Here is a 110,249-nt window from a genome sequence, read left to right as displayed (position 1 = left end):
CATCCGTCATGGCGCGACCATGGAAGCCATGGCCAAACTGCGCCCGGCCTTCACCAAGGACGGTTCGGTCACCGCAGCCAACGCCTCGGGATTGAACGACGGTGCGGCCGCGACACTGCTGATGTCAGCCGAAAACGCGGAAAAGCGCGGAATCGAACCTCTTGCACGCATCGCGTCCTATGCGACCGCCGGTCTGGACCCGTCGATCATGGGCGTCGGCCCGATCTATGCATCGCGCAAAGCGCTGGAAAAAGCAGGCTGGTCGGTTGACGATCTGGACCTGGTCGAAGCCAACGAAGCCTTTGCCGCACAGGCCTGCGCCGTGAACAAGGACATGGGCTGGGATCCGTCGATCGTCAACGTAAACGGCGGCGCCATTGCCATCGGCCACCCGATCGGTGCTTCGGGGTGCCGTGTTTTGAACACCCTGCTGTTCGAAATGAAACGGCGCGATGCGAAAAAGGGTCTGGCGACCTTGTGCATCGGCGGCGGCATGGGCGTTGCCCTGTGTGTGGAGCGCGACTAAGCGCTTTGACAATCAAATAGAAATAGGCGCCCAGTTGGGCGCCTTTTTTGTTACATTGAGGTTCTAACCCTTGGATGCGACGATATTGCCGCCTGGAAACCAAGATTCACGACGAAACAATATTGCGCACGATCATCTCTCAGAGTAACAGCATTACCAAGACGACTAAAATTGAAGGAGTCATAAATGGCACGAACAGCTCTCGTAACCGGCGGTTCCCGCGGCATTGGCGCAGCAATTTCCAAGGCGCTCAAAGCCGAAGGGTATAACGTTGCGGCCACCTATGCGGGGAATGACGAAGCCGCTGCAAAATTCACCGAAGAAACCGGGATCAAGACCTACAAGTGGAACGTCGCGGATTACGACGAATCCAAAGCGGGCATCGAACAGGTCGAAGCCGAAGTTGGCCCCATCGATGTGGTCGTCGCCAATGCAGGCATCACCCGCGATGCTCCGTTCCACAAAATGACCCCCGACCAGTGGAAGGACGTGATCGACACCAACCTGACCGGTGTGTTCAACACCGTACACCCCATCTGGCCCGGCATGCGCGAGCGCAAGTTCGGCCGTGTCATCGTCATCAGCTCGATCAACGGTCAGAAAGGCCAATTCGCTCAGGTGAACTATGCTGCGACCAAGGCCGGCGACCTGGGCATCGTGAAATCTTTGGCGCAGGAAGGCGCGCGGGCGGGCATCACTGCCAACGCGATCTGCCCCGGCTATATCGCAACCGAAATGGTCATGGCTGTGCCCGAGAAGGTGCGCGAGTCCATCATTGGCCAGATCCCGGCCGGCCGCTTGGGTGAGCCAGAGGAAATCGCCCGCTGCGTGGTCTTCCTGGCATCGGACGATTCGCAGTTCATCAACGGTTCGACGATCTCGGCCAACGGTGCGCAATTCTTCGTCTGATCCAGAGTTGTGAACAAAAAACGGGCCGGTCCTTTTGGGCCGGCCCTTTCTGATCCCGTAAGAACGCGCGCGCTGCGATCAGCGGGAACCGAATATCCATCCCCAAAACTGCCAGACCACCCTGCTGCGCTCTTGATGGGCACGCAGGATCGCCATCTGGGCGGCGGGATTCGTCGTCATCTCGATCATGGCAGTCTCCTTTTTCAAGTCAGTTTTGTTTGACCTGATGTGAATATGAGGGTTACGAATGAAAGCGACAAACGAGCTTTCTTGGATCTTCAGTTAAGATTTACTTCACTATGAGTGACTATCTTCCTCCGCTGACCGCGTTGCGTGCTTTTGACGCCGCGGCCCGGCACATGTCTTTTGCGAAGGCGGCGGAAGAGCTGCATGTGACACCAGCTGCCCTGTCCTTTCAGATCAAGTCGCTTGAAGAACACCTTGGACGTCCGCTGTTCCGCCGCCTGAACCGCGCCGTAGAACTGACCGAGGCGGGCCGTGCCCTTGCGCCCGGTGCGGCAGAAGGGTTTGCCACCTTGCAATCCGCGTGGCGCGCAGTGCGCAGACAGGAAGATGACACAAGCCTGACCGTCACCGCGGGCCCTGCTTTGACCGCCAAGTGGCTGGCGCCGCGGCTCTATGAATTTGCCCGGGCGCATCCCGAGATCGATCTGAAATTCTCGGCCACGCTACGCAACATGGATCTGGAGCGGGACGATGTGGATGTCGCCATCCGGTTCGGGAATTCAGCCGATGACGGGCTGTATTCCGTTCCCGTCAGAAAGGAATGGCTGACCCCTGTCATGACCCCGGAGTTGGCGGAACAATTCACCACGCCGGGCAGCCTTGAAGCGGCCCCACTGATCCATGACGATTCGATCAGTTTTCTGACCCCGCCCTGCGATTGGCCCGCTTGGTTCCGTGCCGTGGGAATGGATTTTACCCCGACACATGGCGCGCATTTTTCCAATGCAGATCACGCGATTGATGCCGCTGTTGCCGGTGTCGGCGTGGCACTGGGGCGACGCGCCATGATTCTCAAGGACCTGACCGAAGGCCGCTTGGTTGCACCGTTCAAGGTGGCACTGGAAACACAAGGCCGGTTCCGGTTTCTTTGCCTGCCGGGGGCCGAAAAGAAACCTCAGATCGCAGCGTTTCGCGATTGGTTCCTGACCGAGATTGAAAAAACCGCGCATATATCGGATGAGTTCAAAATCATACCGATTGAAGAGGTTTCCCACCCATGACCAAAATGCGCGCAACGGCCATCGGTTTCGTGGCTGTCTTGCTATGGGCCTTGCTGGCGTTGTTCACCGTCGGGTCGGCGCCTACGCCGCCCCTGCTGCTGAACACGATCTGCTTTTCGATTGGCGGTGCGCTTGGGCTTGTCTGGGCGATGGTGACAGGTGGTCTGAGCGATCTAAAGCGAGTACCCTGGACGACCTACCTGTTTGGCGCATTGGGCCTGTTTGGCTATCACGCGCTGTATTTTTCGGCCTTGCGCATGGCACCGGCTGCCGAGGCCGGGCTGATCGCTTATCTCTGGCCTCTGCTCATTGTGCTTCTGTCAGGGATGTTGCCGGGTGAACATCTGCGTATTGGCCACCTGATCGGGGCCTGCCTTGGATTTGCAGGGGCCGCTGTGATCATTGCCGGAGGTGGCGGCGCGGGCTTTCAGGCCCAATACCTGCCCGGATATGCACTGGCCTTGCTGTGCGCACTGACATGGTCGGGCTATTCCGTTCTATCACGCAGATTGGAGGGCACGCCGACCAGTTCCGTCGCAATTTTCTGCCTTGCGGCTGCGCTCGCCTCGGGTCTGCTGCATCTGGCGGTGGAAGACACTGAACTGCCCGATACGGCACTGGGCTGGGCGTCGGTGCTGGCACTCGGCCTTGGGCCCGTCGGGCTGGCGTTCTACGTCTGGGACATAGGCGTCAAGCAAGGCGACATACAAATCCTCGGAACCTCATCCTATGCGGCCCCGTTGTTGTCGACCCTAGCTTTGGTGGTGGCCGGGATCGCCGCCCCATCCTGGGGGCTTGCGATCGCGGCCTTCCTGATCACCGGCGGAGCCTTGATAGCGGCCCGCGCCAGCCTGAAAACTTAAGCGGACAGGCGTTCGATCTCTTCTTTCAGCTTGAGCTTCTGTTTTTTCAGCTGAGCAATATGGAGATCATCGATACCTGGCGAGCGTTGGGCTTCTTCCACTTCCAGACCGAGAGATTCGTGCTTTTTCTTCAGTTCCGTCAGATGTGCGCTCACGCTCATTGCGATCCTCCTTGTTTATGTGTCTGTATGTCACGTAAGAATTTGACCACATCGTTTCCACCCTGTCACGCTGCAGACGCACAGAATCTGTAACAAATCCGACAAATTCGGCTGGTCATTGCCGATGGCACAAGTTCCGAGGCAACGGAGCGGCCTGTCGAAGCACGGCAGAGACCGCCTCGGTATAGCTGTCACCGTCCTTTTCGTGGCGCTCACCGGCGTGCAGAATCAAAGGCGCATGCAGACGAAATGCCGCGCGTCCCCCTTTGCGGGCGCTCAGGATGACCAGCTCGGCCTGGCGGCCCGCCCGCGCGCTGAGCGGCAGCACCTCGATGGAACCCAGTTTCCCCTCACATGCCGTCAGCATATCGGGAAGACGGTCGGCTTTCTGTATCATGTGCAGGAACCCCCGAGGGGCAAGGCGTTTGGCCGCAACAGTAATCCAGTCGATCAGCGGCGTATCTTCGCCCAGGGCAATGCTCCGCCCTGTGTCGCTGGCGGGGCTATGCGCCCCCGCACGGTAATAGGGCGGGTTCGCTATAACGTGATCAAAGTGACGCTGTCGGAGGTCATCAGGCAAAGCGTTCAGGTCAGCCTCGATCACGTCCAGATCACAGCCGTTGATATCCGAGTTGCGGCGGGCCAGATCCGCATAGGCCGGTTGCAATTCGATCCCAACCAATTGCAGCCCCGGTACCCGCGCGGACAGGCACAGAATGGCGGCCCCCGCGCCACACCCCAGTTCCAGCACGGCTTGCCCGGCCTTTGCAGGGACGGATGCGGCAAGCAGAACAGGGTCTACCCCGGCGCGGTAACCTGACGCAGGTTGCAGCAATCGCACCCGACCACCAAGGAAATCGTTGCACGTCAATTCATTGTCGTCGAAGCGCATCATCGGCCCAGCGGGATCTCGTTGTCGCGCATCACACGCTCGGCCCGGGTCAGGTCTTCGGACCGAACCATCAGACGTCGGGGGAATATTCCGATACCACCTTCGAGGATGCTCATATTTACGTCCATCTGAAAGCAGTCTATATCCTCGCCCTCAAGGAGAGCGGATGCAAAGGCCAGGATCGTCGGATCGGTACTGCGCAACAGTTCTTTCATGGGGATGGATGTAAGGGCAAGGCGAGGCGAAAGTCGAGTCTTGTATCAGGAGTGTGATGACCGTCGACATGATCTCAAAACCGCATGAGCGTCTCGCTGAAATTCTGGCGGGTGAGATGGAGGCCGTGAACGGGCTGATCCGCACGCGGATGGCGTCGGACCATGCGCCACGTATCCCCGAAGTGACGCAGCACCTGGTCGAAGCCGGTGGAAAACGCCTGCGCCCGATGCTGACACTGGCCGCAGCACGCCTGTTTGGCTATTCCGGCGACCACCATGTGCGCCTTGCGGCGACGGTCGAGTTCATCCACACCGCCACCCTGCTGCATGACGACGTCGTGGATGAAAGCGCACAGCGACGGGGCCGCCCGACCGCCAATCTGCTGTGGGACAACAAATCCAGTGTTCTGGTTGGCGACTACCTGTTTTCACGCAGTTTCCAATTGATGGTGGAAACGGGCTCGCTTCGGGTTCTGGATATCCTGGCCAATGCCTCTGCAACCATTGCCGAAGGCGAAGTGCTGCAAATGACGGCCGCAACCGATCTGCGTACGGATGAAAGCGTTTATCTTCAGGTCGTGCGCGGCAAGACGGCGGCCTTGTTTTCAGCCGCGACCGAAGTGGGCGGCGTGATCGCAGGCGCCTCGGAAGAGCAGGTCAAAGCGCTTTTCGCCTATGGCGATTCCCTGGGGATCGCGTTCCAGATTGCCGATGACCTGCTGGATTATCAGGGCGACAGCAAAGCGACCGGGAAGAATGTTGGCGATGACTTCCGTGAACGGAAACTGACCCTGCCCGTCATCAAAGCCGTGGCGCAATCCACGCCGGAAGAACGCGCCTTCTGGGAGCGCACGATCGAAAAAGGCCGCCAACAGGACGGGGATCTGGATCAGGCGCTGGGTCTGATGAACAAATACGCCACGCTGGAAGAAACCCGGCAAGACGCATTGGGTTGGGCAAACAAGGCCAAAGCCGCTTTGGATGTATTGCCTGACCACGAAATTCGCGGTCTGCTACGCGAATTGGCCGATTACGTGGTTTCACGTCTCAATTGAGCTGCGTGGCGCGGCACCACCAATCAGGATGGGCTGCGCCGACCTCATAGGCGGCAAAATGCGCGTCTTTCATCGTCGGATACAGCGCAAAACAGGTTGATCCTGACCCTGACATGCGCACCACGAGCGCGCGATTGGTCATCTTCAACTCGTCCAACACCTGTTCAATCTCGGGTGCGACATTCATGGCGGGCACTTCCAGATCGTTGCGTTGATTGCGCAGCCACTGGGCGCACTCATCGGCATTGTCAAACTCAGGCGTGATTTCAGGCATTGGCGGATTGTCTCTGATCGCCAGCGCGTTGAAAACGGCACCGGTGGGCACCTGTACATTCGGGTTGACCAAAAGGGCGGGCAGGTGCGGAAGGTTCACCGCCGTCAAACGATCACCAATGCCCTGCATTCTGATCGCCCGACCTTCCAGGCAGACGGGGACATCCGCCCCCAATGACAACGGCAGGCCCTGCGGGAGGTCGCAGCCCTGATCTGCCAGGGCCCCAAGCGTGGCCGCGGCATCAGACGACCCTCCACCAATGCCCGCCCCATGGGGCAAGGACTTGGTCAGTTGAATATGACCGGTCCAACCGACAGCTTCTGCCGCCCTCCAGACCAGATTTCGGCTGTCCGTGGGGACTCCGCCGGCAAACTCGCCGCGCACGTCCATGGACAACTCGGGGCCGGGGCTGAATGTCAGCCGATCACCCAGATCGGCGAATACAACCAGCGAATCCAACAGGTGATAGCCGTCGTCTCGACGGCCGGTCACATGAAGGGTCAGGTTGATCTTGGCGGGCGCAAACGCCTTAATTTCCATTGGCGACTTTCAATGGCTCCGAACCTTCTTCGGCCAGAACGGCATCCAGCCCCACTTCGATCTTGCGCCGGATCCGATCCGGGTCGGCTTCGCCGTCCGTGTCTTCCGGATCGATAAAGGACAGGGCGCGACGCCACTGGAACTCGGCCTCGCGCGCGCGCCCTACAGCCCAATAGACGTCACCCAGATGATCGTTGACCACTGGATCCACCGGCATCAGCTCAACTGCACGTTCCATATGTTCGACGGCCTCGTCGTAACGCCCCAGACGGAACAGAACCCAGCCCAGACTGTCCACGATATAGCCACTGTCCGGACGCGCAGCTACGGCGCGCTCGATCATGTCCAATGCTTCGTCCAGCTTTTCCTTGCGCTCTACCAGCGAATACCCCAGGTAATTCAGAACCTGGGGCTGATCCGGGTTCAATTCCAGCGCCCGGCGGAAATCAGCTTCGGCCTGATCCCAGTGCTTCAACCTTTCATGGCTGATTCCTCGCGCGTAATGCAGGAACCAATTCCCACCCGCCGCGCCATCCGTCAGGGCGATCGCAGTGTCATAAGAGGCCACGGCAGCGGCATAGTTTTCCTGTCGGCGCTGCAAGTCTGCCAAAGCGACATGCACACCCGGAAAATCAGGGTCCTGCGCAGCCAGGTTTTGCAACACCTCGACGGCCGCATCGGTTTTTCCCGAACGGTCCAGAACTTCGGCCCGGCCCAATTCGGCTGCATGGTGATCGTTGCTGTCCGCCGGGACCAGGCGGTACGCTTCAACCGCCAAATCATATTGCTGCAAGTTATCCAGCAGGTCCGCACTCAGCAAAATGGCATCCACATGATCGGGGCGCAGGAAACTGGCCAGGCGTGCGTACAGCAGAACGTAATCGGGCGAAGCTTCGCTGTTCAACGCGGCACCGACGGTAAAGAATATTTCGGCCATGCCGTCCTGAGCGGATCGGACATGAGTGAACGGCAGTGTTTCACCCGCCGCCAACTGGCTCAAATACGCCTCGATGGTCGGGTCACTGCCCGCCACAAAAACATTGTCCAGAAACTGAATGGCGTCTTCGTTGCGATCCAGCTGTGACAGAATCTCGGTGCGGGCCAAGGCGGCACGACGAGAGAACCGGGCAACCGTTCCATCATTGTCCGCAAGTATCGCCTCGGCGCCTTCGAAATCACCGATAGACGCCAAAGCCATCGCCTTGTGGTAAAGCGCGAATTCCCTGAGACCATCCTGTGTGGCGACGGAATCGAACTGTTCCATCGCTTTCGTCATCTCACCCTGTCCCAGATGGGCCCAGGCGATCATCAGGCCGTCAACAAGGGGGCCAACTCCCTGTGTTTCAGGGTCACGGGCCAGCAGGTCGTCAAATTTCCCCTCGGCGATCAGATTGGCCGAAATCACCATACGCGCAGCCTGGCTGGGCAGGTTGGCTTCTTCGATCTGCTGGGCGATCGGCAGCGCGCGCGCCACTTCCCCCAAAGCGATGCGCGCGACGACAACACTTTCCTGCAACAGCGCATTTTGGGGATCAAACCTGAGGGCCTGAGCGTAGTACCTTTCAGCGGCAGAATAGTCGTTTTCGTAAATCGCCTGCCGCCCGGCCAGATATGACCCGGCACCCGTTTCCGAATAGGCCGGAACTGCGACCGACGACATGAACAGCACGGACAAAGCCGCGCGACGAACCAGGGAAAACACCGAAATCCTGCCTTGCTATCGTTGACTGAGGGGTAAGCTAGGGCTTCGGCAGGCAAGAGGCAATGGCAGAGCCTTCACAGCGCCGCCATTGCCCGTTTTTTGCTTACATGTTCGGATAGTTTGGACCGTCGCCGCCCTGCGGTGTGGTCCAGGTGATGTTCTGGCTGGGATCCTTGATGTCGCAGGTTTTGCAATGAACGCAGTTCTGGAAGTTGATGACGAATCGCGGACCGCTCTCATCCTCGACCACTTCATACACACCGGCCGGGCAATACCGCTGCGCCGGCTCATCGTATTTCGGCAGGTTGACCTTCACGGGGATTTCCGGATCGGCCAGACGCAGGTGGCAGGGCTGGCTTTCCTCGTGGTTCGTCGCTGCGAACGAGACATTCGTCAGACGATCGAAGGACAGCGTTCCATCCGGCTTTGGGTAATCGATTGGCTGGTGCTTGCTGGCATCCTCGGTCGATTCCGCGTCGTTCTTGCCGTGACCCAGCGTGCCGAACAGCGAAAAGCCAAACGTGTTGGTCCACATGTCCAGACCACCCAGCATCAGGCTGGCGGTCAGACCCCATTTCGACCACATCGGCTTGACATTGCGAACCTTTTTCAGGTCGGAACCAATCGCGCCATTGCGAACTTCGGTCTCGTAAACCGTCAGTTCATCGCCCGAACGCTCGGCCTTGATGGCGTCATAAGCAGCCTCGGCCGCAGCTTTGCCCGACAGCATCGCGTTGTGGTTGCCTTTGATGCGCGGCACGTTGACCATGCCCGCCGAACAGCCCAACAGCGCCACGCCCGGAGCAACCAGTTTTGGCATCGACTGATAGCCGCCTTCCGTAATCGCGCGGGCGCCGTAGGCCACGCGCTTGCCGCCTTTCAGCAGATCGGCCACCATCGGGTGGTGCTTGAACCGCTGGAACTCCATATAGGGGTACAGGTGCGGGTTCTTGTAGTTCAGGTGAACCACGAATCCGACGTAAACCTGATTGTTTTCAAGGTGATAAATGAAGGACCCGCCGCCAGCGTTGCTGCCCAACGGCCAGCCCATCGTGTGCGTCACGCTGCCTTCCTTGTGCTTGGCAGGGTCGATCTCCCAGATCTCTTTCATGCCGACACCGTATTTCTGCGGCTCTTTGCTGGCAGACAGATCGTATTTGGCAATCACTTCCTTGGACAGCGACCCACGGACACCTTCCGACAGGAAGACATATTTGCCGTGCAGCTCCATCCCCGGTTCGGTGTTGGGGCCATAGGAACCGTCTGGTTCCAGACCGAAGACACCGGCAACCACGCCTTTGACTTCGCCATTTTCGCCATAGACCATTTCCGAGCACGCCATGCCCGGGAAGATCTCGACACCCAGTTCTTCGGCCTGTTCAGCCATCCAGCGGCAGACATTGCCCATCGAAACGATGTAGTTGCCATGGTTGTGCATCAGGGGCGGCATCGGGAAGTTCGGGATACGGACCTGACCCGCCTCACCCAGCATGTAGAACTTGTCGTCTTTCACGGGCACATTCAGCGGCGCGCCTTTTTCCTTCCAGTCCGGTATCAGAGCATCCAGACCACAGGGGTCGAGAACCGCGCCTGACAGGATATGCGCGCCAACCTCCGAACCTTTTTCCAGAACCACTACGTTCAGGTCGGCATCCAGCTGTTTCAGACGGATGGCCGCAGACAGGCCCGCAGGACCTGCACCCACGATCACCACGTCGTATTCCATCGCTTCGCGTTCAATCTCGGCCATCGCGGGCTCCTTAGCTAACTTTCCGAATTGGCGCTGTCACCGCATGATCTGCGCAATTTTGTTTCACGGCTGATTACATGGTCACAAAGACATTGGTCAATCGAAACACGGCGTAACAAGGGCGCTATTCGACACATCAACCTTCCGGTGTGTCCCCCATCAGGTATCTGGGACCGCTACCATGCGATTTTGCCCGGTCATCGGGGTTGTAAAGCGCGCATTTCGGCAGGCTCAGACACCCGCATCCGATGCAGCCATCCAGATTGTCGCGCAACCGCGTCAGGGTGTCGATTCGCTGATCCAGATGGGCCCTCAGCTGTACGCTGATCGCCTTCCAGTCCTGAGGCGTCGGCGTGCGGTTTCCGGGCAGGCCCGACAACACCTGCCGGATTTCAGGCAGGGTCAGGCCGAACTGCTGCGCAATCATCACAAAGCTCAGCCGCCGAATATCGGCCCGTTGGTAACGTCGCTGCCCGCCCGCGTTGCGCCAGGGCGAAATCAAACCCTGCGCCTCGTAGTACCGGATGGCCGAAACGGCCAGACCTGTGCGCCGGGCCAATGCGCCAATCGCCAGCCCCTCTGATACCGCCATCAAACCCTCACGAGAAATACCTTGACCTAAAGTTAGGTTTAGAAATTACGCTGAGTCGGGACAAGCCAAAAAACACAGGAGATCCCATGATGGCGACGCTTGAACACACCAATTTCACTGTCCGCGACCCGCAGGCCTCGGCCGGTTGGATGCAAAAGGTCTTTGGCTGGAAAACCCGTTGGGAAGGCCCTGCAATTGCTGGTGGATACACTGTGCATGTCGGCTCGGCCCATACGTATCTGGCGCTGTACAAACCTGACGACCCGAAACAGTCGGATGAAAGCAGCTATGATGTGATCGGCGGGCTGAACCATGTCGGTGTTCTGGTCGAAGACATAGATGCCACCGAAGACAAGGTTCGCAAGGCGGGATTCGAGCCCCACAACCACGCCGATTACGAACCAGGGCGCCGGTTCTATTTCCGCGATGACAACGGGATCGAGTTCGAAGTTGTGCAATATGATTGAGATGATTTGGCTTTGCACCCCATCGCAGCGTTGGCGCAGGTCGCGGCATCCCGATCATCGGCACAGGCCCCACCCCAAATCAAAACGGCGCGAAGTCGCGAATTGATCGCTGCTGACGCTGTCACCTCTTGCAATTCACGTGGCATTTGGGTCAGGTAACTGCCAATCTAACATTCGCCCCGACGCTCCTGTGCGGCGGGGCTACTCAATTTATGCGTGGACGTAGAGAGTATGGAAAAGATCCCGATGACGCCTGCGGGCAATGCCGCGCTCGAGGCGGAGCTGAAGAACCTCAAATCCGTTGAACGCCCGGCGATCATCGAAGCCATCGCCTCGGCGCGCGAGCTGGGCGACCTGAAGGAAAACGCCGAATACCATTCTGCCCGTGAAAAACAGGGCTTCATCGAAGGTCGCATCAAGGAACTGGAAGGTATCCTGTCGCTGGCCGATGTCATCGACCCGGCAAAACTGTCGGGCGCGGTCAAGTTTGGCGCAAAAGTCACATTGGTCGACGAAGATACCGATGAAGAAAAGACCTGGCAGATCGTTGGTGAATACGAGGCCAATATCGAAAACGGCCTGCTGAACATCAAATCCCCCATCGCCCGCGCCCTGATCGGCAAAGATGAAGGGGACAGCGTCGAAGTGCGCACACCCGGCGGCGTGCGCTCTTACGAAATCCTGAGTATCGAGTACGCCTGACCGGAGCGCATGTAATGTCGGGGCCAAAACCTGACCCGGAAACCGAAAAGCCGACGTCGCTGGGCATCTATGATCGCCCGAAGACTCCGGCTGTCACCGAAATCGAGATTGCCGCACTGGTGCTCAGCCTGATCTGGCTGGTGGTGTCGGTTGTCTTTCTCGTGCTGCCCGGTCAGGGGCAGAACGGTGGCCTCGTCGTCACCTTTCTGGCTGTATTCATGCCTGTGGCGATGATCTGGGTTGCGGCCACCGCGATGCGTGCCAGTCGGGTGATGCGAGAGGAAAGCGAACGCCTGCAAACGGCAATCGACGCGATCCGGCAGGCCTATGTGGCGCAGCAGCAGCGCGCCTCCAGCACTTATGAACCTGCGGTGACCAAAAAGCTGGATGAAATCGCTGCGGCCACACGGAAAACCGAAGACGCCTTGGCAACGTTCTCGACCACACGCACAGCGCGCTCTGCCGCGGCCTCGCAGCCTTCCGCTCAGGGAGACCAGACCTCGTTGGAACTGGGGACGCCTGCGGAAGAGATCACACCACCACTGAGTACCGAGGTTTTCATCCGTGCCCTGAATTTCCCCGAAACGCAGGATGACACCGAGGGGTTCAATGCGCTGCGTGTTGCATTGAAGGACCGCAAGACGGCACAGCTTGTGCAAGCTTCGCAGGATGTTCTGACGCTGCTCAGCCAGGAAGGCATCTACATGGATGACCTGCGCCCCGACATGGCCCGGCCAGAAATCTGGCGCCAGTTCGCCCAAGGCACACGCGGGCGCGCCGTGGCGGCGCTGGGGGGTGTGCGCGACAGATCTTCATTGGCGCTGACAGCGGCCCGAATGAAGCAGGACCCGATTTTCCGCGACGCCGCGCACCATTTCCTGCGTCGGTTTGACAAGATGATAGCCGAGTTCGAACCCACGGCCAGCGATGCGGAACTGAGTGAATTGGGTGAAACCCGAACGGCACGCGCATTCATGTTGCTGGGCCGCGTGGCAGGCACGTTTGATTAATCCTGCCCGACAACCCACGACATTTTGGTCGCGCTGCGGAAATTGAACAGATACTTCAGTGGTCCGGTTTTTTCTTGACCCAGGGGCTGGAACCCCTCGCGTTCGTACAAGCTGCGGGCGCGGGGGTTTGTGTCGATGACATCAAGCTGAACCTCTGACATGTTGCGGTTGCGGGCCTCGGACTTGATGGCATTCAGCAATGCCGTGCCCACTCCTTTGCCGCGCGCCTCGGCGGCGACAAAAATACCGTCCATCTGGAACACGCCCGGTTTCAGTTCGCGCTCCAGCACGCTCAGAACCAAGGCGCGCCAGATCGCCCCGAACCATCCATAAACCCGCGCAAGGTCGGACATGCTGCCCCCTGAAAAGGCTCCCTCGCGCGTCTTGAATCCTGCCAGGCCCAGCACCCGCCCTGTTTCATCCCGCGCAACCAGCGCGAAATCCGGGTTCAATGCGATTTCAAAGAAAGCCAATCCTTTTTCGTCCGGCCCCATGACTTTGTCCAGCTTGGCCGCAAATGCCTGCCAGAACAGCGCCGCCGCCTGCGCGCGTTCCTGATCGGCGAATCCTCGTGAAATCGTGACCGTCACACGCCGAAACTTCCATAAGGAAGGAACCGGACCATATCGCCCGGTTTGACATGGCGCGCACCATCTTCGATTTCAACCAACCCTTCAGCCCAGCTGAGGCCACTGATCCGGCCTGACCCTTCCGAGTGGAAGACCTCGGCCCGCCCATCCCGCATTCTGGCACGCAGATATTCCCGACGACCGGGCTTCTTGCGCTTTTCAAAGGCGGCAGGCACTTCGAAACCTTGCGGTTCTACCCAGCCTTCACCGGACATCAGCCCCAAGGCCGGACGCGCGAAGATCAACGTACAGACCATGGCGGCAACCGGGTTTCCGGGCAGGCCGAACACCGGCACGCCGGACCACAAACCCAAAGCCAGCGGCCGCCCGGGTTTCAACGCAATGCGCCAGTGCTGCATCGCTCCGGCCTGACGCAACAGGGCCGAAACATGGTCTTCGTCACCCGCTGACGCGCCACCGCTGGTCAAAACCACATCAGCCCGTTCTGCGGACTGGTCCAATCGATCCCGCAAGGCGTCGCGATCATCCGAAACACGCCCCATGTCCACGGGCACGAAGCCCATACGTTCGATCAAGGACAGCAGCATCGGGCGGTTGGCGTCGAAAATCTGACCCGGACCCGCGCGCTCTCCGGCTTCGACCAATTCATCACCCGTAGAGACCACGGCCACGCGAAGCGGTTTGCGCACGTTGACTTCGGCGATCCCCACGGCAGACAGCAGCGCAAGATCGGCGGGGGTCAGCCTGCGCCCGGCAGAAAGAGCGATATCGCCTGCGGCCACATCTTCTCCCGCGCGCCGTGTGTTGGCGCCTTTTTTCAGCGGGCCGTGGAAGGCAATGTGGCCGTCCTTGACCGTGACATCCTCTTCCAGAATGACCGTGTCGACACCGGCAGGCAGCGCCGCCCCCGTCAGCACGCGCAAGGCACGGCCTTCAGGCACGTCACCGTCGAACGGGATCCCTGCCGCCGCGCGCCCGTCAATCAATGGCATGATCTGCGGGCCATCAGGGGCGGGACCGGCAAACCCGTACCCATCCACGGCCGTATTGGGAAGCGGCGGGTTCGAACGTCGGGCGACCACATCCCGGGCCAGAACGCGCCCGCACGCCTTGGTCAGCGCCATCGTCTCAGATGCGGTAATCGGGTGCAGCCTGTCACGCAAATAGGCCAGCGCCTCATCCACCGGTGTCCAGTTGACCCCGGCGGGCAAGGCAAAACAATCGTTCCGCAACGGGGGCGGGGCTATGTTCGGCTTGTCCTGAGGCACACCCAATATCCAACCTTCCTCTGCCGCTGAGACGTTCAATTGCGCATCCAACTCCTGCTCTGTTAAACCCGACAGAGTCAAGGCGACCTGTTCAACCTGCCAGGCATCTTTGATCCGCCCTTCCGGAGGCGCACCCAAGGTCAGAGACGGCCAGATTTCCACGAAGGCGACTGGTTTATCCACCGGTTCGAACGGCCAGACCGAGATTTGCCCGGCAAACCGATGGCGAAGCCGGTTCAGAACCGGAAGGCCCATCATCACCTGCCCGCCCACTGCACCCGCACCCGCCATCTGCCAGCAGGTGAAACTGCCCTTTGCCAAAGTCTCCACGGCACGACGGTTCGGGAACGGGTTGGAATAGTCCGATTTGGTGCGTGGCAGGCCGTCAATATCTCGGCGCAGTCCATTCATCCAGAACGGGCCACGGCCGCCAAACTGAAGGTTGATCCGACCCGCCAGATCAAAGCGGTTGTTGGCCTTCGGGGAATCCTCGATATGTTGGTCGAACCAATCCCACAACGCCAGCGGATCGTCCGTTCCGGTCATCGCCCGCGCGAAGCCGCATGGATATCCAAAAGGAAAATCGAACCCAAGAAGCAGACGGCGACCGGCCATCAGTTCGGCGTGGATCAGAGCATCCAACCATTGCTCTGCAACCAGCCTGTTACGCAGGTATTCGGGGTCAAGCACTTTCCCATTACGTACAATGCAGGCCCAGATCGCATCCTTGCGCGGGGTCGGTCCGGTGTCGTTTCCGCCAGACCAATCCACCATTGCAAAGGTCTGGAACAGGCTCACAATCCGACCTCCTTCAGGATGAAATCCGCGACGCCGGCAGTGTCGTTCAAGTCAAAAACCGGGCGGTCCAGATCCAGCGCGGTGTCGCTGGCCACCGCGCGGATGGTGCCGTTTTCCGGTGCCATCAGCGCATTGCCCGCCGCTGCGCGATACGCTTCGATCTTGGGGTGGTCCTCGCGCTTGAACCCTTCGACCAACACCAGATCGACCGGCGAGAGCCGCGCCAGCAGCTCGGCCAGCGGCGGTTCAGGCGCGCCCCGCAATTCCTGCATCAAAGCAATACGTTGCCCCGAGGCAAGCAATACCTCGCTGGCCCCTGCCACGCGGTGCCGGTGACTGTCCGTGCCCGGCTGATCCACATCGACGCTGTGATGCGCGTGCTTGACCGTAGAGACCGCGAATCCCCGGCCTGTGATCTCGGCCACCAGCCGTTCCATCAGCCCGGTTTTGCCGGCATTCTTCCAGCCCGTGACGCCGTAAACCCTCATGCCTGCTCCAACAAGGTTCGGGCGCGATCCAGATCTTCAGGCGTGTTGACGTTGAAGAAAGGATCGAACGGGTCGGCGCTGAACAAAGCCTCGCGCCCGTCATGTTTGTCGGTCCACAGCACCACCTTGCGCAACCCGTCCATCAGCGCCGCCCGCAGATCATCGCGCAGCGCAACGGGCCAAAGCCCGAATGTCGGGTGTCGGTTGACCCGCTTGCCGCCACCGGATTTCAGCGCCTCGTCACCCGTACGCGGCGTGGTGGCCAAGACCAATGGGTGTACCTGCCCTTCCGCAGCCTGCGTCAGTCGCGCCACCAGATCGCGCGGGAAAAATGGCGTGTCCGCAGCAGCTGTCACGATGCTGTCCGCCCCCTGCTCTGCCGCCCAGTCGAGCCCGGCCAGCACACCGGCCAGAGGCCCGGCGAACCCTTCGATCGTATCAGGCAGGACGGGCAGGCCCAGATCAGCGAACCGCCCAGGGTCGCCATTGGCGTTCAGCGCCAGCCCATCGACCTGTGGCGCAAGCCTGTTGATCACATGAGACAGCAGGCTCTGCCCCCCGATCTGCAACAGGCCCTTGTCGCCGCCGCCCATACGGGTGGCCTGCCCGCCTGCGAGAATGACGCCAAGCGGTTTGGTCATGATGGGTCCTCGATGTCCGGCCATTTTCGAAATTTCTCCAGCGGTGTGAAAATCCAAACCCCGCTGCCCGCACCCAGCAAGATGAAACACAGGCTCAAAGGAAGTCCGGAAAAACCGGCCAAGACATGGCTCAAGCGAATGAAAGCGAAAAAGAGCACCAAAACCGCCACTGGCGCGAAAAACGACCAGAAATAGCACCGATACCTGCGGAGTGATCGTCGGATCTCGTCGGGTAATACAACTGAGTCCGGTAAACCTTGAAGGAGGATTCGTTGCAATACGGCGCTTTGTTTTTGCACCGCCAATCCCCAAGCCGTCCACCCCATCCGGAATGGGGCAAACAGGTCAAATGTGCCGATATAGTCTCTTGCTTCCCATCCCAATCGATCCAGAGTTTCTTCGTCCAACCGCGCCATGCCGTCTACGATTGTCCGTTTGCTGCGTGCGTAGTTTCGCGCAGCAAGAATGCTCAGCGGCAAGATACCGACCGTCACAACAAACAGGAAAAAGGGTCTAAGGGTTTCCAAAATCATCCTGCACTTTTCCGGCGGTGTTTCCTGTCTTCGACAGCAACGGTTGACGGATCCACGTCGCGCAGCAGGCGGTCGTCGCCCGACAGGCAGACAAAGCGCTGCCCGCGCATCCGGCCGATCAGCGTCAGCCCAACCTCGCGCGCGATCTCGACACCCCATGCGGTGAAGCCCGAGCGAGAGGCCAAAACCGGGATTCCCATCATCGCCGTTTTGATCACCATCTCGGATGTCAGGCGACCGGTGGTATAGAGGATCTTGTCCTCCGCCGCCTCATTCTCGGACAACATCCAGCCTGCAATCTTGTCGACGGCGTTATGACGGCCCACGTCTTCCATATATACCAGCGGGCGGTTTTCGCGGCACAAAACAGTGCCGTGGATTGCCCCGGCCTCGAGGTACAGCGACGGAGTGCGGTTGATTTTGGACGCCAGGTCGTACAGCCACGACGTCCGCACCTGAACCTGCGGCAATTGCACGTCTTCAAGACCTTCCATCATGTCGCCAAACACCGTACCTACGGCACATCCGCTGGTGCGGGTCTTTTTCTTCAGCTTGTCCTCGTAAGACGTCTGGCGCGCGGTGCGGACAATCACGGTTTCAAGATCGTCGTCATATTCCACGCGCGTGATTTCGTCATCCGCCAGCAGCATCCCCTGATTGCGCAGAAAGCCCAGCGCCAGGTATTCGGGATAATCGCCAATCGTCATCGCCGTCACGATTTCCTGCGAATTGAGGAATATGGTCAGCGGGCGTTCCTCGACCACGGATATCTGGCTGATTTCACCGATCTGATCCACACCCTCGACCGCGCGGGTCAGGCGTGTCGCGCCCGGATCAGGGGCGATAAGATAGTCCGACAGATTGAATTCCGTGGCCAATTGCAACCCCTTCCCAAGACAGTTACTGCTGCACGCATCACCATAGGATTTAGACATGGCCTCTGCCACATCCAAGTCATACTTCTGGAAAGGTTTTCGGGACGGGACGCCGTTTATCTTCGTCGCCGTGCCCTTTGGCCTTCTGTTCGGTGTTTTCGCAACCGAAGCCGGGCTGACCCTTGTCCAGACGATGGCCTTTACATCGACCGTTTTTGCCGGAGCAGCGCAGTTCGCGGCCCTGCAACTGTTGCAGGACAACACTCCGACCGTGATCATCATAATCTCGGCGCTGGCGGTGAATCTGCGCATGGCGATGTATTCCGCATCACTGACACCTTACCTGGGTTCCGCGCCCATGTGGCAGCGTGCCTTTGCGGCATATCTGACCGTGGATCAATCTTATGCCTGCTCCATCGTGCGGTTCGAGAAAGAGCCCGACCTGTCAGTGCCGCAACGCATGGCCTATTTCGTGGGCTCTGTCACGCCGATCACACCGCTCTGGATTCTGGGTACGTATCTGGGCGCAGTGCTGGGTGCGCAAATACCGGAAAGCTGGGCGCTGGATTTTGCCCTGCCTATCACCTTTCTGGCCATGATAGGGCCGATGATGCGGACCTTTGCACATGTGGTCGCGGCCCTTGTGGCCATCACGGTATCGTTGCTGACCGTCGCAATCCCGTTCAATCTGGGTCTGTTGATTGCCGGATGCGCTGGAATGATTGCCGGAGCGCAAGCGGAACTGATCCTCGAACGTGGAAAGACGCAGTCATGACGCAGCCGGATTCCGTCACCATCTGGGCCATTATCATCGGGCTTGCCATCGGCAGCTATGCGCTGCGCTTTGTTTTTATCGGTTTTGTAGGTGATCGCCCGATGCCGCCCTGGCTGCTGCGTCACCTGCGATATACAGCGGTGGCCATCCTTCCTGCATTGATCGCGCCGCTTGTTGTCTGGCCATCGGCCACCGAAGGACAGCCCGATCTGCCCCGCATGTCGGCGGCGGCTGTTGCCCTGGTGGTCGGAGTGATCAGCAAAAACGTGCTGGCGGCCATCTTTTCCGGGGCCGCCACGCTCTATGGTCTGCTGTATCTACTGAGTTGAGGAAGCGTTCAGCTGGTTGAGACGCGCATTGTTTGCCGCCAAACCTTTTTGCAGATCCGCATCGTCATTTTCCCGGTATTCTTCGGTCACGACGCCCGGAATCTGTGCGAACTGTTCCGACAACTTCACCGGATAGAACGTCACATCGATCTGCTCGAACCCCGGCACCTGTTTCAAAAGTTGCGATGTCGCATTGGTGCAGAACGCGCCAGCCACCGGACCGGATTGTTTTGCCAGTTGCAAGGCGATTTCAGCCTGTTGCGGGCTCACCTGGATGGTCTGTATGCGGGCATAATGCGTCTCGCGCGCGTGCGAACTGCGATAGGCCCGCTCGACCGCCGGGGTAATGCCGTAAAGCACATCATCCTTCACCGGAACCACATCCGCCCGGAACGAACCGGCAGGGTCAAAGATCACCCGCTCGCTGCCCGAAATCATCAGCGACGTATGTGCGCCCGATCCGGTGCGAGTGCTGATCATCGTGTACAGCGTCAGCGTCGATGGCCCCGGATCACGGTAGGACCGGGACACGATTTCGTTCCGATCCGCCTGCGGACGGCTTGAATTGGCGCAACCCGCCACTGTCGCTGCCAGCAAGCAGGCAATCAATATCCTGAGCAAGTCAGCCCCCGAAACGATTAGGAGGCGAATACCGCCAGGAACAGGCACAGAAAGGCAATGGCGACCACACACCACGTGGTGGCTTTGATGAAACCGTTGAATGTCTTGGTTTGGACCGTGATGTCCATTTCGCCGTGCTTGTATTCAGCCATGAGTCTCAGATTCCCAATTCGCGTGTTTGATCTGTTGGATAATGGAAAACACAACGCCTGTCACCACGTCATTCGCGCGCAGGGCGCTGTTACTTGAGAACCGAACAACCGAGATACCCGAAACCCCACCGCCAGGGCAGGCCGCTGCACGGCCCGCCACCGAATCGCACCGCCCCATACATTGCATCCGCAGTTATCGCGTGCACGCTGCGAATCTGGTCAGGTGTCATGTCGTACCGGTCGGCATAATCTTCTGCATGACGGTCTCCGTGCTCTACCACACAGGCGTGCAAGGCGTCATCCGCAGCCAGACGTGCGTCAAAGCTTTCCTCGGCCGTCTCCGCTCCTCCTGCATTGTGATAAGCCCGGTCATGGGTCACGCAGCAGTACTCCCACGGGGGGTGCTCTTGATACAGCTCGCCGACTTGTGGGAACTGCTTTGCCACCCAGCGCCAACTGGCTGACAACCCGCCCGAACAGCCATCGGTTTCAAACGACGTCAGTTCGGCGCCCTCGCTTTGCTCGATCAGGGCGCGGTGGCCCGGCATTTCAAGTCCGCGCATCAGATCCTGAGCCCATGCCGACAGCGGCAGCATGACCAGAAACAACGCCAGTTCAAGGGCTTTCATCGCGCATCGCCTCTGTATCGACCTGCAATCCGAACGTAGTGGCCAGCCACAGCAACAGCCGCTCGCCCGGCCCCATTTCAGCGCGTACACGCAAAACCTCATTGGCCATGGCCGGACGGTCAGTGATCAGACCATCCACCCCCATCGAGGCCATTCTGGACATCTGCAACGGATCATTCACCGTCCAGACGTAGATATCCTTACCGGCGTCCTGCACCTTGCGGATCAGCCCGGGTGTCACCATGCCTGCATTGACGGCGACAAATTCGCCTTCCAGCCCCGACAGATCCCCAATGGCCGTGGCCGCCAACACACCGGAGCGCCAGTCGGGCCGCACCTTTTCCATCTTTTGCACGGCCGGGTATTTCAGCGACATGGTGGCAACGTCGTTCTGCATCCCAAGCTCTTCGACAAGGCCGATCACCCGGTTTTCCAGATCGACGTCGTGACCATAGTATTTCAGCTCGATAAGGACCTTGGACTTGCCCCTGGCCGCTTCCAGAACCTCTCGCAGGGTCGGGGTCCGCTCTGCGGCGTATTCCGGCCCGAACCAGCTTCCAATGTCGATATCAGCCACATCCTGCATCGTCGCATCCCAGACCTTCAGGTTGACGCCGGCCAACTTCATGAAATCGCTGTCATGGGCCACGACAACCACATCATCCGCCGTTTCCTGAACGTCTATCTCAACCCAGTCCGCACCATCCTCGATCGCTTTCAGGACCGAGGCCATTGTGTTTTCCGGTCGCAAAGCCGCAGCACCCCGGTGACCGATGACCTCGGCATGATCCGGCGCCTGCACCCGTTCCAGCAGGCTTTGGCCAAACCAAAGGCCAATGCCCAATGCCGCAAGGGCCGCTGCGACAGTCACAAGTACCGGTACGCGGATCCTTCGGGGTTCGGGATGGGGAACCTCTTTTGTCTCGGCTTCGAAAAACGCGTCCAGCAAGACCGCCAGCGCGCCCAGCGCCGTTGCCGCCAGAACCAATCCCGCCAAGGACCAAAGCCCCGCGATGATCAGGCTGAGGATCAATGCCAGTCTGAGACTGCCGCCTTCCTGCACCGGCACAACCGCAAACAACAGACTGGCCACCGCCGCAATCAAAGCCGCAATCACAAGCCGCAGTCCCAGCCAAAGGGCAAGCTCGATCTTCAAACGACCGCGCTTGCCTTCCATCTTTTGTTCACTTTTCGCGAATGCTCCGCGTGGTGAGGCCCCTTCAAACAGAACCAGATGCAGCGCCAGCGCCCACCCGGACAGACGGCGGATCAACACCCATGCCAACGCGAGACCGACAAGCCCGATCAGAACCACGGCCACCTGAAAGGCCGGAGGGTGGAATGTCAGGTAATAATTGATGTCAAATTCCGTCAGCGTCCACCATGCGATCAACCCCGCGATGGCCACAAATGGCAAGGCAAGCAGCAGAACGCGCAGAATGAAACGAACGGCAAACCCGAACAGCGCCGGAAAGCGGGACAGGTTCAGTGCCAGCGCCGCGCTTCCTGCGCGCCAGGGGTCGCCTTCCCCCATACGCAAGGACCCGGCCATGACCGCGAACACAAGCACCTCGGCCAGCAAGAACAGACTGAGCACCGTGACACCCGCGATGAACCCGGCAGGAGACAGCAGGAACATCGCAATGTCCTGATCGGTCAGAGCGGTCTGATTAGACAGAGAGACCGCCAGATTGACGGCCACGGCCACACCCGGCGCGATCAGCGCCACCAACAGCAAGCGCACAGCGATGTAGATTGGCACAAAGACACGGCGCCGGGCCCAAGCCTCGGCGTAGGCATGTGTTACTGCTTGAAAAAATCGTGTCACGTGGGCGCCTCCGGACTGATGCAGTCATTCAAAGGCGCGCAGGCGTGAATTGCAAGTCAGCTGTCTTCCAGATCCGCCGCCAGACGGAAACCGATGCGGTTGGCGGGTTTGTCCTCGACCGATTTGGGCAGGGCGCGCAACATCACGTTCAACTGACTAACATGCTGCACCAGTTGCGTACGGGCCCCGGTTCCGTCAGATCCGTAAAAGGTGATCATGTCGGGGTCGAAATACCCCATCCCTTCGATCCGCATGACGCCGGCATCGCCGCCGGTAAAGCCCATGGCGACTTCGTGATCGCCGTCCAGCGTCTTTTCAAAGTTCTGGATATACATGATCAGACGTTCGTAAGCCCATTGCGCCGGGCTTTTGTTGGCAACAGGCTTTTTCAACCCTTCGGGCAGGTCCTTGGCACCGGATTCGGCATTGGGATCCGCGTGCACCTCGTGACACCGCGGTAAAGCGGCGGCTTCGGCGGCCTCGGCCGAGGTTTCGATCTGGTCCTGCATTCTTCTACCCTTTGCGCTGATACAGCCATGCCCCGTCATCGCGTTGCGTCCGGGTTACTGCACCAATGTGGTAGAGATGATTCACATGCGCAACCGCCTCAACCAGCGCAAGCCCATATTCGCCTTCGCGGATCGTGCGTTTGAACAGTGGCGGAAAACAATCTGCGGCCGCCCTGGGTTGATCCAGATGCTTCAACAGGCGATCCAACGCGCCATGGTGGTTGTCGATCAGCTGTTTCATCCTAAGCGGCAGGCCCGAAAACGGCAGCTTGTGCCCGCCCAGAACCAGATGATCGGGCCGGGCATGGGCCTGCAACCGCTCGCAGGCTTCCAGCCACGCTGAAACCGGATCGGCCATCGGTTCCGTGGCATAGACGCCCAGATTGGGACTGATCGAGCTGAGAATCTGATCGCCGCTCAACACCAGATTGTCGTCACGGCTCCAGAAGGTGGCGTGTTCCGGCGCGTGGCCGTTGCCCATATGAACGTCCCAGTCGCGCCCACCCATTCGGATCACGTCGCCCTGCTTGATCCGGGTAAAGCCCAGTGGCATGGGATAGACCGTGTCGGCAAAGTTGAAGGGGCGATCCTTCATCCGCGCATTCAGAACCTGGGGCGCCATGCCGGCGCTGCGATAGAAATCAAGCGTCTCCTGCGGCCATGTTTCCTGCACATCCAGAGTCAGCATCCGCGCAAACAGCCATGAAGTGCGGCTTGTGACCAGTTCGGCCCCGTGTTCCGACTGAAACCACCCGGCATTGCCGACATGGTCAGGATGATGATGCGTCACCACCACACGGGTGATCGGTTTGCCTTTCAAAGGCCCGCCCATCAGGGTTTCCCAGATACGCCGCGTCTTGTTCGACGACAGCCCGGTGTCAATCACCGTCCAACCTTCGCCATCGTCCAGCGCGTAGATATTGACGTGATCCAGCGCCATAGGAAGAGGCAGGCGCATCCACAGGACGCCCTCGGCAACCTCGATGGCTTCACCCGGCGCGGGCGGTTCAGCCCACGGATATCTGATCCCCGATACGCGATCCCCGTCCATCACGCCGCCAATTCATCCGGGCTGAGCGAAAAGAGGTCATCCGCACCGCTTTGCACCCGCGCCAGAAGGCCGGAATGCTCGGGCAACAAAGCGTTGATGTAGTACCGCGCCAGTTTGGCCCGTGGTCCATCCGGATCGGCCAGTGCCGCGGACAGGTGATAGTGCCCGCCAAGCACCCGGGCAAACGCCAGAAGATATGCCGTTGCGCCTGCAAACCGATCGTTCATGTCGTCCTGCGCCACCAACCATTCGGTTGCCTCGCGCAGGGTTTCCGTGGCCTCCCACACTGGACCGGCCAGATCGGGCATCGTCGCACGCGCGTGCTCTGCCTGTTCTTCGATCTCGTCCAGAAGGTTCGACGCCGCCTCGCCCCCGTCCATCATTTTGCGCGCAACAAGGTCCATGGCCTGAATGCCGTCGGTTCCCTCGTAGATCGCGGTTACGCGAACATCGCGGGAATACTGCGCCGCACCTGTTTCTTCGACAAAGCCCATGCCGCCATGCACCTGCACGCCGGTTTCGGCCACGCGTATTCCGGTCCGGGCCCCAAAGTTTTTGCCGATTGGCGTCAACAACGCAGCCCGCGCGGCCCAATCGGCGTCGCCGGTGGCTTTCGCCATATCAATCGCGGTCGCGTTGGCCAGAAGAATCGCCCGAGCTGCAAAGATATCGGCGCGCATATCCATGATCATGCGACGCACATCCGCATGATCGATGATCGTACCCGAAGGCGTCCTGCCCTGCTTGCGTTCCAGCGCATAGGCCAAAGCGTGCTGATAGGCGCCTTCCGCAACGCCCACACCCTGGCCACCCACGCCCAGGCGGGCGTTGTTCATCATGGTAAACATGGCCGCCATACCACCATGTTCCTTACCGACAAGCCATCCTTTGGCGCCCTCATATTGCATCACGCAGGTGGGTGAGCCGTGCAGACCCATCTTGTGTTCGACAGATACAACCTTCAGGTCGTTGGCCACGCCGGGATTGCCATCCGAATCGGGGATGTATTTCGGCACCAGAAACAAGGAAATGCCCTTGGTGCCGGGCACACCGTCCGGCAGGCGGGCCAGAACCAGATGGCAGATATTTTCGGCAAAGTCGTTATCGCCCCAGGAAATGAAGATCTTCTGCCCGGTCACCGAGTATGTGCCATCACCGTTTGGTTCAGCCTTCGAGGTCAGCGCCCCCACATCCGATCCGGCCTGCGCTTCGGTCAGGTTCATGGTGGCTGACCATTCGCCGGAAATCATTTTGGGCAGATACAGCGACTTCAGTTCGTCGCTGGCGTGATGTTCCAACGCCTCGATCTGGCCCTGCGCCATCAGCGGAGCCAGTTGCAACGACAGGCAAGCGGCGCTCATCATCTCGTTCACGGCAGTGGTGACAGCCATCGGCAGGCCCATACCGCCATATTCAGGATCAGCGCTGATCCCGATCCACCCGCCTTCGGCAATCGCCTTCCAGCCATCGGCATAACCCGGAGAGCTGCGCAGCACGCCATTTTCAAGCCGCGCCGGTTCCAGATCACCGGCACGCTGCAACGGGGCCAGAACTTCTTCGCTCATCTTGGCCGCTTCGGTCAGGATGGCCGTGACGACATCGGCGCTGGCATCTGCGAAAGTCTCGGTGGCGGCGACCTGGTCGAACCCGACGACATGGTCCAGCAGAAATTGATAATCTGAGATTGGGGCGCGATATGGCATGATTTCTCTCGGGGTCTAACGGATCAGAATACATCGGCGGGCTTGGAATCAAATGCAAGCGCCGGTAAGCGTGTGGGCCTGAACCGATTACCTACCTTTCCTCAAGTTCCAGGCAACCAAAACGCGGCGTCATCAGATATGATCTCATCCGGCACACAGGAATTGACGGCAGATCCCGGCGGCATCGCGCAAGCTGCCGATTTTTTGCGCCAAGGGCTTCTGGTCGCCTTTCCGACCGAAACGGTCTATGGCCTTGGCGGCGACGCCCGCAACGGTCAGGCCGTCGCATCGATCTACGAGGCCAAGGGACGGCCCAGCTTCAATCCGCTGATCGCCCATGTCGCCTCGGTCGAAGCGGCACAGCGGTTTGTGCAATGGTCGGATCAGGCCGAGCAGCTGGCACAGGCCTTCTGGCCCGGTCCTCTGACCCTGGTTTTGCCTTTGCGCGAAGGACACGGGATTTCCTCACTGGTGACCGCCGGGCTGGACACTCTGGCCGTGCGCGTGCCCGCGCATCCGACGGCGCGTGCGCTGCTGGCCGACTTTGACGGACCGGTCGCGGCCCCCTCGGCAAACCCCTCGGGTCAGATCAGCCCCACGACGGCGGCTCATGTGTGGTCCGGTCTTGGCGGAAAGATCGCGGCTGTTCTGGACGACGGCCCCTGTGCGGTGGGTCTGGAATCCACCATTGTCGGTCTGGCCGGAGAGCCCACATTGCTGCGTCCGGGTGGCGTTGCGTTGGACCGGGTCGAAAGCGTGCTGAACATGCGACTGCACCTGCATCAATCCGGCGATCTGCTGACCGCTCCGGGACAGTTGCAGTCGCATTATGCGCCGGATGCGCCTGTTCGCCTGAATGCCACGGCCCGTCAGGGCGATGAGGTTCTGCTGGGCTTCGGACCAGTGGATTGCGACCTGAACCTGTCTGCCGAAGGACGTCTGACCGAGGCGGCCGCGAACCTCTTTGCAGCCCTTCACAGGCTGAACGAGACCGGCCGACCAATTGCCGTATCTCCGATCCCGAACACCGGATTGGGGGCTGCAATCAATGACAGGTTGCGCCGCGCCGCCGCACCACGCGACAGCTGATCAGGCCCGGCCAGCGCTGGCGGACAACGTCAGAGGATCCACACCGAGCGTCGCCAACGCAGCTTCCCATTTTTCGTCATCGGGCACGTCGAAGACAAGTTTCGTCGTGGCTTCGGTGGTCAGCCAGCCGTTCATGGCAATTTCGTCCTCAAGCTGACCTGGCCCCCAGCCGGAATAGCCCAGCGTTAGCATCGAATTCAGCGGTCCGCTGCCAGACGCCAGATCTTCAAGCACATCCAGCGTCGCCGTCATGCTGAAATCTGCGGAAATATGCATCGAATGCAGATTGGCCTCATAGTCGGCGCTGTGCAGGACAAATCCGCGCGACATCTCGACCGGGCCACCGAAATGCACAAGGCGCTCTCCGATGACCGGGATACGACAGGCGATGTTCAGTTGCCCCAGCAACGTCTTGATTCGCAGATCCGAAGGCTTGTTCACGATCAATCCCATGGCGCCATCGTCGCCATGGCTGCACATATACACTACCGAATGGTCGAATCGCGGATCGCCCATTCCGGGCATCGCAATCAACAGTTTTCCGGTCAGGTCCATGGGCCGTCATCTCTTTGTCAGTTCACGTCAACAATGGCCCCGCCGCACCATAGTTTGCAAGAGTCGAACCCGTATTTCGACGGATTTCATCGCGGTGACCGGATCGTGACTTGGAATCCGCGCCAACGAAGCGCATTTATGGGGTATGAAGATGTCGATGAAACCCACCGCTGTCGCCGCACTCGCGTGTCTGAGCCTGTCCGTTCCAGTTGCCGCGCAAGGCCTGGATGACGTGGTTCAGTTGGATGTTCTGGATGGCGGGCGGACGGCCAACGGCACCTACATGTCCGCTTTGAAGCTGACGCTCAAGGATGGCTGGAAGACCTACTGGCGCGCGCCAGGAGATTCCGGCATCCCGCCCGAGTTCGACTGGAAGCGATCCAGCAATATCGGCCAGGTGGAAATCATCTGGCCCGCGCCCGAAATCTTCGATCAGGATGGCCTGCAATCGATTGGCTATGAAAACCAGCTGGTCCTGCCCATCAAGGTCACTCCGCGCAACCCGGCAAAACCGGTCCACCTGAAAGGCAGGATGGATCTGGGGGTCTGCAAAGACGTTTGCATCCCGGAACGCCTGGATTTCGACCACACGCTCGACGCGGACGCTGATCGCAACCCGGCGATTGCCGCAGCGATGGCGCAAAGGCCCTATTCCGCGCGCGAGGCCCGTGTCACCAAGACCACCTGCAATCTGACGCCCACGAAAGACGGAATGCGGATCGAGGCGCGGATGACGATGCCGTCAGCGGGTGGCCGTGAAGTCGCCGTTATCGAACCCGGCAATCCTTCGCTTTGGGCCTCGCAACCTGTGTCTCGAAGGCAGGGGGATACTCTGGTGGCCGAAGCAGAGATCATACACGCATCAGGTGCACCTTTTGCACTGGACCGGTCCGAGATCCGGATCACTGTTCTGGGTTCCGATCACGCCGTCGATATTCTGGGCTGTAGCGCGGGCTGACTGCATGAGCCAATCCCCCAAGATCGGTGCGTTGGCGGTTGTTCTGCATCAGAGCAAGGTTCTTCTGGTTCAGCGCAGCAAACAGCCGGACAAAGGGCTGTGGGGGTTCCCCGGCGGCCACGTGGAGTGGGGTGAAACCGTTTTGCAGGCGGCGCAGCGCGAGTTGCAGGAAGAAACCTCGGTGATTGCGGAACCGTCTCATTACCTGAGAAACCTGGATCTGCTGCGTCACGACAAGGCGGGGCGGGTTCTGTCCCATTACCTGTTGGTCGGCGTTGCCTGCCGCTATCGGTCCGGCACACCACAGGCTGGTGACGACGCGCTGGGTGCCCGCTGGTTTGCCATCGAGCAGATACGCCGGGGAGACCTGCCGATGAGCGCGCGGGTCATCGACCTTTTGGAACACGCGATCCGCGCGGATCAGGCATCGGCCGATCTTGTCAGCCGCCCATAAAGCAAACCTGACAGCACCACGCTCAGGACCACGATCAGAATTGCCCCGGCCAGGAATGCACCCAACCCCATTCGCAGCACCGCAATGCCATCTCCACCCGCATAGAGGCCTTGCAGCACACCAAGCGGCGCGCCGGTAACCGCGGGCCATATCATCGTCAGGCCGAACCAGACAGCCAATGCGGCCCCGGTTGCCGCCAGCGCCCCCCGAACCACCCGGTCGGGTGCCCGCGCAGCGCGGCGCATGGCTGTCATCGGACGCGCCACGTCATTGAGGATCGCCAGCAGGGCAGGCACAAGGATCAGAACCAGCAGCATCCCGAACCCAAGACCGTAAACCAGCGTGATCACGGTCGGCTTGAGGAATTGTGCCTGTTGCGAGCCTTCGTAAAGCAACGGCGCAAGTCCAAGAACCGTGGTCAAAGTGGTCAGCATCACCGGCCGCAACCTGTCTGCGGTACCTTCGACAATGGACGGAACCAGACCTCGGTCTTTTTGATAGGCATCTATCGTCGTCACCAGAACGATCGAGTCGTTGATGATGATCCCCGTCATGCCCAGCAATCCGACCACCGTGAACATGCTGAGCGGCACTTCCCAGATGTAGTGGCCCCAGATCGCACCAACGAGGCCGAAAGGGATGATTGCCATGACAACCACTGGCCGTGTCCAGCTGGCGAACACCCAGGCCAGTACAAGGTAGATACCTGTCAGGCAAAGGATCAAACCGGTGCGGGCTTCGGCAAGGAATTCATTTTCCTGTTCACTCAGACCCGACATGCGCCACTCAACTTGCCGCTCGGCTGCGATATCGGGCAGAATTTCTTCCTGCATCGCCCGTTCGATTTCGGTGGCGCGTGCCGGATCATCTTCCGAGATGTCGCCGTAGACCGAAACAACCCTCAGGCCGTTTTCGCGCCGAACCGTCGAGAAACCGGATTTACGCTCGACCGATACGATGTCGGCCAGCGGTACGTAAACCCCGTCAGGAGACCGCATCAGCGTACGCTCGAGGAAATCTGCCGTCAGTTCGCCCTCAGGCAGTTCCACACGGATCTCGGCACTGCGTGGCCCGTCCGGGAATGTCGCCGCTTCGATGCCGTTCAGGCGATTGCGCAGGGCGCGACCCAGCGTTTCAATCCGGAATCCCAGCGCCTCTCCCTGCGCGGTCAGGTCCAGGATGAACTCTTCCTTGTCATAAGCCAGGTTGTCTTCCAGCGCCGAGACTTCGGGGAATTTCGACAGCTCGGCCTGCAAGTCTTCGGACGCGGCCTTGAGAACGCTCACATCAGAGCCGAAAAACTGCACATCGATGGCATCGCCGCCAGGGCCGGACCGCCAACCGCGGAAGCTTACCACTTCGAGCTTGGGATGGCGCGGCGCGAATTCCTGCAACTCTCCGACAAATTCGAAACTCGAATAAGGGCGCAGATCGGCATCGATAAGCTCGATCGAGATACCGCCCAACAAACTGCCATCCTTACCATCCGCAGCAGCCAACTGTCGGCCTGCGTTGCCGCCAACCTCGGCCAGGACATAGTCGATCGGATTGCGGCCGTGACGCTCTTCGTAGATCTGGCCCAGATCATTGACCGCCTGTTGCAGAAGGCGCATCATTTCCAGCGTATCTGATCGCGTCGAGCCTTCGCGCATGATAAAGCCGCCGGTCACGGAACTTCGCTCTGGTGCATTGAAAAAACGCCAGTTCACGTCGCCGCGAATGAACAGCGCGACCTGGCTGGCCAGTACCGCGATCATCAGCGCCACGACCACGTAACGCGCCCATATCACCCAGGCGATCAACGGGCGGAACAGGTGGTCCCGAACCCAACGGAAACCACGATTGACGACCCGGTTGGGCAGGTCATACCAGTGTTCCTTGGCCGAATGTGCGATGGCGTGTGCCATGTGGTTGGGAAGGATCAGGAAGCATTCGACCAGCGAAGCGATCAGTACAGCAATCACTGTAAAAGGAATGTCGCGGATCAGTTCGCCGAACCGCCCACCCACCAGAGTCAGACCGAAGAACGCGATTACCGTCGTGACGGTCGCAGCCAGAACCGGCATGGCCATTCGCCGCGCCGCACGTTCCGCAGCCACGACAGGCGGCTCACCCAAACGCCGGGCGCGGAAATCCGCGTGTTCCCCCACCACGATGGCGTCATCTACCACGATGCCCAGCGTGATGATCAGACCGAACAGCGACACCATGTTCAGCGACAATCCCCCCAGATACATCAACGCAATTGCCGCTGACATCGCCACCGGGATACCTGCCGCAACCCAGAAGGCGATGCGCGCGTTGAGGAACAAGAACAGAAGGCAGACGACAAGTCCAAGACCCATCAACCCGTTGTTGACCAGGATGTTCAATCGGTCGGTTATGGCCTGGGCGCGGGTGCGGATAAGCTCAATCTTCACACCTTCGGGCAAGCTGGCCTGCATTTCGCGGGCAACGTCTTCGACCGTGTGCTGGATGTCTATCGCATCGCCCAGATTTGACCGGTCGACCCGGATGGACATGGCCGGATCGTCGTCGACGAAATAACTGCGATGCCGTGTGACACCTTCGACCCGAATCCTGGCGATATCACCGACTTTCAGCTTCGACCCGTTGGCAAAGGTCCGCAGCGCGATGTCTTCGATCTGTTCCGGGGTCCGCTTTTCGGTTCCGGCCCGGATACGCGCACCTGCGCCCTCAACCTCACCAGCGGGATCGGTGCTGACCTCGCCCGCAATCGCCGATGCGATCTCTTCCATGGTGATGTCATTGGCGATCAATTGCGCCGTGGTGATCTCGACAATGATCTGGGGCGCGGCAATGCCCCTGATTTCGGTACGCGTGACGCCCGCCGAGAACAAACGGTTGATGAACTCATCCGTCAGCTTCGCCAGTTGATTGGTGTCGGTGGGGCCACTGATAACGACATCCGTTACCCGATCCCGCCAAGCGCCGCGTCGAATTTCAGGTTCTTCGGACCCTTCCGGCAGATCCGTCACACCGTCTATCGCGGACCGGACATCTTCGACCGCGCGGGACATGTCCCAGTTCGGCTCGAACTCCAGTCTGACGCGGGTCCAACTTGGGTGTGAACTGGCCTCGGTACTGGTTACCCCTTCAACGGCCAGCAGCGCAGGTTCCAACAACTGCACGATACCGGCATCCATGTCCTCGGGGCCTGCACCTTCCCACGAGACGGTCACATCGATGCGTTCCAGAATGACATCCGGAAAGAACTGCGCCCGCATGTTCGGAATGGCAGCCGCGCCCAGAACCAGCATCACCAGCAGCAGCAAATTGGCCACCGTCCGGTGCCGTGTGAAGTAACTGAGAAGGCCACCCGCTGCGCCAGGTATCTCGCGCATCATGACGCTCAGCCCCCGGCCTTGGTTTCAATGCGCCGCACCAGAGATGAAGGCACGCGCGCTTCCCGCAACTGACCGAGAACCTGAGTTTTTTCATCCTGAGGCATGGTTTCGTTGGCCTCGACCCGGGCCACGAGCTCGGCGCGTTTCGCATCTGACAGCTCGACCATGCCCGGGTCTGCCCCGGCCTCAAGCCGCAAGGGCCGCACCCGCACGCCAGGCCCAAGCAACGGCGTGCGACCGATGACGACCTCGCGCCCTTCCAACCCGTCGCCCCGCAGCAAAACCTCGTCACCCTGTCTGCGGACAAGCTGCACCGGCAAGCTTTCCAGACGGTCATCCGCACCCAGCACCAGAACCGTTCCTGATGCGTCCAATGCCGAAGACGGCAAGCGGAACACGTTGGCAAGCGGTTGTTCCTGAACCGAGACGGTGACGAAATCTTCTGGCTTGAACCCGGATGCTTCTTGCAGACGCGCATAGATCAAACGTCCGGTCCGGCCCTCGCCCGCTGACCCGCTGTCACGGCTGATATAGCCTGTCGCGGTCAGATCGGTGCCCGTCACCTCAAGCGAAACCGTCACCGGTGCGTTGATCAGCCTGTCATTCTCGTCCAACAGACGCACATATTGTGCCGTTGACACCCGGAATGCCACTTCAAGAGCGTTTGGATCAACAAGTTCAGCCAGTTTTTCATTTGCCGACACCAAGCGCCCTTCCACAAGCGTCACATCGGTCAGGGTGCCGCTGAAACCGGCCCGAATGGTCATATCTTCAAGATCGCGTTCCGCCGCCTCCAGGGCTATCTCCGCCCGCGCCAACAATGTCGTTGCCTGATCGACGCGGGATTCAGCCTGTGCAAGCGCGATACGACGCGCCAGAACGGCCTGTTGGGCTGACGCAGCCGCCAGTTCCGCCTCTTCCACGCTGGCGGCGGCGCCTACCCCTCGGGACTCCAGATCGCGTTGCCGTTGCAGCGCCCGTTCCCGCAGTTCGGCTTGCGCCTCAGCCGATTTCAATTCGTCCTGCGCCAGCAGCAGAGACCGTTCGGCATCACGTTCTTCGAATTGTGCGTCCAAAAGATCGGACTTGGCCCGATCCAGCGCGGATTGGGCATCCGCCGGATCCAGTTCCACCAGAACTTCCCCGGCAGTTACCGTTCCGCCATCCACAAAATCCTCTGCCAGGGCAACAACACGGCCACCCAGTGCCGCACGCAATTCCAGCCTGCGCCGGCTCTGGACCTCTCCGAATGCTTCGAGATAGGGGATAACGGTTTCAGCCTCGGCCTGACGCACTGCAACCGCAAAGACCCGTTCCCGAGCGGCGGGCGCAGGGTCCTCACGCGTCAGGACGTCTTGAACAGCACCCATGATGATCTGCGCAGCAACAAACAGCAAGGCAAGCGTCAGGAACGCCAGAAAGATACCGACAAGACTCTGCCGTAGAAATCGCATCAAACAGTTACCCCGGTTGCACCAAGCTGCCGTCCACAACATGTAGCCGGATCACGAATTATGCCAAGCCACAAAGCGGTTATACGGAATTGAACGTACGACCAGTCTACTTCCGTCGCAGATGTTCGTCCAATCTGGGCATTATTTCCACAAAATTGCAGGGGCGATGCCGGTAATCGAACTGTTTTTCCAAAATCCCATCCCACGCATCCTTGCAGGCCCCCGGGCTGCCGGGCAATGCAAACAGGTATGTTCCCCCCGCAACGCCCCCGGTTGCACGGGACTGCACCGCCGAGGTGCCGATTTTATCCATCGAAATGATGGTGAAGACGGTACCGAATGCGTCGATCTCTTTTTCGTACACGTCCCGATGCGCCTCGACTGTCACGTCCCGCCCGGTCAGACCCGTTCCGCCGGTCGAGATCACGACATCGATCTGCTCATCAGCCACCCATGCACGCAATTGCTCGGCGATCTGGTCGCGCTCGTCCCGGATGATCTGGCGATCCGCAACCACATGGCCCGCTTTTTCGATCCGGTCCACCAATGTCTGCCCCGAGCGATCTTCGTCCATCGATCTGGTGTCCGAAACGGTCAGAACGGCAATTCTTACGGGGATGAACTCCATGGTTTCGTCAATGCGTGACATCTTGCGTCAGGCCCTTTCCATCATGACATGTCGGATTGCGAGGGCGGAACATATACGCCCCGTGATCCAACCAATAATACGCGAGGCGCGCCGGTTGCCGACATGCAGCCCGTTCACGATAAACACTCCGACGGCAATGATCCCGCCCCGGGGTTCACAAACTGCCGAATGGGCGCCAACAAGGGGAAGGTTTCGGTCATGGGCCTACTTCAAACCAATTCGGTTTCGGTCCCAGATTGGCCAGTTGTGTTCGGCCCAAGGACCCTCGATAGCCCCAGCTTTCATGCACATGGCCAAAGAACGCAAACCCCGGCTGAAGGCGTTCCACCGCATCTCGTATGGCAGTTGATCCGACCGAAAGGCCTTGCGAAGTCTGATCCCCATACCCTTTGGGCGGAGAATGAACGATCAGGACATCAGCCGTTTCACACCGGTCGAGCATCTCGGACGCCTCACCTTCTGTCAGATCACAGGACCAGGCTCCGAACGGAGTCGGTGGTACGCCGTAGCCAAGGCCAAACAAGCGCAAGCCGTCTATGGTCATGCCAGACCCATGCAGGACATGAACACCGTCCGGGGCCGCATTGCCCAGCTCTTCTGCACTTTCCGCGTTTCCCGGGATCAGGACCAGCGGGGCCGAAATGCCGGACAGCATCTGCATCGCCTCGTCCAGCCCCTGACGTGAATTGCAATAATCACCGGCGCCGATGACAAGATCAGCCTCGGCGCTGGCGGCAACCAGATCGGCGGCACGGTTGCGCGCCATGTGCAGATCAGAGAATGCCAGAACCTTCATTTTGCACCTCGCAGCCGCGCTTTCAGTTCCAGCAGATCCGCCCAGGCCTGCCGTTTCATCTGCGGTTGTCGCAGCAGATAAGCCGGGTGGAACATCGGAATCACCGGCAGATCCATCGCCTGATCCCATTTGCCGCGCAGGCGGGTGATGCCGCGTTTGCCAAGCACGGCCTGACAGCTGATATTCCCCATCACCACCAGAACCTCTGGCTTGGCCAGTGCCACATGACGTTCCAGGAACGGCTTCATCATCCCGATCTCTTCGGGTTTGGGGTCGCGGTTCTGCGGGGGCCGCCATGGCAGCACGTTGGTGATATAGACGTTCTCGCGACGATCCAGCTCAATTGCCGCCAGCATCCGGTCCAGCAATTGGCCCGCACGGCCGACAAAGGGCTTGCCTTCGCGGTCCTCATCGCGGCCCGGCGCCTCGCCAATGATCATAACCCGTGCGCCGGGGGTCCCATCGGCAAAGACCAACTGCCGCGCACCGCGTTTGAGCTCGCAGTGTTCGAAAGCGTCCACCGCTGCGCGCAGCTGATCCAGCGATCCCGCGCCCTGTGCTGCGGATCCTGCGATTGCTACTGGGTCTACATCCCGTGGCTTCGCCGGGGCGGCGGGGCGCGCTTCCGCTTTCTTGGGTTTGGCCGTGGTGTCGGGCAACGCGTACCGGTCAACCGGCGCATCTCCGATTGCCTCGGTGGCGCCCAGTTCGACCTGCCATTCCAGCAGCGCCCGCGCAGAATAATAGTCCAAACCCGATTCCATAGTGATAACTTACCCGCCTGAGGGCTGAGGGAAAGCGAATAGGGCTTGATCGGTCGCTCTGTCGCGCCGACCATCGGCCTGCGATGCTCAGATTTCTGCGATTCCTCATCATTGGACTAGTGCTGGTTGTCACTGGTGATCCGGCAGTGGCCACGTTTCACGACAAACACGGGCAGTGCCGTGGGGGTCAGTTCAAATGCGGCAGCACATGCTGTTCAGGCGGGCAAAGATGCAGTTTTGATGGCCATTGCATTCCGCTGGGCGGCACCTATTGCGGCGGCGGGCGCAGTTGCGGTCCGTTCGAACGCTGCGTTGCGGGTGGACTCAGATGTGCGCCCGCAGGCCTGAACAAATGCGCCTCGCGGCTGGATTGTCCGGGCGACAGTTTCTGCAATGGCCGTGGTGAGTGTGAACGGAACGCACCCGAACTGGATACGACGCCACCGACCACTTGCGCTGATGGCAGAACCTGCGCGCGCGGTTCGGCCTGCCTGCCCGGCGGGGGATGCTCTCGTCCGGGATGGTTCCTGTGCGAGGAAACCGGATCACAATGCCGTCCCGGTTTCAAATGCTCGGCCCATCAAGGGTGCGTACCGATCAAGGCGATCGACTGCGGCTATGGCAAATGGTGCAAGCCGGGCGAGCAATGCCTGCCCGAGGGCGGCTGCGAAAAACTGCCTGAGGGTACGGAACCTTAGGTTGCCTTGCGCCGCCCGGCTTCCTATAAGCGGCGCGATTGTCAGACAGGAGCCCGCCCATGCGTTTCGCCCATCGTCACCTTCTTGGCATCGAGCATCTGTCGCAATCCGATATCACCGAAATTCTGGATCTGGCCGAGACCTATGTCGCCATGAACCGCCAGTCGACCAAGCATTCGGATGTGCTGTCGGGACTGACCCAGATCAACATGTTCTTTGAAAACTCGACCCGCACACAGGCCAGTTTCGAACTGGCGGGCAAGCGCCTGGGTGCGGATGTGATGAACATGGCGATGCAGGCCAGTTCGATCAAGAAAGGTGAAACTCTGATCGACACGGCGATGACGCTGAATGCGATGCACCCGGATCTTCTGGTGGTGCGGCACCCGCATTCCGGCGCGGTCGATCTGCTGGCGCAGAAGGTCAATTGCGCCGTTCTGAACGCCGGTGACGGCAAACATGAACACCCCACGCAAGCCCTGCTGGACGCCCTGACCATCCGTCGCGCCAAGGGTCGCCTGCACCGGCTGAACATCGCGATCTGCGGGGACGTGGCCCATTCCCGCGTCGCGCGATCGAACCTGATCCTGCTGGGCAAGATGGAAAACCGCATCCGCCTGATTGGCCCGCCGACGCTGGTGCCCAGCCAGTTCGCCGAGTTCGGGGCCGAGATCTACGATGACATGAACGAGGGCCTGAAGGATGTTGACGTCGTCATGATGTTGCGCCTTCAGAAAGAACGGATGGATGGCGGGTTCATCCCCTCGGAACGCGAATACTACCACCGCTACGGGCTGGACGCCGCGAAGCTGGCGCAGGCCAAGCCAGACGCGATCGTGATGCATCCCGGCCCGATGAACCGCGGGGTCGAGATCGACGGCACATTGGCGGACGACATCAACCGGTCCGTCATTCAGGAACAGGTGGAAATGGGTGTCGCCGTCCGAATGGCCGCCATGGACCTGCTGGCCCGCAACCTGCGCGAGGCTGCATGAGCGATCTGACCGTTGCCCCCCACGAACGCGGCGTTTTGCGCCTGTTTACGCTGGACATGCGCCCGGAAGAGGCGAAGTTCCTGCGCGAACCGGGTGCCGCCGATCAGGTGCTTGGGGTCGACGGGCTGGACCCCAGCCACATCGATGTATTCCCGGTCTCCGACCTGGAAGACCTCGGCCTGTACGGCTACCTGACCGAGGGCTGCGGCGTGTCTGCGGATCAGCTGGACCGGAACGCTCTGGCCTCTGTCGACGGTTGGGTCATGGTCCTGCGCAGCGCGGCTTTCAACGGGCGCCCGGCGACGCTGAACCCCGATCCGCGCCTGCACCTGATCGGCCTGTTCACGGAAGAGGCCACGAACTGGACCGGGGGGACCATTGAAACCGAAAGCGCCAAGCCCTTTTCCGCTCCGCAAACCGTCACAGCGGGTGACACCCCCCGCCGCGTCGGATCGGCCATACTGGCACTGGTCGCGCTTTTGGTCTTCGGAGGCATCTTATGGCTGATCCTGTGATCTTCGCCCCGGACAAGGGGGCCTATATCCGCACCAACGCATGGCTGGCTGCTGTGGCCATGGCCGGTGCGATGATCGTGCTGTGGCTGATCGGCAATCCCTACGTCTGGACCGGAGCCCCCGCCGGCCTTGCTGCCATCGGCATACGCGCCTGGTATCTGGCCTCGGAAGAGCTGGTCGCCAATTGGGAAATGTCAGGCACAACACTGACCGGTCCCGGCGGACGCAGCGTGCCGCTGAACCAGATCACCGCCGTGAATATCATGGGCAGCTTCGTCCAGGTTGTCACCAAATCCGGCGACAAGCATCTGATCAAGTACCAGTCAGACCCGGCCGCCACCAAAGCCGCGATTGAAAGGGCCATTCCATGACCACCCTGATCTTCACCAATGCCCGCCTGATCGACCCTGAAACCGGCACGGACAATCCCGGCTGGCTGCACATTGCCGACGGCCTTATTCAGGGCAAGGGCAACAGGGACGCGCCCGTCGCTGACGCTCAGGTCATCGACTGCGGCGGCAAGTGCCTCGCCCCCGGCATCGTGGATATCGGCGTCAAGGTCTGCGAGCCGGGCGAGCGGCACAAGGAAAGCTACAAGTCCGCAGGTCTCGCTGCCGCGGCCGGTGGTGTGACCACCATCGTCACCCGCCCGGATACACTGCCGGCGGTCGATACACCGGAAACGCTGGAATTCGCGACCCGGCGTGCTCAGGCGGATGCACCGGTCAACGTTCTGCCGATGGCCGCGCTGACCAAGGGGCGCAACGGGCGTGAGATGACGGAAATCGGGTTCTTGCAGGACGCAGGCGCCGTGGCCTTCACCGATTGCGATCACGTCATCACCAATACCAAGGTGTTTTCCCGCGCACTGACCTATGCGAAATCCTGCGGCGCGCTGGTGATTGCCCATCCGCAGGACCCGGGCCTGAGCCATGGCGCCGCGGCCACCAGCGGCAAATTCGCCGCCCTGCGCGGATTGCCTGCTGTCTCGCCCATGGCCGAGCGCATGGGGCTGGACCGTGACATTGCGCTGCTCGAAATGACGGGCGCGGCCTATCACGCGGATCAGATCACCACGGCCCGCGCCCTGCCGGCGCTGGAACGGGCCAAGCGCAACGGGCTGGACATCACCGCTGGCACCTCGATCCATCACCTGACGCTGAACGAGCTGGACGTGGCCGACTATCGCACCTTCTTCAAGGTCAAACCTCCGCTGCGGTCCGAGGATGACCGGCAGGCGGTGATCGAGGCGGTGCGAACCGGCCTGATCGACACGATCAGTTCGATGCACACACCGCAGGACGAGGAAAGCAAACGGCTGCCGTTCGAAGAAGCCGCCTCGGGCGCGGTGGCGCTGGAAACGCTGTTGCCTGCGGCATTGCGCCTGTATCATGCCGACCAGTTGGACCTGCCAACCCTGTTCCGGGCGATGGCATTGAACCCGGCCAAACGGCTTGGTCTGGAAAGCGGCCGATTGTCGGAAGGCGCCCCGGCGGATCTGGTTCTGTTCGACCCGGATGTGCCTTTTGTGCTTGATCGCTTTGCCTTAAAATCCAAATCTCAGAACACTCCATTTGACGGCCAGCGGATGCAAGGTAAGGTCATTTCGACCTATGTTGCAGGTAAAGAAGTGTTCCGGAGTTCCTGATGCCCCCGATCGACAACTCGACTAGCGAACTGCTCCAGTGGGCGGTGGTTGGATATCTGATGGGCTCCGTTCCCTTCGGCCTGCTGCTTGCCAAGGTCATGGGGTTGGGGAATCTACGCGAAATCGGATCCGGAAATATCGGCGCAACCAACGTCCTGCGCACCGGCAACAAAGCCGCCGCGGCGCTGACCTTGCTGTTCGACGCGGCCAAGGGCGCGGTGGCGGTTCTGATTGCCCGTGCTTATGCCGGAGAAGACGCCGCACAGATCGCAGCCCTTTTTGCCTTTCTGGGTCATTGCTTTCCCATCTGGCTGGGTTTCAAGGGCGGGAAAGGCGTGGCCACCTTTCTGGGCCTCTGGCTGGCGCTGGACTGGCGCGTCGGAGTTGCGTGCTGTCTCAGCTGGTTGGTGGCGGCGGCGATCTGGCGGATATCTTCGGTCGGCGCGCTGGCCGCGGCCGCGCTTTCAACGACCTGGGTGCTGGTTCTGACAAACGGACAATCCTTTATCCTGGGGATTATCCTGACCCTTCTGATCTATTGGCGTCACAGCACCAACGTCGCACGGATCAAGGCCGGGACTGAACCGAAAATCGGAAAGTCGTGACACCGCCGGACGCTTTCGTTTCCGCGTTTTTCGCGCTGCCCGAAGGCAGTTTTACCGGTTCATCGGGGGATCGGCGCTATGTCGTCGTGCGCCAACAGATGGCAAAGGGGAAATCCCACAAGCTGGTTGCGCACGAATTGGGCGGCACCGACTATATCAGCATGAACCTGTATCAGACACGCCTCAGCGGCGCCCTGCTGAGGCCATGTGAAATGGCGGTCTGCAAAGTCATCGCGTTTGTTCTGGGTTTTGAACCGGACGCGTAATGACAGGTCTGCATATTTGAACAGACGCTCCTCTCTGGCGCACAATCACGATTCATTGTTTTGAACGTGATCCGCCTGCTTCCCAGATCGCTGTCGTGACGGTCAATTACGGGCCACACAGGACAACAATCCGGGGCCCTCGATCGGCACACTGACGAGGCTCCTTTCACGAAAGGTGGAACAATGAACAAGTTTAAATCTCTGATCGGTGGCGTCGCTCTGTCCGTTGCACTGGCAACATCCGCTCTGGCCGCTGGTGTGGACATCAACGCAAGCTCGACTGGTCTGGCCATGCAGGGTTATGACCCGGTTGCCTATTTCACCGTTGGTGAAGCGACCAAGGGCGACTATCGCATCACCGCGCTGCACGACGATGCGCTGTACCGTTTCTCGTCCGAGGAAAACAAAGCCGCCTTCGAAGCCAACCCGGAAGCCTACCTGCCTGCCTACGGGGGCTACTGTGCCTTTGGCACAGCCATGGGCTTCAAGTTCGACGGCGACCCGAACTACTGGAAAATCGTCGACAACAAGCTGTACCTGAACCTGTCGGAAGACATCCAGGAACGCTGGGAAGGCGACATCCCGGGCTTTATCGAAAGCGCGGGCGCAAAATGGGAAGACATCGCGGACAAGACCCCTGCTGAATTGCAGAAGCAATAACCCGCTGAAACTTTCAGACGTGTCGGCGGCGGAATGTTCCGCCGCCGCATGTCGTTTGAAGACCTCTCATTTCGTCCTATCTCATCTTTATCAGAAGTGGCCGTTTTCAGAGGGCACCGGCGTGTCTGTTTTTTGTTTCAACGCCAGAATACGGGCTGGAATTCGTAGGTATCACTGATCCGATAACGCGAGCGGATCGTAATGGTCTGCATAGGTGAACTGAATTTCACTTGAGCAGAGTGACAATCGAAAGGAAATGAGATGACTTTGAAATTGGCTCTCATCACCACTGTCGCAACCGTGGTCGCGGGATCGGCAATGGCGCAATCCTCGGGCAACTGGACCGGGTTTTATGGCGGTCTGCAACTGGGTTATGCCGATGTGGACACCAGCCTGTCCGGGGTCGACGGCGATGGCGTAATCGGTGGTATCATCCTGGGTTACGACTATGATCTGGGCGACTGGGTCGTTGGCGGCGGTTTTGACTATGACTGGACTGACGTGGGCCTGTCCGGCGCGGCAACTGTTGAAGATGTCTGGCGGTTGAAAGCGCGCGCCGGCTACAAGGTAAACCCGCAAGGTTTGCTGTACGGCACGGCAGGCTACGCCGAAGCGGGCACCGACACCCTGGGCAGTGATGACGGGTGGTTCATCGGCGCAGGCTATGAACAGATCGTGGCCCCGAATGTCAGCATTGGCGGAGAGCTGCTGTACCACGAATTCGATAACTTCAACGGAAACAATGTGGATGTCGACGCAACCACATTGCAGGTTCGTGTCTCTTACCGGTTCTGAACGGCACTCCGGATAAAGTTGAACCCGGCCTGACAGGCCGGGTTTCGCATCAAAGGTCCAGAATCGTACTGCCGGTCGTCTGCCGCGCTTCCAACGCGCGATGTGCATCGGCCACCTGATCCAGCGCAAAGCGCTGATCGATGTGGATCTTGACCTCTCTGCCCTCGACCTTGCCGAACAAGCGGCGCGCCATTGCCTGACACACGGAGTGGTCCGCAATATGGGTGAACAAGGTGGGTCGGGTGATCTTGAGCGATCCTTTCCGACCCAGAACACCGATATCGAATGGCGGCACCGGCCCTGAGGCGTTGCCGAAGGAAATCATCATCCCCAAGGGTTTCAGGCAGTTCAGCGACCCTTCGAACGTGTCCGCCCCGACGGAATCCATCACCACGTCCACGCCCTTGCCTTTGGTGATCTCGGCCACCCGTTCGGCGAAATTCTCGGATCGGTAGTTGATGCAATGCGCAGCCCCGTTGAACCGGGCGAGGCTGCATTTCTCGTCGGTCCCCGCCGTACCAATCAGGGTGATCCCTTCGGATTTCGCCCATTGGCAGGCGATCAGTCCGACCCCGCCCGCCGCTGCATGGAACAGCACAGTATCCCCGCGTTTCATCGGAGTGGTTCGGTGAAACAGGTACTCAACCGTCAAGCCCTTCAACATCATTGCCGCGGCAGCGTCGAAAGAGATGTCGTCCGGCAGAGGGCACACCTGTGCCGCAGGCATGACGCGGGCCTCGCAATACGCGCCGGGCGGGGCTGCCGCATACGCGGCCCGTTGACCGGGTTGCAGGTGCGTTACCCCGTCCCCGACGGCCTCGACGACACCCGCCGCTTCCATCCCCAAAGCATGGGGGAGCTCCAGGGGATACAATCCAGTGCGTTGATAAACATCAATAAAGTTTAGACCGCAGGCATGATGACGGATACGTATTTCACCCGGTCCGGGGTCGCCCAATGGCCTGTCTTCGATCCGCAGAACCTCGGGCCCGCCGAATTCGTGCAATACCACCGTTTTCGCTATTGTCTGCATCCTGACCTCCTCTTGCCTGACATCAAGCTAACATGACTGCGATGCGGAGCAATCGTCAGATATCAGAGTGTTGATCAGGATTCCGCCAAACTGTGCTATACTGCGATCAGGCGTTGTCGGCTGGTCTGGCCACGGACAACTTAATGCCGGATCCATTCCGCGGCGCAATTCTCGCCAGGAAAGGGGATGAAAATGGCTAAAACAATCGGAAATCCGATCAGTTGGGCCGCCCGGAATCTGGGGGCGGCCAGTGATCATGTCTCGGATAGCGTTTCACAACTCGGAAGCGCAGATACCAAACACTTGCCGATGGTGCAGACATTGACGGTGCAGGATCTGCGCGCTTGCCTGCGGGCGGGGTATCACGACTTTGTCGAAACACGGGCGGATGCCATATTCATTGTGTTGATCTACCCGATCGCGGGGCTTTTGATGTTCGGCTTTGCCCTGAACGTCAACATGGTTCCACTTCTGGCGCCTCTGGTCGCAGGTTTTGCCTTGATCGGTCCGGTGGCAGCTGTGGGTTTGTACGAGATCAGCCGCAAACGTGAACAAGGCAGCACGGTGCATTGGCTGGATGCGTTCGGCGTATTCCGCTCGCCGGCATTCGGCGCAATTCTGGTTTTGGGCTTCTATCTGGTGATGCTTCTGCTGATCTGGCTGATGGTGGCGCAGAGCATCTATACGCATACAATGGGGCCTGAAGCCCCCGCATCACTTGGCACTTTTGCCACGCAGGCTTTCACGACGACTGCCGGCTGGACCATGATGGTTGTCGGACTCGCCGTTGGTTTCGTATTCGCTCTTTGCGCTCTGGCCATCAGCGTCGTCAGCTTTCCGTTGCTTCTGGACCGGCAAGTCGGATTGCCGGTGGCGGTCGTGACGTCGTTTCGCGTGTTGCGTCACAACCCCGGCGTCATCTTGACCTGGGGGTTCATCGTGGCGGCCCTTCTGTTTCTGGGTGCCCTGCCGATGCTGTTGGGCCTGATCATAGTGATGCCGGTTCTGGGTCATGCCACATGGCACCTGTACCGCCGCGCGGTTGCGTGAACGCGCGGGTCTGCCCCGCGCGCGCAGAGTTCAGCCCGCGACGTTCAGAACGATCTTGCCAATATGGCCCGAGCTTTCCATGCGTGCATGGGCGGCGGCAGCCTCGGCCAGATCAAACTCGCTGTCCATGACAGGCGCAACCTTGCCGGCCTCAAGCAGAGGCCAGACAGCTTCGCGCAGGTCCTGCGCAATCCGGGCCTTGGCCAGATCGCTTTGCGGGCGCAGGGTGCTGCCGGTCAGGGTCAGGCGCTTGACCATCATCAGGGCAAAGTTCAGCTCGACCACCGGGCCTTGCAGAAACGCGATCTGGACCAGCCGCCCATCCTCGGCCAGAGCTTTGACGTTGCGCGGGATATAGTCGCCACCGACCATGTCGAGGATCAGGTTTGACCCGCCTTCGGCGCGCATGACGGCCACAAAGTCCTCATCGCGGTAGTTGATCGCCCTTTCCGCACCCAATTTGACGCAAGCCTCGCATTTTTCATCCGACCCTGCGGTGGCAAAAACGCGGGCCCCAAAAGCATTGGCCAACTGGATGGCCGTCGTGCCAATCCCGCTCGAGCCACCATGGACCAGAAATCTCTCGCCTGCCTTCAGCCCGCCCCGCGTGAACACGTTGGACCAGACGGTGAAAAAGGTCTCGGGCAGGCAGGCCGCCTCTTTCAGTCCCATGCCGGCAGGGACCGGCAGGCAATGGGCCGCAGGGGTGGCGACATATTCGGCATAGCCGCCGCCCGGCAGCAACGCGCAGACCTGATCGCCGACGGACAGTCCTTCGACCCCGGCCCCGACCGAGACCACTTCGCCCGAAGCCTCAAGCCCCGGCAGATCGCTGGCACCGGGCGGCGGATCGTAAGCGCCCGCGCGCTGCAACGCATCCGGGCGGTTCACCCCGGCATAGGCCACTTTCAGAACGACCTGCCCTGCACCCGGTTCGGGAATCGGACGCTCGGTCAGTTGCAAAACATCGGGACCACCCGGTTCGGTGATCTCAACAGCGCGCATCATCTGGGTCATAGGCACCTCCTTTGCCCAATGCCTAGCAGGCATCAGGGCCAAGGCCCAGCACCAAGACGCGCTACTTTCGGGGGTTCAGCATCCCCGGAAGATCGGCCCGCATTTTTACCGGAGCCTTCACCTGACCCGCCAGCCAGTTCGGAACCGCCAGAAACGGTTTCAACACCGGGTTGTCGCGCATCTGTGCCTTGAACTTTTCAAACTCCATGACATTAGCGATCCGGCGATCCAGAAACTCCCACGTGCGCTGATGATCCGGGCTGTCATCGCCCAGCCAGAACAGCAGCGTCGAGGAATAGACACCCGACAAAGTGGCCCGCTTCGTGTACCAGTTCACATCATCCGAGGTGTCGCCCAGCGCATCCCAGATCAGATCGCAGGTCTGCCAAACCGCCCTGGCACCATCTGCTGCATGTGTCGGCAGGGAAAACAGCGTCATGCCCCGGCGCACCAGCTCTTTGTCCTCGACGGCCTGCAACCGAAACCGAACCGCAGCGGCAATCCTGTCACGGAATTTCAGCCCGCTCAGGTCCTCGGACTTGATGCGGTCCAGCATCGCCTGATCGCCGCGCGCGTGGTAGGCCAGCGCCAGATCAACCGCGCCGCGCGGACAGATCGCGCGCGCCAGGCCGTCATCCAGACCACAATCGGAAATGGAGGCGCGGAAACTGGATTCCGACCACCCATCAAAGGGAACATGGATCAGCATCGCATCCAAAAGCTGCTGTTTTGCATCTTCATATGTGGTCGTCATGGCGGTTCTCCGGTTGTCGGCCCCAGTACTAGACAAGTTAGAGCGGCTTTGCTATACGGCCAACTCCTGCAATTTCCTTGCAACTCTATCTAGAAAGGTGGTGACAACCACATGCAGGTTAGTGTTCGCGACAACAACGTCGATCAGGCGCTTCGTGCCCTGAAGAAAAAGCTGCAGCGCGAAGGCGTGTTCCGTGAAATGAAGCTTAAGCAACATTTCGAGAAACCGTCCGAGAAAAAAGCGCGCGAGAAGGCTGAAGCGATCCGTCGTGCCCGTAAACTGGCACGCAAGAAAGCACAGCGCGAAGGTCTGCTCTAAGACTTTCCTCGTCCAGCTTTGGATGACACTATTTGACGACCCCCGAGGCATCGCCCGGGGGTTTGTCGTTTCGGGGATCGGTTTCAATCCGCCGACTCGTGGTACCGGCTGTGCGACAAGCCGCCATTTCCTCACCAGCAACATTTTGCCCGGCATTTTGCAGCGCAGCGAATCCCGCATCGGTAGCATCGGGTTGCCAAAACTCGCCTGAAGTGAACCGCCCCCTACCACCGTCGACACCCCCACCTCTAAGTGAGCCCGTCCGGAAGGACACAAACACAAACGGAGGCAAAAATGTCGACTGCAAGTACATTCGAACGCGAGATGCTGGGGCTGATAAACCAGGAACGCACATCCCGCGGGCTCAACCCGCTGCAACTTGAGACGCAGCTGAACGATTCATCCGAAGATCACAGCACCTGGATGCTGGACACAGACACGTTCAGTCACACCGGTTCGGGCGGTTCCAGTGCAACCCAGCGGATGCAAGACGCCGGATTCGATCTTGAGGGAAACTGGCGGACCGGCGAAAACATCGCATGGCAGTCCGAACGCGGGCAGCCCGGCATCAGCGATGACGTGGCGCAGTTGCACCAGAACCTGATGAACAGCCCGGGCCACCGCGCCAATATCCTGAATCCGGATTTCAAATATATCGGGATCGGCGTCGAAACCGGTGACATGCAGGGCTTTGATGCGGTGATGGTCACCCAGAACTTTGCCGCAACCGACGCGGCAGTCATGCTGGACAACGGCAATACGAACACACCGCCCGTTCCGCCAACCACGCCGGACGAAGTTGCCGTACCAGAAGAGCCGGAAGTCGAAACGCCGGACACTGACGTCACCGAAACCGAAGAGCCAGGAACTGAGACTCCCGGAACCGAAGCGCCTATACCCGAGACACCAGACACCGACGTCACCGAGACCGAAGAGCCGGAGCCCGAAGAGCCGGAGCCCGAAACGCCGGATACTGACGTCACCGAGACCGAGGAACCGGAACCCGAAACACCCGGAACCGAAGAACCAACACCCGATGCACCAGATACCGACGTCACCGAAACCGAAGAGCCGGAACCCGAAACGCCGGACACCGAAGTGGTTGATGGCGGTGAGCCCGAAGCATTCTGCTTTGACGTTCAGGCTTTCCTGGATGAAATCGCCAGTTTCCTCGAAAACCTGCAAGCGCAGTTTGACGAGTTCAACTGGGGTGACGATGTGAACGGCGACACGGACGTGGCAGACACCGATGATATCGACATGATGCCGACCGCCGACGCCACGCCGGAAACGGAATCCGAGCCTGCGGGCACCGAAACCGCCGACGTCGATGACTGTGACATCACAATGGTCAACTTCTTCCACTTTGACTGCATGATGGATGCAGCCTGATCAGTTGACCCTGTGCGAGGCCGGCCGTGTCGGCCTCGCATATTCCGGCTCAGAGCCTGATTTTGCTTCAATAGATCTTTGGTACGTAAAGCTCATCCGGCAAAACGCGGCGCTCGTATTCCGGGTTGTACTTGCGGTCGGGCAGATTGACCTTTTCCTGAGGCACGTCCTCGTACGGGATTTTTGTCAAAAGATGCTCGATACAGTTCAGCCTTTCGCGTTTCTTGTCATTGCCCTCGACGATGTACCACGGGGCCTCGGGAATATTGGTTCGGAAAAGCATATCCTCTTTGGCCTTTGTGTAGGATTCCCAGCGGATGCGGGATTCCAGATCCATCGGCGACAGCTTCCATTGTTTCATCGGGTCGTGAATACGCATGAGGAATCGCAACTGCTGTTCCTCGTCCGTGATCGAGAACCAGTATTTCAGCAGAATGATCCCTGACCGCACCAGCATCCGTTCGAATTCGGGGACGTCCTGAAAGAACTGTTCAACCTGGTCCTCGGACGCAAAACCCATCACCCGCTCGACCCCCGCCCGGTTGTACCACGAGCGGTCGAACAGAACGATTTCTCCCGCCGCCGGCAGATGCGGTACGTAGCGCTGGAAATACCACTGGCTTTGTTCGCGGCGGCTGGGTGCCGGCAACGCGACCACGCGCGCCACGCGCGGGTTCAGACGCTGGGTGATCCGCTTGATCACACCCCCTTTACCGGCACTGTCACGGCCTTCAAACAGGATACAGACCTTGGCCCCGGTATGCTGTACCCAGTCCTGAACCTTGATCAGTTCGGCTTGCAGGCGCAGCAGGTTGCGGAAGTAAACCTTGCGATCCAACATGTCCGGATGCTGTTCCCGATAGATTTTCCGGACTTCCATCGACAGCATCGGCTCACTGAATTCTATCTCGAAATCTTCGTCCAGCGTGTCCTCCAGCTCGGCTTCCAGCCAGTCTTTGGGGGCGCCAGTGTTTTCGTTGTCCAAGGTCAGCTCCTTCTCGGTCTTCGGGTTCGGACCATATCGGACCCGTGTAACCACCTGATGTCATCAGATAAATTGATGCGAGGGTCACGAGTCCTGCGGCTGTTGTCACGCCTGCAAATCAGGTCCAGCGCGGGTATACGGTCTTTCCCCTGAATTTGTACATCTGGCCCGCGGGATACAAGCGTCTGAATTGACGCAATGCATTGCGCTTCACCATGGCTGCTTGCATTGCCTCGTTTTGGTGCGGCATCACGGGGTGCGTGAAACAGATGAGACGATTGTGACATTCCTTCTTTCCGCGTTGCTCGCGATCTGGCCCTGGCTTGTTCTGATATAAGCGGTATTGATGGCGCTGGCCCGGCGGACAGGCATCGGCTTGTCGTTGCTGGTTTTGTTCATTAGCATTGCCTCGCTGACAGGATTGATGTCACCCGGGGTGATCGCTGCCGGCCTGCTGTTCGGACTGGCCCATTTCGCCGGAGGTCCGGCGCTCGTGGGTTTTGCTTCCATTCTCGGGCTGGCCTGCGGATTGGGATACTATGCAACCAGGCGCCTGTGGGTACCTGTTGCGATGCATTTCGGCTTCAACCTGACCCACCTTTTTCTGTTCACCTATCCCGGACCTTTATGACAATCAGACGGGCAAGGCAGTGGTCTTGAACACGGTACGCAGGGCAAACGAGCTTTGCATTTGCGCCACCCCGGGCAAGCGCGACAGGTATTGGCGGTGGATGCGGGCGAAATCTTCGGTGTTTTCCGCCACGACTTTCAGAATGTAATCCGCCGTACCGGCCATCAGATGGCATTCCAGCACATCCGGTATCCGGGCCACCGCTTTTTCAAACGCATCCAGAACCTCTTCGGCCTGACCCTGTAGCGTGATCTCGACAAAGACCGTTGTCGGCACGTTCATCTTCCGCGCATCCAGCAAAGCCACGTAGTTGCGAATGTAGCCTTCAACCTCCAGCCGCTGAACACGCCGGTGGCAAGCGGACGGAGACAGGTTGACCTGTTCAGACAATTCCGAATTCGACATCCTGCCGTTTTTCTGAAGTGCCGCCAGAATCTTTCGATCAGTCGCATCCAAGCTCATTTATGCAAGTCCTTTGCAAGATTTCGACACGTTACGCGAAATTCTTCCAAAGAAAAACGTATTGACACGTTTTCTTTCACAGAAATTGCGCTGCGAAATGCACATAATTTAAGCAGTTTAGGAACGGAGACCCCCATGAAAATCGGTTGCCCCAAGGAAATCAAACCCCAGGAATTCCGCGTCGGGATGACGCCCAATGCTGCTCAGGAAGCTGTTGCACGTGGTCACGAAGTCCTTATCGAATCCGGTGCAGGCATCGGCGCAGGTTTCGACAATGACGCCTATGTCGCGGCAGGCGCGCATATCATCGACACTGCGGAAGAAGTATTTGCCACCGCCGACATGATCGTGAAGGTCAAGGAACCCCAGGCCGTGGAACGCAAGATGCTGCGCGAAGGGCAACTGCTGTTCACTTATCTGCACCTGGCTCCGGACCCGGATCAAACGCATGACCTGCTGGAATCGGGTTGTACTGCCATCGCCTATGAGACCGTAACCGACGCGAACGGCGGCCTGCCTCTGCTGGCACCGATGTCCGAAGTCGCCGGTCGCCTGGCCCCTCAGGTCGGGTCGTGGACACTGCAAAAGGCCAATGGCGGGCGCGGCGTTCTGATGGGTGGCGTACCCGGTGTCGGCCCTGCCAAAGTGGTCGTTATCGGCGGCGGCGTCGTAGGAACTCATGCGACAAAGATCGCTGCCGGAATGGGCGCGGATGTCACCGTTCTGGACCGCTCCTTGCCGCGGCTGCGCTATCTGGATGACGTCTTTGGCGGAACCTTCAAGAACCAGTATTCGACCGCAGGCGCCACGGCCGAGCTGATCCAGGATGCAGATATGGTCATCGGTGCCGTTCTGATCCCCGGCGCTGCGGCTCCGAAACTTGTCTCGCGAGCTCAGCTGTCGACGATGAAACCCGGTGCCGTACTTGTCGATGTTGCCATCGACCAGGGTGGGTGCTTCGAGACGTCAAAAGCCACCACCCATGCCGATCCGATCTACGATGTCGATGGCATCATGCACTACTGCGTTGCCAACATGCCGGGCGCCGTTGCGCGCACCTCGACCATCGCCCTGGGCAACGCCACGATGCCGTTCATGCTGTCTCTGGCGGATAAAGGCTGGAAACAGGCGTGTCAGGACGATCCGCATCTGCTGGAAGGCCTGAACGTCCACGCTGGCAAGCTGACCTACTATGCGGTCGGCAAGGCCCTTGGTATCGACGTTGTTTCACCCAACGTGATCGTCAAGTCGTAAACACTCCCGCCCCTGAAATCGCTTTTGAAAAGCGATTTCCAGCGTTGGGCATAGCGCCACGCCGCAGGCGTGGCGCGGTCGGACTCGAGGCGACGGTTTGAACAAAGAAAAGGGCACCGCGCCCTTGCGCGGTGCCCGGCCCAACGGGAGGAGGGCATTTTCGAATGCCCGATCGACAGGCGGGAGCCGTCACCCCTGTTTCTGGATCTCCACCGAATGGGGATAAGGGATCGAAATACCTTTGTCGTCAAATGCTTCCTTGATCGTTTTCGTCAGCTCGAATTTGACATCCCAATAGTCTGGTGCCGAGCACCACAGCCGTGCCGTCAGATCCACCGAACTGTCACCCAGGTTCGTAACCCGAACCCATGGTTCCGGGTCGCTGTGAATGCGACTGTCTGCTTTGGCCACATCCAGAATGATCTGCATGGCTTTGTCCGCGCTGTCCCCATAGTCGATTCCGAACACCAGATCGACACGGCGCGTGTCATGGGCAGAGTAGTTCGTGATGATCGAGCCCCATGCCTGACCGTTCGGTACGATGATCTGCACATTATCAGGCGTCACCAGCTCGGTCGTGAACAGGTTCAGGTCCTTTACGGTGCCCGACGTGCCGCCGATATCAACAAACTGACCCAGCTTGTAGGGCCGGAAGACAACCAGCATCACACCGGCGGCCAGATCGCTGAGCGTGCCTTGAAGCGCCAGACCGATGGCCAGCGATGCGGCACCCAGAATGGCGACGATGCTGGTGGCTTCAATTCCGAAGATACCCAGAACGGCAACCAGAACCATGGCGAGAATGGCCCATTTGACCAGGCTTGCCGAAAAGTTCCCAAGCGTCGGATCAATATGCGGCGTCGAATTGATCCGGCGGCGAACCATACCCCCGATTGCACCAGCTACGATCCAGCCCAGGATCAGAACGACAAGCGCCTTGACGGCACTCATGATCAGCGGGGCATATGCTCCCACCTGTGTTACGACCTCATCCACGCCCATCTCCTTTCAACAGCAAGAAACCCGCGAGGTTTTCGCGGGGGTCACCAGATTGTGAGCCAAGTTTGATTTCCGGTCTAGGTGCCAGTTTCACTGGAATTCCCCTCTGTTCGCCAGAAAACACGGCCTGACCGGAAATGCACATTGCAAAGGGCTTAATTTAATCAGGCGTGGCCCCTAGCTTTTACACAGACACCCAAACAGGAGCCCCCAATGCTGGACAACAACCCTCATCCGATCATGGCGCGTTGGCCCGCGCAATCCCCGGACAGGATTCAACTGTATTCCTATCCGACTCCAAACGGCGTAAAGGCGTCGATCATGCTGGAGGAAACCGGCCTGCCCTATGAGCCCCATCTGGTGACGCTATCGGATGCGGATGTCAAAAGCCCCGCGTTTCTGTCGCTGAACCCAAACAACAAAATCCCCGCCATCATCGATCCCAACGGGCCGGACGGTAAGCCGCTGACCCTGTTCGAAAGCGGCGCGATCCTGCTGTATCTGGCCGAGAAATCAGGCAAGTTGCTGGGACAAAGCGCAGCAGACAAGCATCGCATTACGCAATGGCTGATGTTCCAGATGGGGGGCGTGGGGCCGATGTTTGGTCAGCTTGGCTTTTTCTACAAATTCGCAGGCAGCGAAATCGAAGACCCCCGACCGCGCGAACGCTATATCAACGAGGCCAAACGCCTTCTGAACGTGGTCAACATGCAACTGGACGGGCAGGACTGGATCGCAGGCGATTACTCCATCGCCGATATCGCTCTTGCCCCCTGGCTGAATGCTTTGGACTTCTATGGCGCGAAAGAGGTTGTCGGCTGGGACGACTACGCCAATGTCGTCGCCTATGTCGACCGTTTCATGCAGCGCCCGGCGGTGCAGCGCGGCAAGACCATACCCGCACGCGCTTAAACGGTTTCGCGATAGGAAGGGTGCCAAAGCTGGCACCCTCTTCGCAAAGCTCAGCCCGGCAGTGCGCCCGTCAGCACATACCGCAGGATTTCGACCACCTGCGCGGGCTTTTCCGCCACGGCCAACGCGGCTGCATCAACTTCTTTCAACGCGTGCTGATGGTCGGGACCGTGCAGCACGATGATGGATTTGCCCAGCGCTGCGGCATAACCCGCATCAAAAGCCGCGTTCCACTGTTTGTACTTGTCGCCAAACCGGACAACCACCACGTCAGCATCCGAAATGCCCTTGCGGGTCCGGATCGCGTTGACCATCGCACCCTTGTGGTCATGCCAGTATTTGTTCGGCTCTTCCCCCAGAATGGCAACGCCGCAATCGTCGCTTGCCGCGTGGTCCGTCACCGGGCCGTTGAAGGTGATATCCAACCCCTGTGCGCCGTCGATGATCTGTTCGCGCCAATCGGTATGGATTTCGCCAGAGAGGTACACGTTCAGCATCTTTCGTCCTCCGTAAACACGCAAAAGGGCGCCACCGCCCCTTCATCTTTTCTGAAATACTCCCGCCGGAGGCGGCCCTGCATCAGCCCCGCAGAACACCGCCGGTCGCCTTGGAGACTTTGGCGATGATCTTTTCGGCCACCGCTTCGATGTCCTTTTCCTTCAGCGTCTGGTCCGTGGGCTGCAAACGTACCGTGATGGCCAGCGATTTTTTACCTTCACCCAGGCTGCCGCCGATGAATTCGTCAAAGACACGCACATCTTCGATCAGCGCCTTGTCGGCGCCTGACGCCGCGTTCACCAATGTCAGCGCCTCGACGTTTTCATCAACGACAAAGGCAAAATCCCGTTCGACCGCTTGCAAATCACGCAATTCCAATGCGGCACGTGTGGCACCGGACTTGCGGGGCAAGGGAACCTCGTCCGGCCAGATCGTAAAGGCCATTGCCGGACCCTTGATATCCATCGCCTGCAACACGCGCGGGTGCAGCTCACCAAAGACACCCAGCACCTTTTTCGGCCCCAGGCAGATCTTGCCGTGACGACCCGGATGCCACCAGGCATCGCCGACGCGCAGAATCTGTGCCTTGGCCGGTGCTCCGATCGCCGCAAGAACGGCCTCGGCATCCGCCTTGGCATCAAAGACATCCACCGGGCGCGAGGCCCCGTGCACATCCTTGGGGCCGTTGCGGCCAACCAGCAGGCCGGCGATCTGGGTTTTCTGGTCGCCGGGTTCGCCATCATGGAAAACAGGGCCAACTTCGAACAGGGCGACATCGGCGTATCCGCGTGCCTGATTGCGGGCCGCGGCCTGCAACAATCCGGGCAGCAGATCGGGGCGCATATGGCTCATCTCGGACGAGATCGGGTTTTCCAGCATGGTCGCATCGTCACCGCCACCGAACAAAGCAGCCGAAGCCTGATCGATGAACGTATAGGTGACGCATTCGTTGTAACCCAGCGCAGCGCAGGTGCGGCGCGCCATGGACTGGCGGCGTTGCATCGGTGTCATCACCGGCTTGGGAATACCGTCGGTGACACGCGGCAAGGGCTTGCCCTGCAATTTGGTCAACGAGGCGATCCGTGCGACCTCTTCCACCAGATCGGCCTCACCCATGATATCGGGGCGCCAGCTGGGCACGTGGGCCATCTCGCCCTCCAGACGGAAACCCAGCCGGGTCAGCGTCTGACGCTGTTCGCTTTCGGGAATGTCCATCCCGACCAGAGACTGCACCCGTTCGGCATCCAGCTTGTACGCGCGCGCGTGGTTCGGCGCTTTGCCCGCCTCGACCACTTTGGACGCTTCACCGCCGCAGATGTCCAGAATCAACTGGGTTGCGTGCTCAAGCCCTTCCAGCGTGTATTCAGGGTCCACGCCGCGTTCGAACCGATACCGCGCGTCCGAATTGATCTTCAGCGCCCGACCCGTCAGCGCGATCTGCACATGATCCCAGAACGCGCTCTCCAGGAACACATTCACAGTGTCCTCGGTGCAGCCGGTTTCCTGACCGCCCATGATGCCTGCGATGGATTCCGGCCCTTTGTCATCGGAAATAACCATCATGCCGGGCTGAAGCGTGTATTCCTTTTCGTCCAGCGCCACCAGGGTTTCACCGCCTTTGGCGCGATGAACGCGAAGGTTGCCCTGCACCTTGTCCGCGTCAAACACATGCAGCGGGCGGTTATGGTCAAAGGTCATGTAGTTGGTGATATCCACCAGCGCCGAAATCGGACGCAGCCCAATCGCCTTCAACTGATCCTGCAACCACTGCGGGCTGGGGCCGTTCTTGACACCCTTGATAAGGCGGCCCGTGAAATGCGGGCAGCCATCCAGCGTATCCTCGTCAATCGATACTTTGATCGGGCTTTCGAAATCGCCTGGCACCGGCACGTAGTCCCGCTGTTTCAGAGTGCCGATCCCACGCGCCGCCAGATCACGCGCGATGCCTTCCACGCCCAGCGCATCCGGCCGGTTCGGAGTGATCGCGATCTCGATCACCGGATCGATCTTGGCGGGGTCGTTCTCGGCAAGCCAATCAACGAATCTGTCACCGACCTCGCCCGAGGGCAATTCGATGATGCCGTCATGTTCGTCCGACAATTCCAGCTCGCGCTCGGACGCCATCATGCCAAAGCTTTCGACACCGCGGATTTTGCCGACGCTGATCGTCAGGTCCAATCCGGGGATATACATGCCCGGTTTGCAGACGACGACGGTAATGCCTTCGCGGGCGTTGGGCGCGCCGCAGATGATCTGCAATTCGCCTTCATCCGTGTCCACCTTGCAGACGCGCAGCTTGTCGGCGTCGGGGTGTTTTTCCGCGTGTTTCACATAGCCCAGCGTAAAGTCCTTGAGCTTGTCAGCCGGGTTGATGACCTCTTCGACCTCAAGGCCAAGGTCGGTCAACGCCTCAGTGATCTCATCAACCGACGCATCGGTATCGAGGTGGTCTTTCAGCCAGGACAGAGTGAATTTCATTGCTCGGGGCCTTTTTTGGCAAACATCCAGTCGGCACAGGCAATGACAAAGAATGCGCCAAGGTGCAAGCGCTGCGGGTCACGGATAGGTGGGGGTGCGGCCCAAAAGCTCGTCCAGTTGCCGCCCGATCCAGCCATGGGGGATGAAATGCCCACCCGGATGGGTGTCCAGCACCACCTGCCCCTGCGCACAATCGGTCCATTCCACACGGCTGAGCGTCAGGAACGGTCTCACGCTCCAATCCCCGCGCGGGGTTGCGCCGTTGCAGTCAAACTTCGCTTTCCACAGCGCCACCGGATAGGTGGTATCGCCGCCCGGTCCAAAGGGAAAACCCATCACCGTATCGTCCAACCCATGCACGTGGCGCACCTCGCGCGGGGCTTCGGGGCAATCTTCGGTCTGGCGGATGCTGCCCGCAACGGCCAGCAAGGCGGAGATGTCATTGCCCGACTGGCAGACATAGCGCCACGCCATCGCACCGCCATAGGAATAGCCCGAAACATAGATGCGTTCGGGGTCAATCGGATAGCGCTTGGCGACATCCTCCAGCACCGCGTCGGCAAAGGGCACATCGCCCGAATCCGAGGTCCAGAAATCCCAGCTCTTGCCCAACCCGTTCGGGGCCACCAACAGCACACCACGCAGTTTCGTGGCCCCGGCTATGCGTTCATGGTTCACCACCACGGTCCCTTGCCGCGCCCAGCCGTGGAAATGCAGCAGCACCGGCAGAGGCGTTTCACCGTCCCAGCCATCCGGTTCCAGCACGTGATACGAACGGTCGCCGACCTCACAGGCGGTATCGCCGTGGCAGTCGGTGTTCCATGGTCCCATGGCGAAGGCGGTGGAGGCGGTCAGCAGGAAAAGGCAAAGCAGTCGATAGATCATGCGCCTGACCCTAGCGAGACTTTCCGCGCTGTCACATAACATATCGGTGTAGGAGGGCGTAGGCCGGGCACCGATCTATTGCAAATGGCGGGCTGAAGCCCGCCCTACATCAGATCAGAACGCAAGCCGCGCCATCGCCAGACCGCGGGGTAGCGATCCTTGGGTTGAGATGGGCAGTTTATGTCAGCCGAATCCGCGCGCTGTTCGAGCGGTGCGCTGGCAGAGACAAATCGCCAGCCCGTGCGGGCGGTCTGGAGATAGCGCGGCCTATCGGCCTTTGCTCCGCGCTGTTTCGGCTGAGATCATTTCGATCCACTTTTTGCGTATCTATTAATTAGTTTTTTGACCATTGCCTGCCGATCTTCGATCTCTTTCACTCGGTCTGACCTCTCTGAAAGAACGTTCATCGCCGCCCATAAACCAGGAACTACCGCTAGCAATAACAGAAGCCATATCCAAACCGCAGCGGGCTCGTACAGCATTACCGTTAGAAGCTGAATAGATATTGTAACAAACAAGATGCCAATCAACCAAAGGAATGGGGCATTCGCCACACGGCGACGCCACCAGTCAATATAGCGCGACAGATATACACCCAACGGATACACTACCTACCACCATGTCCAAAAACTGCCATTTCGCTTGTTGATCAGATCCTGTGTCTTTTCTCTTTGGATTTTATCACGCATCTGAAATGCCCCGATCTGCACAAACGCCAATCCGGCAATGAGCATTCCCGGCAAAAACAACAGTGCCCACACTAGGAAAGTGGTTAGAACAACCGCCGACCCAAAATCGAAAACAAGTGATGCCAACACCGGCGGTGCGAACAAGGCAGTAATCAGGCACAATAACCAAAGTAGAGGACGTCCGGAAACTTTGAGTTTCCACCAATCATGATATGATGTCAGCCAGTCGTCCAACGGTTTCCCTATCGCGACAAACCACCATGCAGGTTCGGCATATCCAACGCCGCGAACCCATAATGGCGCAGCCACCGCAGGTCGCTGTCAAAAAACGCACGCAAATCCGGAATCCCGTATTTCAGCATCGCCAGACGGTCGATACCGATACCAAAGGCAAAGCCCTGATAGACGTCAGGATCAATCCCACCGGCGGCGATCACCTTGGGGTGGACCATGCCGGATCCCAAAATCTCCATCCAGTCGTCGCCCTCACCGATCTTCAGCTGACCGTTATCCCACGAACAGCGGATATCGACCTCGGCCGACGGCTCGGTGAACGGGAAGTGCGAGGCGCGGAAGCGCAGCTCGACATCGTCGACCTCAAAGAACGCCTTCACGAATTCTTCCAGAACCCATTTCAGGTTCGCCATCGAGATGTCGGTGTCGATGGCCAGCCCTTCGACCTGATGGAACATCGGCGTGTGGGTCTGGTCATAATCGGCGCGGTACACGCCGCCCGGGCAGATCACGCGGATCGGCGCGCCCTGTTTCTCCATCGAGCGGATCTGGACCGGAGACGTATGGGTGCGCAGAACATGCGGCGGGCGATTATCGCCCTCGGCGCGGTGCATGTAGAACGTGTCCATCTCGGCCCGCGCGGGGTGGTGTCCGGGGATGTTCAGCGCGTCAAAATTGTACCAATCGTCTTCGATCCGCGGCCCTTCGGCCACCGAGAAGCCCAGTTCGGCAAAGATCGCGGTCAGTTCCTCGGTCGCCTGGCTGACCGGGTGGATCGAGCCCTGACGGCGCGGGCGTGTCGGCAGGGTGACATCCAGCCATTCGGTGCGCAGACGCTCATCCAGCGCGGCATCGGCCAGAGCGGCCTTTTTGGCGGACAGGGCCGCGTTGATCTCATCCTTCAGGGCATTCAGCGCGGGGCCTGCCACCTGGCGTTCCTCGGGCGTCATTTTACCCAACTCGCGCATCTTCAGCGCGACTTCGCCTTTTTTGCCCACGGCGGCGACGCGGATCGCCTCAAGCGCGTTCTCGTCGCCTGCCTCGGCGATTTGGCCCAGATATTTTGCCTTAAGATCGTCCATGACGCCCTCTGAATTTGGTCGCCAACCTGCTATCGGGCCAGCCCCGCGAATGCAAGCGGGACCGGGCGGATCAATAGCTGTATTCGGGGAAAATCCGGGTCAGATCACCGTTCCAGTCGCCGTTGTAGTGTTCCAGCAACTCATCCGCAGGCACTTTCCCGCTTTGGATGCTGTCCTTGAGCGCGTTGAGGAAATGGGTCTCGTCCGGCACCAGTCCACCGGCCCCGGGATAGGCGCGGGCTTTCAGGCCGGACTCGGAGATCGCAACAACCTCACGCGCCAGATCGTGCATGTTGATGTTGCCGACCTGTGCCTGAAGCCCGTCCTTGGCCGCCGCGACACGCAGCGCCTCGCGGGTCTCGGTGTCCCAGCCTTTGACCAGATCCCAGGCCGCGTCCAGGGCCGTCTGATCGTAAGTCAGGCCAACCCAGAAGGCGGGCAAGGCACACAGGCGCCGCCAAGGACCGCCATCGGCCCCGCGCATTTCCATGAATTTCTTGATCCGCGCCTCGGGAAAGGCGGTGGTCAGGTGATCGGCCCAATCGCTGAGCGTGGGTGTTTCCCCCGGCAGCGCGGGCAGTTCACCTTTCAGGAAGTCGCGGAAAGACATGCCCAGCGCATTGATGTACTGGCCGTCGCGATAGACGAAATACATCGGAACATCGAGCGCGTATTGCACGTAACGTTCGAACCCGAAGCCGTCTTCGAACACGAAAGGCAGCATGCCCGTACGCGCATCGTCCAGATGCCGCCAGATGTAACTGCGCCAGCTTTTCTGGCCATTTACCTTGCCTTCGAAAAAGGGCGAGTTCGCAAACAACGCCGTTGCCACCGGCTGCAAGGCCAGCGCCACGCGCAGTTTCTGCACCATGTCGGCCTCGGACCCGAAATCAATGTTGACCTGAACCGTGCAGGTCCGCCGCATCATGGCGCGGCCCATAGTGCCGACCTTCTCCATATAGTCGTTCATCAGCCGGTACCGCCCCTTGGGCATCAACGGCATTTCCTCGTGTGTCCAGGTCGGTGCCGCGCCCAGACCGATGAAACCCACGCCGATCTCATCTGCGATGTCCTTCACCTCACGCAGGTGGGTGTTCACCTCATCGCAGGTTTCGTGGATGGTCTCGAGCGGAGCACCCGACAGCTCCAGCGCGCCGCCCGGCTCCAGGCTGACATTGGCGCCGTCCTTTTCCAGACCAATCAGATGACCAGCTTCGCGGACTTCTGCCCAGCCATGCCGATCCCGCAAACCTTCCAGCACGGCCACAATCGAACGGGTGCCCTCGAAGGGCAACGGTTTCAGCGTGTCCTTGCAGTAGCCGAATTTCTCATGCTCGGTGCCGATGCGCCAGTTTGCCTTGGGCTTGCAGCCCGACTCCAGATATTCGGCCAATTGCTCGTGGCGTTCGATCGGACCGCCGCCGGACTGAGGGATGGACATGAACCGTGCTCCGATCCTGATGTGTCTGTCTTTTGGCCAGTCGTGGGGGCAAACTGCGCCAGTGTCAATGCAGCCGAAGGTGTGGAGGGCGCGAGGGCGTACGCTCCCAGATAACGACCTTATGCGGCGATCTGCCGTTGAGTTCAGACAGCATTTGTTCGGTTTTCAAGCCCGGCAGGCTTGAGAAAACGTCGAACAGAGCTTCGGCTCCTTCAGCGTTCACAGGAATGTGAAGCGTCGGTTGCCCAGGCTGATCCAGAACCCAATGCGCCGGACTGGAGGTCGGATCAAGTGCAAGCCGTTCGATTTCTCGTGTCGCAACAATGCCGCCATCCAGAGGGCCGAGATAAGTGATTTGCCCTTCATCAACCGTAACGACGCCCTGCCCGCCTGCGCCGGTTCTGAACCGTGCGCGCTGTATGCCGATCACGGCCAGGGCGATTGCGACAGCGACAAGCAACCAGCCGATCCACCCCAGCAGACCACCGGGGCCGTTGATCCAGCTGAGACCGAGGATCAGAACAAACCCGGCTACCAGCACTTCGCGCCAGCGCCACAGGGCCAGTTTGGCCTCGGGTCGGATGAAACTCATGACAGCACCTTTTGTGGTGTTTGCAACAGGGCGATCCGATACCAGCCGATCTGCTGAAACCCCATCGCCTCATAGGCTCGCGCGGCAGGTCGATTGTTGGCGAACAGGATGGCCGTGTTCGCGCCCTCGGTCCTAGCCTTTTGCAGCACAGCTGTTGTGACCTTGCGCCCGAGCCCACGGTTTCTGTTCTCGCGCGGCACAAATACACCGCCGACCTGAACCTGATCCCGGACTGATGCATTGATGGCGGCCATGGCTAAGGGGGCGTCGTCTTCCAGCATGACAATCGCCCTGCCTGATTGAATATCGGTGGTGATCCGTTCAGAGGCCATATCATGCGCCTCTTGCCCTTTGGCCTGGTCGGTATCCTCGAAGTAATCCGCAAACCAACGCGTCAGTAACGGCCGGTCTGCCTCGGACAGGGCACGAAATGGAATCGGTGCCTCTGGGATTTTGCCCAGATCCAGGCGGTACAGGGGTTCATCATGATGCAGGCGGTAACAGGCCTGTCCAAGCCCTAGCGCGTCCAATATCATCTCAACCTGTTGTGCAGCCCCTGTCATGCCCAGTACGGTCTGACCTGCGATCCGGCTCGCAAATGCCTGAGCAGCCTCTGGCGAACAATCGGGTAGTTGCGCCATCAGGTAACCCTTTTTGGTCAGGCCGAATACGCCTTGGATGCGATCCTTCCCCCAAATGAAGAACCGGGTGGAGTGGTCATCGTCTCCAAATCCAATCCCGTGCGCCAACAGGTTGCTGCGCAGAAACATGGAAGTATCGGGATGTTTGGCCAAGAACGCCTCAATGGCCGGGGCATCAGACGGCGAGGCCTCTCGGATCACGCCCAATCCCCCAGCGCCTGCTGCCACATGGTCAGCGCAGCGACTGCCGCCGTGTCGGCCCGCAGGATACGCGGGCCAAGGCTGACAACATGCGCATAGGGCAACCCCGTCAGACGCGCGCGTTCCTTGTCGGAAAACCCTCCTTCGGGACCGATGAGAATCGCCCAGGGCCGTCCTTTTTCATTGGCGGCCAGTCGCAGGGCCGATCCAACCTCGGCTTCGTTGCAGAACATCAGTTGTCGATCTTCGGGCCATGCATCCAGCAGCCGATCCAACCGCTGCAAATCGGCAACCTCGGGCACGAAGGTTCCGCCGCACTGTTCGGCCGCCTCGACGGCATGGGCCTGCAACCGATCTTGTCGGATGCGTTCGGAATTGGTGAACTCGGTCTGCACCGGCATGATACGCGCCGCGCCCATTTCGGCGGCTTTTTCCACGATGAAATCGGTGCGGGCCTTTTTGATCGGTGCAAACAGGAACCACAGATCGGGCGGCAACTGCAACGGTTTCGTCTGCTCAAGGCAGGTCAGCGTCCCGCCGCGTTTTCCCGCCTCCGAGACTTCGGCCAACCACTCTCCGTCCTGCCCGTTGAACAGGGCGACCTGCCCTTTGACCGCAAGGCGCATGACACCAAACAGATAGTGCGCCTGGTCGCGCGTCAAAGGAACCGATTGCCCCTGACCCAAGGGCTGCTCTACATACAGTCTGATCTTCGCACTCATGAGACCCTACATATGCAAGGCAATGCCCCAACACCAGATGGTCAAGTCGCTGATGCCGTCAGTGGCAACTGGGTCGACACCCGTGCCCCGGCCTTTGCCCGCCCCTATCTGCGCCTCAGCCGCGCGGACCGGCCCATCGGGACATGGCTGCTGCTGATTCCCTGTTGGTGGGGGCTGGCGCTGGCGATCCTTAACGACGGTCAGCCACGTTGGGAAGATCTTTGGATCGCCATGGGATGCGCATTCGGGGCCTTTCTGATGCGGGGCGCCGGTTGCACCTGGAATGACATCACGGACCGGGAATTCGACGGGCAGGTCGAACGCACTCGCTCGCGCCCGATTCCTTCGGGTCAGGTCAGTGTCCGGCAGGCCGCGGCGTGGATGGTCCTGCAATGCATTCTGGCGCTTGGCATCCTTCTCAGCTTCAATCAGGCGGCCATTGCCATGGGCGTATTGTCCCTGCTGCCCGTGACAATCTATCCGTTTGCCAAACGGTTTACGTGGTGGCCTCAGGTGTTCCTGGGGCTGGCTTTCAACTGGGGCGCCCTTCTGGCCTGGGCGGCGCATAGCGGTTCCGTGGGATGGCCAGCGGTGACGCTGTACCTGTCTGGAATCGCGTGGACCCTGTTCTACGATACCATCTATGCGCATCAGGATGCCGAGGATGACGAACTGATCGGCATCAAATCAACCGCTCGTCTGTTCGGAGCCGATACAGCGCGGTGGCTGAAGTATTTTTTGGTGGCGACCGTGTCGCTGATGGGGCTGGCCATCGTCGATGCAGGGGTGCCGGATGCCTCGATGCTGGCATTGGGTGTTGCGCTCTGTGGACCTTGGGCAATGGGCTGGCACATGATGTGGCAACTCCGCGCGCTGGACATCGAAGACAATGCCAGGCTGTTGCAATTGTTCAGGGTCAACCGCGACACTGGCTTGATTCCGCTGATCTTCCTCTGCGTCGCCCTGTTGCTCTGATTGCACCTGCTGAACGGGGCCTGTAAAGATCGGCCCAACCGCCTGAGGAGTGTCAAACCCAAATATGCGTCTGCCGTATTTTATCGTTGTTTCCCTGATCTTTCTTGTGTCAGCCGGGCTGTCGCTTTTGGCAGCCAGCTATGCCGTCACAAAGATCGAAGAGACATCGGAATTCGCCGTGCGCCGGGCGCTTGACCTCAAAGGGCACGACTGGGCCGAGGTTGAATCCGATGGCTTGCGCGTGGTCCTGACCGGGATCGCACCGGATGAGGCGACACGGTTCAACGCGCTGACCGCAGCCGGAACCGAGGTCGATGCGTCCCGCGTAATCGACGAAATGGAGGTCGAAGCGACCTCTGCCCTCGCGTCACCACGCTTTTCGGCAGAAATTCTGCGCAATGATCACGGTATCTCGATCATCGGTCTGATCCCCGCCAGTGAAGACAGGGACGACCTGATCAGACGGCTGAGCAATCTCGACCGCAACATCGCGGTCTCGGACCTGATGGAAACGGCGGATTACCCCAAGCCCGACGGTTGGGATGCAGCGATATCCTATGCCATCGAGGCTTTGGCCAGCCTGCCGCGTGCCAAAATTTCCGCAAACGCCGATTTGGTCAAAATCACCGCCATTGCGGACAGCCAACAGGAAAAACAACGTCTCGAACAAGATCTGACCCGCGCCGCACCGCCCAGCCTGCGGATCGGGCTGGCGATTTCGGCCCCCCGGCCCGTCATTACGCCCTTTACGCTGCGTTTTCTGATCAACGAAGACGGTGGGCAATTTGACGCCTGCTCGGCACAGGATGCAAAAGCGCGCGACCGGATCGTGACCGCTGCGCGCGATGCCGGCTTGTCGGGGCCATATTCCTGCACCATCGGTCTGGGCGAGCCCTCGCCACGCTGGCCCGAAGCCGCCGAGAAGAGCATTCGGGCACTGGCCAGAATCGGCAAAGGCTCGGTCACGATGTCGGATGCGGACATCACCCTGGTCGCGGCACAAGGCACCGATCCAGCCTTGTTTGACCGGGTTGTAGGTGAACTTGAAACAGCGTTGCCTCAGGTCTTTGCCCTGCATGCTGTGCTGCCGGAACCTGAAACCAGCGAACAGACCGGGCCCATCGAGTTCTCGGCGACCCGCAGCCCCGAAGGGCTTGTGCAACTGCGAGGGCGTCTGGGGGATGAAACGTTGCGGGACATGGTCGACAGCTATGCCCGCGCGGCCTTCGGCTCGGATCAGGTCTATACCGCGACCCGCATCGCGCCGGGGCTTCCGGCAGATTGGCCGGTGCGTGTTCTGGCCGGCCTGGAGGCGTTGGCCCAGCTTCACAACGGGGCCCTGACCGTAACACCAGGCTCGGTCGAACTGACCGGCCTCAGCCATGAAGAGGATGCCAAGGCCCGGATCGCAGGTCAGTTGTCGGACAAGCTGGGCGAAGGGCAGGAATTCACCCTGACGATCACTTATCAGCCGCCGCCAGAGCCCGAAGACGCGCTGCCCGATCCTGAAGTCTGCGAAGCGCAGATCGCCGAAATCCAGACCGTCAGCAAAATTGCGTTCGAACCCGGATCGGCAACGATCGCATCCGACTCGCGCGATACGGTGAACCAGATCGCCGACATCCTGCGTGACTGCGGGCCGATCCGGCTGGAGATCCAGGGCCATACGGACAGCCAGGGCCGCGAAGAGATGAACCAGCAGCTCAGCCAGGCACGGGCGCAATCGATTCTGAACGAGCTGCGCGGGCGGCGCATTCCCACCAGCAGCTATACTGCCGTCGGGTACGGTGAAACACAGCCCATCGCGGACAACGACACCGAAGAAGGCCGCGAGGAAAACCGGCGGATCGAGTTCCGGCTGATCCGCCCCGAGCCTGTCGAGGCCTCGGAAACAGGTCTCGAAGCGCTTGAGGCTGAGGCCGAGGCTGACGCGCCTGAAACGGATCAGACCGAATCGACCGCACCAGACACGGACGCAGAGGACCAGTAAGTTGAACAGAACCGAATTCATCATCGCCACAGCCGTCATTCTGTTTGCGGCCTTCTGCATGGGTTGGTTTGCCAACTGGCTGGCACACCGCCTGTCCCGCGTCCGCCAAAGCGACGTCGCTGATCTGGATCGCATGAGCCAGGAACTGCACGAAGCGGAAGAAACCCGCGATCAGGCCATAACCTACCTTCAGCAGCGCGAAGCCGAGCTGACCAATCAGCTGACCCAGACAGAGGCAGAACTGGCCGCAGCCATGGACGGTCTGCGCGCCGCGCGGCAAGAGGCCGAGGAAATGCGCGGTCGGATCAACAACGCCGACTGAACGACCGCCGTCCCGGACGGCTCACAGGACCTGTGCCAAATCTGCGAACAGGTCTTCGGGGTCTTCCAGACCAACCGACAGCCTGAATACGCCGTCGCCTGCGAAATCCCGGTAACTTGCCAATTGCGCCCCTTCCAATCGGAAGGACGATTGCATCAAAGCTTCGGTTCCCATCCAGAATATCAGACTGCGATGGTGGCCAAGCGACACGGCATAGTGAACGATCCGGAGTTTATCGATCATCTGCCGGGCAAACGCACCGCTGGTCGGGGCCAGGCTTTGTCCGAATGAATTGTCTGTGTCGCAAGGCCTTAGCAATTCAATCCGTGGTGCTGGCCGCCATCCTATCGATCCATTTTCACGGATTTGGTGCAGGTTCGCGAACCACTGTCAGGATGAGAATTGAACTCGCTCGGGTCCCAGAACCACCGCGATGGCCGCGCGACGTTACCAACGGGTCAGAGCGTCTTCGTCCTGATCTTTGGCCGCAACCCATTCGGCGCCGGAACGGGTAATTTCCTTTTTCCAGAACGGCGCGCGGGATTTCAGGTAGTCCATCAGGTATTCGGCCGCCTCGAACGCGTCCTTGCGATGGGGCGCCGCCGTGGCCACCATCATGATCTTGTCACCCGGTGCCAGACGTCCAAAACGGTGAATGACCAGCACATCGCCCAATGCCCAACGCGCCTGCGCCTCTTGGGCGATCTTGGTCAGGGCACGTTCGGTCATACCGGGATAGTGCTCGATCTCCATCACATCCAGATCACCGCTTGCAAGGTCACGCACAACGCCGGTGAAAGTAACGATGGCCCCGTTGGCATCATCCCCGGCGGCAAAGGCATTGGCCTCGGCCCCCAGATCAAATGCCTCTTCCTGAACCGCGATCCGCATCGGTCAACCGCCCGTCATAGGTGGGAAAAACGCAACTTCCCGAACACCTGCCAGCGAAGCATCGAAATCTGACAGTTCCTGATCCAACGCGACGCGAAGGGCGGACAAATCGGCAAACGCCGCGGCATAGCGATCTTCCCGAGCGCTCAGTTCAGCCACCAGGTCGCTGACCGTGGCCGCATGCGTTTCGACCTTTTCTTTTGGCAAGCCGATGCGTTCGCGCACCCAGGCGAAATACAGAACATCCATCGGTTAGCTCTCCTTCAGATGAGGCATGGCTTTACGTAGATAATCATAGCCAGTGATCAATGTAAGCGTTGCTGCGATCCACAACAGCCACAGCCCGACCTGACCGGCCCAGTACATACCATCGACATTCAGGCGCAGGTGGTTCACGTCTTCGACCTGCCCCGCAATGATCTGCTCGACCAGCTCGGCATCCATGCCAAAACTCGCCATCACGGCATAGTGTTCAAAGATGCCCTGCGAAAACAGAACCGCGATGGCGACCATCTGGGCCGTGGTCTTCCATTTCGCCAGTTTGGTGACTTTGAGCGTGCCGGCCACATCGCCCAGGTATTCCCGCAGGCCCGAGACAAAAACTTCGCGAAACAGGATCACGGTTGCAGGAAGGACAAGCCACGGTGTCCAGTGCTCGGTCGAATAGCCCACAAGGATCATAAGCGCGATCACTACCATGGCTTTGTCGGCGATCGGATCCAGCATCGCTCCGATTTTGGTCTCCTGCTTCCATGCGCGGGCCAGATACCCATCAAACCAATCGGTAATCGCCGCTGTCAGGAACAGGATCAGTGCAAACCAGTCCGCATAGGGACGGGTGAAATACAGAAACATTACAGCCAGTCCGGGCGCGGCCAGCAGGCGCAGCACAGTCAGGAGATTGGGTAAATTCCACTTCATGGCTTGGACCCTATATTGCTGGTCCGGAACAGAAAAGCCAATCAGGCAAAAAACTTCATCACTCACAATCGCTTGGTCAAAGCGCCGCAGGCCTGACGTCTCAGAACAGTACCTCTTGGCCTTTCCCGGCTTTGCGGTCAGATTGCCGCGCAAGCCCAGCCGGAAAGTACCAGATGACAGCGCATATTCAAACCGACACACGGTCAAACATGATCGGCAGCCTCTGGATGGTCGCCGCGATGGCCGGTTTTGCGCTGGAGGATGCGTTGCTGAAAGCAGCTTCAGCCGCGCTGCCGATCTGGCAGGTTCTGGTTCTTTTCGGCGCGGGCGGGTCCGTGGTATTTGCCGCGGTGGCCATGGCGCGCGGGCAGCGGCTGCTGCACCCTGACGTTCTGTCCGGCCCGATGAAAATTCGGGTGCTGTTCGAGGTCTTTGGTCGGTTGTTCTATGTTCTGGCCATCGCACTGACTCCGTTGTCTTCGGCCACTGTGATTCTGCAAGCCACGCCTCTGGTCGTTGTTGCAGGCGCGGCGCTGTTCTTCGGCGAGACAGTGGGTTGGCGGCGCTGGAGCGCCATCTTTGTCGGCATGATCGGCGTCGTCGTCATCCTGCAACCCACCGGAGACAGTTTTTCGCTGCTGTCGATATTGGCGGTGCTGGGAATGCTGGGGTTTGCCGGGCGTGACCTGGCCAGCCGTGCAGCCCCTGCCACGCTTGGAACCGAAGTCCTGGGGTTCTACGGCTTCCTCAGTATCATCGTGGCCGGCGTGGCCTATCGGTTTTGGGAAGGCGCGCCTATGGTTTCGCTCAGCGTGCACACAAGCCTGCACCTGACCGGCGCGGTGCTGATGGGGGTAATGGCTTATGCGTCGCTGATGAAGGCCATGCGCACGGGTGAAGTGTCTGCCGTGACCCCGTTCAGATACACCCGGCTGTTGTTCGGCATCGGGTTGGGGGTGGCCATTTTCGGTGAAAGCCTGGACCCTACCATGTGGGTCGGCAGTGCGCTGATCGTCGCGTCGGGCTTCTATATCCTGTCGCGGGGTCGGCGCGCCTAGCCCTTGTCGTGGAAGAAGTCGTAAACCTTCTGCGCCAACCCGGCCGAGATCCCTTCGACCGCTTTCAGATCGGCCAGATTGGCCCGGCTGACGGCTTTGGCGCTGCCGAAATGGGCCAACAGAGCACGCTTGCGCGCAGCCCCTACCCCTGGGATTTCATCCAAAGGCGTTGCACCCACGGCCTTGGCGCGTTTCGCACGATGGGTGCCGATGGCGAACCGGTGCGCCTCATCCCTCAAGCGTTGAATGAAATACAAAACAGGATCGTTGCGTTTCAGCGCAAAGGGGCGCTGGCCGATCCGGTGGAACTCTTCCTTGCCGTGATCGCGGTCGACCCCTTTGGCGACGCCGACCATGGGAATGTCTTCGACCCCATGTTCGACCATGATCTGATGCACGGCGCTTACCTGCCCGGCACCGCCATCGATCAGCAGCAGGTCGGGCCACAGCCCTTTGTCGCGATCCGGGTCTTCCTTTTGCAATCTGGTGAAACGGCGGTTCAGCACCTCTTTCATCATGCCGAAGTCGTCACCCGGTGTCAGGTCATCACCGCGAATGTTGAACTTGCGGTAAGCGTTCTTCATGAATCCCTCGGGGCCCGCAACGATCATGCCGCCGACAGCATTGGTGCCTTGGATATGAGAGTTGTCGTAGACCTCGATCCGTCCCGGCGGACCGTCCAGTTCGAACGCCTCGGCCAGCCCGCGCAGCAGCTTGGCCTGCGTGGCACTTTCCGACATGCGGCGGGCCAGAGCCTCGCGTGCGTTGCGCAAGGCACCGGCAACCAGTTCCTGTTTTTCGCCACGCTGCGGCACAAGGATTTCGACCTTGCGCCCGGCTTTTTCGGCCAGCGCCTGCTGCATCAGATCCACGTTTTCGATTCCGTCCGACAGGATCAGCTGCCGCGGCGGTTCCTTGTTGTCGTAGAACTGGCCCAGAAAGGCCTCCATCACCTCGGCAGGTGAAACATCCGGCCCGACGCGCGGATAGAAATCCTTGTTGCCCCAGTTCTGGTTCGCACGGATGAAAAACACCTGCACGCAGGCCTGACCGCTGTCCATATACAGGCCGATCACGTCCGCCTCGGCCACACCGCGCGGGTTGATGCCCTGAGAGGTCTGCACCTGCGTCAGCGCCCGGATGCGGTCACGCAGACCGGCGGCGCGCTCGAACTCCATCGCCTCGGACGCGGCCATCATCTGCTCGGCCAGTTCCTCCTGTACCTTGGTCGAGCGACCCGACAGAAAGCGTTCAGCGTCCTTAACGCTTTCACGGTAATCCTGTTCCGAGATCAGGCCGACACAGGGCCCGGAACACCGTTTGATCTGATAAAGCAGGCAAGGCCGTGTTCGGCTGTCGAACATCGAATCCGAGCAGTTGCGCAGCAGGAACGCTTTTTGCAACTGGTTCAGCGTCCGGTTCACCGCACCGGCACTGGCGAAGGGGCCGAAATAGGCACCTTTTTCCTTCTTCGCCCCTCGGTGTTTCTTGATCTGCGGAAAGTCATGATCCTTGGCGACCAGTATGTTCGGAAAGCTTTTGTCATCCCGCAACAATACATTGTATTTCGGCTTGAGCTGCTTGATCAGGTTCTGCTCCAGCAGCAGGGCCTCGGTCTCGGTTCGCGTGGTCAAAAACATCATCGAGGCCGTCGCGGCGATCATCTTTTCGATCCGCCCCGAATGACCCGGCCGTGTGTAATTCGACACCCGTGCCCTGAGATTTCGGGCTTTGCCGACATACAGAACCCGGCTGTCTGCATCGAGCATGCGGTAGACACCCGGAGAACTGTCCAGCGTTTTCACATAGCGCTGAATGCAGGCATAGCCGGTAGGGGATGATTCGCTGTCGCTGGTCATGATCCTGAGATATGATTCTCTGGCAATGGCTGCAATCTCATGCCTTTCAGATCAAGAGAAAACAAATCCACGGTTTCTGTGGATAAGTGTGAAGATAAAATTCCGGAAGATCGGAAATCCCCTTGTTTCCTTGCCCTTTCCTTTACTTGCACAAAAAATAGGCAACTTATCAAGGGCTTGTTTTTAAAGGATATTTTTTTGCATACTTAGCAAGTGTATGAAAAAAAAGACATTTTTGTAACGCACATGTAACAGAATTGAGAGCGGTGCAAAACTTGCAGCAAAATTGCTTATTCAACACCCAGAACATCCGGAGTTTTCCAACCCAGATGCTGACCGCCGTCCACACATAAAAGCTGTCCGGTGACCGCGTGTGCATCCAGAAAATACCCAAGCGCTGCGGTTATGTCAGACGGGTTGGATCCCCGTTCCAGAACGGTATTTGAACGCTGTGCCTGGAAATGCTCTTCGCTTTGGCGGTGGCCCTGCATCGTGGGGCCCGGCCCGATCGCATTGACGCGGATCGTCGGAGACAATGCCTGCGCCGCCGTTCGGGTCAGTGCCCACAAACCCATTTTTGCGATGGTGTATGACATGAACTCGGGTGTCAGTTTGCGCACACGCATGTCCACCATGTTGACGATGAGGCCGGTTGCAAGCGGTTCGCCATTCTCATCTGCGCCAGCGCTCAGCCCCTGATCTGCCATGGCCTGCGTCAGCACAAAGGGCGCGCGCAGGTTGCTGTCGAGATGTCGATCCCAGCTTTGCCGGGTTGCCGTGTGGATGTTGTCGTATTCGAAGATTGAAGCGTTGTTCACCAGACACGTGATCGGCCCGCCCAGCGCCTCGGCCGCTTTGGGCAGCAGCGCCTGAACCTGAGCTTCGTCCAGCAGATCGGCCTTCAGGGTCACGGATTTTCGGCCCAGGGCCTGTACCTCTGCCGCTGTCTTTTGCGCCGGGCCTTCGGATGAGGCGTAATGCACGGCCACATCGAAACCTCGATCTGCCAGATACAGTGCCATGGCCCGGCCCAGACGAATACCGGCGCCGGTGACTAGGGCTCGGGTCATGCTTCACCTCGTTTGGTCAGATCACACCAGCAGTACGATGACATAAAGCACATAAAGGAAAGTCAAGACCAACCCCCAGACGCGCGAGATGTCGCGTTTGAGGAATACAAACGGAACCAGCAGCAGCGATGCGCCCAGCATGACCCACAGATCGAACCGAAGGAATTCCGGATCGACCGGAATACGGCCGAACCAGGTTGCGATCCCGATGATGGCCAGAAGGTTGAACATGTTCGAACCGATCACGTTGCCCAGCGCGACATCGGCCTGTCTGCGCAATGCCGCCATAAGCGTCGTCGCCAGTTCGGGCAAAGAGGTTCCAACCGCGATCAGGGTCAGGCCGATGACCGTTTCGCTGACCCCATAGGTTCTTGCGATGACGGTCGCGTTGTCGACAAGTAAGTGCGCACCCATCGGAAGCCCCACCAACCCCAGGATCAGGTAAATCGATACCTTCCAGTAGGGCATGTCAGGGTCGGCTTCCTCCAAGCCTTCAAGCTCGTCGTCATCCGCGCAAGCCTCACCACAGGCCTTGCGATGTGCTTTTGCCTCACGAAAGGCAGTCATCAGGACAAGACTCAACGCCGCCAGCAGGATCAGACCGCTGAAGAAGGTGAATGTTCCGCAAAAAGCCAGCCCGATGAACAGAACCGTCGCCATCAGCATGAAGACGTAATTCCTGCGGCTGTCACATTCACTTGTGTGAAGCGTTGCCAGCAATGCGGGCAGTCCAAGAACCAACAGGATGTTGGCCGTGTTCGATCCGACAACGTTGCCCAGCGCAATACCGGGCGCGTTCTCTTTCAATGCGCTGATGGCGATCAGCAACTCGGGCGCAGACGTGCCGAAGGCCACAATCGTAAGGCTGACGATCAACGCCGGAACACCCAGACGCAGGCTCAGGTTTACAGCACCGCGCACAAGCGCATCGCCTGCAAGCAGCAGGATCAACAGCCCAAGACCAGACAGCAGCCAAGTGGTGATCAAGTCCGACCTCCTTTTTCGCAGGCGCAGGGGCCTTTGCCTATGCGAAACCGTCCGCAGCGCGGACACTTGGCGGAACTCAGTTTCTTCTGCCCCGGAAAGCGCAGTTTGCCGAACATCGCCAGGACACCCATGCCAATCAGAAAAAGTGTGACAGCCTTGATGATCACGTCACAAACCAAAACGCGCGTAGGCCGCACGCTCCTCTAATCCGGCGATGGCATCCTGTGCCAGGTTGGCCCCGAACCGCGACCAGATTGGTTTGCGCAAGCCATAACGGCGGAACTTGACCTTGTCGCCAAAGCGTTCCTGCATTTTGGGTTTCAGATGGGCGATACCATCGATCAAACCCAGTTCATGCGCGCGACGCGCCAGCCAGACTTCACCCGTGAACAGATCGGCACTGTGATCCAGCTTGTCACCTCGGCGGGCTTTGACATGCGCGATGAAGTTTTCGTGGATGTCACCCAGCAGCCCTTGCAAGCGCGCCACATCCTCTTTCTTTTCCGGCGAAAAGGGATCCAGCATCGATTTCGATTTGCCCGCTGTATGGACGCGCCGCTCGAACCCCTGCCGCGCCAGGAAGACATGCGCGCCAAAACCTGCCGAAATGACTCCGATCGAGCCAAGAACCGAACTGTCGTCGGCCCAGATCTCATCCGCGGCGGCCGCCAGCCAATACCCTCCGGATGCCGCAACATCTTCGACAAACCCGATCACGGGCACGTCCAGCTCTTCCGACAAGCGCCGAATTCGGGCGCCAATCAAAGAGCTTTGTACAGGCGACCCGCCCGGAGAGTTGATCTCGAGCGCGACAGCCGCAGGTTTACCCTTTCGAAACGCCTTGTCGAGAACCGGGGCCAGGGTGGTATCGTTCAAGGACCCGCGACCGGCCATTCCAATGGAACCGGACAAACGGACAACGGCCACGCAAGGGTGCTTTTTTACGAACGGCAGGCTGAGCTTCATGGGTGCCGATGTAGAGTGCCCCCAACCCGTAAACAAGGGACTCTGCCGGCGTTAAACGCGACGTGAACCAAATTCACACACCCGATGGGCAAAAATGCAACGCCTTGGCGAGGGTCAGCTGCGAATGCGCCAGCCGGTTTTGAATATCCAGCCGATAACCGCCAAGCACAGAGCTGTAAACGCGACAATGGCAAGAAGGCTGAAAACGATCGGCACATCTGCCAGCCCGTAAAAGGACCAGCGGAAACCCGAAATCAGATAGACCACGGGATTGAACAGCGTGATGGTCTGCCACAATGGCGGCAGCATCGAGATCGAATAAAACGTGCCCCCCAGAAAGATCAGTGGCGTCACCACCAACTGCGGCACCAGCGACATCTGTTCGAAGTTGCTGGCCCAGATACCGATGATGAATCCCAGCAACGAAAAGCTGAGACAGGACAGGATCAGAAACGCCGCCATGGCGAATGGATGCTCGATCCGAATATCGACAAAAAACGTCGCTGTGACCAATATCACCAACCCAACAAACAACGCCTTCGTTGCGGCGGCACCGACATATCCGATCACGATCTCGATGAAATTGACCGGAGCGGACAACAGCTCGTAGATGGTGCCCAGAAACTTGGGAAAATAAATCCCGAACGACGCGTTCGAAATCGACAATGTCACCACCGACAACATGATCAGCCCCGGCACGATGAACGCACCGTATGAAACGCCCTCGACCTCTTGGATACGGCTGCCTATGGCAGTGCCAAACACCACGAAATAAAGCGAAGTTGACAGAACCGGCGACAGAAAACTCTGTGCCAGAGTGCGAAAGAAACGGGCCATTTCGAACCGGTAGATGGCAGCGATCGCGGTCCAGTTCATGCGGCCTCTCCGGATACCAGATTGACGAAAATCTCTTCCAGGCTTGATTGCCTGGTCTGCACGTCGCGCAACACCAACCCGGCCTCGGACACGTCATTCAGCAAGGTCGTTATGCCGGTACGATCCGCATGGGTGTCGTAGGTATAGATCAGGCAATCCCCCGCGCCATTGAGGGCAAGATTGTGGCTGGCCAGACTGTCGGGGATCCGATCGATGGGTTCGGTCAGCATGACTTCGATCTGCTTTTTACCCATCTGCGACATGAGTGTGGCCTTGTCCTGCACCAGCAAAAGCTCTCCCTTGTCGATGACGCCAATGCGATCCGCAATTGCTTCTGCTTCTTCAATATAATGTGTGGTCAGAATGATGGTGACACCGTCCCGTTTCAGTTCCGCCACAAGCTCCCACATGTCCTTGCGCAACTCGACATCCACTCCGGCAGTTGGCTCGTCCAGAAAAAGCACCCGGGGTTCATGGGCCAGGGCCTTGGCGATCAGCACCCTCCGCTTCATGCCCCCGGACAATTCCTTGATCGCGTTGTTGCGCTTGTCCCATAGGGACAGCTTGCGCAGAATCTCTTCGATCCGCGCGTTGTCCTTGCCAAGGCCGAACAGCCCGCGCGACAACCGAACCGTGTTCCAGACCTTTTCAAAGGGTTCCAACGCGATCTCTTGCGGTACAAGCCCGATCATCCTGCGCGCTGCGCGATAGTCGAACTGGATGTCATGTCCACCAACCGTGACCACCCCCGAGGTCGGGTTTGTTATCCCGCAAATCGTCGAAATCAGGGTTGTCTTCCCGGCGCCATTTGGTCCCAGAAGCGCAAGTATCTCACCCTCTTCAATATCCAGAGACACACCCTTCAGCGCCTCGAACCCATCGGCGTAAGATTTGCGAAGATCATTGATGGACAAAATGGTCGTCATATCCGTTCCCCGTTCCGACCGAGACCCTATCGCGCGGAACCAGCCTGTAACAGGGCAATTCCGCACAACGTGCTGCGCATTTTCTAGTGGTTGTCAGAACCATGCTCAATTCCAACTTGCAATCCGTCAACCCACCCGCAAACTCTGCCACAACGGAGGGCGCTGATGCTGAATGGAATACGTATTGTCGAAATCGAAGGGCTGGGCCCCGGCCCGTTTGCCGCCATGCAGCTTGCTGATCTGGGCGCCGACGTCATCACGATCCATCGCAAAGGCCAGGCAGTAACACCGGGCATGCCGGACCGCTCGCTTCTGGACCGCGGCAAACGATCGATCGCGCTTGATCTGAAGGATCCCGAAGATCTGGCGACCGCCCGCCGCCTGATTGACACGGCGGATGCACTGATCGAAGGCTTTCGCCCCGGTGTGATGGAGAAGCTGGGTCTTGGCCCGGATCTTTGCCTGACCCGCAACCCAAAACTGATATACGGCCGCATGACAGGCTGGGGGCAGGATGGTCCGCTGGCCGACACGGCAGGACATGACCTGAATTACATCGCCTTGTCCGGTGCGCTCTGGTACGCCTCTCTCCCGGATCAGCCGCCTCAAACCCCGGCAACCCTGGTCGGCGATATCGGCGGAGGCGCCATGTACCTTGTCGCGGGCATCCTGGCAGGTTTGATCAACGCGCAAAGAACCGGAAAAGGCACCGTGGTTGACGCCGCCATCTACGACGGCTCGGCCCATATGATGAACCTTCTGATGACCATGCGCCAAACCGGCAACCTGTCCGAGACCCGCGGCCAAAGCCTGCTGGACGGCCCGCATTGGAGCCGAACCTACGCCTGCGCGGATGGTGGATTTGTTTCGGTCCAATGCCTCGAACCAAAATTCTACGCCCGATTTCTGGAAATCCTGGGCCTGTCCCATGACCCGGCGTTCCAACAACAATACACCCGCAAGTTCTGGCCCGACCTGACCCGGCGCCTGGCCGAGATCTTCTCATCCAGACCGCGCGACCATTGGGCCAAATTGTTCGACGGGTCAGATGCCTGCGTCGCCCCGGTTCTCAGCCCCGACGAGGCCGCAGCCCATCCGATGAATGCGGCCCGTCAATCCTGGCGCAAGACAGACTGCACCCTACAGGCCGCCGCCGCCCCACGCTTCTCCACACACCGGTGGCAACCGAAGCCCAGCCCGGCTCGCGGCCAGCACACAACCGAGATCCTGAGCGACCTCCAAGCCCCCGAAAGCACCTGACGTACGCTTCATCTGGCCGGAAATATCCCGGGGGTGAATTGGCCAGCGGCCAAGAGGGGGCTGGCCCCCTCCCACGCGCCCTACCCGCCGCGCACCGTGTCGATCATCAGCTGAACATTCTCAGGATCTGCATCCGGTGTGATCCCATGGCCGAGGTTGAAAATATGCGGCCCCTTGGAAAATGCGCGCACGATGCGCCGGGTCTCATCCACCAGCGCCTGCCCGCCCGTAACCATGTGCGACGATGCCAGATTGCCTTGCACACAGCCATCAATCTGCACCTTCTCAGCTGCCCATTCGGGCGACACGGAATTGTCCAGCGCCACGCAATCCACGCCGGTCGACCTTGCAAACCCTATGTACCCGTCGCCTGCTTCCCGCGGAAATCCAATCACGGGGATGCCGGGATGGCGTTCCTTGATGGCGTGCGTGATCACCCGGCACGGCTCGACCGCGTATTTGCGGAAAGCTTCGCCCTTCAAAGACCCCGCCCAACTGTCAAATATCTTGACCACCTCGGCCCCGGCGTCGATCTGAGCGGACAGATATTCAATCGTTGCCGCGGTGATGCGATCCAACAGCGCCTCGAACAAAGCAGTATTACCTTCGCGCAGCGCATGGGCGGGACCCTGATCCGGCGTGCCGCGCCCTGCGATCATGTATGTGGCAACTGTCCACGGCGCGCCTGCGAATCCGATCAAGGTGGTCTCGGACGGCAATTCCCGCGACAGAATGCGCACCGTTTCGTAAACCGGTGACAATGTCTCGTGAATCGCGTCAACCGGTTTCAACGCATCAAACTCGGCCTGCTGCGTGATGGTAGACAAACGCGGGCCTTCGCCGGTCACGAACCAAAGGTCAGCCCCCAGCGCCTGTGGAACCAGCAGGATGTCGGCAAACAGGATCGCCGCATCGAACCCATATCGCCGAATTGGCTGCAAGGTAACTTCTGCTGCCAGTTCAGGATTGTAACACAGTGACAGGAAATCCCCGGCCTGAGAACGTGTGGCCCGGTATTCCGGCAAATACCGACCCGCCTGACGCATCATCCAGATCGGCGGCACATCCTGTACTTCGCCCGCCAGCGCCCGCAGCAGTTTCTTTGTCTCGGCCATGTTCGCCCCCAGCATTCAGGTTTTGGCAACGGGTCGTCCTTCGGCGGCAATTTGTCAAGCTCAGCCCCCATTGTCAGGGCAATGTGACGCGACTAAAGCTGTGCACATGACTTTGACCCTGCCCACCCCCGCATCGCCCCTCAGAATCGGCACCCGTGGTTCGCCACTGGCTCTGGCTCAGGCCTATGAAACGCGCCAGCGCCTGAGCGATGCGTTCGATCTGCCACAGGATGCGTTCGAGATCGTAGTGATCAAGACGACCGGTGACAATCGCGCCATGATCGACGCGGATCGCCCGCTGAAGGAAATCGGCAACAAGGGCCTGTTCACCAAGGAAATCGAAGAGGCGATGCTGCGCGCCGAGATCGACATCGCCGTGCATTCAACAAAGGACATGCCCGTTGAACAACCCGAAGGGCTGGTCCTGGACACGTTCTTGCCGCGCGAGGATGTGCGCGACGCCTTCATCTCTCCGCGATTGGGCTCGATCCACGATCTGCCCGAAGGCGCCATGGTGGGCACCTCGTCTTTGCGACGCCGTGCGCAGCTGCTGAACCGGAGGCCGGATCTGAAAGTGGTCGAGTTTCGCGGAAATGTGCAGACACGGCTGAAAAAGCTTGAAGACGGAGTTGCCGATTGCACGTTTCTGGCAATGGCAGGCATTCGCCGTTTGGGAATGGATGAGGTTCCGGCCAGCGCCATCTCTCCTGACGACATGCTGCCGGCAATCGCGCAGGGTACCATCGGCATCGAACGGCGCAGCAACGACATGCGCGCAGCCGAAATGCTTGAAGCGATTCATCACACCGAAACGGGATACCGCCTGGCGGCCGAACGCACATTGCTGGCTGCGCTGGACGGGTCCTGCGAAACCCCGATCGCCGGCCTTGCCGAACTGGACGGCGACACCCTAAGGTTGCGGGGCGAAGTGCTGCGCCCGGACGGAACGGAAACCGCCAGCAGAGATATGACCGGCCCCGTCAAGGATGGGCCTGAGATGGCCCGCGAAATGGCTGCGGAACTGCTTGAACAGGCGGGACCTGATCTATTCGATTGGAAAAATTCAAAATAAATTTGCTTAGTGTGAACTTGATCACTGTAGCAGGCGGAACAATCAGGCATTAATGTGACATACCGAAGAGGAAGTCGGGCCAGTCTCGAAAGTATCGAAAAGTTTTCAGATTGCCGGTGTTTTAATCAGTATTCGAGGGGGCGAGACTGACCCCCGGCTTCCAAAGGTAGAGGGTCGCTGTTGGGTTCAACAGCGACCCGTTTACGTTGTACCAGATTGCGTTGTGCCAGACCCGCGTTCAGGAAATCGCGTCAACGGCGTGACGAACGGCCTCTCTGGTCTGATCCAGATCCGCTTCGGTAACCGCCAGCAACGGGTACAGTTTGCCCGGAGCCTTGAAGACCCCATGCGCCCGCAACGTTGCATTGTAAGTGGCGTTGCGCTGCGGGTCATCATGGTTTGCGCTGCGATAATCCCGACATTCGGCCTTGGTGAAATAAATGTCGAACAAGGTCTCGTCACCGCAGATGCGATGGGCAATGCCTGCCTCGTTCAAAGCGTCCGATTGCATCTGTTGCAACTGCTTCCCGATCGAGCGCAGGTGTTCATAGGTGCCTTCGCGCCGCAAAACCTCCATCGTCTTCAGCCCCGCCGCTGAGGCAACGGGGTTGCCGGACAAAGTGCCCAACTGCATCAGCCAGCCCTGTTCTCCGACTTTCGATTTGTCGAAATGCTTCATGATCTCGGCACTGGCGCCCAGCGCGGCCAGAGGAAAGCCACCACCGGTGATCTTGCCAAGCGTACAGATATCCGGGGTCACGCCATATCGCTCTTGTGCGCCGCCGTAAGCCAGACGGAACCCGGTGACGATCTCATCAAAAATCAGCAACACACCAAATCTGTCGCACAAGGTCCGCAAGCCCTGCAAAAACCCCGGCGCGGGCGGGATGATCCGCTGCAAGGGTTCGACCATGATGGCTGCGACATCGTCATGCTCATCCAGCAACGCTGCCACCGCCTCAAGATCATTGAAAGGCGCGATCAGCATCTGCTCGGCCACGCTTTGGGGGATACCGGCACTGTCGGGAACGGCCTGAGGGAAATTGACCCGACGGCTGGGGGCCAGGCTCATCTGCGCCTCGGCGCTCATACCATGATACCCCCCTTCGAACTTGAGGATCTTGTCGCGCCCGGTATAGGCGCGCGCCAGCCGCATGGCGTACATGTCCGCCTCGCCCCCAGAGGCAACAAAACGCACCTGCTCGCAACAGGGAACGGCTTCGATGATGGCCTCGGCCAGTTCGATGCCCTTGCTGTTGTTGGCGAAGAAGGTCATGCCTTTGGGCAGTTGTTCCAGCACCGCTTCCATCACCTCGGGGTGGCCATGGCCCAGCAACATCGGACCGGACCCGATCAGATAGTCGATATATTCGTTCCCGTCCTCGTCCCAGACATGGCTGCCCTCGCCACGGGCGATGATGATACCCGGATCGAAGTTGCCGAAACCGCCGGCAGGCAAAACTTCGTTTGCACGCGCTATCCACTCGGACTGTGTCTGGATCTTCAGCATCTCAATCAATCTCCAAAATCGGGGCGCCAAGAATTTCGAGGTCAGGTGTCACACCTAATCCCGGGCCTTCGGGCGGGGCAATCCGGCCGTTTTCACGGTTTGGTGCGTCAGGGCACAGGCGCGGGGCAACGTAAGAGGACAAGTCGCATGTGTTCATCAGCGATCCATGCGGGGTTGAAGCAGCAAAATGCAACGAGGCCGCCGTGACGATATCCGATCCCCAGGTGCATTCCGCACAAATCTCGGCGCCCAGCTGAACGGTCAGATCGCGCGCACGGCGCATCGCTGACAGACCGCCGAATTTCGACAGCTTCAACGCAACTGCATCCATGCACCCCAATTCATGCGCCCGCATCAGCGATGCAAGATCAAAGGCGTTTTCGTCGATCTTCATGGGCAGACCCGTCGACTGACGAACAGCGGCACAGTCTTCCAGCGTCTTGCAGGGCTGTTCCAGCATCACATCCAGATGCGCCACCGCGCGCCCGGTTCGGGTTGCCTGAAGGCGCGATGCCCCGCAGTTCCAGTCACCATACACAAGCGGCCCGGTTCCCACGGCCTCGCGCACTTTGATCAGCCGCTCGGCATCGGCTTGCCAATCACCCTCGACACCCAGCTTGACCTGGAATTGCCGAATACCGGTCTGGAAGGCCGCCTTGGCGATGCGCGCCATTTCGTCCGGCGCGATACATGTGATCGAATGGTAAAGCGGCATATCCGCCCGTGTTCGCCCGCCCAGCAACGCGTAAACCGGTACCCCCGCCGCGCGGCCGAACAGATCCCACAGCGCAATGTCCACGATCGATTTCGCGTAGCTGTGGCCTTGCAGAAACCCGTCCAGCTTTCGCATCGGCGCATCGACCCCGATCGGAGAAATCCCGAGAATCTCGGGACCCATTTCAGCGATGGCCCCCGGTACGCCATTCGCATAGGCTGGCAGATAATGCGGGATCGGGCAGACCTCACCCCAACCTGTCAGACCTGTATCCGTCTCAAGGCGCAGGATATGAGACGTCACGGTCGCACAGGTCTTGCCGTCAGCCATGTGATAGGTTTCATGGCTGGTCAGTTCGACGGACCAGAGCGTTATCTTGTCAATTCTCAAGCATATTCTCCTACTGGATCACCCAATGCGGCTTCGTCCGGATGCACGCCCAGCCCCGGCGCCTCGGGCAGATGCAGATGGCCATCGACGTTGCGGGGCCCGCGGCCGCCTGCAACATCAACCGTGATCATGTCCTGACAGGCCCAGACCGCGTGGCAGTGGTCATCCGGGATCGTGGCGGCCAGATGCAGCGCTTCGGTATCGGCCAGAACCGTCCCGCCGGTGGCCATCACGAACATGTCTATCCCATGGGCCAGCGCGATATCGCGCATCCGCGCGGCCTTGGTCAGGCCACCCACGCGATTCAGCTTGATCCCGAATATCTGGGCCAGACCATCGCGGGCAATCCGGGCGGCATCCTGCAAGGTCACAAGGGACTCGTCCACAGACACTGGGGATGCATGAAGCCCCGAGATCGCCGCGATATCATCCAGTGTTTCACAGGGTTGCTCGAACATCACGTTCAGGTCTTCGCAGGCGCTCATCACCCGCAAGGCCTGCTGGCGCGTCCAGCCACGGTTGACATCATACAGGACAATCTCTCCGGGCTGCCGGATGCTTTCCACATCCCGCACACGGGCAATGTCCCGCTCGACATCTCCGCCGATCTTCACTGAATGGGCGATATAGCCGCGCTTGCGATACCGCTCCATGACCTCGCGTGTTTCCTCGACGGTTTTCGCCCCGACCGAGGAAGCAATCGGGCGCGGTGTCCGCGATCCGCCGCCCATCAGATCGGCAATCGGCAGGCCCGCTGCCTGACCGGCAATATCCCAGCAGGCCATATCTATGGGGCTTTTGGCATAGAGATGCCCGGGCAAGGCAATATCCATGGCCCGTTCCACGTCCAGCACGCGACGCGGATCAAGGCCGAGGATGAAGGGGGCCATCGTTTCGATCCCGGCCCGGATACCCGGCCCGTGCGCGGGTACATAGGTGTGCCCCCAGGGCGTACCCTCGCCCCAGCCGACCAGACCGGTATCGGTTACGAGCTTGACCAGCGTCGCATCAAGCGTTTCGAACTTCAAACGCCCACCGGACAGCCAATAGTGATGCTCGAGCGGCAAATCGACCTGAAAAACGGTGATGGTTTCAATCTTCATGGAGCATACTCCGCCACGGGTGCGCCGAGGCTTTCAAAATCAGGGGTTACACCCAATCCCGGCAAATCGGCTGCATAAAGCGTTCCGTCTTTCGCGACAGGGCCGCCGATCCCGGTAGATCGCGTGTTGTAGTTCATCAGATCCGTTGTGTTCTGAAGGTATTCCGGCGGGGTCGACGCCGAGAAACGGGCCACAACCGATGCGGTGGCAGTTTCAATAACACTGTCCGCACCCCGGACATACGCACTGCCAACATACGGAAGTCCGGTCTGGTAAATTCGGATGCCGGTGGTTTTCATGCGGCGTCCATTCTGGGCAGGTCGCCCATCCCTTCGCCGCGCCACAGGACAAAGGTCAGGATCGGTTGGTCCGTCGTGGTCATGGCGTGGCTTTGCCAGCTTTTGTGCTGTCGTGTCTGGTTCGGGCCGACGAAGGTTTCATCCTTGTCGCTTCGAAAAACCGCTCCGCCCGCCAGGGTCAGATACAGCTCTTCCGCCTGATGGCTGTGCCAGTCATAATCCAGACCGGCGCCCCAATACCCCACGTAGCCGCGCAATTGGGTCGAGTGGAAATGCCCGGTCGGTCCGAACAGTTCGTAATACCCGTACCGATTCAGGAAGTCCGCGCCGACTTCCTCTGCGGTGTACGTGTGTTTCCATTGCGCCAGATGCGCGCTGGCCTTGATCGCCGCGACCAGATCATGGGTTGGCGCCACGCCATCAAGGCCAAAATCGCCCACCAGATCGGTCGCCGGCATGTGAGCGGGCTGCAAACCCGTCGGTGTCAGATCGTCCGGCCATGATGCAAACGCGGCAAGGTCAGGATGCGCCTGATGCAATTGGCGGGCCGCCTCGAGAACATCATCCAGCGTCATGGCACCACCACGATGTTGCCGGTATGCTGTTTGGCGATGAACGCCGCTTGCGCTTCCCGCAGTTCTTCCAATGGGTAGGTCGCAGCCAGCGCCGGTTTGATCTCACCCGCTTCGATGTATTCCACAAGGTTCTGCATCACCTGCGGGTCAATCACGGTCGAACCGGTGAAGGTCAGATCGCGCAGATAGAACGTCCGCAGGTCGAGTTCGACCATCGGACCTGCAATGGCACCCGAACAGGTGTAGCGCCCGCCGCGCTCCAGTACGTCGATCAGGTTCGGCCAGTAAGGGCCACCTACCACATCGGCGACCACGGTGATCTTCTCGTCGCCCAGCGCCGACCGCAGATCTTCAGGTGCGCGGGGCAAAACCAGATCAGGGCCAAGATCGGCCACGTCGGCGTGTTTGGATTCGGATGCCATCGCAATCACACGCGCGCCACGGCGTTTGGCCAATTGAACCAAGGCACCACCCACCCCGCCAGAGGCCCCGGGCACAAGAACGGTGTCTTTTTCCGTCACGTTGGCACGCGACAGCATCCCTTCGGCGGTAGAGTAAGAACAGGAGAACGTGGCCAGTTCGGCATCCGACAGGTCCGAAGTGATCGGCACCGCATTGACCGCCAGAGTCGTGGTATATTCGGCGAACCCGCCATCGCGTTCCGACCCGAAGTACCCTGTCTTGTTCATGTTGCCGGGATCAGCCGGATCTCGCAGCCAGCCATCCGTGATGACACGCTCGCCGATACGAGCGCCGTCCACGCCCTCGCCAACGGCCACGATACGGCCGCAGACATCTGCGCCCTGAATGCGCGGGAAGGTGATCGGGTTGCCGCCCCATGTCGGGTCTTCTTCACCGACTTCCTCGAATGCGCCACCGGTGGTCGCATCCGTTACGGTCTTGGAATACCAGCCGGACCGCGTATTGACGTCGGTATTGTTCAGGCCGCAGGCTGCGACCCTGATCAGAACTTCACCGGCAGCGGGTTCGGGGCGCGGCCAGTCTTCCTGCATCACCATCTGTTCCAAGCCACCATGGCCCATCGTGACCATGGCTCGCATCGTATCGGGCAGGCTCATCACGCGGTCTCCAGTATCGCGTCACTGCGGGGCAGCAAACTGTCGGGATCGTAGGCAGGTTCACCCAGAACGCGGGCGGCACGGGGTTGGCCATGGATCACGACCTCCAGCTCTGTCCCGGCTTTGGCCGCTTCGGGCTTGAGGTAAGCAAAGGCCAGGATTTTGCCGACGGTGTGGCCATAAGCGACCGACGCCGTGGACCCGACGACGCGCCCGTCCAGCAGCACCGCCTCTCCGCCATGGCCATCAATCTCTCCATCCGGTTCAATTGAAAGATAGGCACAGATCCAGGGCAGATCGGTGTTGAGCGTCTTGTCCTTGCCCAGATAATCCTTGTCGGTGCGCGCAAAACGCAGCACGTCGGCCTCGGCCAGAGTAACCTCGTTGGTCAGCTCGCCCGCGCCTTTGAAGCCCTTCTCCATCCGCATCACGTTCATGGCAAAGCTGCCATAGTCGGTGATGCCATACGCCTCACCCGCGGCCCAAAGCGCGTTGTAGACGTCGAGGCAGGCAGTGTTGGGCATTTGCAGCTCCCAGCCCAGTTCCCCGGCATAGGACATGCGGAAAGCCCAGACCTTGTGACCGGCGATGTTGATTTCCTGCGCGGAAAGCCAGCGGAACCCGGCATTGGTCAGATCGGCATCGGTGCAGCGCGCCAGCACATCCCGCGACCGGGGACCGTTCAGCGACAGGGCCGACCAGTCTGCGGACAGGGCTGTTACCTGCACATCCTCATCCGCGCATTGCTGCGCCAGATGATCCAGCAGGCGCTGTTCAAAGAAGGCCGCACAGACCAGATAGAAGCGGTCGTCGGCCATGCGGACAATCGTGGTCTCCAATTCGATACGGCCGCGACGGTTCAGCATATGGGTCAGCGTGATCGAACCGACCTTTTGCGGCATCCGGTTTGCGGTCAGCCGGTCAAGCAGGGCATAGGCCCCCGGTCCCGAAACCTCGACCTTGGTGAAGGCGGTGACGTCCATGATGCCGACGCTTTCGCGCACCGCTTTGACCTCGGCCGCGACCATGTCGTCGGCAGGTGTGCGACGGAAGGAATAGTGATCGCGCTGTTCCACGCCGTCGCGGGCGAACCAGCGGGGGCGTTCGAAACCATACACTTCTTCATGCACTGCGCCCTTGGATTTCAACAGCTCATGCAGCGGCGACGGCTTGATCGGTCGCCCGGCCAGACGGTTGAAATGCGGAAAGGGAATTTCATGGCGCAGGCAGTAGTCTTCCTCGGCCTTGATCACCTGCCAATCCTTCGTGGCATAGCTGCCGAACCGGCGCGGATCAAATTCGCGCATCGAGATATCGGCGGCACCATGCACCATCCACCGCGCCAGTTCGCGGGTCAGACCCGGCCCCCAGCCGATGCCGATCTGTGTCCCGCAGCAGCACCAATAGTTCCGAACACCCGGTGCTGGTCCGATCAGAGGGTTGCCATCCGGCGGATGCGAGATCGCCCCGTGAACGTCGCGCTGAATACCCAGTTCGGCAAAGATCGGCATCCGGTTCAGGCTTTCCTCAAGCCACGGCATCACCCGGTCGTAATCCGCGTCGAACAGCCAGTTTTCGTATTCCCACGGGCAATGGTCACGCCAGACCGAGTTCGGGTTCTCTTTTTCGTAAATCCCGATCAGACCGCGCTGCTGCTCCATCCGGATATAGCCCGAGACCTTGCGGTCGTCGCGGATCACCGGCAGTTCGGTGTCCAGGTTCTGGAATTCCGGCACCGGTTCGGTCACGAAATAATGGTGCGTCATCGAGGTCATCGGCAGTTGCAGCCCCGACCACTCGCCCATTTGCCTTGCATAGGTTCCGCCTGCGTTCACTACATGCTCGCAGGTGATCGTGCCCTTTTCGGTTTCAACAACCCACTCACCGTTCCCGGCCTGCGTGATGTTGGTCGCGCGGCAGCTGCGAAAGATGCGGACGCCCTTCTGACGCGCGCCAGTCGCCATCGCCATCGTCACATTGGTCGGATCGACATGGCCGTCATCGGGTGTGTGCAACGCGCCCAAAACACCTTCGAGATTGTAGAACGGATGCAGTTCAGCCACCTTTTCGGGGCCGACAAGCTCGATATTGAAGCCCAGCGACCGACCAACCGACAGGGTGTGGCGCAGCCAGTCCATCTCATCCTCGGTATAGGCCAGACGGAACGATCCGCAGCCATGCCATGTGACCGGTTGGCCGGTTTCGGCCTCCAACCGGCCGGAATACAGCCCGATGTTGTAATCCACGCATTTTCCCAGCCCGAAGCTTGAGGTCGAATGCGTGATCTGTCCCGCTGCATGCCAGGTGCTGCCGCTGGTCAGCTCGGCCTTTTCAAGCAGGACGGTATCAGCGCCCCACCCTTCATGCGCCAGATGATAGGCCAGACCGACCCCCATCACGCCGCCTCCGACAATAACCACGCGGGCGTGTGACGGCAGTTCGTTCCCGGACATGATTTTTCCTCTTCCCGAGTCGCGTTTCTGCTCGACAGGCTAATTCCACAAATGTACCATCGTCAATCATGAATGACACAAATGTATCATCAACCGTCCTCGACCGCCTGAGCCGGGAATGGGACGCCCTAACCCCCGAGGCACAGAAAGCAGCGCGCTACGTGTTGGAGAACCCAACGGATGTTGGGGTCTCGACCGTGCGCGAGATTGCCGAGGCGGCCAAGGTCAAACCCAATACTTTCGTGCGTATGGCCCGGCAGGTGGGCTTCGAAGGATACGAAGATTTCCGGGCCCCCTTCCGCGAAGCGATTCGACGGGGCAACGTGTCGTTTCCCGACCGCGCCCGTTGGCTGCAAGAGATCGGCAAGTCAGGTGAGCTGGGTGGGCTTTATGCCGATATGGTGGGTGCGGCGATCCGCAATATTGAAGACACCTTCGCTGGAATTGATGAAACGAGCCTGAAATCCGCCGCCGAGGATATCTGGAACTGCCGCCAGATCTTCACGCTGGGCGTTGGCGTCAACAATTCGAACGCGCGCAATTTCACCTATCTTGCGTCAACCGGGATGAAGCAGTTCCACGCGATTCCCCGCCCCGGCTCGACCCCGGTGGATGATCTGGCCTGGGCCGATGAACAGGACGTGCTGATCGCGATCACCTGCCACCCCTATCGCACCGAAGTCATCGAGGCGATCAAGCTGGCACGGCAACAGGGTCTGACCGTCATCGGTATTTCCGACAGCCCGGCCAGCCCGGTGATCCTGAACGCCCATCACGGCTTTGTCGTTGCCGCCGACACGCCGCAGTTTTTTCCGTCATCCGTCTCGACCATCGCCTTATTGGAAACACTGCTGTCCTTCGTGATCGCCGTGTCCAGCGATGAGATCGTCGAGCGGGTGGAACGGTTTCACCAACGCAGACACCAACTTGGCCTCTACGCGGAGGAGCCGGAATGAACGCACCCCTGACCCACTCACTGGACGCGCGATACTATACCGACCCTGCGATTTTCGAGCAGGAAATGCAGGGGCTTCTGGCCCGAACGTGGCAGTTTGCGGGCCATGTCGCGCAGGTCCGGGAAGCAGGGGATTACTTTGCGTTTGAGATCGCCGGCCAGAACCTGTTCTGCATTCGCGGCCGCGACGGCGAAATCCGCACCTTCTACAACGTCTGCCAGCACCGGGCGCATGAAATGGTCACCGGCGCGGGCAACACCCGCGTCGTTGTCTGCCCCTATCATGCGTGGACCTATGAATTGACCGGACAGCTGCGTGCCGGGCCCAATATCAAATCGGTCCCCGGCTTTGACCGCAGTGCGATCTGCCTGACCTCGGTCCGGACCGAAGTGTTCAACGGGTTCATCTTCGTCAACCTCGACGATGACGCCGCCCCCATGGATGAATGGTTCCCCGGTGTGCGCGAGGAAATCCGCGCATTCGTCCCGCATATCGACGATCTGGAACCGCTGGAATGGGTCGAGATTCCCGAAAACTGCAACTGGAAGGTCAGTATCGAAAATTACTCGGAATGCTACCATTGCCCGACCAATCACCCGACCTTTGCCGAAGGTGTGGTCAAGCCCGAGACCTATGACATTCAGCCGGATGCGGGCGGCGGCTATGTGCTGCGTCACACGACGGAATGCCAGAGCCTCGACAAGATGACCTACCCCATCGACCTGTCGGTACCGCACGCGGGCGATTACCAGTCATGGTTCCTGTGGCCGATGTTTTCCTTCCAGTGTTATCCCGGCAATGTGCTGAACACCTATCACTGGCGCGCGGTTGATGCCGATCACTGCACCGTCTGGCGCGGCTGGTACACCGAGGGCGGTTCGGACAGCGCGGTCATCCGGCAACTGGCGGTCCAGGACCGCGAAACGACGGTCGAGGAAGACATCCGCCTTGTGGAATCCGTTCATCGCGGGCTCAAGTCGCGGGGCTATCGCCCCGGACCGCTTGTTCTGGATCCGGGCTGCGGCGTGATGTCGGAACATTCCATCGCGCGGCTTCAGCAATGGATGCGCGAGGCTGTGGATTAGTGGCCGAGGTTGCACGCTGATGCTGATGCCTGAAGTCTGGCGCCCGGAACACAAACTGTTCCCCCATCAGGTCGGGTTCACCTGCCCGCCGTTCGATTTTGACGCCGCGCCCTCGGATTTCCTGCGCATGTGCCCCGAAACCGTGGGCGTGCATGGCTGGATGCTGCACGTGCCAGACTACGCGCACGGGCTGGATCAGCGGAGACAGAACTTTGGCATGCTCGAAGACTTCGTGCACTGCATGTCCCGCAACGGCGTCGATGTCTGCGGTCAGGTCGGTTCGAACTGGGTCCATGCCTGCGGGCTGGGCGTGGAAGGCGTCCGGCAACACTGCGAAGACCTGTCAGACAAATATGGCACCCGCTTTCACATGGCCGGATATGCCATGGTCGAAGCGCTGCGCGACATGAACGTCGAAAAGGTTGCCCTGAACGCCGCCTATCATTGGCCGGAATGGTGGCAGGGCACGGTCGGTTTCTTGAAAGAAGCCGGGTTTGATGTGGCCTGGGCCGGGAATTTTTACGATCAGGGCTGGTTCGACAGTCAGGAAGCCGTGAATGACTGCCGCTGGGTGTTCGATGGTGATCTGGCACTGAAAAGCTTTGAATATGTGGCCGACAAGGCACCCCGGGCCGAAGCGATCCTGATCAATGGCATGTGCAATTTCCGGACCGGGCCCGGTGGCTTGCCCCAGCGCCCGCTGCATCTGGCCGATATGCTTGAAGACGCGCTGGGCAAACCGGTGATCGGCCACGACATCGCGCTTTACTGGCGCATCTTCAAATCCCTTGGTATCGCGCCCGGTACACCGCACGGGCAATTGCTGAAACGTCTTTAGCTATTCGAGAGGTCATGACCATGCCCAAAATCCTCGCGCTCTGGGCCGTACCAAGGTCCACGTCAACCGCGTTCGAGTGGATGATGCGGCAACGCGGTGATCTCGACTGCCTGCACGAGCCCTTCGGCGAAGCGTGGTATCAGGGTGAAGACCCGCTTTGGCATCGGTTCCAACCGGGCGACGTAACAACGCCGGGCCTGACATTGGACAGCGTGTGGCTGGACATTCAGCAGCGGGCGAAACGGGGGCCGGTCTTTCTCAAGGACTTTCCGCATTACATCAACCACATGTGGGATGCCGAGTTTCTGTCGCATTTCACCCACGCCTTCCTGATCCGGGACCCGGCCAAGACCATCACTTCGATGTACAAGCAATGGCCGGACTTTGCCGAAGGCGAGGTTGGCTTTCCCGAACAGCGTGCCCTGTTCGATCTGTTGACCGCACTGAACGGAACTCCGCCGCCGGTCATTGACAGCGATGACCTGCTGGAAGACCCGCACGGCATGACCCGGGCCTTCTGTGACGCGGTGGGAATTTCGTTCATCCAAGAGGCGCTGAGCTGGGAACCGGGCGGTGATCCGTCCGCCCTCAGTTGGTGGGACGGCGGGTCGTTCCATGGCAACCTGGCGAAATCGACCGGGCTTGCGCCGCAGACCCGCACGCATATCGACATCGCGGACGCGCCAGACCGTGTGAAACAGGTGCACCGCAGGATGAAACCGCATTACGATCACCTTTACAAACACCGCCTGACACACTGACACACCGGAGACCCGCAATGGCCGACATTTTCGACGAAGACCTGTTTCTGAAAGGATTGGAGCAAAGGAAGAACACGCTGGGCGCAGAGTATGTGGAGAAAAACCTTGCTGCCGCCGACGACTTCACCCGCCCGTTTCAAGAAGCCATGACGGCCTGGTGCTGGGGGTTTGGGTGGGGCGACGACGTGATCGACGCCAAGACCCGGTCGATGATGAACCTGTCGATGATCGGTGCGCTGGGCAAGATGCATGAATGGGAAATCCACTGCCGGGGCGCCATCAACAACGGGGTTTCAAAGGAAGAAATCCGCGCCATCATCCACGTGGTCGGGATTTATTGCGGTGTTCCTCAGGCGCTGGAGTGTTTTCGCGTGGCCCGCAAGGTGCTGGAAGAAACCTGACGACCTGTCACAGACCAGCCGCCGACAACAGCCGCACGCCCTTTTCGTAGTGTCGCCTGTTCTTGAAACAGCCGGGCCAGGCCCAGCGTTCGGCCGTAAAGCCCGGCTGCAATTCCAGAATCTGCCGGGCATGTCGGCGCGCCAGGGAATGGTTCCCGGCGGCGGCGGACAGCATGCACAGCACGACCCTGGGACGAACGCGCCCGGGGTCAACCCGCAACACGTTATGGGCATGCTGCCACGCGGCCTTGTCCCCGGTCATCATCATTGCGATTGCCAGATTTGCTTCGATCCAAATAGGGGGATGCGGCGTCAACGCCAACGCTTTCTTGCAGACTGAAACGCCTTCTTCGGCTCGGTCATCATACACCAAAAGGATACCATAATATCCCAACAATTCCGGGCTTCCGCTGAAACGTTCCACGACGGCAAGCATCAAGCTGCAAGCCTCTGACGTGTTGCCGGCAACACTGTGGGTAAAGGCATGGAGGGCCGAGCAATACGGGTCCGTTGGGTTCAGATTGCGCAGCTTTTTGCATTCGGCCTCGACCATTGCCAGCGTCTCGGCCGGGTTTGCATCCATGCCCAGGCGGATCATGTCCAAATGACAGAAACCGATCGCCACACGGGCTGGCAGGTATCCGGGGTCAAACTCGAGACAGGCGCGGTATTGACGGATGGCATCCTGCAACCCGTCTTCTGTTGCCTGACTTTCCAATATGCGCGCTTTCTGGAATGCAGACCAGGCCTCGGTCGAAGTGGCACGGCCTGACCAGATTTCAGACCAATACCCGTCGCGCAATCGCAGTTGGAGCGCCTCGACGACCTTCATGGCGATTTCTTCGACCGCGTCGAATGTTTCCTTTGCGCGAAAGCGGAACCGCTGTGTCCACAGGCACACCTGATCCGCTGTTGACGTCAATTGAGCGGCCACCCGCAGGCCTTCTGCGCCGACCACGCTGCCGCTGAGAACATAGCCTTCAACCGGGCCTTCCTGCCTGCGCGCGTCACGCAGTTCGATCACGTCGGACATTGTGCCCAGAAGAAACATGAGTTCGTCTCGTATGGAGGAAGCAGCGATGCTGATATCGGGCGTTTCCCCGACAACTTCAAAAGGCTCAACCACAACCGCTGGACGCAAACGCCCCCAATGCACCGGCAAACCGCGGCCCGCCAGAACCGGACCGTCTGACTCTGTATCGATGTCCCAATAGGCCTGCCGCTCAACCGTCAGCCATGCCTCGAACTCGGGATCGGCAACGTCCAACCCCTCCAGCAACTCAGCGCGGTCGGAACTGAGTTGCTCGTCAAACAGATCAACCTCGACTGCTGCCAGATTGATCGACACCGTTTCACGGGTGACTTCAAGAACATCAAGTTTGTGCTTGGAAAAGTGTTTGCTGAGTACGCTCAACTCTTTGCGCAACGACGCCGCGCCTTGTGCGGGCGAACTCTCGCTCCAGAGCTTGTCCTGCAACCAAACCCTGCTGCGTATCGCGTTTTTCGACAGAAGCACCAAAGCAAGAAGAGCTTTCGCTTTGGTGCCCCGAGGCGTCACATCCTGACCGTCGTCACGGATAATCTGAAACGGTCCGGTCAAAAAAACCTTGGTTTTTGCCTCAGTCACTAACGGCCCTCAAAAACGTTCGGGGGTTGTCGTTAACCGCTGCATCCAAATATGACGATACCGCCCATCGCTTCATAGGCCAGTTTGCAGCACCATGACTCGTGATCGGGGTTCGGATCCGGCTTTTTGTCACTCAGGTCCGGAACAACGATATGAACCATATCCTTGGTATCATAGACAAACCTGATCTCTGGGTTACCACTGTCCGCAAGGATTTCTTGAATCTTGCGTTCCGCCGCGTCCTGGTCATCTTGCGACCCAAGCGCACGGCCGCGCGCGGCATTCAGAACTTCACACCCCAAGTCTTTCAACGAATAATTCGGGTTGATTGTCAAACGAGCCATGTAAAATCTCCTTCTCAAACAACAATGCCCACTTGTATACCGCGTTACATGCTTATCCGGAAACGAAAATGCCCGACACGTTGATTGAACGCGCTGAAACTGCTCGGCTAGTTTCCGAACCCTCGTTTGCCGAATTCCCCAAGGGTGCGCCGATCCACGCGGCTTTTCGCTTGATCGAGCTGCGCAACGGGACTCTGCCCCCCAAAGGCGGGATGGACCATCGCGTGTCTTTCGGCACAGGCCGCACGGCGGAGGAGGCGGCGCGGCTGGCCGGGTTTGAGGCGATTGAGCGCTATGCCTTGCAATACAGTGCCGAAGCACCACAAGCCCGCGAAAGCCTGATCGCGTCGGATGGCGCATCCCATGTGATGCCAAACGACGCGCTTGCACTGGGTGTTCCGGGCAGTGACGGAAAGGTCACTTCAAAAGGTGCAGCAGCCGGCCCGACACACGAAGCCGCCGCCCTTTGGGCGGCGCTGGAGTGTTTGGAACACGCTCTTGGATCGCAGGGGTTTGACCACCTGGCGCCGGAGCCTGCACTGCCCCACGATTTGACGCAGTGGCTGAATGTTCAACTGCGGCAACTGAGTATTCACACCCTCGAAGTCCCGGGCATCGGCCTTCTGCTGCGCGCGGTTTGCGCAGACGCGGATGGCGGCAGGCCGACCTATGGATCGGCGCTTTCCGCAGATCTGGCGCAGGGCGTCTGGCACGCAGCGTCCGAGGCGGTGGTGTCTTGGCGCAACATGGTGATGCTTGAACACAACGGTGTAACGGATCACGGCATGGATGCCGAACAGGCGCGCTTGTTCCGGCTTTATCGTGGCGCGCAAAATGACCGGCCTGTTGCTCCGACGCGGGTGTTCGACACGCAGGCGTGGGACAGCCCGAACCCGTCGCTGACGACTGTATTGACGGCCGCAAGCCGCGCTCTCGGTCGTCCGGTTGCGGTTTTTGACATGACGGCACCTGAAATTCCCCTGCCGGTGGTCAAAGCCGTGCCAGTCTGAGCACCTGTCAGGATCCGTCTCTGGGAAAGCGCGTCATGTTGCCGTTGGTCTCTGCCTTGCAACGGTCCGCGAATTCCAGAAGCTGCCTGCAACGTTCGGTCTCGGGCAAGCTGCGGACAACCCGCCCTGGATCAACACGCGGAATTTCAACAAATTCGACACGGGTGATCACGCGTGGCCTGGCCGCAACTGTGATCATGGGGCCGACCTCGATCAGGCTGGCAAGGGTATAGCCCGAGACCGGGCGCGCCGATGGGCCTGTTCCCAGCGTGATATCATCCAGAAACCGGGGATCGTCGTCGGCAGGCCCGAACTCAAGGCGCATGTGCATTCCTGGCGCGCCGCGCCTGAACCGGACCCAGCCCCGAGGCACCCTGCCCGCACCCACAAACAGTTGTGATGTATGGAATGCCCGAATATACAGCCCAAGCGGATCAGAGAATGCCATCGCCTGGCCCGCAGGAGACTTGCCACATTTCCTCCCCGCAGCCAGTTCAAACGTATCGCTCACCAAGCGGACCCCTGCATGCCCGCTGTACTGATCCTGCCGGTTCGCGAAATCAAGAACTTCTTCAAGCCGGGCGCGCCGCCTGCTCTCGCCGTCCTTCACGAGATACGGGAAGGAAGAAAAATGCATGGTCTGGATCAGATCGGTCAAACGGTTCGTACCCTTGGCCAGAAACAGGGCATGCTGGATATTCAACGGATGTTCCGGCGCATGCGCGTGATCCGTACCCACCAGCCTTTTGTGAAAGCGGGCCGCGCGTTCGGAAACATCCATCGACGTCCAATCCGACCGTGAGACTTCAAACAGGTCCTTGCAGGAGTAGAAGCGCCCGGTCACCGATGCGACCACCGACAGGAAGTGATCGAGATCGAACACCGCCATGAACTGCCACCACTCCGCAAACTCGGTTGTGGCAACAAAACGCTTCGGGCGCAGTCTGCCACCGGCATCGGGTCGCATTACCAACGCGTATTCAAGATATTCATTGTGCAGCTCAACCCTGCCGGGCCAGCCTTGGTCAGACACGCGCGCCGCCAGCTCATCACCCAGACAGTCCCGAGGTTCCCGGGGATCGGCGCGCCATCTGAACCCATTCGAAGGCTGGCCCGCCTCGATGTCACGTGGATCCATGACCAGAAACGGGCTGACGCCTTGCACGTCGAATATGTTCTGAATGGTTGAATTCCACGCTGATCGGGTGGCTTCGTTCACGCCTTGATCAGCAAGTCCCGGCGATTGGAATACAGACATCAAAGAACACCGTTGGGCTTCAGAGACACTGGAATGGAAAGTCAGCGGTCGATGCCCGCAGGGTTTCAATTCCGACGGGGCGATCGCCGAAGGTGACGAACAAGGAAGCATCATGAAAATCGACCTGTCACGGGGCCTGATACCTTCATCCTGCCCATCCCGCCTGTTCGGGCAAATGACGGGTCCACCACAATTCGGGCGTACTGTTCACAATGTGGATTTCACTACCGCAAGAACGACCGCCAAGGATGTTGAGGCGATCTCCATCAAACGTTTCGAGCGACATTTTCGCGGCAACCCGGAGATTCGCCATCTGTTCCGCCAGAATGCCCACTGCAACGCGTTCACCCATTCGGATACTGTCGAAATAGTCGCTGTAGAAATGTACCCCTGCAAAACTGCGCCCGATCGCGATATTCGCAGCCAACTTGTTCAGCTCGCCATTTAGCGTCAGCTTTGCCGCGCTATCCTCTGGTCGCACGGACTCAACCAGTGTCCTGCCACCCGGAGCCGGAACAAAGACGCGCGGCATACCCGCCTCTGCCAAAGTTACCCGGGACCCGTCCGGCGCATGTGTCCTGAAGAACGCCTTGAGCAGCGTCGCGCATGCACCGGCAACTGCCCCATGGGCCGCCCCGTAGGACGGCTGCATTGGCGAGCCCTCGGGATAGGCAACAGGCAACAGCAGGTTGCGATCGATCTGCGGCAGCCCGTTATGAGAAAGCGCGCTGTGCGCGAACCGCCTGGTGGCTGGCGCGGCGGCAATGGCGTCCATCAGACTGAAGTCTTCGCAGGCGGCGCTTTCCAATTTCTCAAGATGGGCTGCGGCAAACGGTTCCGCTGCCCCAAGCACCGCACCGTGGCCATTCGCCACCAGAGTTGCAATACTGCCCAGCTTTTCAGGGCGGGCACGGTTGTGCACCTGAAAGGTCTGGCGTCGCACGGCCCGCATTGCCCTGGTCGCGGTTTCCGCCAGCATTGAAAGCGCGTGCGATCCGCCCCAATGGGCTCCGCCATCCTCCGCACGGGAATTCCAGACTTCGGGCAGACCGTTATCTGCTTGAATACCTCGGCCCAACATCAACAGGCAGGCATTGAAGAAAGCCTGATAGACCGTGTCGAAATGCACATAGGCAGCAAGGTCACGAGGTGTTTCGACAAATTTCGGGCCACAGGTCTCAAAGGCTTGTTCACCGGTCGCGTCTGCCCCGTTCTGAACGTCCAGCCACTCGGCCCAGTCCCGCAAATAGTCCACGCCAACAGCCTGAGGAGCAACCCTTTGGTCAAGCCGCAATGCACCAAATGGCATTGCCTTTGATGCTGTAGTTTTTGCCAACCACCGCCCTTGCACATGCGCCGCGCCCGAGGGCAGCGGGTCGTACCCCTGCAAAAGGAACTGCGACACGTAGGGCCCGTCCGAACAGCCTGGGCTCGAGCCGCGGAACAAGGTTCGGGAAGACAGACCTTCGCCATCTCGAACCCGGCGCGCTGCCGGTACTTTCCCGATCGCGGCGCCACTGGCATCCTTTGGGCAACCGTCTTTGCGGAACCACTCCAACCGGCCAAGGGCGCCAAGTACCTTGTCGGTTCCTTCGGCACCATCCCGAATGGTTTCGAAGGGCACATCCCGCAGACAGGCCATCGCATAGAGTTCGGCCATCTCTGCCGCCAATTCATCTGACCCAAGCCTGGGCGCCGGGGCAATACCCAAACCGCCGGCGTCCAAACCATTGAACCCCAACCGATGACCCAGGATAGGCCCTTCCCACGCACGCCATCTAAATTCACCACCCTCTGATGGCGCGGTGCGGAAGGGCCCGGAATAGGCTGGCGTGTCAAACAGCGTCAGCCTGTTTCCTTGATTGTCGGTGCAGGTAGGGTCAGCCACTTCTTCCAGAAATTCGGTATAAACCTGCGCGTCGACAATGCCGTTTTCGTCATGCCGCAAGCCCTTAGAAAAGCTCGTGGGCCAAGTCCCGGCAAACAGGTCTGCTTCGCCGTTATGTTCTTCGGCCGCCCTGTCTCGGGCACCAATCGGCGCATTCAAATGACACTGATCCCGGTTCAATCCGCGATTGGGCTTTTCCAGGTCCTGCCAGGGTTCAGACGGAACGATATGTTGCGGCATGTTGTTCTCCCGATCGACGGAAACAACGATTCGCACGACTCCGTTACCGGATCGTGACCGGTCATTCCGGCCGGCTTTTTGCCCTGTTCTGCAACACATTGAGAATACCCAGCATAGAAAGGGCTTAGATCGTGCTGGACACCAAGCCCCGCCGCTGCTTTCCGATCTGTCGAGAAATTGCAGAATCTAATGCAAAACAGGATATCTGGGGCCCAGCCATCTTCGAGCCGCATCCCACCGGACAGAAAGATAAAGAAAATTGGATGGCGGACGACGAAGTCAGCATAATTAAGCCTACAAGCTTATGTTAAATATATAATTTATTCAGACCTTTAGAAAAGATACCACAATACATACCACACAAAGCCGGATATCAAGCGCGGATAGCGCAACGTGTCATGCAACAGAACGTTGGTTAAACACTTATAGCTGACACTCACGCCGGTTGTAGCAAACGACTGCTTTGAGCCCAAAGACACCGATGCCGCGTTGTGCCCTTATGGCCGTTTCTGACATTCTGCCAGAGCTTACCGTTTTTACCCAAGTTGCTTGAGACCAACCCCACTATGGCGGTTGCATTGTCAATCAAATGGGGAAGGCCCTAAGCCCTTTGCTCTGAATAAGTCGGGCGTCGGGTCGGCAGGTCTGTCAGTTCATCGGCCTTCCGGTCCTGCTTTCACGTCATTTCCGGATCACCTGGACGCGTTTCGTCAGCTCTGTTCGTTCGGAATGGTTGCGGCAAGAAAGAACCCACCTCTCTTCCGTCAGGGTACAAAAGGTCGTGAGATAAACCCCCCGAATTCCTGGCGTGCTTCGCTGCGTGGGATGTTATGGGTCACGGTGAAACCCACGACGGTGCATTCCACTGTATCGACCCAGCTTTCGTTGATGTTGTTCCAGATTTCGAACAACTGAAGTGCCATACCATCATTTGGATTGCTGATATTCCATTCTGTCGATTCCCCTGTGGTCGTGCTGCCTGACACGGTGGCCGCAGTTCCGTCACCCTCGCCGGTGACCGAGACGCTACCTGTCGCTGAGGCCGAGGTCGTCCATTTCCGGCTGCCTCCGGCCGGTATGACAGGGCCCGGAACTTCGAACGTTTCGGTCTCGGATTCGACGCTTGAGCGGCCCTGAAAGGTACACGGCCAGGGTGTAGGAATGTCGCCCAGACATACGCAGAAGGCATGCGGGCTGGAGCGACGCACGAGCGACGGCACCGATCCCAATTGCATACAGGCGCCACAGGGCGCTCCAAGCGGTCCAAAGGTCCACTGATAGACCGTGATTGACGAGTTATTGGGTGGAGGAGGCGGGGGCATGGCAGGTCTCCGGAATCAGAATGGCAGGGGGTCGCCCTGCATGAGGGTGAGGCGGGCTTCAAGGCTGGTAAGACCAGTGTCGGTGAGCGCATTGCCCGTCCAAAGCAGAAGCGCGCCGGGGTTGATCTCGGCAGGCAGGTCGTCTTGCGGCACCGAGGTAATTTCGATCCGCCAGGTCAGTTTGAAACGTTTGCGAAAGAAAACCGTGAGAACGCCATGGTTTTCGTGCATCCCAGAATATTCCAACAATGTGCCATCGGCCAGATCAGCCAGATCGACTTGTGGGCGGCTGGCGGGCACAGCCATGGCGACTGGGCCGTCGACTGCCTCGTCATGCGTGATCCCATCTGGCGCGTCGCGATCGAGTACCAACATCAGCGACCGTGCTTGCGCAGTCAGCGCCATCGGCAGATAGGCGGCACGATCATCGGCAAAGGCGAGGATCGCGCTTTGTCCGGCAGAGACCATTTCGATCAGGGCATAGCCACGTTGATTGGTGCGATAGGTCCAGGCGACGGCTGTGCCGCTGCCGGGCGGGTCGATGATGAACACCTCGGCATCGGCTACGGGCTGCAAGTCCGGGTCGACAACACGCACCAGAAGCGTGCCTTTCTGATAGCGCTGTGCTGCACCGAGTTGAGCTTTCAGCAGATCGTGCATCTCGGCCGGATGTCCCGCACCGTCCAGCGTGGACATGAGGTCTTCGGTATCCGACAGCATCAGCGTGCCATAGTTGTGTCCCCGTTGGGCAAGATCGAGGGCTTGTGCCTCGCTAAGCCCGTCGAGCCGCAAAAGCCGTGCTTGCGGGATGAATTCTGCCATCAGGTTTTCAACCGTCAGCCCGCCTAGATCGGCCAGGCTTTGCGCAAGGACGATATCAGGATGACCCAAGAGCTGTTCGGAGTGGTGAATGCCAACGCCTGTGAGCGCTTCAGCCATTACGGGGCCGATACCGTTCAGCACTTGTGTGTCATGCCACGTCGTGTCGATCATTGTGTCCTCCTGTCATGGCCGGGTCGGTTAATCGATTGCGTCCCCCAAACCGCTGTCGATCAAAAGCGTAGTGAGTGAGGTCCAAGTCGTGCCAGAAACGGATTCAACACCTTCGGTGGGGTTCCCACCGGGTTCAGGCGGGACAAGCACAGTGCCGACAAAGCGATCGAAGGATCGCGCGCCTTTGCTCGTCCGTAACAGGATCTTGCGGCCCAATGCCCGGTCACGTGTCAGCGCGAAGGCTGCAACAGCCCGTTCGTGCGTGACCCCACTGGTGCCCCGCAATTCCGGCGTATCCACGCCTTTGAGACGAATTGGAACATAGCTGTAGGAGAGAAAGCCCAGATCAGCGACGACATCAATGGTGTCACCGTCCACGACGTGCTCACAGACGCACCGAAAATAGTTCGCCTGCGACGCCTCGGCGAAGGAAAGGGGAAAATCTTCAAACTGAATTGGCTCGCGGCTCATGTTCTAGCCCGCCCACAGTATAGGTTGAAATAATACGTCGATTTTGCACCTCTTGGCCGAGTCGATGCAACGAGCTTCTGTTTAAGCGGGTTGTTCGGCAGAAAATGGCCGTCAAAATTAGGGACCGTGCGGCCTCATCCTGAGAAATGCTTCTTGAGGAGCAGCAACTCCGGCGGTGTATTTTGGCGGATTGTGTGCAGATTTCGGCTGCGGAACTGGGCGATTTGCTTGCTTAAATCCCTGTCGGCATAGTCAGGTTCCTGATCCGGTCATTCCCCAGTCTCTTTCCCGTTGGCGGACATTTGGCATCATGCCCCGAGTGACCGTATTGTCCGCAATTCGCGAGTTCAGGTAGCCTTTGATTTTGCTCTCGCAGCGAACGGCAGGTTCGACGGGCCGCGCCGCAGCATGGAGACTGTGGGGTGAAGGTCCGGTTAGGGCCGCCCGTGAAGGCGACCCTACTGCACTAGATTTCAATTGCTTCCGCAATGGCCAAAGCATCCTCAAGTTCGACGCCGAGGTATCTGACCGTACTGTCCATCTTGGTGTGACCTAGAAGGAGCTGGACAGCACGAAGGTTGCCCGTCTTCTTGTAGATCTGAGTAACCTTTGTACGGCGCATTGAATGGGTGCCATAGGCGCTTGCTTCCAGTCCTATTGACGTAACCCAATCGCGTACGATCCTCGCGTACTGGCGGGTCGATATGTGCAGGCGCTCGTGAAATCGACCTGGCCAAAGATACTCCGAGCCGACCATGAGCCCGTCCTCCATCCATTTCTCGACAGAAGCACGCGTACCCTCGGAAATCTCAAAGCGAACAGGTTTCTGCGTTTTGCTTTGAAGGACTGAGGCACGCTCTTTAATCTGACCAGAGGCCATCACATCCACGACTTTCATCTTCACCAGGTCACAGCCGCGCAGCTTACTGTCAATCGCCATGTTGAAGAGTGCAAGGTCGCGATGGTTTCCTGCCAATTCAAGTCGTACGCGGATTGCCCAGACATGCTTTGGCTTCAGCGGCCGTTTCTGACCGACGATGCGGCCTTTGTTCCATGCAGGGCGAAGTGCTCGAATGGCTGGTAAGTTTGGTGTTTCCATGACTGATCCTCCGATCCTCCATGCCCTCCCACAACGACAACCCGACGTTGACGAGGAACCATATCACGGGATTGCTGCGCTGCCTCCGAGGTCGGAAGTGAGCCCAGAGTGACGAATGCTGCACCTAGTAGGAACGAGCGCGAAGCGCGCGTAGCTGCCGTCGGTTATTTCAATACCGACCCAACGGGTCGGCCAGCCTACCCTGTAACGTCATAGCGTCGTACCGAACCGGTTAGTCGCCCAGCATGCGCAATCGGCAAAAAAGTTGGGTTTGATAAGCTTTTTCGCAAAACGAGCTTGATGAGCATTCAGCAGATTAGTTAACGTCAACGAGTGCGTTATTGGCTCATATTAACACTTTCGCCATTCCTTATGGCTGGCGTCGTCTTCTTCTTTCTTAGCCGTCCAATTGGAAACTTCGTCAATCATGTTGCCTCCATTGAATGTGTTGAAGGAGAAGGCAAAACGATTCAGTTCGATGTTGGAGACCGGAAAAGCGAAGAGGCTCGAACATTTCGAAACGTTAAAGAAATCAAAGAATTGCAAGAATCGACACTTAAAGAACTTGGGGATCGTGTCGTCATTTGGGTGCATGGTTTTCGAACCGATGCGGTGGAGGCAGATTGCGCCGGTCGCGCCATGGATATTGCACTATCCGAACAGGGGGTAAAGTCTGACGTCATCGTATTCGCTTGGCCCAGTGAATTTGAATTGACCGAGTTCTCCATTGCTGAGTCGATGGCCGATGCCGCAGGTTCCCACCTTGCAGTGCTGCTAAATGGGCTGAAAGACCGACAAGTATCAGTCGTTACGCATTCTCTCGGTGCTCGAGTAGCATTGGAAGCTATACGCAAAGCAGAATTTGAAGAACAAGAGCAACTTAGTTTGCTGTATATGATCCAACCCGCAGTACCCGCAACGAGTGTCAGACGTGCAATACTCGACTTTACTTGTATTCCAGGAGAGAGCGGCGAACCAATCTTCTACACGAATTTCCCTAGGACAGATGATGTTTCTTCTTGCGAAGTAAATGGAGATACGATGCAACGGGAATTCACTGGGTGCTACGCTGAGGCAATCCTAAGGGTTGCTGCAGTGAAGGCCACGTTCAGCGATGGTGACCCGGTTCTTGGTGGTCCGTTCGCGTTGCAGCATGGGCCTACTGACAGGTGCTTTGGTCCAACCCTTCCACCTGTCAAAGGTGTAGTGTCAACGAAATTGCCGCAATACCTGGCGTTGGGGTCCAGATGGCGCGAAAAACACGGTGTTTGTGTAACGCATGCGCTTAAAGTAGGTGTCGAGGAGCTGCGACTTAACACCGATTTTGATCGCGATGGTAGGTGGCATTCTCAAGATGTAGAGATCCCTACTTTGGCAGAAGCCGCAGACGATGAAATGGGCCCTTGCGTGGAATTTGTAAGATCGTCATTTCATATCGAACATCCAGACTTTCAGTTTGTTGAACTTTGGCAGCTGCGCCGCTTCTGGCGGCTAGCCAATCGCCATTCTCCCCAAAATCTTCCGGAAGCACGGAAAGCAATAGCAAAGGCGGTTCATGAGTATCTGACAGATCAACCTTAATGGACGCTGAACCCAAATGGCGCGGGCGACACAAAGTTGCCCATCCTGCGGTTACACAATTGCACAAACCGGTCGCTGGTGCACGCGCGGCAAAATGTCGGCTTCGTCCCGCAGACCAGACATTCAAATGGTCTCTTTGCATCGCAGTGCAGCTAGCGGCGGCTTCCTGCGCATCTGGTGAATTCGCTGAAGCCTAGAACCTAGATCTGCGGCACATGATCGGAAAGCGGGCTGCGACTACAGACTTGTGAGGGAACATTCAAAGTCGGCTCTGGACCTTCCCTAGTGACGTTACGGGGTAAGATTAACGGTGATGCTGCTTCGCCTATGACGGCCTCGAAAAGCCCAAACTCCCGTGCTTCATCTACAACCCAAGGGCGTCAATCCGAGCAGTGATTGATCGTAAAGTATGCAATCAATTAAGAACATCGACCACTGCCCCTATTAGGTTCAGCACTTCGTGTGTCTCCCGGTTCACTTGGTAAACATAGTCTCCGGCACGCACATAGTAGCCGTTTCGCCGCAGGCCATATCGGCTAGGATTGTCGATGCGAACATACCCATTGTAGATGAAATCCCCAACTCGGTATCGTTTAGCTTGGCCGGGCGGAACGCATGGCACTGCTTTCTTGGCCAAACCCGGAGGACAGTTACCGGCTTTTGATTTCACGAAAACAGGCTGCAGTGCATTGTGCGACCCGATACTCTGTCCAAGATCAAGAGACTGGATGTCAAAACTCGCACCCGCAAAGGGCACGGCCTGCATAGTGAACACCGTCGCCGTGATTGCCAAAGCCGTTTTCATCTTTTCCGCCTCCTTTAACTGATCTTTCCAATTATGATCTCCTTCGGGATTTGACCAATGCATCGGCGGAGACTGGCTTACTGCCGAAGTCTTCTGCTGTGACGCTATGGTTCGCTTGGCACAACATTCTCATCTAACGACCTTTGAAACCGTCAAGTTGGAATGGGGCAATTGAAGGGGCGCCCGGCCAGACCAATCCTTTGTTCTTATTTCGTAAACAACATTAACCGAACATGAACAGTGTATTCTCATTAGGTTCAAACAACTTTGCGCATACTGACTAAGTTGGATCGAACGAGACGTATATCGTTTGACGGAAACAAGGGGAACAAAATGGTCAAACCTGCCTTTGTGACTGAAGATCGCAGCGCTGAAATTGCGATGCGGACCTCTAGCAAATCTGCTGAAGAGCGCCTTCAAACCGCGATGAATTCGAGCAATAGCCGCTTCCCTCCTATCGAAAATGCACTGACAGAGATCACAAAAAACAAGCGGCTATCCGAGGCTCACCAAAACGTCTGAAGGCAAATCGGCTGCCCCCCGAAAGTTCTCGATTTTCATCCTAAACATCTGAATTGTAACAAGAAATCGTCCCGGCTTGGGGCGAGGTTTTCTTGTTGCGCATCGCAATTATCAAGAGCTTGCGCCTAGCAGGCCGACTGAATCGACCTTCTAACTTAGTATCCGAAAGGCTTATCGACGCTCCAGCATTCAGTTCATCCTGAAGTGGAGGCTGGCGATGGCCGGGAAGCCTCAGGTCACAGCCCCAGCAGCGCTTTAACCTGTTCCTCAACTTCATCCGTAACAGGCTTGTTGGCAGCGGCTTCCAGTGCCTCACGTTCGGCCAGATCTTGCTCTTCGACAAGTTCAGTCAGCTCTTCCACCTCTTCAACGGCTTCATTGTATTCAATGGCTGCTTTTCTTTCGTCATTCAGAGTCTGGGCTTCATCAATCGAAGCGTCTAATTCGGCTTGGGCCTCTTTTAGCTGCGCTTCGATATCCGGATCACTACCGCCCGCGTCCTCCAAAGCTTGTTCAAGTTCTGCGACCGTGTCCCGGTTGGTTTGTACCTCACCTACTGCGACTTCCAAGTCATCCTCGATTTCTTGAACTGTCCGCTCTGGTTCTTCCAACCCTTCAAGAAACTCCAGCTGTTCTTCCAGTTCCTCCCGCAAAGGCTCTCCGGCCAGCACTGTGTCTCGGTACGTGGCAATTCTGCCAACCCGCGAATTGGGTGCTGCATTGGCTAGGGCCGTTGGGCTTGCATTGGCGGCGTTCAGTGCGCCCAACTCAGAGGGATGTGCACCAAGCAGCGCAGCCATACGATTGCCTTTTGTCCGGGAAACTGGGCGCTTGGACTCTTCTAAAATCACATTCTGGCGAACCTTTCTTTGCACCTTGGTCTTTTGCGTTCGAAGGGTTGTCGTAGCAACCCTTGAGGTGGTTGCTGTATTGCGAGCTTTGCCTTTCCCGTTGAACAGATTTTTCAGAGAAAACCCTCCGCCTTTTTTCGTACCAGACCGAGCAGACTGCGATTTTGTTTTCCCCTGTCCGAATATCCCGGCCCTGGCCCCGCCACGGCTTTTGTCGGCCCCCTTCCCACGGCCACCATTCCCAGCCGAGCTGTTGTCTCCGCGATCTCCCTGGGCGCCGTTGCCATTCCCACCGCCGTTTCCATTGCCACCGCCCTTCCCATTGCCGCCGCCGTTGCCATTCCCACCGCCATTACCGTTACCACCGCCGTTGCCGCCGCCATTGCCGTTTCCACCGCCATTGCCGCCACCATTACCGTTACCCGGCTTGGCATAAGCAAAATCAGGAGCTGCGACGGTGGCTACAATGGCCGTGGACCCCAACAAGGCAATCGCGATCGTCGAAGCTTTAAGCAGTCCGCACTTGGTGGTTTTCATTTTCAATCTCCTCAAAACCTCCAGCAACGGCAATCAGCGCGCTGAGGTTGACCACGGTGTTTCGGCAGTCTGACTCGCAGTCGAATCAAAACCGTTGCCACTGATTTAACTTTAGGTCGCTTGAACGCAGGGCTAACTGCTTGTTCATCATCGGTTCATGTCTGGCCTAGTAGTCTTCGATGAAGGTGTTTGAGGGTGTTATGCAGGCCAAAGCGTTTTTTCTGGTTGCAGCTTTGCTGACTGTCTTGTCTGGTGGGCAAGCGGCGGCAGATGCACGCGAACTCAAACAGTCTGAACTGCGCATGGCGACGTTGTCAGGCAGTGCGATACGGCTGAACCGTGTGATCAAAGGCGTGAAAAAAGCATACGGCGGAACACCTGTTGATGCGCGCGCATTCAAAACAGACAAGATTTACTATCGTATTCTGGTCAAAAAGCCGGGCGGGAAAATCGTCAGCGTGATCGTGAACGCCGAAACCGGCACAGTCGTCTCGAACCGCTCAAGTACGGGGCGCGAGATTTCTGAAGCCGCACGCAATTCAACCAAATCCAAAAGCAACAACGCTCAGAGTGCCCCTACCACTCGTGGAAACAGTGCAGGCCGAAGCAATGCCGGCGGCAATGGTAACGGCAACGGCGGTGGCAACGGCGGTGGCAACGGTGGCGGCAACGGTGGCGGCAACGGCGGTGGCAACGGTGGTGGCAACGGTGGTGGCAACGGTGGTGGCAACGGTGGTGGCAACGGTGGTGGCAACGGTGGTGGCAACGGTGGTGGCAACGGTGGTGGCAAAAAATAAAGTGAAGATCACGCTGGTTTAGCTGTAGTCTCTGGATATGCGAATACTCCTTGCCGAAGACGAACCTCAGCTTTGTGAGCAAGTCAAAAAGCTATTGGGTGCGGAAGGTCGCGTGGTCGACGTGGCCAACAATGGTACAGATGCCCTGCATCTGGGGTCGACTGAACCGTACGACATGATCATCCTCGACATCGGCTTGCCTGAGCGTGACGGCATTTCGGTCCTGCGCGAATGGCGCAGCGCGGGCGTCAAGACACCGGTCTTGATCCTGACGGCCAGAGATGGCTGGAGCGAACGCGTCGACGGCTTGGATGCCGGCGCGGATGACTATATGACCAAGCCGTTCCATATGCCCGAATTGGCGGCACGTGTACGGGCCATCTTGCGACGTCAGAGCGGTCAATTGAACCCCGTGATAGAAATGGGAGATGTCTCTTTGGATACGCGGAACGGGCGGGTTGCCGTTGGGGGCATTCCTGTCGATTTGACCGCGCAGGAGATCGCCGTTCTGACCTATCTGGCGCACAACATCGGTCGCATGGTGTCGCGTACTGAGCTGTCGGAACACATCTACGAATATGACGGCGACAGAGATTCCAACACGATTGCAGTATTTGTGACCCGCCTGCGCAAAAAGCTGGGCTCCGATTTGATTACAACCGTCCGGGGTCGCGGCTATATGATTGATTCCGCCTAATGCTCTCGTTGCGCCAACGGGCCTTACTCGGAGGTATCGCTTCGGGAGCGTTGTCCGTAGGCGTCGGTACGCTGATGGTGTTTTCCTACATCAATACGCGCGTTCTGGAGCAGTTCGACGCAACGCTACAAGACCGGCACACGCAGGTTGTTGTTGGCCTCAGCGCCACCACGGATGACCCTGAAACCCTGCGACAGTTGGTATTCGATCCTGCGTATAGCACGCCATATTCGGGGCGGTATTGGCAAGTAACGGACAGTACCGGCGCCATCTATACGTCTGCTTCACTCTTCGATGAAACGATCGCCGAGCCCCCGCGCGGAAATGACGAAACAATCATTTGGAACACTTCCGGTCCAGATAGCGAAGCCATTCGTAGCGTTTATCAAAAGATCACATTCGAAGACGGAACGGAGTGGGGCGTAACTGTCGCCGAAAGCAGGAGCGAACTGATCAACGAACGCAGCGCTGCACAAAGATACCTGCTCCCGGTTTTCGGATTGGTTGGTTTGATCGGAGTGGCAAGTTCTCTTTTGCTGATGTCCGCCATTGTTGGCCCGCTCCGGAAGTTGCGCGCCGATGTCGCCCATCGCTGGGATCGAGGCGATGAGCTGGCTCCCGAAGACTACCCGGAAGAGGTTTCGCCCTTGGTGGAAGATCTCAACAAACTGCTGCATCGAAACCGCGAGATTGTCTCTGGTTCGCGAAGACAAGCGGCGGATCTGGCGCATGCCCTCAAGACGCCGACGGCTATCTTACGAAACGAATTGGCGGAACTGGCAGACGCAGGAGCACATACGGAGCCTGCGGAAGAAGCGCTAACTCGAATTGACGCCCAGCTTAGCCGTTCACTCGCGCGCATGCGTGCATCAAACACCGGAGAGTTAACACATTCCAGGACAGACCTGACGAATTCGGTCGAACGACTGTCCCGGCTGTTCTCGGTCATGGCCGAACGCGAGGGGAAGACGCTCGTTTCGAATTGCGAGGCTGGTCTTCAAGTTCGAATGGACCCCCAGGACATCGAAGAAGTGATTGGAAACCTCCTCGACAACGCTCTCAAGTGGAGCCGGACAACACTCCAAATCACCGCGAGGCGCTCTGTTGATGGAATCGAAATTTTTGTTGAAGACAACGGGCCCGGAGTACCAGAAGACCAAAGGCTTGAGGTCCTTCGTTCCGGCAATCGGCTGGATACTTCTGTAAGAGGAACTGGTTTGGGCCTGTCTATTTCCGTAGATTTATTGGCCGCCTACGGTGGGAAGCTAGAACTCGGAACGTCCGAAAACCTGGGTGGCTTGGCTTGCGGTGTGAAGATCAGCCTGTGAGAAAAACAAGCTGTTCTATGCCGCTGGTCGCCGCTGCGCGGTTCTTTCCCAATTTGCAAACCGCCGACTGAATGAGCAACAAACACCAATGCGATAGTTGATGCATGCCCGTTGATGGCTGCTTTGCTCTCAAAGCTTTAGTTTGCTTGAAAGCCCAGTTTGCGATGAAAAGCTGCAATTCTGTGTCGAGAGGCACTGCGACCCTAGAACTTTAGTAAATTGAGCAATTTCTGCAGGTTTCTCTCCCTTCGTATCAAGTCATTGACGGCTTTGCGTGCCTGCACAGCGCTCCGCGATCTTTCTCCGTGCTTCCAGGACGGATGGCTTAGCGGCCATGGCTGAACGGGTCTGCAACTCGGCATAAAACGCGGGCACCTCCTGCCACGGCATCGCGTCATGGTGCTGGACCTTGGCCTTGACGGTGGGCAGCACCTTGCCTTCGCGGATCGCGGTCACCGGGTTCTCTCCCGAGCGGAAGCCCTTGGACTTTGCCACATCGAGCACCGTCTTGATCCGCTGCGACAGTCGCTTTGCGGTTTCGTGTTTCTCGGTCCAGATGGGGGACAGGCACATCAGCACTTCGGGCTGATCAATGCTGTCTACGGGCATACGGCCGATCTTGGGGAAGGCATAGTCGCGCAAGGTGTTGAGCCATTGCTGGCCATGTTTGGCATTCTTCCATGTCGGCAAGCGGTCGATGTGAACCTGACGACAGAGTTCTTCGAAGGTCGGGATTTCGCTCTGAGCATTGAAACGCGGGTTCAAACCAGCTTTCGCCATTCGCCTGTATTCAAGCGCTCTTTCTCGGGCCTGGTTCAAAGTGACAACATCAGCGCCGCCCAAACCGAAGTCCGTTCGCAGCGGTGCACCCTTTCGGTTCTTCTGTCCTTTGACCGTTACGCGCACAATCCAACGCCGTGCGCCCGAGGGATCGACAACAAGGTACAGGCCAGAACCGTCGCCATGCCGACCCGGACCAAGATTCTCTACCAGCTTCTTTGTCAGCTTCCCGCTGAGCGCAGCCATGAAAATACCACAAAATATACCACTCAATAGAAAATATTAGGGACAACTGAGTAAAACTCAAGTTGATACTACTAGATAGTAAGTGCCGACTATTTATAGGAATACGGCACGTTAAACGCGCCACATCAACTCACTGAAATAGGTAAATGGCGGAGACGAAGGGATTCGAACCCTCGAGACGGTTTCCCGCCTACTCCCTTAGCAGGGGAGCGCCTTCGACCACTCGGCCACGTCTCCGCCGACGGGTATATCCTTGCAAGCGACGGGAATACAAGGCGAAATATCTGATTTGCGCCCCTCTCTGAAAAATTGCTGAACCCGTTGAAATCACGGCAAAAGACGCCAACATAACCGGATCATGGGCCAGATTTTGAGAATTTTTTCTGGAGCATGTTCCAACGTGAAACAACCGAACCACCAGACTCGAAACGCCACAGCACATCGAATCCCCAATCGGCATCAATCTGCATCGCTGCTTCGATTGAGCGGTCACTTTCTGAAAGCGAAGAATTTCTCTTGTTTCAATTGGATCCCATTTCCTCCGGGCAGTGGCGGAAGCGCAGGGCAATGCAAACGAACAATGGCTCACTTTGCGACCACACTCGCCTTTATAAAAGTGGAGTGGTCAAAAACTCCACGAAGGGCACAGAATGAAGAAATTTATCGCATCCGCTGGAGCGATGGCATTGGTCGTATCAAATGCGATGGCAATGGATGCTGACAGAGAGGCTATTATCAACGATAAAGTACGTAGTTTTGTTGACGCTGTAGGCTGCGCAGATCCAGAAGCCGCACAATATTTGCTTGCGGAACTTGGCACTGACGATTTTGACGTTTCTACATATATTGCGTTTCCGGTTGTAGATGTCGGATGTGCAGGTGGGGCTGGAACAAGCGCATTCACGCCGGTCGTAGTACGTGTTCCGGAATATCGGCCTTTGGCGGCTCATGTCGACATGTGGGCAACGGCGGATATTGAATTTGTAGGTATGCCTGCGCGCGGATGGTTCGACGCAGCAAGCCCCGCGTCATGCGATGCTAAGAGTTTGATATTTGGTTGTTATTTTTGGTTGCGGGAGTAGGATTTGAACCTACGACCTTCAGGTTATGAGCCTGACGAGCTACCGGGCTGCTCCATCCCGCGACACTTTGGTGGTCTACCGCCT

General features: G+C 59.0%; 117 protein-coding genes and 2 tRNA genes (1 of these 119 running past the window's edge). 47 read left to right on the top strand and 72 right to left on the bottom strand.

What is annotated here, in order from left to right; translation table 11 throughout:
* The 4 genes from ACR0DJ_RS00595 to yddG form a co-directional block, all read left to right on the top strand.
* Nucleotides 1-526 carry the 3' portion of an acetyl-CoA C-acetyltransferase gene (locus ACR0DJ_RS00595; RefSeq protein WP_480683560.1) on the top strand. 650 nt of this gene lie to the left of the window's left edge, so the window shows 526 of its 1,176 coding nt (coding positions 651-1,176); the start codon falls outside the window, past its left edge; its stop codon occupies nucleotides 524-526.
* 186 nt (nucleotides 527-712) lie between these two features.
* Nucleotides 713-1,435, top strand: coding sequence for an acetoacetyl-CoA reductase (gene phbB / locus ACR0DJ_RS00590; RefSeq protein WP_425078962.1), 723 nt, complete (start codon nucleotides 713-715; stop codon nucleotides 1,433-1,435).
* 299 nt (nucleotides 1,436-1,734) lie between these two features.
* Nucleotides 1,735-2,682 carry a transcriptional regulator GcvA gene (locus ACR0DJ_RS00585; RefSeq protein ID WP_170346330.1) on the top strand — a complete coding sequence of 316 codons (948 nt, stop codon included), beginning with the start codon at nucleotides 1,735-1,737 and terminating at the stop codon, nucleotides 2,680-2,682.
* Nucleotides 2,679-3,545, top strand: coding sequence for an aromatic amino acid exporter YddG (gene yddG, locus ACR0DJ_RS00580; RefSeq protein ID WP_480683559.1), 867 nt, complete (start codon nucleotides 2,679-2,681; stop codon nucleotides 3,543-3,545). The genes ACR0DJ_RS00585 and yddG overlap by 4 nt, the downstream gene beginning before the upstream one ends.
* On the opposite strand, the gene ACR0DJ_RS00575 is transcribed toward yddG, so the two are convergent.
* The 3 genes from ACR0DJ_RS00575 to ACR0DJ_RS00565 form a co-directional block, all read right to left on the bottom strand.
* The gene (locus ACR0DJ_RS00575) at nucleotides 3,542-3,706 is read right to left on the bottom strand and encodes a YdcH family protein (protein ID WP_170346328.1); all 165 of its coding nucleotides are present in this window, start codon (nucleotides 3,704-3,706) and stop codon (nucleotides 3,542-3,544) included. The genes yddG and ACR0DJ_RS00575 overlap by 4 nt on opposite strands.
* A gap of 115 nt (nucleotides 3,707-3,821) precedes the next feature.
* On the bottom strand, nucleotides 3,822-4,601 hold the full coding sequence (locus ACR0DJ_RS00570; RefSeq protein WP_480683558.1) for a tRNA1(Val) (adenine(37)-N6)-methyltransferase: 780 nt from the start codon (nucleotides 4,599-4,601) through the stop codon (nucleotides 3,822-3,824).
* The gene (locus ACR0DJ_RS00565) at nucleotides 4,598-4,813 is read right to left on the bottom strand and encodes a putative signal transducing protein (RefSeq protein ID WP_152456800.1); all 216 of its coding nucleotides are present in this window, start codon (nucleotides 4,811-4,813) and stop codon (nucleotides 4,598-4,600) included. Before ACR0DJ_RS00565 ends, ACR0DJ_RS00570 begins: the two co-directional genes overlap by 4 nt.
* A gap of 56 nt (nucleotides 4,814-4,869) precedes the next feature.
* Here ACR0DJ_RS00565 and ACR0DJ_RS00560 point away from each other — a divergent pair, with 56 nt between their 5' ends.
* The gene (locus ACR0DJ_RS00560) at nucleotides 4,870-5,868 is read left to right on the top strand and encodes a polyprenyl synthetase family protein (protein WP_257599934.1); all 999 of its coding nucleotides are present in this window, start codon (nucleotides 4,870-4,872) and stop codon (nucleotides 5,866-5,868) included.
* Here the strand turns inward: ACR0DJ_RS00560 and ACR0DJ_RS00555 are convergent.
* The 4 genes from ACR0DJ_RS00555 to soxR form a co-directional block, all read right to left on the bottom strand.
* Nucleotides 5,861-6,682, bottom strand: a complete 822-nt coding sequence (locus ACR0DJ_RS00555) for a 4-(cytidine 5'-diphospho)-2-C-methyl-D-erythritol kinase (protein WP_480683557.1) — start codon at nucleotides 6,680-6,682, stop codon at nucleotides 5,861-5,863. The genes ACR0DJ_RS00560 and ACR0DJ_RS00555 overlap by 8 nt on opposite strands.
* A complete protein-coding gene (locus ACR0DJ_RS00550) occupies nucleotides 6,672-8,342 on the bottom strand; it encodes a tetratricopeptide repeat protein (protein ID WP_480684746.1) in 1,671 nt (556 codons plus the stop codon). The genes ACR0DJ_RS00555 and ACR0DJ_RS00550 overlap by 11 nt, the downstream gene beginning before the upstream one ends.
* Before the next feature lie 145 nt (nucleotides 8,343-8,487).
* Nucleotides 8,488-10,134 carry an electron transfer flavoprotein-ubiquinone oxidoreductase gene (locus tag ACR0DJ_RS00545; protein WP_425078966.1) on the bottom strand — a complete coding sequence of 549 codons (1,647 nt, stop codon included), beginning with the start codon at nucleotides 10,132-10,134 and terminating at the stop codon, nucleotides 8,488-8,490.
* 136 nt (nucleotides 10,135-10,270) lie between these two features.
* Nucleotides 10,271-10,726, bottom strand: a complete 456-nt coding sequence (gene soxR, locus ACR0DJ_RS00540) for a redox-sensitive transcriptional activator SoxR (RefSeq protein ID WP_170346323.1) — start codon at nucleotides 10,724-10,726, stop codon at nucleotides 10,271-10,273.
* 86 nt (nucleotides 10,727-10,812) lie between these two features.
* Between soxR and ACR0DJ_RS00535 the strand changes: the two genes are divergently transcribed.
* The 3 genes from ACR0DJ_RS00535 (at nucleotide 10,813) to ACR0DJ_RS00525 (ending at nucleotide 12,905) form a co-directional block, all read left to right on the top strand.
* Nucleotides 10,813-11,193: a VOC family protein gene (locus ACR0DJ_RS00535; RefSeq protein WP_170346322.1), complete on the top strand. Its 381-nt coding sequence runs from the start codon at nucleotides 10,813-10,815 to the stop codon at nucleotides 11,191-11,193.
* Nucleotides 11,194-11,424: 231 nt separating this feature from the next.
* Entirely contained in the window at nucleotides 11,425-11,895 is a 471-nt protein-coding gene (gene greA, locus ACR0DJ_RS00530) for a transcription elongation factor GreA (RefSeq protein WP_170346321.1), read from the top strand.
* Nucleotides 11,896-11,909: 14 nt separating this feature from the next.
* Complete coding sequence (locus ACR0DJ_RS00525; protein WP_425078968.1) at nucleotides 11,910-12,905, top strand: hypothetical protein; 996 nt, start codon at nucleotides 11,910-11,912, stop codon at nucleotides 12,903-12,905.
* Here ACR0DJ_RS00525 and ACR0DJ_RS00520 read toward each other — a convergent pair.
* The 6 genes from ACR0DJ_RS00520 to ACR0DJ_RS00495 are packed head-to-tail and all read right to left on the bottom strand — an operon-like array spanning nucleotide 12,902 to nucleotide 18,158.
* Nucleotides 12,902-13,495, bottom strand: coding sequence for a GNAT family N-acetyltransferase (locus tag ACR0DJ_RS00520; protein ID WP_480683556.1), 594 nt, complete (start codon nucleotides 13,493-13,495; stop codon nucleotides 12,902-12,904). The genes ACR0DJ_RS00525 and ACR0DJ_RS00520 overlap by 4 nt on opposite strands.
* A complete protein-coding gene (locus tag ACR0DJ_RS00515) occupies nucleotides 13,492-15,537 on the bottom strand; it encodes a molybdopterin-binding protein (protein WP_480684745.1) in 2,046 nt (681 codons plus the stop codon). Before ACR0DJ_RS00515 ends, ACR0DJ_RS00520 begins: the two co-directional genes overlap by 4 nt.
* A gap of 20 nt (nucleotides 15,538-15,557) precedes the next feature.
* Nucleotides 15,558-16,049, bottom strand: coding sequence for a molybdopterin-guanine dinucleotide biosynthesis protein B (gene mobB, locus ACR0DJ_RS00510; protein WP_170346319.1), 492 nt, complete (start codon nucleotides 16,047-16,049; stop codon nucleotides 15,558-15,560).
* Complete coding sequence (gene mobA / locus ACR0DJ_RS00505; RefSeq protein WP_170346318.1) at nucleotides 16,046-16,690, bottom strand: molybdenum cofactor guanylyltransferase MobA; 645 nt, start codon at nucleotides 16,688-16,690, stop codon at nucleotides 16,046-16,048. Before mobA ends, mobB begins: the two co-directional genes overlap by 4 nt.
* Complete coding sequence (locus ACR0DJ_RS00500) at nucleotides 16,687-17,223, bottom strand: hypothetical protein (RefSeq protein WP_257599928.1); 537 nt, start codon at nucleotides 17,221-17,223, stop codon at nucleotides 16,687-16,689. Before ACR0DJ_RS00500 ends, mobA begins: the two co-directional genes overlap by 4 nt.
* Nucleotides 17,220-18,158, bottom strand: a complete 939-nt coding sequence (locus ACR0DJ_RS00495; protein ID WP_480686215.1) for a formate dehydrogenase accessory sulfurtransferase FdhD — start codon at nucleotides 18,156-18,158, stop codon at nucleotides 17,220-17,222. Before ACR0DJ_RS00495 ends, ACR0DJ_RS00500 begins: the two co-directional genes overlap by 4 nt.
* Here ACR0DJ_RS00495 and ACR0DJ_RS00490 point away from each other — a divergent pair.
* A complete protein-coding gene (locus ACR0DJ_RS00490) occupies nucleotides 18,157-18,873 on the top strand; it encodes an AzlC family ABC transporter permease (protein WP_170346316.1) in 717 nt (238 codons plus the stop codon). The two genes, ACR0DJ_RS00495 and ACR0DJ_RS00490, sit on opposite strands and share 2 nt — an antisense overlap.
* The gene (locus tag ACR0DJ_RS00485; protein WP_170346315.1) at nucleotides 18,870-19,202 is read left to right on the top strand and encodes an AzlD domain-containing protein; all 333 of its coding nucleotides are present in this window, start codon (nucleotides 18,870-18,872) and stop codon (nucleotides 19,200-19,202) included. Before ACR0DJ_RS00490 ends, ACR0DJ_RS00485 begins: the two co-directional genes overlap by 4 nt.
* On the opposite strand, the gene ACR0DJ_RS00480 is transcribed toward ACR0DJ_RS00485, so the two are convergent.
* The 7 genes from ACR0DJ_RS00480 to ACR0DJ_RS00450 all read right to left on the bottom strand — a co-directional run bounded on the left by ACR0DJ_RS00480 (nucleotide 19,191) and on the right by ACR0DJ_RS00450 (nucleotide 25,695).
* Entirely contained in the window at nucleotides 19,191-19,823 is a 633-nt protein-coding gene (locus ACR0DJ_RS00480; RefSeq protein ID WP_170346314.1) for a hypothetical protein, read from the bottom strand. The two genes, ACR0DJ_RS00485 and ACR0DJ_RS00480, sit on opposite strands and share 12 nt — an antisense overlap.
* Nucleotides 19,824-19,840: 17 nt before the next feature.
* Nucleotides 19,841-19,975 (bottom strand): aa3-type cytochrome c oxidase subunit IV, encoded by a 135-nt coding sequence (locus ACR0DJ_RS00475; protein ID WP_117870443.1) that lies wholly within the window; start codon nucleotides 19,973-19,975, stop codon nucleotides 19,841-19,843.
* An 89-nt stretch (nucleotides 19,976-20,064) separates the two neighbouring features.
* Nucleotides 20,065-20,604, bottom strand: a complete 540-nt coding sequence (locus tag ACR0DJ_RS00470) for a hypothetical protein (RefSeq protein WP_480683555.1) — start codon at nucleotides 20,602-20,604, stop codon at nucleotides 20,065-20,067.
* Nucleotides 20,591-22,432 (bottom strand): glycerophosphodiester phosphodiesterase, encoded by a 1,842-nt coding sequence (locus tag ACR0DJ_RS00465; RefSeq protein WP_480683554.1) that lies wholly within the window; start codon nucleotides 22,430-22,432, stop codon nucleotides 20,591-20,593. Before ACR0DJ_RS00465 ends, ACR0DJ_RS00470 begins: the two co-directional genes overlap by 14 nt.
* Nucleotides 22,433-22,488: 56 nt before the next feature.
* Nucleotides 22,489-22,941, bottom strand: coding sequence for a DUF6173 family protein (locus ACR0DJ_RS00460; protein WP_170346311.1), 453 nt, complete (start codon nucleotides 22,939-22,941; stop codon nucleotides 22,489-22,491).
* 4 nt (nucleotides 22,942-22,945) lie between these two features.
* A complete protein-coding gene (locus ACR0DJ_RS00455) occupies nucleotides 22,946-23,992 on the bottom strand; it encodes an MBL fold metallo-hydrolase (RefSeq protein WP_480683553.1) in 1,047 nt (348 codons plus the stop codon).
* Nucleotides 23,992-25,695, bottom strand: coding sequence for an acyl-CoA dehydrogenase (locus ACR0DJ_RS00450; protein WP_170346309.1), 1,704 nt, complete (start codon nucleotides 25,693-25,695; stop codon nucleotides 23,992-23,994). The genes ACR0DJ_RS00455 and ACR0DJ_RS00450 overlap by 1 nt, the downstream gene beginning before the upstream one ends.
* A 138-nt stretch (nucleotides 25,696-25,833) precedes the next feature.
* Here ACR0DJ_RS00450 and ACR0DJ_RS00445 point away from each other — a divergent pair, with 138 nt between their 5' ends.
* On the top strand, nucleotides 25,834-26,784 hold the full coding sequence (locus ACR0DJ_RS00445; RefSeq protein ID WP_480683552.1) for an L-threonylcarbamoyladenylate synthase: 951 nt from the start codon (nucleotides 25,834-25,836) through the stop codon (nucleotides 26,782-26,784).
* On the opposite strand, the gene ACR0DJ_RS00440 is transcribed toward ACR0DJ_RS00445, so the two are convergent.
* Nucleotides 26,785-27,339 (bottom strand): YqgE/AlgH family protein, encoded by a 555-nt coding sequence (locus ACR0DJ_RS00440; RefSeq protein WP_152456781.1) that lies wholly within the window; start codon nucleotides 27,337-27,339, stop codon nucleotides 26,785-26,787.
* A 157-nt stretch (nucleotides 27,340-27,496) separates the two neighbouring features.
* Here ACR0DJ_RS00440 and ACR0DJ_RS00435 point away from each other — a divergent pair, with 157 nt between their 5' ends.
* Both ACR0DJ_RS00435 and ACR0DJ_RS00430 read left to right on the top strand, forming a co-directional pair.
* Entirely contained in the window at nucleotides 27,497-28,297 is an 801-nt protein-coding gene (locus ACR0DJ_RS00435; protein WP_480683551.1) for a protein-disulfide reductase DsbD domain-containing protein, read from the top strand.
* Between the two features lie 4 nt (nucleotides 28,298-28,301).
* On the top strand, nucleotides 28,302-28,751 hold the full coding sequence (locus ACR0DJ_RS00430) for an NUDIX hydrolase (RefSeq protein ID WP_480683550.1): 450 nt from the start codon (nucleotides 28,302-28,304) through the stop codon (nucleotides 28,749-28,751).
* Here ACR0DJ_RS00430 and ACR0DJ_RS00425 read toward each other — a convergent pair.
* The 5 genes from ACR0DJ_RS00425 to ACR0DJ_RS00405 all read right to left on the bottom strand — a co-directional run bounded on the left by ACR0DJ_RS00425 (nucleotide 28,718) and on the right by ACR0DJ_RS00405 (nucleotide 35,782).
* Nucleotides 28,718-32,119, bottom strand: a complete 3,402-nt coding sequence (locus ACR0DJ_RS00425; RefSeq protein WP_480683549.1) for an efflux RND transporter permease subunit — start codon at nucleotides 32,117-32,119, stop codon at nucleotides 28,718-28,720. The genes ACR0DJ_RS00430 and ACR0DJ_RS00425 overlap by 34 nt on opposite strands.
* Before the next feature lie 5 nt (nucleotides 32,120-32,124).
* Nucleotides 32,125-33,573 carry an efflux RND transporter periplasmic adaptor subunit gene (locus ACR0DJ_RS00420; protein ID WP_480683548.1) on the bottom strand — a complete coding sequence of 483 codons (1,449 nt, stop codon included), beginning with the start codon at nucleotides 33,571-33,573 and terminating at the stop codon, nucleotides 32,125-32,127.
* 106 nt (nucleotides 33,574-33,679) lie between these two features.
* Nucleotides 33,680-34,222 (bottom strand): molybdenum cofactor biosynthesis protein B, encoded by a 543-nt coding sequence (gene moaB / locus ACR0DJ_RS00415; RefSeq protein ID WP_480683547.1) that lies wholly within the window; start codon nucleotides 34,220-34,222, stop codon nucleotides 33,680-33,682.
* 196 nt (nucleotides 34,223-34,418) lie between these two features.
* A complete protein-coding gene (locus tag ACR0DJ_RS00410) occupies nucleotides 34,419-35,018 on the bottom strand; it encodes a metallophosphoesterase family protein (RefSeq protein WP_170346302.1) in 600 nt (199 codons plus the stop codon).
* On the bottom strand, nucleotides 35,015-35,782 hold the full coding sequence (locus ACR0DJ_RS00405) for a uracil-DNA glycosylase (protein ID WP_480683546.1): 768 nt from the start codon (nucleotides 35,780-35,782) through the stop codon (nucleotides 35,015-35,017). Before ACR0DJ_RS00405 ends, ACR0DJ_RS00410 begins: the two co-directional genes overlap by 4 nt.
* An 83-nt stretch (nucleotides 35,783-35,865) precedes the next feature.
* Here ACR0DJ_RS00405 and ACR0DJ_RS00400 point away from each other — a divergent pair, with 83 nt between their 5' ends.
* The 9 genes from ACR0DJ_RS00400 (at nucleotide 35,866) to ACR0DJ_RS00360 (ending at nucleotide 41,964) form a co-directional block, all read left to right on the top strand.
* Nucleotides 35,866-36,480 carry a scavenger receptor class F, member 2 gene (locus ACR0DJ_RS00400; protein WP_480683545.1) on the top strand — a complete coding sequence of 205 codons (615 nt, stop codon included), beginning with the start codon at nucleotides 35,866-35,868 and terminating at the stop codon, nucleotides 36,478-36,480.
* Between the two features lie 59 nt (nucleotides 36,481-36,539).
* Nucleotides 36,540-37,475 carry an aspartate carbamoyltransferase catalytic subunit gene (locus ACR0DJ_RS00395; RefSeq protein ID WP_050604003.1) on the top strand — a complete coding sequence of 312 codons (936 nt, stop codon included), beginning with the start codon at nucleotides 36,540-36,542 and terminating at the stop codon, nucleotides 37,473-37,475.
* Nucleotides 37,472-37,990, top strand: coding sequence for a hypothetical protein (locus ACR0DJ_RS00390; protein ID WP_425078982.1), 519 nt, complete (start codon nucleotides 37,472-37,474; stop codon nucleotides 37,988-37,990). The genes ACR0DJ_RS00395 and ACR0DJ_RS00390 overlap by 4 nt, the downstream gene beginning before the upstream one ends.
* Nucleotides 37,975-38,361 (top strand): hypothetical protein, encoded by a 387-nt coding sequence (locus tag ACR0DJ_RS00385; RefSeq protein ID WP_425078983.1) that lies wholly within the window; start codon nucleotides 37,975-37,977, stop codon nucleotides 38,359-38,361. The genes ACR0DJ_RS00390 and ACR0DJ_RS00385 overlap by 16 nt, the downstream gene beginning before the upstream one ends.
* Nucleotides 38,358-39,638 carry a dihydroorotase gene (gene pyrC / locus ACR0DJ_RS00380; RefSeq protein ID WP_425078984.1) on the top strand — a complete coding sequence of 427 codons (1,281 nt, stop codon included), beginning with the start codon at nucleotides 38,358-38,360 and terminating at the stop codon, nucleotides 39,636-39,638. The genes ACR0DJ_RS00385 and pyrC overlap by 4 nt, the downstream gene beginning before the upstream one ends.
* Nucleotides 39,638-40,243, top strand: a complete 606-nt coding sequence (plsY, locus tag ACR0DJ_RS00375) for a glycerol-3-phosphate 1-O-acyltransferase PlsY (RefSeq protein WP_170346295.1) — start codon at nucleotides 39,638-39,640, stop codon at nucleotides 40,241-40,243. The genes pyrC and plsY overlap by 1 nt, the downstream gene beginning before the upstream one ends.
* Entirely contained in the window at nucleotides 40,240-40,509 is a 270-nt protein-coding gene (locus ACR0DJ_RS00370; RefSeq protein ID WP_480683544.1) for a hypothetical protein, read from the top strand. The genes plsY and ACR0DJ_RS00370 overlap by 4 nt, the downstream gene beginning before the upstream one ends.
* A 183-nt stretch (nucleotides 40,510-40,692) precedes the next feature.
* Nucleotides 40,693-41,169, top strand: a complete 477-nt coding sequence (locus ACR0DJ_RS00365) for a YHS domain-containing (seleno)protein (protein WP_170346293.1) — start codon at nucleotides 40,693-40,695, stop codon at nucleotides 41,167-41,169.
* A gap of 261 nt (nucleotides 41,170-41,430) precedes the next feature.
* A complete protein-coding gene (locus ACR0DJ_RS00360; RefSeq protein ID WP_170346292.1) occupies nucleotides 41,431-41,964 on the top strand; it encodes an outer membrane protein in 534 nt (177 codons plus the stop codon).
* A gap of 49 nt (nucleotides 41,965-42,013) precedes the next feature.
* Here ACR0DJ_RS00360 and ACR0DJ_RS00355 read toward each other — a convergent pair whose 3' ends face one another.
* Nucleotides 42,014-42,997, bottom strand: a complete 984-nt coding sequence (locus ACR0DJ_RS00355) for a quinone oxidoreductase family protein (RefSeq protein ID WP_480683543.1) — start codon at nucleotides 42,995-42,997, stop codon at nucleotides 42,014-42,016.
* A gap of 192 nt (nucleotides 42,998-43,189) precedes the next feature.
* On the opposite strand from ACR0DJ_RS00355, the gene ACR0DJ_RS00350 reads away from it, so the two are divergent.
* Nucleotides 43,190-44,047 carry a DUF2189 domain-containing protein gene (locus ACR0DJ_RS00350; protein ID WP_170346290.1) on the top strand — a complete coding sequence of 286 codons (858 nt, stop codon included), beginning with the start codon at nucleotides 43,190-43,192 and terminating at the stop codon, nucleotides 44,045-44,047.
* A 30-nt stretch (nucleotides 44,048-44,077) separates the two neighbouring features.
* Here the strand turns inward: ACR0DJ_RS00350 and ACR0DJ_RS00345 are convergent, their stop codons facing one another.
* Together ACR0DJ_RS00345 and ACR0DJ_RS00340 are read right to left on the bottom strand one after the other, a co-directional pair.
* Nucleotides 44,078-45,064 carry an NAD(P)H-quinone oxidoreductase gene (locus ACR0DJ_RS00345; RefSeq protein ID WP_480683542.1) on the bottom strand — a complete coding sequence of 329 codons (987 nt, stop codon included), beginning with the start codon at nucleotides 45,062-45,064 and terminating at the stop codon, nucleotides 44,078-44,080.
* Nucleotides 45,065-45,125: 61 nt separating this feature from the next.
* Entirely contained in the window at nucleotides 45,126-45,818 is a 693-nt protein-coding gene (locus ACR0DJ_RS00340; protein WP_257599907.1) for a COQ9 family protein, read from the bottom strand.
* Between the two features lie 111 nt (nucleotides 45,819-45,929).
* Here ACR0DJ_RS00340 and rpsU point away from each other — a divergent pair, with 111 nt between their 5' ends.
* The 3 genes from rpsU to ACR0DJ_RS00325 all read left to right on the top strand — a co-directional run bounded on the left by rpsU (nucleotide 45,930) and on the right by ACR0DJ_RS00325 (nucleotide 47,528).
* Nucleotides 45,930-46,136, top strand: coding sequence for a 30S ribosomal protein S21 (gene rpsU, locus ACR0DJ_RS00335; protein WP_005614280.1), 207 nt, complete (start codon nucleotides 45,930-45,932; stop codon nucleotides 46,134-46,136).
* A 22-nt stretch (nucleotides 46,137-46,158) separates the two neighbouring features.
* A complete protein-coding gene (locus ACR0DJ_RS00330) occupies nucleotides 46,159-46,347 on the top strand; it encodes a hypothetical protein (protein WP_480686214.1) in 189 nt (62 codons plus the stop codon).
* Nucleotides 46,348-46,430: 83 nt separating this feature from the next.
* Complete coding sequence (locus ACR0DJ_RS00325; protein ID WP_480683541.1) at nucleotides 46,431-47,528, top strand: CAP domain-containing protein; 1,098 nt, start codon at nucleotides 46,431-46,433, stop codon at nucleotides 47,526-47,528.
* 67 nt (nucleotides 47,529-47,595) lie between these two features.
* Here ACR0DJ_RS00325 and ppk2 read toward each other — a convergent pair whose 3' ends face one another.
* Entirely contained in the window at nucleotides 47,596-48,513 is a 918-nt protein-coding gene (gene ppk2, locus ACR0DJ_RS00320; protein ID WP_371419726.1) for a polyphosphate kinase 2, read from the bottom strand.
* A 346-nt stretch (nucleotides 48,514-48,859) separates the two neighbouring features.
* On the opposite strand from ppk2, the gene ACR0DJ_RS00315 reads away from it, so the two are divergent.
* Nucleotides 48,860-49,144 (top strand): CPBP family glutamic-type intramembrane protease, encoded by a 285-nt coding sequence (locus ACR0DJ_RS00315; RefSeq protein WP_480683540.1) that lies wholly within the window; start codon nucleotides 48,860-48,862, stop codon nucleotides 49,142-49,144.
* Between the two features lie 3 nt (nucleotides 49,145-49,147).
* Here the strand turns inward: ACR0DJ_RS00315 and ACR0DJ_RS00310 are convergent, their stop codons facing one another.
* Nucleotides 49,148-49,606, bottom strand: coding sequence for an Lrp/AsnC family transcriptional regulator (locus ACR0DJ_RS00310; protein WP_170346285.1), 459 nt, complete (start codon nucleotides 49,604-49,606; stop codon nucleotides 49,148-49,150).
* Nucleotides 49,607-49,741: 135 nt separating this feature from the next.
* On the opposite strand from ACR0DJ_RS00310, the gene ald reads away from it, so the two are divergent.
* Entirely contained in the window at nucleotides 49,742-50,860 is a 1,119-nt protein-coding gene (ald, locus tag ACR0DJ_RS00305; RefSeq protein WP_480683539.1) for an alanine dehydrogenase, read from the top strand.
* A 189-nt stretch (nucleotides 50,861-51,049) separates the two neighbouring features.
* Here the strand turns inward: ald and ACR0DJ_RS00300 are convergent, their stop codons facing one another.
* A complete protein-coding gene (locus ACR0DJ_RS00300; protein ID WP_480683538.1) occupies nucleotides 51,050-51,862 on the bottom strand; it encodes a mechanosensitive ion channel family protein in 813 nt (270 codons plus the stop codon).
* A gap of 210 nt (nucleotides 51,863-52,072) precedes the next feature.
* Here ACR0DJ_RS00300 and ACR0DJ_RS00295 point away from each other — a divergent pair, with 210 nt between their 5' ends.
* A complete protein-coding gene (locus tag ACR0DJ_RS00295; protein ID WP_170346282.1) occupies nucleotides 52,073-52,771 on the top strand; it encodes a glutathione S-transferase family protein in 699 nt (232 codons plus the stop codon).
* A 50-nt stretch (nucleotides 52,772-52,821) separates the two neighbouring features.
* Here ACR0DJ_RS00295 and ACR0DJ_RS00290 read toward each other — a convergent pair whose 3' ends face one another.
* The 9 genes from ACR0DJ_RS00290 to ACR0DJ_RS00250 form a co-directional block, all read right to left on the bottom strand.
* Nucleotides 52,822-53,268, bottom strand: coding sequence for a YtoQ family protein (locus ACR0DJ_RS00290; RefSeq protein WP_170346281.1), 447 nt, complete (start codon nucleotides 53,266-53,268; stop codon nucleotides 52,822-52,824).
* An 82-nt stretch (nucleotides 53,269-53,350) separates the two neighbouring features.
* The gene (gene pheT / locus ACR0DJ_RS00285) at nucleotides 53,351-55,747 is read right to left on the bottom strand and encodes a phenylalanine--tRNA ligase subunit beta (protein WP_480683537.1); all 2,397 of its coding nucleotides are present in this window, start codon (nucleotides 55,745-55,747) and stop codon (nucleotides 53,351-53,353) included.
* A gap of 78 nt (nucleotides 55,748-55,825) precedes the next feature.
* On the bottom strand, nucleotides 55,826-56,632 hold the full coding sequence (locus ACR0DJ_RS00280; RefSeq protein ID WP_480683536.1) for a CE1 family esterase: 807 nt from the start codon (nucleotides 56,630-56,632) through the stop codon (nucleotides 55,826-55,828).
* Nucleotides 56,633-57,243: 611 nt separating this feature from the next.
* Entirely contained in the window at nucleotides 57,244-57,555 is a 312-nt protein-coding gene (locus ACR0DJ_RS00275) for a hypothetical protein (protein ID WP_480683535.1), read from the bottom strand.
* A gap of 8 nt (nucleotides 57,556-57,563) precedes the next feature.
* Entirely contained in the window at nucleotides 57,564-58,637 is a 1,074-nt protein-coding gene (pheS, locus tag ACR0DJ_RS00270; protein WP_425078996.1) for a phenylalanine--tRNA ligase subunit alpha, read from the bottom strand.
* A gap of 70 nt (nucleotides 58,638-58,707) precedes the next feature.
* Nucleotides 58,708-60,078 carry a glutamate--cysteine ligase gene (locus ACR0DJ_RS00265; protein ID WP_480683534.1) on the bottom strand — a complete coding sequence of 457 codons (1,371 nt, stop codon included), beginning with the start codon at nucleotides 60,076-60,078 and terminating at the stop codon, nucleotides 58,708-58,710.
* Between the two features lie 64 nt (nucleotides 60,079-60,142).
* Nucleotides 60,143-60,670, bottom strand: a complete 528-nt coding sequence (locus tag ACR0DJ_RS00260; protein WP_425078997.1) for a hypothetical protein — start codon at nucleotides 60,668-60,670, stop codon at nucleotides 60,143-60,145.
* The gene (locus ACR0DJ_RS00255) at nucleotides 60,667-61,440 is read right to left on the bottom strand and encodes a GNAT family N-acetyltransferase (protein WP_480683533.1); all 774 of its coding nucleotides are present in this window, start codon (nucleotides 61,438-61,440) and stop codon (nucleotides 60,667-60,669) included. The genes ACR0DJ_RS00260 and ACR0DJ_RS00255 overlap by 4 nt, the downstream gene beginning before the upstream one ends.
* Before the next feature lie 68 nt (nucleotides 61,441-61,508).
* Nucleotides 61,509-62,234 carry a 16S rRNA (uracil(1498)-N(3))-methyltransferase gene (locus tag ACR0DJ_RS00250; protein WP_480683532.1) on the bottom strand — a complete coding sequence of 242 codons (726 nt, stop codon included), beginning with the start codon at nucleotides 62,232-62,234 and terminating at the stop codon, nucleotides 61,509-61,511.
* A 12-nt stretch (nucleotides 62,235-62,246) separates the two neighbouring features.
* Here ACR0DJ_RS00250 and ubiA point away from each other — a divergent pair, with 12 nt between their 5' ends.
* The 3 genes from ubiA (at nucleotide 62,247) to ACR0DJ_RS00235 (ending at nucleotide 65,521) form a co-directional block, all read left to right on the top strand.
* On the top strand, nucleotides 62,247-63,209 hold the full coding sequence (ubiA, locus tag ACR0DJ_RS00245) for a 4-hydroxybenzoate octaprenyltransferase (protein WP_480683531.1): 963 nt from the start codon (nucleotides 62,247-62,249) through the stop codon (nucleotides 63,207-63,209).
* A gap of 64 nt (nucleotides 63,210-63,273) precedes the next feature.
* Entirely contained in the window at nucleotides 63,274-65,199 is a 1,926-nt protein-coding gene (locus tag ACR0DJ_RS00240) for an OmpA family protein (protein WP_480683530.1), read from the top strand.
* A 1-nt stretch (nucleotide 65,200) separates the two neighbouring features.
* Complete coding sequence (locus ACR0DJ_RS00235) at nucleotides 65,201-65,521, top strand: hypothetical protein (RefSeq protein ID WP_117870533.1); 321 nt, start codon at nucleotides 65,201-65,203, stop codon at nucleotides 65,519-65,521.
* A gap of 21 nt (nucleotides 65,522-65,542) precedes the next feature.
* On the opposite strand, the gene ACR0DJ_RS00230 is transcribed toward ACR0DJ_RS00235, so the two are convergent.
* From ACR0DJ_RS00230 to pgsA, 4 genes are all read right to left on the bottom strand, one after another.
* Complete coding sequence (locus ACR0DJ_RS00230) at nucleotides 65,543-65,764, bottom strand: PLP-dependent transferase (protein ID WP_480683529.1); 222 nt, start codon at nucleotides 65,762-65,764, stop codon at nucleotides 65,543-65,545.
* 204 nt (nucleotides 65,765-65,968) lie between these two features.
* Entirely contained in the window at nucleotides 65,969-66,412 is a 444-nt protein-coding gene (locus ACR0DJ_RS00225; protein WP_170346270.1) for a molybdenum cofactor biosynthesis protein MoaE, read from the bottom strand.
* 3 nt (nucleotides 66,413-66,415) lie between these two features.
* Complete coding sequence (moaD, locus tag ACR0DJ_RS00220; protein WP_480683528.1) at nucleotides 66,416-66,661, bottom strand: molybdopterin converting factor subunit 1; 246 nt, start codon at nucleotides 66,659-66,661, stop codon at nucleotides 66,416-66,418.
* Nucleotides 66,662-66,664: 3 nt separating this feature from the next.
* On the bottom strand, nucleotides 66,665-67,333 hold the full coding sequence (pgsA, locus tag ACR0DJ_RS00215; RefSeq protein WP_170346269.1) for a CDP-diacylglycerol--glycerol-3-phosphate 3-phosphatidyltransferase: 669 nt from the start codon (nucleotides 67,331-67,333) through the stop codon (nucleotides 66,665-66,667).
* Nucleotides 67,334-67,506: 173 nt separating this feature from the next.
* Here pgsA and ACR0DJ_RS00210 point away from each other — a divergent pair, with 173 nt between their 5' ends.
* Nucleotides 67,507-68,391: a DMT family transporter gene (locus tag ACR0DJ_RS00210; protein ID WP_170346268.1), complete on the top strand. Its 885-nt coding sequence runs from the start codon at nucleotides 67,507-67,509 to the stop codon at nucleotides 68,389-68,391.
* On the opposite strand, the gene uvrC is transcribed toward ACR0DJ_RS00210, so the two are convergent.
* The 6 genes from uvrC to ACR0DJ_RS00180 all read right to left on the bottom strand — a co-directional run bounded on the left by uvrC (nucleotide 68,388) and on the right by ACR0DJ_RS00180 (nucleotide 75,075).
* Nucleotides 68,388-70,250, bottom strand: coding sequence for an excinuclease ABC subunit UvrC (gene uvrC / locus ACR0DJ_RS00205; protein ID WP_480683527.1), 1,863 nt, complete (start codon nucleotides 70,248-70,250; stop codon nucleotides 68,388-68,390). The two genes, ACR0DJ_RS00210 and uvrC, sit on opposite strands and share 4 nt — an antisense overlap.
* Nucleotides 70,251-70,540: 290 nt before the next feature.
* On the bottom strand, nucleotides 70,541-71,320 hold the full coding sequence (locus ACR0DJ_RS00200; RefSeq protein WP_480683526.1) for an SDR family oxidoreductase: 780 nt from the start codon (nucleotides 71,318-71,320) through the stop codon (nucleotides 70,541-70,543).
* 21 nt (nucleotides 71,321-71,341) lie between these two features.
* Complete coding sequence (locus ACR0DJ_RS00195; RefSeq protein ID WP_171641760.1) at nucleotides 71,342-72,304, bottom strand: calcium/sodium antiporter; 963 nt, start codon at nucleotides 72,302-72,304, stop codon at nucleotides 71,342-71,344.
* Between the two features lie 171 nt (nucleotides 72,305-72,475).
* On the bottom strand, nucleotides 72,476-73,273 hold the full coding sequence (locus tag ACR0DJ_RS00190) for a S49 family peptidase (protein WP_480683525.1): 798 nt from the start codon (nucleotides 73,271-73,273) through the stop codon (nucleotides 72,476-72,478).
* Between the two features lie 114 nt (nucleotides 73,274-73,387).
* Nucleotides 73,388-74,149: an ABC transporter permease gene (locus ACR0DJ_RS00185; RefSeq protein WP_480683524.1), complete on the bottom strand. Its 762-nt coding sequence runs from the start codon at nucleotides 74,147-74,149 to the stop codon at nucleotides 73,388-73,390.
* Entirely contained in the window at nucleotides 74,146-75,075 is a 930-nt protein-coding gene (locus tag ACR0DJ_RS00180) for an ABC transporter ATP-binding protein (RefSeq protein WP_425079003.1), read from the bottom strand. The genes ACR0DJ_RS00185 and ACR0DJ_RS00180 overlap by 4 nt, the downstream gene beginning before the upstream one ends.
* A 165-nt stretch (nucleotides 75,076-75,240) precedes the next feature.
* Between ACR0DJ_RS00180 and ACR0DJ_RS00175 the strand changes: the two genes are divergently transcribed.
* Nucleotides 75,241-76,335, top strand: a complete 1,095-nt coding sequence (locus ACR0DJ_RS00175; RefSeq protein ID WP_257599893.1) for a CaiB/BaiF CoA transferase family protein — start codon at nucleotides 75,241-75,243, stop codon at nucleotides 76,333-76,335.
* 80 nt (nucleotides 76,336-76,415) lie between these two features.
* On the opposite strand, the gene hemE is transcribed toward ACR0DJ_RS00175, so the two are convergent.
* Nucleotides 76,416-77,450: a uroporphyrinogen decarboxylase gene (gene hemE, locus ACR0DJ_RS00170; protein WP_170346261.1), complete on the bottom strand. Its 1,035-nt coding sequence runs from the start codon at nucleotides 77,448-77,450 to the stop codon at nucleotides 76,416-76,418.
* Nucleotides 77,451-77,556: 106 nt separating this feature from the next.
* On the opposite strand from hemE, the gene hemC reads away from it, so the two are divergent.
* On the top strand, nucleotides 77,557-78,522 hold the full coding sequence (gene hemC, locus ACR0DJ_RS00165) for a hydroxymethylbilane synthase (protein WP_480683523.1): 966 nt from the start codon (nucleotides 77,557-77,559) through the stop codon (nucleotides 78,520-78,522).
* A gap of 238 nt (nucleotides 78,523-78,760) precedes the next feature.
* Here the strand turns inward: hemC and ACR0DJ_RS00160 are convergent, their stop codons facing one another.
* From ACR0DJ_RS00160 to ACR0DJ_RS00130, 7 genes are read right to left on the bottom strand one after another with little or no spacing between them, the layout of a single operon-like run.
* The gene (locus tag ACR0DJ_RS00160) at nucleotides 78,761-80,032 is read right to left on the bottom strand and encodes an aspartate aminotransferase family protein (RefSeq protein ID WP_480683522.1); all 1,272 of its coding nucleotides are present in this window, start codon (nucleotides 80,030-80,032) and stop codon (nucleotides 78,761-78,763) included.
* A 1-nt stretch (nucleotide 80,033) separates the two neighbouring features.
* Nucleotides 80,034-81,137, bottom strand: coding sequence for a mandelate racemase/muconate lactonizing enzyme family protein (locus ACR0DJ_RS00155; protein WP_170346258.1), 1,104 nt, complete (start codon nucleotides 81,135-81,137; stop codon nucleotides 80,034-80,036).
* Entirely contained in the window at nucleotides 81,134-82,240 is a 1,107-nt protein-coding gene (locus ACR0DJ_RS00150) for a mandelate racemase/muconate lactonizing enzyme family protein (RefSeq protein WP_480683521.1), read from the bottom strand. Before ACR0DJ_RS00150 ends, ACR0DJ_RS00155 begins: the two co-directional genes overlap by 4 nt.
* Nucleotides 82,237-82,539, bottom strand: a complete 303-nt coding sequence (locus ACR0DJ_RS00145) for a hypothetical protein (RefSeq protein ID WP_480683520.1) — start codon at nucleotides 82,537-82,539, stop codon at nucleotides 82,237-82,239. Before ACR0DJ_RS00145 ends, ACR0DJ_RS00150 begins: the two co-directional genes overlap by 4 nt.
* Nucleotides 82,536-83,114, bottom strand: a complete 579-nt coding sequence (locus ACR0DJ_RS00140; protein WP_480683519.1) for a dimethylsulfonioproprionate lyase family protein — start codon at nucleotides 83,112-83,114, stop codon at nucleotides 82,536-82,538. Before ACR0DJ_RS00140 ends, ACR0DJ_RS00145 begins: the two co-directional genes overlap by 4 nt.
* The gene (locus ACR0DJ_RS00135) at nucleotides 83,111-84,193 is read right to left on the bottom strand and encodes an alcohol dehydrogenase family protein (RefSeq protein ID WP_480683518.1); all 1,083 of its coding nucleotides are present in this window, start codon (nucleotides 84,191-84,193) and stop codon (nucleotides 83,111-83,113) included. Before ACR0DJ_RS00135 ends, ACR0DJ_RS00140 begins: the two co-directional genes overlap by 4 nt.
* Nucleotides 84,193-86,646, bottom strand: a complete 2,454-nt coding sequence (locus ACR0DJ_RS00130) for an FAD-dependent oxidoreductase (protein ID WP_480683517.1) — start codon at nucleotides 86,644-86,646, stop codon at nucleotides 84,193-84,195. The genes ACR0DJ_RS00135 and ACR0DJ_RS00130 overlap by 1 nt, the downstream gene beginning before the upstream one ends.
* 68 nt (nucleotides 86,647-86,714) lie before the next feature.
* Between ACR0DJ_RS00130 and ACR0DJ_RS00125 the strand changes: the two genes are divergently transcribed.
* The 5 genes from ACR0DJ_RS00125 to ACR0DJ_RS00105 are packed head-to-tail and all read left to right on the top strand — an operon-like array spanning nucleotide 86,715 to nucleotide 90,687.
* Complete coding sequence (locus tag ACR0DJ_RS00125) at nucleotides 86,715-87,602, top strand: MurR/RpiR family transcriptional regulator (protein WP_170346254.1); 888 nt, start codon at nucleotides 86,715-86,717, stop codon at nucleotides 87,600-87,602.
* Nucleotides 87,599-88,687: an aromatic ring-hydroxylating oxygenase subunit alpha gene (locus ACR0DJ_RS00120; RefSeq protein WP_257599885.1), complete on the top strand. Its 1,089-nt coding sequence runs from the start codon at nucleotides 87,599-87,601 to the stop codon at nucleotides 88,685-88,687. Before ACR0DJ_RS00125 ends, ACR0DJ_RS00120 begins: the two co-directional genes overlap by 4 nt.
* Nucleotides 88,688-88,706: 19 nt before the next feature.
* Entirely contained in the window at nucleotides 88,707-89,525 is an 819-nt protein-coding gene (locus ACR0DJ_RS00115; protein ID WP_480683516.1) for an aspartate racemase/maleate isomerase family protein, read from the top strand.
* A 14-nt stretch (nucleotides 89,526-89,539) separates the two neighbouring features.
* Complete coding sequence (locus tag ACR0DJ_RS00110; RefSeq protein WP_480686213.1) at nucleotides 89,540-90,286, top strand: sulfotransferase-like domain-containing protein; 747 nt, start codon at nucleotides 89,540-89,542, stop codon at nucleotides 90,284-90,286.
* Between the two features lie 17 nt (nucleotides 90,287-90,303).
* Nucleotides 90,304-90,687: a carboxymuconolactone decarboxylase family protein gene (locus tag ACR0DJ_RS00105; protein WP_152456719.1), complete on the top strand. Its 384-nt coding sequence runs from the start codon at nucleotides 90,304-90,306 to the stop codon at nucleotides 90,685-90,687.
* Nucleotides 90,688-90,694: 7 nt separating this feature from the next.
* Here ACR0DJ_RS00105 and ACR0DJ_RS00100 read toward each other — a convergent pair whose 3' ends face one another.
* Nucleotides 90,695-92,314 (bottom strand): hypothetical protein, encoded by a 1,620-nt coding sequence (locus tag ACR0DJ_RS00100; RefSeq protein WP_425079013.1) that lies wholly within the window; start codon nucleotides 92,312-92,314, stop codon nucleotides 90,695-90,697.
* Nucleotides 92,315-92,346: 32 nt separating this feature from the next.
* Nucleotides 92,347-92,658: a hypothetical protein gene (locus tag ACR0DJ_RS00095; RefSeq protein ID WP_170346249.1), complete on the bottom strand. Its 312-nt coding sequence runs from the start codon at nucleotides 92,656-92,658 to the stop codon at nucleotides 92,347-92,349.
* A 68-nt stretch (nucleotides 92,659-92,726) separates the two neighbouring features.
* Here ACR0DJ_RS00095 and ACR0DJ_RS00090 point away from each other — a divergent pair, with 68 nt between their 5' ends.
* Nucleotides 92,727-93,668, top strand: coding sequence for a YcaO-like family protein (locus ACR0DJ_RS00090; RefSeq protein WP_170346248.1), 942 nt, complete (start codon nucleotides 92,727-92,729; stop codon nucleotides 93,666-93,668).
* A gap of 7 nt (nucleotides 93,669-93,675) precedes the next feature.
* Here ACR0DJ_RS00090 and ACR0DJ_RS00085 read toward each other — a convergent pair whose 3' ends face one another.
* The 6 genes from ACR0DJ_RS00085 to ACR0DJ_RS00060 form a co-directional block, all read right to left on the bottom strand.
* On the bottom strand, nucleotides 93,676-94,926 hold the full coding sequence (locus tag ACR0DJ_RS00085; protein WP_480683514.1) for a hypothetical protein: 1,251 nt from the start codon (nucleotides 94,924-94,926) through the stop codon (nucleotides 93,676-93,678).
* Between the two features lie 145 nt (nucleotides 94,927-95,071).
* Complete coding sequence (locus ACR0DJ_RS00080) at nucleotides 95,072-97,054, bottom strand: phosphatase PAP2 family protein (RefSeq protein ID WP_480683513.1); 1,983 nt, start codon at nucleotides 97,052-97,054, stop codon at nucleotides 95,072-95,074.
* 764 nt (nucleotides 97,055-97,818) lie between these two features.
* Nucleotides 97,819-98,376 carry a hypothetical protein gene (locus ACR0DJ_RS00075; RefSeq protein WP_425079017.1) on the bottom strand — a complete coding sequence of 186 codons (558 nt, stop codon included), beginning with the start codon at nucleotides 98,374-98,376 and terminating at the stop codon, nucleotides 97,819-97,821.
* Between the two features lie 15 nt (nucleotides 98,377-98,391).
* Complete coding sequence (locus ACR0DJ_RS00070; protein WP_480683512.1) at nucleotides 98,392-99,369, bottom strand: hypothetical protein; 978 nt, start codon at nucleotides 99,367-99,369, stop codon at nucleotides 98,392-98,394.
* A 27-nt stretch (nucleotides 99,370-99,396) separates the two neighbouring features.
* A complete protein-coding gene (locus ACR0DJ_RS00065; RefSeq protein ID WP_425079019.1) occupies nucleotides 99,397-99,840 on the bottom strand; it encodes a thermonuclease family protein in 444 nt (147 codons plus the stop codon).
* A gap of 466 nt (nucleotides 99,841-100,306) precedes the next feature.
* Entirely contained in the window at nucleotides 100,307-100,939 is a 633-nt protein-coding gene (locus ACR0DJ_RS00060) for a tyrosine-type recombinase/integrase (protein WP_170443392.1), read from the bottom strand.
* Between the two features lie 372 nt (nucleotides 100,940-101,311).
* On the opposite strand from ACR0DJ_RS00060, the gene ACR0DJ_RS00055 reads away from it, so the two are divergent.
* A complete protein-coding gene (locus ACR0DJ_RS00055; protein WP_425080305.1) occupies nucleotides 101,312-102,520 on the top strand; it encodes an alpha/beta hydrolase in 1,209 nt (402 codons plus the stop codon).
* Between the two features lie 415 nt (nucleotides 102,521-102,935).
* Here the strand turns inward: ACR0DJ_RS00055 and ACR0DJ_RS00050 are convergent, their stop codons facing one another.
* Nucleotides 102,936-103,325, bottom strand: coding sequence for a hypothetical protein (locus tag ACR0DJ_RS00050; protein ID WP_425080306.1), 390 nt, complete (start codon nucleotides 103,323-103,325; stop codon nucleotides 102,936-102,938).
* Between the two features lie 333 nt (nucleotides 103,326-103,658).
* On the opposite strand from ACR0DJ_RS00050, the gene ACR0DJ_RS00045 reads away from it, so the two are divergent.
* Nucleotides 103,659-103,847: a hypothetical protein gene (locus ACR0DJ_RS00045; protein WP_425080307.1), complete on the top strand. Its 189-nt coding sequence runs from the start codon at nucleotides 103,659-103,661 to the stop codon at nucleotides 103,845-103,847.
* A gap of 236 nt (nucleotides 103,848-104,083) precedes the next feature.
* Here the strand turns inward: ACR0DJ_RS00045 and ACR0DJ_RS00040 are convergent, their stop codons facing one another.
* Nucleotides 104,084-105,235 (bottom strand): hypothetical protein, encoded by a 1,152-nt coding sequence (locus ACR0DJ_RS00040; RefSeq protein WP_425080308.1) that lies wholly within the window; start codon nucleotides 105,233-105,235, stop codon nucleotides 104,084-104,086.
* 179 nt (nucleotides 105,236-105,414) lie between these two features.
* Here ACR0DJ_RS00040 and ACR0DJ_RS00035 point away from each other — a divergent pair, with 179 nt between their 5' ends.
* The 3 genes from ACR0DJ_RS00035 to ACR0DJ_RS00025 all read left to right on the top strand — a co-directional run bounded on the left by ACR0DJ_RS00035 (nucleotide 105,415) and on the right by ACR0DJ_RS00025 (nucleotide 108,057).
* The gene (locus ACR0DJ_RS00035; protein ID WP_425080309.1) at nucleotides 105,415-106,032 is read left to right on the top strand and encodes a PepSY domain-containing protein; all 618 of its coding nucleotides are present in this window, start codon (nucleotides 105,415-105,417) and stop codon (nucleotides 106,030-106,032) included.
* Nucleotides 106,033-106,069: 37 nt separating this feature from the next.
* The gene (locus tag ACR0DJ_RS00030; RefSeq protein ID WP_480683510.1) at nucleotides 106,070-106,729 is read left to right on the top strand and encodes a response regulator transcription factor; all 660 of its coding nucleotides are present in this window, start codon (nucleotides 106,070-106,072) and stop codon (nucleotides 106,727-106,729) included.
* 74 nt (nucleotides 106,730-106,803) lie between these two features.
* On the top strand, nucleotides 106,804-108,057 hold the full coding sequence (locus ACR0DJ_RS00025; RefSeq protein WP_480686212.1) for a sensor histidine kinase: 1,254 nt from the start codon (nucleotides 106,804-106,806) through the stop codon (nucleotides 108,055-108,057).
* 258 nt (nucleotides 108,058-108,315) lie between these two features.
* Here ACR0DJ_RS00025 and ACR0DJ_RS00020 read toward each other — a convergent pair whose 3' ends face one another.
* Both ACR0DJ_RS00020 and ACR0DJ_RS00015 read right to left on the bottom strand, forming a co-directional pair.
* On the bottom strand, nucleotides 108,316-109,083 hold the full coding sequence (locus ACR0DJ_RS00020) for a tyrosine-type recombinase/integrase (RefSeq protein ID WP_480683509.1): 768 nt from the start codon (nucleotides 109,081-109,083) through the stop codon (nucleotides 108,316-108,318).
* Between the two features lie 147 nt (nucleotides 109,084-109,230).
* Nucleotides 109,231-109,320: transfer RNA gene (locus ACR0DJ_RS00015), tRNA-Ser, on the bottom strand.
* A 413-nt stretch (nucleotides 109,321-109,733) separates the two neighbouring features.
* On the opposite strand from ACR0DJ_RS00015, the gene ACR0DJ_RS00010 reads away from it, so the two are divergent.
* Nucleotides 109,734-110,165 carry a hypothetical protein gene (locus ACR0DJ_RS00010; RefSeq protein WP_425080317.1) on the top strand — a complete coding sequence of 144 codons (432 nt, stop codon included), beginning with the start codon at nucleotides 109,734-109,736 and terminating at the stop codon, nucleotides 110,163-110,165.
* Here ACR0DJ_RS00010 and ACR0DJ_RS00005 read toward each other — a convergent pair.
* Nucleotides 110,151-110,227: transfer RNA gene (locus ACR0DJ_RS00005), tRNA-Met, on the bottom strand. The genes ACR0DJ_RS00010 and ACR0DJ_RS00005 overlap by 15 nt on opposite strands.
* Nucleotides 110,228-110,249 lie beyond the last annotated feature (22 nt).

The sequence above is a fragment of the Ruegeria sp. BF10 genome (genome assembly GCF_056538725.1).
This window is presented reverse-complemented; position numbering and strand designations above follow the sequence as displayed.

Coding starts and splice junctions, on each gene's coding strand:
- rpsU (WP_005614280.1), top strand. CDS start 45,930: ATGCAGGTTAGTGTTCGCGACAACAACGTCGATCAGGCGCTTCGTGCC.
- ACR0DJ_RS00025 (WP_480686212.1), top strand. CDS start 106,804: ATGGTGTTTTCCTACATCAATACGCGCGTTCTGGAGCAGTTCGACGCA.
- ACR0DJ_RS00240 (WP_480683530.1), top strand. CDS start 63,274: ATGCGTCTGCCGTATTTTATCGTTGTTTCCCTGATCTTTCTTGTGTCA.
- ACR0DJ_RS00450 (WP_170346309.1), bottom strand. CDS start 25,695: ATGCCATATCGCGCCCCAATCTCAGATTATCAATTTCTGCTGGACCAT.
- ACR0DJ_RS00570 (WP_480683558.1), bottom strand. CDS start 4,601: ATGATGCGCTTCGACGACAATGAATTGACGTGCAACGATTTCCTTGGT.
- ACR0DJ_RS00080 (WP_480683513.1), bottom strand. CDS start 97,054: ATGCCGCAACATATCGTTCCGTCTGAACCCTGGCAGGACCTGGAAAAG.
- ACR0DJ_RS00120 (WP_257599885.1), top strand. CDS start 87,599: ATGAACGCACCCCTGACCCACTCACTGGACGCGCGATACTATACCGAC.
- ACR0DJ_RS00365 (WP_170346293.1), top strand. CDS start 40,693: ATGAACAAGTTTAAATCTCTGATCGGTGGCGTCGCTCTGTCCGTTGCA.
- ACR0DJ_RS00515 (WP_480684745.1), bottom strand. CDS start 15,537: ATGGTGGATTGGTCTGGCGGAAACGACACCGGACCGACCCCGCGCAAG.
- ACR0DJ_RS00575 (WP_170346328.1), bottom strand. CDS start 3,706: ATGAGCGTGAGCGCACATCTGACGGAACTGAAGAAAAAGCACGAATCT.
- yddG (WP_480683559.1), top strand. CDS start 2,679: ATGACCAAAATGCGCGCAACGGCCATCGGTTTCGTGGCTGTCTTGCTA.
- ACR0DJ_RS00065 (WP_425079019.1), bottom strand. CDS start 99,840: ATGAGCCGCGAGCCAATTCAGTTTGAAGATTTTCCCCTTTCCTTCGCC.
- ACR0DJ_RS00420 (WP_480683548.1), bottom strand. CDS start 33,573: ATGCGATTTCTACGGCAGAGTCTTGTCGGTATCTTTCTGGCGTTCCTG.
- ACR0DJ_RS00115 (WP_480683516.1), top strand. CDS start 88,707: ATGCTGATGCCTGAAGTCTGGCGCCCGGAACACAAACTGTTCCCCCAT.
- plsY (WP_170346295.1), top strand. CDS start 39,638: ATGCCCCCGATCGACAACTCGACTAGCGAACTGCTCCAGTGGGCGGTG.
- ACR0DJ_RS00295 (WP_170346282.1), top strand. CDS start 52,073: ATGCTGGACAACAACCCTCATCCGATCATGGCGCGTTGGCCCGCGCAA.
- ACR0DJ_RS00565 (WP_152456800.1), bottom strand. CDS start 4,813: ATGAAAGAACTGTTGCGCAGTACCGATCCGACGATCCTGGCCTTTGCA.
- ACR0DJ_RS00395 (WP_050604003.1), top strand. CDS start 36,540: ATGCGTTTCGCCCATCGTCACCTTCTTGGCATCGAGCATCTGTCGCAA.
- ACR0DJ_RS00200 (WP_480683526.1), bottom strand. CDS start 71,320: ATGACCCGAGCCCTAGTCACCGGCGCCGGTATTCGTCTGGGCCGGGCC.
- ACR0DJ_RS00010 (WP_425080317.1), top strand. CDS start 109,734: ATGAAGAAATTTATCGCATCCGCTGGAGCGATGGCATTGGTCGTATCA.
- moaD (WP_480683528.1), bottom strand. CDS start 66,661: ATGGATGTTCTGTATTTCGCCTGGGTGCGCGAACGCATCGGCTTGCCA.
- ACR0DJ_RS00430 (WP_480683550.1), top strand. CDS start 28,302: ATGAGCCAATCCCCCAAGATCGGTGCGTTGGCGGTTGTTCTGCATCAG.
- ACR0DJ_RS00210 (WP_170346268.1), top strand. CDS start 67,507: ATGACAGCGCATATTCAAACCGACACACGGTCAAACATGATCGGCAGC.
- ACR0DJ_RS00290 (WP_170346281.1), bottom strand. CDS start 53,268: ATGCTGAACGTGTACCTCTCTGGCGAAATCCATACCGATTGGCGCGAA.
- ACR0DJ_RS00315 (WP_480683540.1), top strand. CDS start 48,860: ATGGCGCTGGCCCGGCGGACAGGCATCGGCTTGTCGTTGCTGGTTTTG.
- ACR0DJ_RS00435 (WP_480683551.1), top strand. CDS start 27,497: ATGAAACCCACCGCTGTCGCCGCACTCGCGTGTCTGAGCCTGTCCGTT.
- ACR0DJ_RS00030 (WP_480683510.1), top strand. CDS start 106,070: ATGCGAATACTCCTTGCCGAAGACGAACCTCAGCTTTGTGAGCAAGTC.
- ACR0DJ_RS00330 (WP_480686214.1), top strand. CDS start 46,159: ATGACACTATTTGACGACCCCCGAGGCATCGCCCGGGGGTTTGTCGTT.
- ACR0DJ_RS00150 (WP_480683521.1), bottom strand. CDS start 82,240: ATGAAGATTGAAACCATCACCGTTTTTCAGGTCGATTTGCCGCTCGAG.
- ACR0DJ_RS00045 (WP_425080307.1), top strand. CDS start 103,659: ATGGTCAAACCTGCCTTTGTGACTGAAGATCGCAGCGCTGAAATTGCG.
- ACR0DJ_RS00345 (WP_480683542.1), bottom strand. CDS start 45,064: ATGACCCAGATGATGCGCGCTGTTGAGATCACCGAACCGGGTGGTCCC.
- ACR0DJ_RS00310 (WP_170346285.1), bottom strand. CDS start 49,606: ATGAGCTTGGATGCGACTGATCGAAAGATTCTGGCGGCACTTCAGAAA.
- ACR0DJ_RS00425 (WP_480683549.1), bottom strand. CDS start 32,119: ATGATGCGCGAGATACCTGGCGCAGCGGGTGGCCTTCTCAGTTACTTC.
- ACR0DJ_RS00035 (WP_425080309.1), top strand. CDS start 105,415: ATGAAGGTGTTTGAGGGTGTTATGCAGGCCAAAGCGTTTTTTCTGGTT.
- ACR0DJ_RS00105 (WP_152456719.1), top strand. CDS start 90,304: ATGGCCGACATTTTCGACGAAGACCTGTTTCTGAAAGGATTGGAGCAA.
- ACR0DJ_RS00545 (WP_425078966.1), bottom strand. CDS start 10,134: ATGGCCGAGATTGAACGCGAAGCGATGGAATACGACGTGGTGATCGTG.
- ACR0DJ_RS00130 (WP_480683517.1), bottom strand. CDS start 86,646: ATGTCCGGGAACGAACTGCCGTCACACGCCCGCGTGGTTATTGTCGGA.
- pyrC (WP_425078984.1), top strand. CDS start 38,358: ATGACCACCCTGATCTTCACCAATGCCCGCCTGATCGACCCTGAAACC.
- ACR0DJ_RS00265 (WP_480683534.1), bottom strand. CDS start 60,078: ATGTCCATCCCTCAGTCCGGCGGCGGTCCGATCGAACGCCACGAGCAA.
- ACR0DJ_RS00340 (WP_257599907.1), bottom strand. CDS start 45,818: ATGACGACCACATATGAAGATGCAAAACAGCAGCTTTTGGATGCGATG.
- ACR0DJ_RS00085 (WP_480683514.1), bottom strand. CDS start 94,926: ATGTCTGTATTCCAATCGCCGGGACTTGCTGATCAAGGCGTGAACGAA.
- ACR0DJ_RS00350 (WP_170346290.1), top strand. CDS start 43,190: ATGGCTAAAACAATCGGAAATCCGATCAGTTGGGCCGCCCGGAATCTG.
- ACR0DJ_RS00560 (WP_257599934.1), top strand. CDS start 4,870: ATGACCGTCGACATGATCTCAAAACCGCATGAGCGTCTCGCTGAAATT.
- hemE (WP_170346261.1), bottom strand. CDS start 77,450: ATGGCCGAGACAAAGAAACTGCTGCGGGCGCTGGCGGGCGAAGTACAG.
- ACR0DJ_RS00440 (WP_152456781.1), bottom strand. CDS start 27,339: ATGGACCTGACCGGAAAACTGTTGATTGCGATGCCCGGAATGGGCGAT.
- ACR0DJ_RS00230 (WP_480683529.1), bottom strand. CDS start 65,764: ATGATCGATAAACTCCGGATCGTTCACTATGCCGTGTCGCTTGGCCAC.
- pheS (WP_425078996.1), bottom strand. CDS start 58,637: ATGGACGATCTTAAGGCAAAATATCTGGGCCAAATCGCCGAGGCAGGC.
- mobA (WP_170346318.1), bottom strand. CDS start 16,690: ATGACCAAACCGCTTGGCGTCATTCTCGCAGGCGGGCAGGCCACCCGT.
- ACR0DJ_RS00250 (WP_480683532.1), bottom strand. CDS start 62,234: ATGAGTGCGAAGATCAGACTGTATGTAGAGCAGCCCTTGGGTCAGGGG.
- ACR0DJ_RS00125 (WP_170346254.1), top strand. CDS start 86,715: ATGAATGACACAAATGTATCATCAACCGTCCTCGACCGCCTGAGCCGG.
- uvrC (WP_480683527.1), bottom strand. CDS start 70,250: ATGACCAGCGACAGCGAATCATCCCCTACCGGCTATGCCTGCATTCAG.
- ACR0DJ_RS00405 (WP_480683546.1), bottom strand. CDS start 35,782: ATGGAATCGGGTTTGGACTATTATTCTGCGCGGGCGCTGCTGGAATGG.
- ACR0DJ_RS00325 (WP_480683541.1), top strand. CDS start 46,431: ATGTCGACTGCAAGTACATTCGAACGCGAGATGCTGGGGCTGATAAAC.
- ACR0DJ_RS00020 (WP_480683509.1), bottom strand. CDS start 109,083: ATGGCTGCGCTCAGCGGGAAGCTGACAAAGAAGCTGGTAGAGAATCTT.
- ACR0DJ_RS00095 (WP_170346249.1), bottom strand. CDS start 92,658: ATGGCTCGTTTGACAATCAACCCGAATTATTCGTTGAAAGACTTGGGG.
- ACR0DJ_RS00460 (WP_170346311.1), bottom strand. CDS start 22,941: ATGCAGGACCAGATCGAAACCTCGGCCGAGGCCGCCGAAGCCGCCGCT.
- pheT (WP_480683537.1), bottom strand. CDS start 55,747: ATGAAATTCACTCTGTCCTGGCTGAAAGACCACCTCGATACCGATGCG.
- ACR0DJ_RS00140 (WP_480683519.1), bottom strand. CDS start 83,114: ATGACGCTGGATGATGTTCTCGAGGCGGCCCGCCAATTGCATCAGGCG.
- ACR0DJ_RS00110 (WP_480686213.1), top strand. CDS start 89,540: ATGACCATGCCCAAAATCCTCGCGCTCTGGGCCGTACCAAGGTCCACG.
- ACR0DJ_RS00040 (WP_425080308.1), bottom strand. CDS start 105,235: ATGAAAACCACCAAGTGCGGACTGCTTAAAGCTTCGACGATCGCGATT.
- ACR0DJ_RS00470 (WP_480683555.1), bottom strand. CDS start 20,604: ATGAAAGCCCTTGAACTGGCGTTGTTTCTGGTCATGCTGCCGCTGTCG.
- ACR0DJ_RS00135 (WP_480683518.1), bottom strand. CDS start 84,193: ATGAGCCTGCCCGATACGATGCGAGCCATGGTCACGATGGGCCATGGT.
- ald (WP_480683539.1), top strand. CDS start 49,742: ATGAAAATCGGTTGCCCCAAGGAAATCAAACCCCAGGAATTCCGCGTC.
- ACR0DJ_RS00535 (WP_170346322.1), top strand. CDS start 10,813: ATGATGGCGACGCTTGAACACACCAATTTCACTGTCCGCGACCCGCAG.
- ACR0DJ_RS00075 (WP_425079017.1), bottom strand. CDS start 98,376: ATGCCCCCGCCTCCTCCACCCAATAACTCGTCAATCACGGTCTATCAG.
- ACR0DJ_RS00475 (WP_117870443.1), bottom strand. CDS start 19,975: ATGGCTGAATACAAGCACGGCGAAATGGACATCACGGTCCAAACCAAG.
- ACR0DJ_RS00555 (WP_480683557.1), bottom strand. CDS start 6,682: ATGGAAATTAAGGCGTTTGCGCCCGCCAAGATCAACCTGACCCTTCAT.
- ACR0DJ_RS00280 (WP_480683536.1), bottom strand. CDS start 56,632: ATGATCTATCGACTGCTTTGCCTTTTCCTGCTGACCGCCTCCACCGCC.
- ACR0DJ_RS00400 (WP_480683545.1), top strand. CDS start 35,866: ATGCTCAGATTTCTGCGATTCCTCATCATTGGACTAGTGCTGGTTGTC.
- ACR0DJ_RS00255 (WP_480683533.1), bottom strand. CDS start 61,440: ATGTTTCTGCGCAGCAACCTGTTGGCGCACGGGATTGGATTTGGAGAC.
- ubiA (WP_480683531.1), top strand. CDS start 62,247: ATGCAAGGCAATGCCCCAACACCAGATGGTCAAGTCGCTGATGCCGTC.
- ACR0DJ_RS00355 (WP_480683543.1), bottom strand. CDS start 42,997: ATGCAGACAATAGCGAAAACGGTGGTATTGCACGAATTCGGCGGGCCC.
- ACR0DJ_RS00180 (WP_425079003.1), bottom strand. CDS start 75,075: ATGACGACCATTTTGTCCATCAATGATCTTCGCAAATCTTACGCCGAT.
- ACR0DJ_RS00050 (WP_425080306.1), bottom strand. CDS start 103,325: ATGAAAACGGCTTTGGCAATCACGGCGACGGTGTTCACTATGCAGGCC.
- ACR0DJ_RS00190 (WP_480683525.1), bottom strand. CDS start 73,273: ATGAAGCTCAGCCTGCCGTTCGTAAAAAAGCACCCTTGCGTGGCCGTT.
- pgsA (WP_170346269.1), bottom strand. CDS start 67,333: ATGAAGTGGAATTTACCCAATCTCCTGACTGTGCTGCGCCTGCTGGCC.
- ACR0DJ_RS00385 (WP_425078983.1), top strand. CDS start 37,975: ATGGCTGATCCTGTGATCTTCGCCCCGGACAAGGGGGCCTATATCCGC.
- soxR (WP_170346323.1), bottom strand. CDS start 10,726: ATGGCGGTATCAGAGGGGCTGGCGATTGGCGCATTGGCCCGGCGCACA.
- ACR0DJ_RS00145 (WP_480683520.1), bottom strand. CDS start 82,539: ATGAAAACCACCGGCATCCGAATTTACCAGACCGGACTTCCGTATGTT.
- ACR0DJ_RS00090 (WP_170346248.1), top strand. CDS start 92,727: ATGCCCGACACGTTGATTGAACGCGCTGAAACTGCTCGGCTAGTTTCC.
- ACR0DJ_RS00260 (WP_425078997.1), bottom strand. CDS start 60,670: ATGAGTTTCATCCGACCCGAGGCCAAACTGGCCCTGTGGCGCTGGCGC.
- ACR0DJ_RS00500 (WP_257599928.1), bottom strand. CDS start 17,223: ATGATTTTGGAAACCCTTAGACCCTTTTTCCTGTTTGTTGTGACGGTC.
- ACR0DJ_RS00225 (WP_170346270.1), bottom strand. CDS start 66,412: ATGCGGATCGCGGTTCAGGAAGAGGCATTTGATCTGGGGGCCGAGGCC.
- greA (WP_170346321.1), top strand. CDS start 11,425: ATGGAAAAGATCCCGATGACGCCTGCGGGCAATGCCGCGCTCGAGGCG.
- ACR0DJ_RS00490 (WP_170346316.1), top strand. CDS start 18,157: ATGGCCTCTGCCACATCCAAGTCATACTTCTGGAAAGGTTTTCGGGAC.
- ACR0DJ_RS00185 (WP_480683524.1), bottom strand. CDS start 74,149: ATGAACTGGACCGCGATCGCTGCCATCTACCGGTTCGAAATGGCCCGT.
- ACR0DJ_RS00175 (WP_257599893.1), top strand. CDS start 75,241: ATGCTGAATGGAATACGTATTGTCGAAATCGAAGGGCTGGGCCCCGGC.
- ACR0DJ_RS00445 (WP_480683552.1), top strand. CDS start 25,834: ATGATCTCATCCGGCACACAGGAATTGACGGCAGATCCCGGCGGCATC.
- ACR0DJ_RS00060 (WP_170443392.1), bottom strand. CDS start 100,939: ATGGAAACACCAAACTTACCAGCCATTCGAGCACTTCGCCCTGCATGG.
- ACR0DJ_RS00485 (WP_170346315.1), top strand. CDS start 18,870: ATGACGCAGCCGGATTCCGTCACCATCTGGGCCATTATCATCGGGCTT.
- hemC (WP_480683523.1), top strand. CDS start 77,557: ATGACTTTGACCCTGCCCACCCCCGCATCGCCCCTCAGAATCGGCACC.
- mobB (WP_170346319.1), bottom strand. CDS start 16,049: ATGAGGGTTTACGGCGTCACGGGCTGGAAGAATGCCGGCAAAACCGGG.
- ACR0DJ_RS00550 (WP_480684746.1), bottom strand. CDS start 8,342: ATGTCGTCGGTCGCAGTTCCGGCCTATTCGGAAACGGGTGCCGGGTCA.
- ACR0DJ_RS00410 (WP_170346302.1), bottom strand. CDS start 35,018: ATGAAGGTTCTGGCATTCTCTGATCTGCACATGGCGCGCAACCGTGCC.
- ACR0DJ_RS00495 (WP_480686215.1), bottom strand. CDS start 18,158: ATGTCTAAATCCTATGGTGATGCGTGCAGCAGTAACTGTCTTGGGAAG.
- ACR0DJ_RS00070 (WP_480683512.1), bottom strand. CDS start 99,369: ATGATCGACACGACGTGGCATGACACACAAGTGCTGAACGGTATCGGC.
- ACR0DJ_RS00160 (WP_480683522.1), bottom strand. CDS start 80,032: ATGCTGAAGATCCAGACACAGTCCGAGTGGATAGCGCGTGCAAACGAA.
- ACR0DJ_RS00300 (WP_480683538.1), bottom strand. CDS start 51,862: ATGGGCGTGGATGAGGTCGTAACACAGGTGGGAGCATATGCCCCGCTG.
- ACR0DJ_RS00055 (WP_425080305.1), top strand. CDS start 101,312: ATGGCTGGCGTCGTCTTCTTCTTTCTTAGCCGTCCAATTGGAAACTTC.
- ACR0DJ_RS00525 (WP_425078968.1), top strand. CDS start 11,910: ATGTCGGGGCCAAAACCTGACCCGGAAACCGAAAAGCCGACGTCGCTG.
- ACR0DJ_RS00390 (WP_425078982.1), top strand. CDS start 37,472: ATGAGCGATCTGACCGTTGCCCCCCACGAACGCGGCGTTTTGCGCCTG.
- moaB (WP_480683547.1), bottom strand. CDS start 34,222: ATGTCACGCATTGACGAAACCATGGAGTTCATCCCCGTAAGAATTGCC.
- ACR0DJ_RS00455 (WP_480683553.1), bottom strand. CDS start 23,992: ATGGACGGGGATCGCGTATCGGGGATCAGATATCCGTGGGCTGAACCG.
- ACR0DJ_RS00585 (WP_170346330.1), top strand. CDS start 1,735: ATGAGTGACTATCTTCCTCCGCTGACCGCGTTGCGTGCTTTTGACGCC.
- phbB (WP_425078962.1), top strand. CDS start 713: ATGGCACGAACAGCTCTCGTAACCGGCGGTTCCCGCGGCATTGGCGCA.
- ACR0DJ_RS00360 (WP_170346292.1), top strand. CDS start 41,431: ATGACTTTGAAATTGGCTCTCATCACCACTGTCGCAACCGTGGTCGCG.